General features: G+C 71.7%; 101 protein-coding genes, 3 pseudogenes and 1 riboswitch (1 of these 105 cut by a window edge). Of the genes and pseudogenes, 61 read left to right on the plus strand and 43 right to left on the minus strand.

Annotated features, from left to right (window positions below; all coding sequences use genetic code 11):
* Positions 1 to 229, plus strand: the end of a protein-coding gene (locus EJ357_RS06370) for an esterase-like activity of phytase family protein (protein ID WP_126389447.1). The gene continues 1,121 nt to the left of window position 1, outside the view; the window shows 229 of its 1,350 coding nt (coding positions 1,122–1,350); the start codon falls outside the window, past its left edge; it ends in the stop codon at positions 227 to 229.
* 37 nt (positions 230 to 266) lie between these two features.
* On the opposite strand, the gene EJ357_RS49165 is transcribed toward EJ357_RS06370, so the two are convergent.
* A complete protein-coding gene (locus tag EJ357_RS49165) occupies positions 267 to 488 on the minus strand; it encodes a hypothetical protein (protein WP_126389449.1) in 222 nt (73 codons plus the stop codon).
* 472 nt (positions 489 to 960) lie between these two features.
* The gene (xylA, locus tag EJ357_RS06380) at positions 961 to 2,127 is read right to left on the minus strand and encodes a xylose isomerase (protein ID WP_126389451.1); all 1,167 of its coding nucleotides are present in this window, start codon (positions 2,125 to 2,127) and stop codon (positions 961 to 963) included.
* Between the two features lie 203 nt (positions 2,128 to 2,330).
* On the opposite strand from xylA, the gene xylB reads away from it, so the two are divergent.
* The 6 genes from xylB (at position 2,331) to exaC (ending at position 10,461) form a co-directional block, all read left to right on the plus strand.
* A complete protein-coding gene (gene xylB / locus EJ357_RS06385) occupies positions 2,331 to 3,776 on the plus strand; it encodes a xylulokinase (protein ID WP_126389453.1) in 1,446 nt (481 codons plus the stop codon).
* Positions 3,777 to 3,800: 24 nt separating this feature from the next.
* Entirely contained in the window at positions 3,801 to 5,009 is a 1,209-nt protein-coding gene (locus EJ357_RS06390) for an ROK family transcriptional regulator (protein ID WP_126389455.1), read from the plus strand.
* Positions 5,010 to 5,371: 362 nt separating this feature from the next.
* The gene (locus EJ357_RS06395) at positions 5,372 to 6,382 is read left to right on the plus strand and encodes an acetamidase/formamidase family protein (RefSeq protein ID WP_126389457.1); all 1,011 of its coding nucleotides are present in this window, start codon (positions 5,372 to 5,374) and stop codon (positions 6,380 to 6,382) included.
* A gap of 195 nt (positions 6,383 to 6,577) precedes the next feature.
* Positions 6,578 to 7,177: an N-acetylmuramoyl-L-alanine amidase gene (locus EJ357_RS06400; RefSeq protein WP_228472997.1), complete on the plus strand. Its 600-nt coding sequence runs from the start codon at positions 6,578 to 6,580 to the stop codon at positions 7,175 to 7,177.
* 82 nt (positions 7,178 to 7,259) lie between these two features.
* On the plus strand, positions 7,260 to 8,573 hold the full coding sequence (locus EJ357_RS06405) for a GAF domain-containing protein (RefSeq protein ID WP_126389461.1): 1,314 nt from the start codon (positions 7,260 to 7,262) through the stop codon (positions 8,571 to 8,573).
* A 364-nt stretch (positions 8,574 to 8,937) separates the two neighbouring features.
* Positions 8,938 to 10,461 carry an acetaldehyde dehydrogenase ExaC gene (gene exaC / locus EJ357_RS06415; RefSeq protein ID WP_126389465.1) on the plus strand — a complete coding sequence of 508 codons (1,524 nt, stop codon included), beginning with the start codon at positions 8,938 to 8,940 and terminating at the stop codon, positions 10,459 to 10,461.
* Positions 10,462 to 10,609: 148 nt separating this feature from the next.
* Here the strand turns inward: exaC and EJ357_RS06420 are convergent, their stop codons facing one another.
* Both EJ357_RS06420 and EJ357_RS06425 read right to left on the minus strand, forming a co-directional pair.
* On the minus strand, positions 10,610 to 11,980 hold the full coding sequence (locus tag EJ357_RS06420; protein WP_407698468.1) for an RICIN domain-containing protein: 1,371 nt from the start codon (positions 11,978 to 11,980) through the stop codon (positions 10,610 to 10,612).
* A gap of 31 nt (positions 11,981 to 12,011) precedes the next feature.
* Positions 12,012 to 13,442, minus strand: a complete 1,431-nt coding sequence (locus EJ357_RS06425) for an endo-1,4-beta-xylanase (protein WP_126389467.1) — start codon at positions 13,440 to 13,442, stop codon at positions 12,012 to 12,014.
* Between the two features lie 445 nt (positions 13,443 to 13,887).
* Between EJ357_RS06425 and EJ357_RS06430 the strand changes: the two genes are divergently transcribed.
* On the plus strand, positions 13,888 to 15,354 hold the full coding sequence (locus tag EJ357_RS06430) for a non-reducing end alpha-L-arabinofuranosidase family hydrolase (protein ID WP_126389468.1): 1,467 nt from the start codon (positions 13,888 to 13,890) through the stop codon (positions 15,352 to 15,354).
* 338 nt (positions 15,355 to 15,692) lie between these two features.
* Positions 15,693 to 16,913 carry a metallophosphoesterase gene (locus EJ357_RS06435; RefSeq protein ID WP_126389470.1) on the plus strand — a complete coding sequence of 407 codons (1,221 nt, stop codon included), beginning with the start codon at positions 15,693 to 15,695 and terminating at the stop codon, positions 16,911 to 16,913.
* Between the two features lie 692 nt (positions 16,914 to 17,605).
* Here the strand turns inward: EJ357_RS06435 and EJ357_RS49170 are convergent.
* Together EJ357_RS49170 and EJ357_RS06440 are read right to left on the minus strand one after the other, a co-directional pair.
* The gene (locus EJ357_RS49170; RefSeq protein ID WP_228473288.1) at positions 17,606 to 17,773 is read right to left on the minus strand and encodes a hypothetical protein; all 168 of its coding nucleotides are present in this window, start codon (positions 17,771 to 17,773) and stop codon (positions 17,606 to 17,608) included.
* A 118-nt stretch (positions 17,774 to 17,891) separates the two neighbouring features.
* Positions 17,892 to 18,362: pseudogene (locus tag EJ357_RS06440) on the minus strand (SDR family NAD(P)-dependent oxidoreductase); the annotation flags it as partial.
* Between EJ357_RS06440 and EJ357_RS48175 the strand changes: the two are divergent.
* A pseudogene (locus EJ357_RS48175) lies at positions 18,359 to 18,607 on the plus strand (hypothetical protein); the annotation flags it as partial. The pseudogenes EJ357_RS06440 and EJ357_RS48175 sit on opposite strands and share 4 nt — an antisense overlap.
* Here the strand turns inward: EJ357_RS48175 and EJ357_RS06445 are convergent.
* Together EJ357_RS06445 and EJ357_RS06450 are read right to left on the minus strand one after the other, a co-directional pair.
* On the minus strand, positions 18,585 to 19,742 hold the full coding sequence (locus tag EJ357_RS06445; protein WP_126399252.1) for an RNA polymerase sigma factor: 1,158 nt from the start codon (positions 19,740 to 19,742) through the stop codon (positions 18,585 to 18,587). The pseudogene EJ357_RS48175 and the gene EJ357_RS06445 sit on opposite strands and share 23 nt — an antisense overlap.
* 26 nt (positions 19,743 to 19,768) lie before the next feature.
* On the minus strand, positions 19,769 to 20,176 hold the full coding sequence (locus EJ357_RS06450) for a YciI family protein (RefSeq protein WP_126389472.1): 408 nt from the start codon (positions 20,174 to 20,176) through the stop codon (positions 19,769 to 19,771).
* A 291-nt stretch (positions 20,177 to 20,467) separates the two neighbouring features.
* On the opposite strand from EJ357_RS06450, the gene EJ357_RS06455 reads away from it, so the two are divergent.
* On the plus strand, positions 20,468 to 21,076 hold the full coding sequence (locus tag EJ357_RS06455; protein WP_175647323.1) for a cytochrome P450: 609 nt from the start codon (positions 20,468 to 20,470) through the stop codon (positions 21,074 to 21,076).
* A 190-nt stretch (positions 21,077 to 21,266) separates the two neighbouring features.
* Positions 21,267 to 21,899 carry a DedA family protein gene (locus EJ357_RS06460; protein WP_126399254.1) on the plus strand — a complete coding sequence of 211 codons (633 nt, stop codon included), beginning with the start codon at positions 21,267 to 21,269 and terminating at the stop codon, positions 21,897 to 21,899.
* A gap of 57 nt (positions 21,900 to 21,956) precedes the next feature.
* Here EJ357_RS06460 and EJ357_RS06465 read toward each other — a convergent pair whose 3' ends face one another.
* Positions 21,957 to 22,934 carry an ABC transporter substrate-binding protein gene (locus EJ357_RS06465; protein ID WP_126389475.1) on the minus strand — a complete coding sequence of 326 codons (978 nt, stop codon included), beginning with the start codon at positions 22,932 to 22,934 and terminating at the stop codon, positions 21,957 to 21,959.
* A gap of 265 nt (positions 22,935 to 23,199) precedes the next feature.
* Between EJ357_RS06465 and EJ357_RS06470 the strand changes: the two genes are divergently transcribed.
* Positions 23,200 to 28,191 carry a family 43 glycosylhydrolase gene (locus EJ357_RS06470; protein WP_126389477.1) on the plus strand — a complete coding sequence of 1,664 codons (4,992 nt, stop codon included), beginning with the start codon at positions 23,200 to 23,202 and terminating at the stop codon, positions 28,189 to 28,191.
* A gap of 156 nt (positions 28,192 to 28,347) precedes the next feature.
* A complete protein-coding gene (locus EJ357_RS06475) occupies positions 28,348 to 29,574 on the plus strand; it encodes a cytochrome P450 (protein ID WP_126389479.1) in 1,227 nt (408 codons plus the stop codon).
* A gap of 40 nt (positions 29,575 to 29,614) precedes the next feature.
* Here the strand turns inward: EJ357_RS06475 and EJ357_RS06480 are convergent, their stop codons facing one another.
* Positions 29,615 to 32,773 (minus strand): ATP-binding protein, encoded by a 3,159-nt coding sequence (locus tag EJ357_RS06480; RefSeq protein ID WP_126389481.1) that lies wholly within the window; start codon positions 32,771 to 32,773, stop codon positions 29,615 to 29,617.
* A gap of 77 nt (positions 32,774 to 32,850) precedes the next feature.
* Here EJ357_RS06480 and EJ357_RS06485 point away from each other — a divergent pair, with 77 nt between their 5' ends.
* Entirely contained in the window at positions 32,851 to 33,228 is a 378-nt protein-coding gene (locus EJ357_RS06485) for a DUF779 domain-containing protein (protein WP_175647324.1), read from the plus strand.
* Positions 33,229 to 33,305: 77 nt separating this feature from the next.
* The gene (locus EJ357_RS06490; protein ID WP_126389483.1) at positions 33,306 to 34,583 is read left to right on the plus strand and encodes a phosphodiester glycosidase family protein; all 1,278 of its coding nucleotides are present in this window, start codon (positions 33,306 to 33,308) and stop codon (positions 34,581 to 34,583) included.
* Between the two features lie 9 nt (positions 34,584 to 34,592).
* Here EJ357_RS06490 and EJ357_RS06495 read toward each other — a convergent pair whose 3' ends face one another.
* The 6 genes from EJ357_RS06495 to EJ357_RS06520 form a co-directional block, all read right to left on the minus strand.
* Positions 34,593 to 34,787: a hypothetical protein gene (locus EJ357_RS06495; RefSeq protein ID WP_093903922.1), complete on the minus strand. Its 195-nt coding sequence runs from the start codon at positions 34,785 to 34,787 to the stop codon at positions 34,593 to 34,595.
* 126 nt (positions 34,788 to 34,913) lie between these two features.
* Positions 34,914 to 35,777, minus strand: a complete 864-nt coding sequence (locus EJ357_RS06500) for a phosphatidylinositol-specific phospholipase C/glycerophosphodiester phosphodiesterase family protein (protein WP_126389485.1) — start codon at positions 35,775 to 35,777, stop codon at positions 34,914 to 34,916.
* A gap of 193 nt (positions 35,778 to 35,970) precedes the next feature.
* Positions 35,971 to 37,056 (minus strand): acyl-CoA dehydrogenase family protein, encoded by a 1,086-nt coding sequence (locus tag EJ357_RS06505; RefSeq protein WP_126389487.1) that lies wholly within the window; start codon positions 37,054 to 37,056, stop codon positions 35,971 to 35,973.
* Complete coding sequence (locus EJ357_RS06510; RefSeq protein WP_126389489.1) at positions 37,053 to 38,234, minus strand: acyl-CoA dehydrogenase family protein; 1,182 nt, start codon at positions 38,232 to 38,234, stop codon at positions 37,053 to 37,055. The genes EJ357_RS06505 and EJ357_RS06510 overlap by 4 nt, the downstream gene beginning before the upstream one ends.
* Positions 38,231 to 39,208, minus strand: coding sequence for an NADPH:quinone oxidoreductase family protein (locus EJ357_RS06515; RefSeq protein ID WP_126389491.1), 978 nt, complete (start codon positions 39,206 to 39,208; stop codon positions 38,231 to 38,233). Before EJ357_RS06515 ends, EJ357_RS06510 begins: the two co-directional genes overlap by 4 nt.
* Before the next feature lie 134 nt (positions 39,209 to 39,342).
* Positions 39,343 to 39,915: a helix-turn-helix domain-containing protein gene (locus EJ357_RS06520; protein ID WP_126389493.1), complete on the minus strand. Its 573-nt coding sequence runs from the start codon at positions 39,913 to 39,915 to the stop codon at positions 39,343 to 39,345.
* A 77-nt stretch (positions 39,916 to 39,992) separates the two neighbouring features.
* Between EJ357_RS06520 and EJ357_RS06525 the strand changes: the two genes are divergently transcribed.
* The 5 genes from EJ357_RS06525 to EJ357_RS06545 all read left to right on the plus strand — a co-directional run bounded on the left by EJ357_RS06525 (position 39,993) and on the right by EJ357_RS06545 (position 44,715).
* Entirely contained in the window at positions 39,993 to 40,922 is a 930-nt protein-coding gene (locus EJ357_RS06525) for an NAD(P)/FAD-dependent oxidoreductase (protein ID WP_126389494.1), read from the plus strand.
* Positions 40,923 to 40,972: 50 nt separating this feature from the next.
* Positions 40,973 to 42,511, plus strand: coding sequence for an ATP-dependent DNA ligase (locus EJ357_RS06530; protein ID WP_126389495.1), 1,539 nt, complete (start codon positions 40,973 to 40,975; stop codon positions 42,509 to 42,511).
* Positions 42,508 to 42,981, plus strand: coding sequence for an NUDIX domain-containing protein (locus tag EJ357_RS06535; RefSeq protein WP_126389497.1), 474 nt, complete (start codon positions 42,508 to 42,510; stop codon positions 42,979 to 42,981). Before EJ357_RS06530 ends, EJ357_RS06535 begins: the two co-directional genes overlap by 4 nt.
* A gap of 77 nt (positions 42,982 to 43,058) precedes the next feature.
* Positions 43,059 to 44,453, plus strand: coding sequence for an NADP-dependent succinic semialdehyde dehydrogenase (locus EJ357_RS06540; protein ID WP_126389499.1), 1,395 nt, complete (start codon positions 43,059 to 43,061; stop codon positions 44,451 to 44,453).
* 25 nt (positions 44,454 to 44,478) lie between these two features.
* Positions 44,479 to 44,715 (plus strand): DUF6213 family protein, encoded by a 237-nt coding sequence (locus EJ357_RS06545; RefSeq protein ID WP_126389501.1) that lies wholly within the window; start codon positions 44,479 to 44,481, stop codon positions 44,713 to 44,715.
* 21 nt (positions 44,716 to 44,736) lie between these two features.
* On the opposite strand, the gene EJ357_RS06550 is transcribed toward EJ357_RS06545, so the two are convergent.
* The gene (locus EJ357_RS06550) at positions 44,737 to 45,345 is read right to left on the minus strand and encodes a thiaminase II/PqqC family protein (protein ID WP_126389503.1); all 609 of its coding nucleotides are present in this window, start codon (positions 45,343 to 45,345) and stop codon (positions 44,737 to 44,739) included.
* Between the two features lie 142 nt (positions 45,346 to 45,487).
* Positions 45,488 to 46,714 (minus strand): acyl-CoA dehydrogenase family protein, encoded by a 1,227-nt coding sequence (locus tag EJ357_RS06555; RefSeq protein ID WP_126389506.1) that lies wholly within the window; start codon positions 46,712 to 46,714, stop codon positions 45,488 to 45,490.
* Positions 46,715 to 46,884: 170 nt separating this feature from the next.
* Between EJ357_RS06555 and EJ357_RS06560 the strand changes: the two genes are divergently transcribed.
* Entirely contained in the window at positions 46,885 to 47,529 is a 645-nt protein-coding gene (locus EJ357_RS06560; RefSeq protein ID WP_126389509.1) for a TetR family transcriptional regulator, read from the plus strand.
* A gap of 12 nt (positions 47,530 to 47,541) precedes the next feature.
* Here EJ357_RS06560 and def read toward each other — a convergent pair whose 3' ends face one another.
* Positions 47,542 to 48,081, minus strand: coding sequence for a peptide deformylase (gene def / locus EJ357_RS06565; protein WP_126389512.1), 540 nt, complete (start codon positions 48,079 to 48,081; stop codon positions 47,542 to 47,544).
* 111 nt (positions 48,082 to 48,192) lie between these two features.
* Between def and EJ357_RS06570 the strand changes: the two genes are divergently transcribed.
* From EJ357_RS06570 to EJ357_RS06600, 7 genes are all read left to right on the plus strand, one after another.
* Positions 48,193 to 49,431 (plus strand): MurT ligase domain-containing protein, encoded by a 1,239-nt coding sequence (locus tag EJ357_RS06570; RefSeq protein ID WP_126389515.1) that lies wholly within the window; start codon positions 48,193 to 48,195, stop codon positions 49,429 to 49,431.
* Positions 49,432 to 49,454: 23 nt separating this feature from the next.
* Positions 49,455 to 50,183, plus strand: coding sequence for a type 1 glutamine amidotransferase (locus EJ357_RS06575; protein WP_126389518.1), 729 nt, complete (start codon positions 49,455 to 49,457; stop codon positions 50,181 to 50,183).
* Positions 50,184 to 50,397: 214 nt separating this feature from the next.
* Complete coding sequence (locus tag EJ357_RS06580; RefSeq protein WP_126389521.1) at positions 50,398 to 51,423, plus strand: 6-phosphofructokinase; 1,026 nt, start codon at positions 50,398 to 50,400, stop codon at positions 51,421 to 51,423.
* A gap of 123 nt (positions 51,424 to 51,546) precedes the next feature.
* On the plus strand, positions 51,547 to 52,497 hold the full coding sequence (locus EJ357_RS06585) for a cytochrome c oxidase assembly protein (protein WP_126389524.1): 951 nt from the start codon (positions 51,547 to 51,549) through the stop codon (positions 52,495 to 52,497).
* Positions 52,498 to 52,567: 70 nt separating this feature from the next.
* Positions 52,568 to 53,977: a PASTA domain-containing protein gene (locus EJ357_RS06590; RefSeq protein WP_126389527.1), complete on the plus strand. Its 1,410-nt coding sequence runs from the start codon at positions 52,568 to 52,570 to the stop codon at positions 53,975 to 53,977.
* Between the two features lie 40 nt (positions 53,978 to 54,017).
* Entirely contained in the window at positions 54,018 to 56,090 is a 2,073-nt protein-coding gene (locus EJ357_RS06595; RefSeq protein WP_228472998.1) for a serine/threonine-protein kinase, read from the plus strand.
* 12 nt (positions 56,091 to 56,102) lie between these two features.
* The gene (locus tag EJ357_RS06600; protein ID WP_107489268.1) at positions 56,103 to 56,273 is read left to right on the plus strand and encodes a hypothetical protein; all 171 of its coding nucleotides are present in this window, start codon (positions 56,103 to 56,105) and stop codon (positions 56,271 to 56,273) included.
* A 3-nt stretch (positions 56,274 to 56,276) separates the two neighbouring features.
* Here EJ357_RS06600 and EJ357_RS06605 read toward each other — a convergent pair whose 3' ends face one another.
* The 4 genes from EJ357_RS06605 to EJ357_RS06620 are packed head-to-tail and all read right to left on the minus strand — an operon-like array spanning position 56,277 to position 60,338.
* Positions 56,277 to 57,494, minus strand: a complete 1,218-nt coding sequence (locus EJ357_RS06605; RefSeq protein ID WP_126389530.1) for a sensor histidine kinase — start codon at positions 57,492 to 57,494, stop codon at positions 56,277 to 56,279.
* Positions 57,491 to 59,203 carry a sodium/solute symporter gene (locus EJ357_RS06610; protein ID WP_126389533.1) on the minus strand — a complete coding sequence of 571 codons (1,713 nt, stop codon included), beginning with the start codon at positions 59,201 to 59,203 and terminating at the stop codon, positions 57,491 to 57,493. Before EJ357_RS06610 ends, EJ357_RS06605 begins: the two co-directional genes overlap by 4 nt.
* Before the next feature lie 20 nt (positions 59,204 to 59,223).
* Positions 59,224 to 59,583: a hypothetical protein gene (locus EJ357_RS06615; protein WP_126389535.1), complete on the minus strand. Its 360-nt coding sequence runs from the start codon at positions 59,581 to 59,583 to the stop codon at positions 59,224 to 59,226.
* A gap of 2 nt (positions 59,584 to 59,585) precedes the next feature.
* Positions 59,586 to 60,338, minus strand: coding sequence for a LytR/AlgR family response regulator transcription factor (locus EJ357_RS06620; protein ID WP_126389538.1), 753 nt, complete (start codon positions 60,336 to 60,338; stop codon positions 59,586 to 59,588).
* Positions 60,339 to 60,416: 78 nt separating this feature from the next.
* Between EJ357_RS06620 and EJ357_RS06625 the strand changes: the two genes are divergently transcribed.
* From EJ357_RS06625 to EJ357_RS06650, 6 genes are all read left to right on the plus strand, one after another.
* The gene (locus tag EJ357_RS06625) at positions 60,417 to 60,902 is read left to right on the plus strand and encodes an Lrp/AsnC family transcriptional regulator (protein ID WP_126389541.1); all 486 of its coding nucleotides are present in this window, start codon (positions 60,417 to 60,419) and stop codon (positions 60,900 to 60,902) included.
* 154 nt (positions 60,903 to 61,056) lie between these two features.
* On the plus strand, positions 61,057 to 61,866 hold the full coding sequence (gene ddaH, locus EJ357_RS06630; protein WP_126389544.1) for a dimethylargininase: 810 nt from the start codon (positions 61,057 to 61,059) through the stop codon (positions 61,864 to 61,866).
* Positions 61,866 to 63,083, plus strand: coding sequence for an ornithine--oxo-acid transaminase (gene rocD, locus EJ357_RS06635; protein ID WP_126389547.1), 1,218 nt, complete (start codon positions 61,866 to 61,868; stop codon positions 63,081 to 63,083). The genes ddaH and rocD overlap by 1 nt, the downstream gene beginning before the upstream one ends.
* Positions 63,084 to 63,449: 366 nt before the next feature.
* A complete protein-coding gene (locus EJ357_RS06640; RefSeq protein WP_126389549.1) occupies positions 63,450 to 65,909 on the plus strand; it encodes a SpoIIE family protein phosphatase in 2,460 nt (819 codons plus the stop codon).
* An 88-nt stretch (positions 65,910 to 65,997) separates the two neighbouring features.
* A complete protein-coding gene (locus tag EJ357_RS06645; RefSeq protein WP_126389552.1) occupies positions 65,998 to 67,230 on the plus strand; it encodes a PP2C family protein-serine/threonine phosphatase in 1,233 nt (410 codons plus the stop codon).
* 352 nt (positions 67,231 to 67,582) lie between these two features.
* Complete coding sequence (locus EJ357_RS06650) at positions 67,583 to 68,314, plus strand: lysophospholipid acyltransferase family protein (protein ID WP_126389554.1); 732 nt, start codon at positions 67,583 to 67,585, stop codon at positions 68,312 to 68,314.
* A 28-nt stretch (positions 68,315 to 68,342) separates the two neighbouring features.
* Here EJ357_RS06650 and EJ357_RS06655 read toward each other — a convergent pair whose 3' ends face one another.
* The 7 genes from EJ357_RS06655 to EJ357_RS06685 all read right to left on the minus strand — a co-directional run bounded on the left by EJ357_RS06655 (position 68,343) and on the right by EJ357_RS06685 (position 73,793).
* Entirely contained in the window at positions 68,343 to 69,116 is a 774-nt protein-coding gene (locus EJ357_RS06655) for an urease accessory protein UreD (RefSeq protein WP_126389557.1), read from the minus strand.
* Positions 69,113 to 69,790: an urease accessory protein UreG gene (ureG, locus tag EJ357_RS06660; RefSeq protein ID WP_126389560.1), complete on the minus strand. Its 678-nt coding sequence runs from the start codon at positions 69,788 to 69,790 to the stop codon at positions 69,113 to 69,115. The genes EJ357_RS06655 and ureG overlap by 4 nt, the downstream gene beginning before the upstream one ends.
* 188 nt (positions 69,791 to 69,978) lie before the next feature.
* The gene (locus tag EJ357_RS06665) at positions 69,979 to 70,653 is read right to left on the minus strand and encodes an urease accessory protein UreF (protein ID WP_126389562.1); all 675 of its coding nucleotides are present in this window, start codon (positions 70,651 to 70,653) and stop codon (positions 69,979 to 69,981) included.
* A 13-nt stretch (positions 70,654 to 70,666) separates the two neighbouring features.
* Complete coding sequence (locus EJ357_RS06670; RefSeq protein WP_126389565.1) at positions 70,667 to 72,388, minus strand: urease subunit alpha; 1,722 nt, start codon at positions 72,386 to 72,388, stop codon at positions 70,667 to 70,669.
* Entirely contained in the window at positions 72,381 to 72,692 is a 312-nt protein-coding gene (locus EJ357_RS06675) for an urease subunit beta (protein ID WP_126389569.1), read from the minus strand. The genes EJ357_RS06670 and EJ357_RS06675 overlap by 8 nt, the downstream gene beginning before the upstream one ends.
* A 10-nt stretch (positions 72,693 to 72,702) precedes the next feature.
* Complete coding sequence (locus EJ357_RS06680) at positions 72,703 to 73,005, minus strand: urease subunit gamma (RefSeq protein ID WP_126389572.1); 303 nt, start codon at positions 73,003 to 73,005, stop codon at positions 72,703 to 72,705.
* 158 nt (positions 73,006 to 73,163) lie between these two features.
* The gene (locus EJ357_RS06685; protein ID WP_126389575.1) at positions 73,164 to 73,793 is read right to left on the minus strand and encodes a TetR/AcrR family transcriptional regulator; all 630 of its coding nucleotides are present in this window, start codon (positions 73,791 to 73,793) and stop codon (positions 73,164 to 73,166) included.
* A gap of 143 nt (positions 73,794 to 73,936) precedes the next feature.
* Here EJ357_RS06685 and EJ357_RS06690 point away from each other — a divergent pair, with 143 nt between their 5' ends.
* Positions 73,937 to 74,965, plus strand: coding sequence for an ABC transporter permease (locus tag EJ357_RS06690; RefSeq protein WP_126389577.1), 1,029 nt, complete (start codon positions 73,937 to 73,939; stop codon positions 74,963 to 74,965).
* A 104-nt stretch (positions 74,966 to 75,069) separates the two neighbouring features.
* Here the strand turns inward: EJ357_RS06690 and EJ357_RS06695 are convergent, their stop codons facing one another.
* The gene (locus tag EJ357_RS06695; RefSeq protein ID WP_126389580.1) at positions 75,070 to 75,348 is read right to left on the minus strand and encodes a type II toxin-antitoxin system Phd/YefM family antitoxin; all 279 of its coding nucleotides are present in this window, start codon (positions 75,346 to 75,348) and stop codon (positions 75,070 to 75,072) included.
* Positions 75,349 to 75,416: 68 nt separating this feature from the next.
* Between EJ357_RS06695 and EJ357_RS06700 the strand changes: the two genes are divergently transcribed.
* From EJ357_RS06700 to EJ357_RS06710, 3 genes are all read left to right on the plus strand, one after another.
* Complete coding sequence (locus EJ357_RS06700; protein WP_126389583.1) at positions 75,417 to 76,052, plus strand: ATP-dependent Clp protease proteolytic subunit; 636 nt, start codon at positions 75,417 to 75,419, stop codon at positions 76,050 to 76,052.
* 7 nt (positions 76,053 to 76,059) lie between these two features.
* Positions 76,060 to 76,368 (plus strand): hypothetical protein, encoded by a 309-nt coding sequence (locus EJ357_RS06705; RefSeq protein WP_126389586.1) that lies wholly within the window; start codon positions 76,060 to 76,062, stop codon positions 76,366 to 76,368.
* A gap of 419 nt (positions 76,369 to 76,787) precedes the next feature.
* Positions 76,788 to 76,920, plus strand: a riboswitch (cyclic di-AMP (ydaO/yuaA leader).
* Positions 76,921 to 76,923: 3 nt separating this feature from the next.
* Positions 76,924 to 77,397, plus strand: a complete 474-nt coding sequence (locus EJ357_RS06710) for a C40 family peptidase (RefSeq protein ID WP_126389589.1) — start codon at positions 76,924 to 76,926, stop codon at positions 77,395 to 77,397.
* 61 nt (positions 77,398 to 77,458) lie between these two features.
* Here EJ357_RS06710 and EJ357_RS06715 read toward each other — a convergent pair whose 3' ends face one another.
* Entirely contained in the window at positions 77,459 to 78,073 is a 615-nt protein-coding gene (locus EJ357_RS06715; protein WP_126389592.1) for a LysE family translocator, read from the minus strand.
* 130 nt (positions 78,074 to 78,203) lie between these two features.
* Here EJ357_RS06715 and EJ357_RS06720 point away from each other — a divergent pair, with 130 nt between their 5' ends.
* Complete coding sequence (locus EJ357_RS06720; RefSeq protein WP_126389594.1) at positions 78,204 to 79,118, plus strand: LysR family transcriptional regulator; 915 nt, start codon at positions 78,204 to 78,206, stop codon at positions 79,116 to 79,118.
* A gap of 61 nt (positions 79,119 to 79,179) precedes the next feature.
* On the opposite strand, the gene EJ357_RS06725 is transcribed toward EJ357_RS06720, so the two are convergent.
* Positions 79,180 to 79,629: an ATP-binding protein gene (locus tag EJ357_RS06725; protein ID WP_126389597.1), complete on the minus strand. Its 450-nt coding sequence runs from the start codon at positions 79,627 to 79,629 to the stop codon at positions 79,180 to 79,182.
* A gap of 213 nt (positions 79,630 to 79,842) precedes the next feature.
* Between EJ357_RS06725 and EJ357_RS06730 the strand changes: the two genes are divergently transcribed.
* The gene (locus tag EJ357_RS06730) at positions 79,843 to 80,721 is read left to right on the plus strand and encodes a helix-turn-helix domain-containing protein (protein WP_126389600.1); all 879 of its coding nucleotides are present in this window, start codon (positions 79,843 to 79,845) and stop codon (positions 80,719 to 80,721) included.
* Positions 80,722 to 80,730: 9 nt separating this feature from the next.
* A complete protein-coding gene (locus EJ357_RS06735; RefSeq protein WP_126389603.1) occupies positions 80,731 to 80,958 on the plus strand; it encodes a DUF397 domain-containing protein in 228 nt (75 codons plus the stop codon).
* A gap of 95 nt (positions 80,959 to 81,053) precedes the next feature.
* Here EJ357_RS06735 and EJ357_RS06740 read toward each other — a convergent pair whose 3' ends face one another.
* Complete coding sequence (locus tag EJ357_RS06740) at positions 81,054 to 82,181, minus strand: 8-amino-7-oxononanoate synthase (RefSeq protein ID WP_126389606.1); 1,128 nt, start codon at positions 82,179 to 82,181, stop codon at positions 81,054 to 81,056.
* Positions 82,182 to 82,327: 146 nt separating this feature from the next.
* On the opposite strand from EJ357_RS06740, the gene bioB reads away from it, so the two are divergent.
* Genes bioB through bioD form a run of 3 tightly spaced genes read left to right on the plus strand, consistent with a single transcriptional unit; the run spans position 82,328 to position 85,560 of the window.
* The gene (gene bioB, locus EJ357_RS06745; protein WP_126389609.1) at positions 82,328 to 83,551 is read left to right on the plus strand and encodes a biotin synthase BioB; all 1,224 of its coding nucleotides are present in this window, start codon (positions 82,328 to 82,330) and stop codon (positions 83,549 to 83,551) included.
* Positions 83,544 to 84,842 (plus strand): adenosylmethionine--8-amino-7-oxononanoate transaminase, encoded by a 1,299-nt coding sequence (locus EJ357_RS06750; protein ID WP_126389612.1) that lies wholly within the window; start codon positions 83,544 to 83,546, stop codon positions 84,840 to 84,842. The genes bioB and EJ357_RS06750 overlap by 8 nt, the downstream gene beginning before the upstream one ends.
* A 1-nt stretch (position 84,843) precedes the next feature.
* Positions 84,844 to 85,560 carry a dethiobiotin synthase gene (bioD, locus tag EJ357_RS06755; RefSeq protein ID WP_126389615.1) on the plus strand — a complete coding sequence of 239 codons (717 nt, stop codon included), beginning with the start codon at positions 84,844 to 84,846 and terminating at the stop codon, positions 85,558 to 85,560.
* Positions 85,561 to 85,763: 203 nt separating this feature from the next.
* On the opposite strand, the gene EJ357_RS49175 is transcribed toward bioD, so the two are convergent.
* On the minus strand, positions 85,764 to 88,844 hold the full coding sequence (locus EJ357_RS49175) for a LuxR C-terminal-related transcriptional regulator (protein WP_407698469.1): 3,081 nt from the start codon (positions 88,842 to 88,844) through the stop codon (positions 85,764 to 85,766).
* Between the two features lie 127 nt (positions 88,845 to 88,971).
* On the opposite strand from EJ357_RS49175, the gene EJ357_RS06775 reads away from it, so the two are divergent.
* Positions 88,972 to 89,658 (plus strand): esterase/lipase family protein, encoded by a 687-nt coding sequence (locus tag EJ357_RS06775; protein WP_126389618.1) that lies wholly within the window; start codon positions 88,972 to 88,974, stop codon positions 89,656 to 89,658.
* A gap of 145 nt (positions 89,659 to 89,803) precedes the next feature.
* Positions 89,804 to 90,505 carry a class I SAM-dependent methyltransferase gene (locus tag EJ357_RS06780; protein ID WP_126389621.1) on the plus strand — a complete coding sequence of 234 codons (702 nt, stop codon included), beginning with the start codon at positions 89,804 to 89,806 and terminating at the stop codon, positions 90,503 to 90,505.
* On the opposite strand, the gene EJ357_RS06785 is transcribed toward EJ357_RS06780, so the two are convergent.
* Together EJ357_RS06785 and EJ357_RS06790 are read right to left on the minus strand one after the other, a co-directional pair.
* On the minus strand, positions 90,506 to 90,880 hold the full coding sequence (locus EJ357_RS06785) for a fic family toxin-antitoxin system, toxin component (protein ID WP_126389624.1): 375 nt from the start codon (positions 90,878 to 90,880) through the stop codon (positions 90,506 to 90,508).
* Positions 90,881 to 90,884: 4 nt separating this feature from the next.
* The gene (locus EJ357_RS06790) at positions 90,885 to 91,112 is read right to left on the minus strand and encodes an antitoxin (RefSeq protein ID WP_062704383.1); all 228 of its coding nucleotides are present in this window, start codon (positions 91,110 to 91,112) and stop codon (positions 90,885 to 90,887) included.
* Positions 91,113 to 91,304: 192 nt separating this feature from the next.
* Here EJ357_RS06790 and EJ357_RS06795 point away from each other — a divergent pair, with 192 nt between their 5' ends.
* The 7 genes from EJ357_RS06795 to EJ357_RS06825 all read left to right on the plus strand — a co-directional run bounded on the left by EJ357_RS06795 (position 91,305) and on the right by EJ357_RS06825 (position 99,593).
* A complete protein-coding gene (locus EJ357_RS06795) occupies positions 91,305 to 92,183 on the plus strand; it encodes an ABC transporter ATP-binding protein (RefSeq protein WP_126389627.1) in 879 nt (292 codons plus the stop codon).
* Positions 92,184 to 92,186: 3 nt separating this feature from the next.
* Positions 92,187 to 94,760 (plus strand): ABC transporter permease, encoded by a 2,574-nt coding sequence (locus EJ357_RS06800; protein WP_126389630.1) that lies wholly within the window; start codon positions 92,187 to 92,189, stop codon positions 94,758 to 94,760.
* A gap of 47 nt (positions 94,761 to 94,807) precedes the next feature.
* Positions 94,808 to 95,713: an LLM class F420-dependent oxidoreductase gene (locus tag EJ357_RS06805; protein WP_126389633.1), complete on the plus strand. Its 906-nt coding sequence runs from the start codon at positions 94,808 to 94,810 to the stop codon at positions 95,711 to 95,713.
* Between the two features lie 56 nt (positions 95,714 to 95,769).
* Positions 95,770 to 96,195, plus strand: a complete 426-nt coding sequence (locus tag EJ357_RS06810; RefSeq protein WP_126389636.1) for a GNAT family N-acetyltransferase — start codon at positions 95,770 to 95,772, stop codon at positions 96,193 to 96,195.
* A 189-nt stretch (positions 96,196 to 96,384) separates the two neighbouring features.
* The gene (locus EJ357_RS06815) at positions 96,385 to 97,728 is read left to right on the plus strand and encodes a hemolysin family protein (RefSeq protein WP_126389638.1); all 1,344 of its coding nucleotides are present in this window, start codon (positions 96,385 to 96,387) and stop codon (positions 97,726 to 97,728) included.
* Positions 97,725 to 98,738 carry a hemolysin family protein gene (locus tag EJ357_RS06820; RefSeq protein ID WP_126389641.1) on the plus strand — a complete coding sequence of 338 codons (1,014 nt, stop codon included), beginning with the start codon at positions 97,725 to 97,727 and terminating at the stop codon, positions 98,736 to 98,738. The genes EJ357_RS06815 and EJ357_RS06820 overlap by 4 nt, the downstream gene beginning before the upstream one ends.
* Before the next feature lie 72 nt (positions 98,739 to 98,810).
* Positions 98,811 to 99,593 (plus strand): SGNH/GDSL hydrolase family protein, encoded by a 783-nt coding sequence (locus EJ357_RS06825; protein ID WP_126389643.1) that lies wholly within the window; start codon positions 98,811 to 98,813, stop codon positions 99,591 to 99,593.
* Between the two features lie 99 nt (positions 99,594 to 99,692).
* Here EJ357_RS06825 and EJ357_RS06830 read toward each other — a convergent pair whose 3' ends face one another.
* A complete protein-coding gene (locus EJ357_RS06830) occupies positions 99,693 to 100,526 on the minus strand; it encodes an LPXTG cell wall anchor domain-containing protein (protein WP_175647325.1) in 834 nt (277 codons plus the stop codon).
* Between the two features lie 391 nt (positions 100,527 to 100,917).
* On the opposite strand from EJ357_RS06830, the gene purB reads away from it, so the two are divergent.
* Positions 100,918 to 102,360, plus strand: a complete 1,443-nt coding sequence (gene purB / locus EJ357_RS06835; protein WP_126389649.1) for an adenylosuccinate lyase — start codon at positions 100,918 to 100,920, stop codon at positions 102,358 to 102,360.
* A 13-nt stretch (positions 102,361 to 102,373) separates the two neighbouring features.
* On the plus strand, positions 102,374 to 102,937 hold the full coding sequence (mug, locus tag EJ357_RS06840) for a G/U mismatch-specific DNA glycosylase (RefSeq protein ID WP_126389652.1): 564 nt from the start codon (positions 102,374 to 102,376) through the stop codon (positions 102,935 to 102,937).
* Between the two features lie 49 nt (positions 102,938 to 102,986).
* On the opposite strand, the gene EJ357_RS06845 is transcribed toward mug, so the two are convergent.
* Both EJ357_RS06845 and EJ357_RS06850 read right to left on the minus strand, forming a co-directional pair.
* The gene (locus EJ357_RS06845) at positions 102,987 to 103,712 is read right to left on the minus strand and encodes an ABC transporter permease (RefSeq protein ID WP_126389654.1); all 726 of its coding nucleotides are present in this window, start codon (positions 103,710 to 103,712) and stop codon (positions 102,987 to 102,989) included.
* 2 nt (positions 103,713 to 103,714) lie between these two features.
* A complete protein-coding gene (locus EJ357_RS06850; protein WP_126389657.1) occupies positions 103,715 to 104,656 on the minus strand; it encodes an ABC transporter ATP-binding protein in 942 nt (313 codons plus the stop codon).
* A gap of 108 nt (positions 104,657 to 104,764) precedes the next feature.
* Here EJ357_RS06850 and EJ357_RS06855 point away from each other — a divergent pair, with 108 nt between their 5' ends.
* The 3 genes from EJ357_RS06855 to EJ357_RS06865 all read left to right on the plus strand — a co-directional run bounded on the left by EJ357_RS06855 (position 104,765) and on the right by EJ357_RS06865 (position 107,887).
* Positions 104,765 to 105,931, plus strand: coding sequence for a sensor histidine kinase (locus tag EJ357_RS06855; protein WP_126389660.1), 1,167 nt, complete (start codon positions 104,765 to 104,767; stop codon positions 105,929 to 105,931).
* A gap of 14 nt (positions 105,932 to 105,945) precedes the next feature.
* Positions 105,946 to 106,608 carry a response regulator transcription factor gene (locus tag EJ357_RS06860; RefSeq protein ID WP_126389662.1) on the plus strand — a complete coding sequence of 221 codons (663 nt, stop codon included), beginning with the start codon at positions 105,946 to 105,948 and terminating at the stop codon, positions 106,606 to 106,608.
* Between the two features lie 121 nt (positions 106,609 to 106,729).
* The gene (locus EJ357_RS06865) at positions 106,730 to 107,887 is read left to right on the plus strand and encodes an ROK family transcriptional regulator (protein WP_126389665.1); all 1,158 of its coding nucleotides are present in this window, start codon (positions 106,730 to 106,732) and stop codon (positions 107,885 to 107,887) included.
* Between the two features lie 103 nt (positions 107,888 to 107,990).
* On the opposite strand, the gene EJ357_RS06870 is transcribed toward EJ357_RS06865, so the two are convergent.
* Together EJ357_RS06870 and EJ357_RS06875 are read right to left on the minus strand one after the other, a co-directional pair.
* Positions 107,991 to 108,752 (minus strand): GntR family transcriptional regulator, encoded by a 762-nt coding sequence (locus EJ357_RS06870; RefSeq protein WP_126389668.1) that lies wholly within the window; start codon positions 108,750 to 108,752, stop codon positions 107,991 to 107,993.
* A gap of 276 nt (positions 108,753 to 109,028) precedes the next feature.
* A complete protein-coding gene (locus tag EJ357_RS06875; protein WP_126389671.1) occupies positions 109,029 to 109,916 on the minus strand; it encodes an RNA polymerase sigma-70 factor in 888 nt (295 codons plus the stop codon).
* 221 nt (positions 109,917 to 110,137) lie between these two features.
* Between EJ357_RS06875 and EJ357_RS06880 the strand changes: the two genes are divergently transcribed.
* The gene (locus EJ357_RS06880) at positions 110,138 to 110,968 is read left to right on the plus strand and encodes an alpha/beta fold hydrolase (RefSeq protein WP_126389674.1); all 831 of its coding nucleotides are present in this window, start codon (positions 110,138 to 110,140) and stop codon (positions 110,966 to 110,968) included.
* Positions 110,969 to 111,010: 42 nt separating this feature from the next.
* Here the strand turns inward: EJ357_RS06880 and EJ357_RS06885 are convergent.
* Positions 111,011 to 111,847, minus strand: a pseudogene (locus EJ357_RS06885) (EamA family transporter); the annotation flags it as partial.
* A gap of 47 nt (positions 111,848 to 111,894) precedes the next feature.
* Here EJ357_RS06885 and pdxR point away from each other — a divergent pair.
* Positions 111,895 to 113,391 carry a MocR-like pyridoxine biosynthesis transcription factor PdxR gene (gene pdxR, locus EJ357_RS06890; RefSeq protein ID WP_126389677.1) on the plus strand — a complete coding sequence of 499 codons (1,497 nt, stop codon included), beginning with the start codon at positions 111,895 to 111,897 and terminating at the stop codon, positions 113,389 to 113,391.
* The last annotated feature ends 112 nt before the right edge of the window (positions 113,392 to 113,503 follow it).

Below are 113,503 nucleotides of genomic sequence, written 5' to 3' on the forward strand. Positions count from 1 at the left end.
GGGTGTGCCCGTACTGTCCAAGAAACTGGTCGTCGACCTGGGCACGGTCGCCGGTGTGCCCGGCAAGATCGAGGGCGTCGCGCGCGTGGACCACGACACCCTGGCGCTCATCAACGACAACGACTTCGGGATGACGGACGGCGAGGCCGCCTTCGACGCCCAGGGCCGGCTGGTCGACAGCGGCGTGGAGACGTCGGTGGTCTACGTGCGACTGCCGCACGGCATCTGACAGGCGCTCACAAGGGCGGCTCAATTGCGGCGGGCAGCTAGGGCAGTTCATCCGCCAGGGACGGAATCAGCGACTCCAGATCGCTCGGAAGGTCACTGGGCAGTTCGGTGGGGAACCCCGACGGCAGTGATGTCGGCAGTTCGCTCGGCAGCTTGCTGGGGAGTTCGGTCGGGATGCTGAAGGACGGCCTGGGAGTGCCGCTGATGCTGGTCCCGGCGGACGGGTTCTCCTCGGGCGAGTCGTCGCTTCCCGAGGCCATGAGGACCACGGCAACGACAGCTCCCACGACCACGATCGCGGCGAGCAGGATGAACAGCGGGTTGCGCCGCCGCCTGGGTCCACCGCCTTCGTCGGGCGGTTCCGGCGGCGGCCAGTCACCGTACCAGGGCGGGCCGCTGTCGCCCGGAGGGGGACCGTAGCCTCCCGGGGTTCCGTAACCCCCAGTGGGAGGCGGTCCGAAGCCGCCGCCCGGAGGCGGCGTGTCACCCGGCGGTCCGGGCGGCTGAGGCGGTACGGGCGGCATGGCCATACCGCCAAGAGTCGCCGCATGACCGTCAGGAGGCGACCCCTACAGGTGAGTTGATACGCGCCCGGACCACGGACCACATGATTCCGGGACAGTTCGCGCGCAGACCGGCCGGCACCCGGCACCGCGTGCGACCCGGCCCTGAGCAGGCGGGTCGCACGCGGTGGGGCGGCGGCAGCGCACGCGCGCGTGGCCGGCCGATGCCTCAGCCGCGGGCGCCCAGCAGGTGGTCCATCGCCAGCTGGTCGAGGCGCTCGAACGCCATCCCGCGCGCGGCGGCCTCGTCGGCGTCGAACTCCTCGAAGGCCGTACGGTCCGCGAGCAGCGCCTTGAGGCCATCGGCAGCGGTCGGCTGTGCCAGCTCGTCCAGGCGCGAGGCGCGCAGGGCCTCCTGGACCTCCGGGTCGGCACGGAACGCGGCCGAACGCTCCTTCAGGATGAGGTAGTTGCGCATACAACCCGCTGCCGACGCCCACACGCCGTCGAGGTCCTCGGTCCGCGGCGGCTTGAAGTCGAAGTGGCGCGGCCCGGTGTAACCGGCGCTCTCCAGAAGGTCGACCAGCCAGAAGGCGGCACGCAGGTCGCCGGCGCCGAAGCGCAGGTCCTGGTCGTACTTGATGCCGGACTGGCCGTTGAGGTCGATGTGGAAGAGCTTGCCCGCCCACAGGGCCTGCGCGATGCCGTGCGGGAAGTTGAGCCCGGCCATCTGCTCGTGGCCGACCTCGGGGTTCACGCCGTACAGCTCGGGGCGCTCCAGGCGCTCGATGAACGCCAGCGCGTGGCCGACGGTGGGCAGCAGGATGTCGCCGCGCGGCTCGTTCGGCTTGGGCTCGATGGCGAACTTCAGGTCGTAGCCCTGGGAGGTCACGTACTCACCGAGGAGGTCGAAGGCCTCCTTCATGCGGTCGAGAGCCACGCGCACGTCCTTGGCGGCGCCGGACTCGGCGCCCTCACGGCCGCCCCAGGCGACGTACGTCTGCGCACCCAGCTCGACCGCGAGGTCGATGTTGCGGATCGTCTTGCGCAGGGCGTAACGGCGCACGTCGCGGTCGTTGGCGGTGAACGCGCCGTCCTTGAAGACGGGGTGCGTGAAGAGGTTGGTGGTGGCCATCGGCACCTTCATGCCGGTGGCGTCGAGGGCCTCACGGAAGCGCTTGATGTGCCCCTCGCGCTCGCTGTCGGAGGACCCGAAGGGAATCAGGTCGTCATCGTGGAAGGTGACACCGTAGGCGCCGAGCTCGGCCAGGCGCTGCACCGTCTCGACCGGGTCGAGGGCACGCCGCGTGGCGTCGCCGAAGGGGTCCCGTCCCTGCCAGCCGACGGTCCACAGGCCGAAGGTGAACCTGTCCTCGGGGGTGGGCTGGTAGCTCATGCCGCGGCTCCTTGCTTGCGGACGACTGCTTGCTACGACTCGCTACGACTATTTCGTCATGGCGGTTTACAAATTAGTATGCCGACGCGTCCCTGGGAAGGGACAAGATGTCCCCGAAGGGGTGAGGTCCGGGTCGTGGTCATCCGGGGCACCCTGGAAACAGCAGGTCAGATCCCGCAGAGCCGCGGAAAAGGGAGAACCCGATGTCAGCAGCCGAGGGTCCGCTCGTCGTCGGCGTGGACACGTCCACCCAGTCCACCAAGGCGCTGGTCGTCGACGCCTCGACCGGACAGGTCGTCGCGAGCGGCCAGGCACCGCACACCGTGACGTCCGGGGCGGGCCGCGAGAGCGACCCGCGTCAGTGGTGGGGCGCCTTGTGCGAGGCCCTGCGCCAGTGCGGCGACGCCGCGCACGAGGCCGCCGCGGTCTCGATCGGCGGGCAGCAGCACGGCCTGGTCACGCTGGACGCACGGGGCGAGCCGGTACGTCCGGCCCTGCTGTGGAACGACGTGCGCTCGGCGCCGCAGGCCCGCCGGCTGACCGAGGAACTCGGCGGCGCGAAGTTCTGGGCCGAGCGCACGGGCTCCGTGCCGGCCGCGTCCTTCACGGTCACGAAGTGGGCCTGGCTGGCCGAGCACGAACCGGAGGCGGCCCGGGCCACCCAGGCCGTACGCCTCCCCCACGACTACCTGACCGAACGCCTCACGGGCGAGGGCACCACCGACCGGGGCGACGCCTCCGGTACGGGCTGGTGGGCGTCGGGAACGGAATCGTACGACGAGGAGATCCTGGCGCACGTGGGGCTCGACCCGGCACTGCTGCCCCGAGTGGTCCGGCCCGGCGAGGTCGCGGGCACCGTCCGCGACAGCCACGAGCTGCCGTTCTCCAAGGGCACGCTGGTCGCCCCGGGCACCGGCGACAATGCCGCGGCCGCACTGGGCCTCGGGCTGCGTCCCGGCATGCCCGTGCTGAGCCTCGGCACTTCGGGCACGGTGTACGCGGTGTCGCGGCGGCGCCCCGCCGACCCGACCGGCACCGTGGCGGGGTTCGCCGACGCGCACGGCGACTGGCTGCCGCTGGCCTGCACCCTGAACTGCACGCTCGCCGTCGACCGCCTCGCCGCCCTGCTGGGCCTCGACCGCGAGGCCGTGGAACCCACCACGGGCCTCACGCTCCTGCCGTACCTGGACGGCGAACGCACCCCGAACCTGCCGAACGCCTCCGGCGTCCTGCACGGCCTGCGCCACGACACGACCGCCGGCCAACTCCTTCAGGCCGCCTACGACGGTGCCGTCCACGCGCTGCTCGGTGCCCTGGACCTGGTCCTGGACGACGACGCCGACCGTTCGGCGCCGCTGCTGCTGATCGGCGGTGGCGCCCGGGGTACGGCCTGGCAGCAGACCGTACGACGGCTGTCGGGGCGCCCGGTGCAGGTGCCCGAGGCCAAGGAACTGGTCGCGCTCGGCGCGGCGGCCCAGGCGGCCGGCCTGCTGACCGGCGAGGATCCGGCGGCGGTCGCCCGGCGCTGGCACACCACGCGTGGGCCGGTGCTGGACGCCGTGGAGCGGGACGAGGCGACGCTGGCCAGGATCAGCGGGGTACTCTCCGACGCGGCCCCGCTGCTGGAGCGGAGCCCCGAAGACCACTGAGGACTGACGAGGATTGACGGAGGCATGACCGCACCGCTGCACGAGGCCCACCCGGCCGGCGCCGGGCCCGCGCTGCCCAACACCCAGCAGGGCATGCGACGCCGCAACCTCGCCCGGGTGATGCACACCGTCAGCGCCGAGGGTCCGCTCTCCCGTGCCGCCGTCGCCTCCCGCATCGGGCTGACCCGCGCCGCGGTGTCCACGCTCGTCGACGAGCTGATCCGCTCGGGGCTGCTGGAAGAACTCGGTCCCGAGCGGCCCGGCCGGGTGGGCCGTCCCGGATCGGCGCTCGCCGTCAGCGGGCACGGTCCGGCGGGGATCGGCGCGGAGATAGGCGTCGACCATCTCGCCGTCTGCGCGGTCGACCTGCGCGGTGAGGTGCGGTCCCGGGCGGTGCGGTACGGCGCGAACCGGGGTCGTGCTCCCGAGCCGGTGATCGAGGAACTCACCGAAATGGTGCGCCGGGTCCTCGCCGAGGCCGAGGGCGAGGGTCTGTGGCCCGCAGGTCTGGCGGTCGCCGTGCCGGGTCTGGTGGCGCGGGACGCCCGTACGGTCGTACGCGCACCGAACCTCGACTGGCGCGACACGGACCTCGGCGCCCTGCTGCCCGTGGACTTCCCGTTGACCGTGGGCAACGAGGCCAACTTCGGCGCGCTCGCCGAACTCTGGCTCGGCGACGGCACGCCGCGCGACTTCCTGCACGTGTCGGCGGAGATCGGTATCGGCGCGGCGGTCGTGGTGGACGGGGGGCTGCTGCACGGAACGCGCGGTTTCGCGGGCGAGTTGGGGCACATGCCCGTGCGACCGGACGGACCCGAGTGCCCGTGCGGGGGGCATGGATGCCTGGAGCAGTACGCCGGTGAGGAGGCGGTCCTGCGTGCGGCAGGACTGGAGCCGGGCGCGGACCGCGTCGGGCTGCTCGCCGAGCGTGCCGCCGAGGGCGACGAGGACGTACGCCGGGCTCTGCGCGACGCGGGAACGGCGCTCGGTATCGCCCTGACGGGCGCGGTCAATCTGCTCGACCCCGAGAGTGTGGTGCTGGGCGGCGCGCTTGCGGGGCTCGCGCCCTGGCTGCTGCCGTCACTGGAAGCCGAGTTGGACCGGCGCACCGCGGGGCCCGCCTGCCCGGTGTCCGTGTCGCGGTTGGGTCCCGAGGGGCCGTTGCTGGGAGCGGCGCACTCGGTGGTGCGGGCGGTGCTCGACGATCCGGGGGTCGTGGCGGAGCGGGGCTGAATGCCGCGCGGAGGGGGGTGTGGTTCGGCGTGGTTCCGCGCGGAGCCGGGCACGGATCCGTGCGGAGCGGGGCGTGGTTCCGTGCGGAGCGGGGCGTGGTTCCGTGCGGAGCGGGGCGTGGTTCCGTGCGGAGGGGGGCGTGGTTCCGTGCGGCGTAGGAGTAAGTGCCTGTGGAACAGGCCTGATTCCAGGTCGGGTTCATTCTTGTGGGTGAGCAAGTTATCCACAATCGCGGGGCTGTCCACGGAAACCCGGCGTTGCCTGCTGCCCACCCCACCAGCGCCGTACCGTGATTCACGCGGGGCTCACCCGGCATTCCGCCCCTCCCCGCCGGCCTTTTCACAGAACGGAGTTGTGCAGCGATGAGCGATCCCCGGATCCTGACCGTGCGACCCGAACCCGGCGAGTACGCCTGGACGTTCGGTGGCGCAGCTCCCGTGGCGCGCATCGCACCCGGCACGGTCCTCGACCTCTACACCGAGGACTGCTTCGCCGGACGGGTGCGGTCGGAGAAGGACCTCGTGTCCGAGGTGTGCGAGTTCCCGTTCCTCAACCCGCAGACCGGACCCTTCCACGTCGAGGGCGCCGAGCCCGGTGACACGGTCGCCGTGCACTTCGTGTCGATCGAACCGGCCCGGGACTGGGCCGCGTCCAGCACCGTCCCGCTGTTCGGCGCACTCACCTCGACGCACACCACGGCCACGCTGCAACCGCCGCTCCCGGAGACCGTCTGGATCTGGCAGCTCGACCGGACCCGGCGTACGGCGCTGTTCCGCGCACACGACAGTGACATCGAGGTGGAGTTGCCCATGGACCCGATGCACGGCACCGTCGGGGTGGCGCCGGCCAATCTCGAGGTCCGCTCGGCCCTGGTGCCCGACGCACACGGCGGGAACATGGACACACCGGAGATGCGGGCGGGCGTCACCTGCTATCTCGGGGTGAATGTCGAAGGCGCACTGCTCAGTCTCGGTGACGGACACGCCCGGCAGGGCGAGGGCGAGACCTGCGGGGTCGCGGTCGAGTGCGCGATGAACACGGTGGTGATCGTCGAGCTGCTCAAGGGACTTGCCACGCCCTGGCCCCGCATCGAGTCGGACACACACATCATCTCGACGGGGTCGGCCCGGCCGCTGGAGGACGCGTTCCGGATATCCCAGCTCGACCTGGTGCGGTGGCTGGTGCGCGACTACGGGTTCAGTGAGCTGGACGCCTACCAGTTCGCGACCCAGGCCGTCGAGTCGCCGCTGGCCAACGTGTGCGACACCAACTACACCTGCGTGGCCAAGATCCGCAAGGAGTGGCTGCCCACACGCGAGACGCACCGCGGAGTACATGCGCGGCTGCGGGAGACGGCGACGACGCTGCGCTGAGCGCCCCGACCGCCGTCAGCACTGCCCCCGCCCCACGCCGGCACTGCTCCCCGGCCGACGTCAGGCATGCCCCCAACCGCCGTCAGCACTGCCCCGACCCAACCGCGCCACAAACCCCGCTGCAATCCTCAACTCCCAACCGTGCCCGCCCCAACGCTGAACCGCGGCCAACCCGACACCGAAAGGCGAAGCCCTTTGGAACGCGCGAGACCCCTCCCCAGCCGACGGCGAATCCTCCAAGGCACCGCCCTCGCCGCCGTCCCGTACGCCCTGCTTCCCGAATGGCAGGCCGGAGCGCACATCCCGGGCCCGGACTACCCCCTCGCCGAGTGGAAGCCGGCGAGCACCGCCAACTACACGGTGGCGAACCGCCCTACGACCCATCCTGTGGACCGGGTGATCATCCACGTGACACAGACCACCTACCCCAACACCCTGTTCCTCTTCGGGCGTCCCAAGAAGAAGGTGTCCGCCCACTACGTCGTCCGGTCCACCGACGGTCACACCTCCCAGTGCGTTCGCGAGGCGGACATCGCCTGGCACGCCGGGGACTGGGCCCACAACACACGCAGCATCGGCATAGAGCACGAGGGCTGGGTCGACCAGCCCGGCTACTTCACCGACGTCATGTACGAGGCATCGGCCCGGCTCACGGCAGCGATCTGCACCAGGCACGGGATACCGAAAGACCGCACACACATCATCGGGCACCACGAAGTGCCGGGCACCGACCACACCGATCCCGGTCCGCACTGGGACTGGACGCGTTACCTACGTCTGGTGAACGCCGTCTGAGGACTCGCACATCCGCGCCCGTCGGCTCGTCGTTCGGGTGCCCCCGTCGAAAAGGTTGTCCGAGCGCGTACCCGGAGTGACGATGTCCCCAGCCGCATCGCCTTCCCGGGAGGCCGAATTGACCGATCCGTGGGTGGCCCTTGAGCCGGGGGCCGACCCCGCCGAGCGTGTACGCGTGCTGCGTCGTGCGCATGAGACGTTCACCGAGGCGGGGACCGTACCCAAGCCGGTGCGTGCCGTGGTGGCCGACTCGTGGCGGCGTTCCGCACGGGCCGGTGTGGGTCCGGACGGGACCGCGAGCGTGGAGTTGGCGGACGGAGATCTCGGTGCCTATCGCGCGGAGCATCCGCTGGCGCGGGTGATGCCGCTGTTCCGGGAGTTGCTGGGCACGTTCGCCGCCGACGGCGAGCACCTGCTCGCGGTGTGCGACGCGCACGGAAGGTTGCTGTGGGTGGAAGGCCATCCCATGACCCGGCGCAGGGCGGACCTGATGAACTTCGTGCCGGGGGCGCGGTGGGCGGAGACCGCGGTCGGCACGAACGCACCGGGCACGGCGGTCGCCGTGGACCGGCCGGTGCAGGTGTTCGCCGCCGAGCACTTCATCCGCCGGGTGCAGCCCTGGACCTGTGCGGCGGCGCCGGTGCACGATCCGCGCACCGGGCGGGTGCTCGGGGCGGTGGACATCACCGGCGGGGACGGCCTGGCGCATCCGCACAGTCTGGGGTTCGTGCAGGCGGTGGCCCGTGCCGCGGAGTCCCAACTGGCGCTGCTCGCGCCGCCCGCGCCCGCCACCGACACGCCGGAGCTCAGCGCGCTGGGCCGGGACGAGGCGCAGCTGCGCATGGGCGGCCGCCGGGTCAGGCTCAGTCGCCGGCACAGCGAGATCCTGGTGCTGCTGGCCCGCCATCCGGAGGGGCTGACCGGGGACGAGCTGTTGTGCGCGTTGTACGAGGACGAGTCGGTGACGCCGGTGACGCTGCGCGCCGAACTGGCCCGCCTGCGCCGGGCGCTGGGCCCCGGGCTGCTCGCCTCACGGCCGTACCGGCTCACAGTGCCGCTCGAGTCGGACGTGGCGGTCGTGGAGCGTCGCCTGGAGACGGGTGCGGTCACGGCCGCGGTCATGGCGTACTCCGGTCCGCTGCTGCCCGGTTCCCAGGCACCGGCGGTGGTACGGCTCAGGCGGCGCCTCGCCGACGGCCTGCGTACGGCGCTGATCGCGCGTCTCGACCCCGATCTGCTGGCCGACTGGGCGCACGCGTCGTGGGGCGAGGACGACCTGGAGGTGTGGCGGGCGCTCGCCGCGGTGCGGCCGACGGCGGCGGTGCGGTCGAGGCTGGCCGCACTGGAGTCGGAACTCACCGCACCGCCGGTTCGGGAGGGCCGCCCGCCGCGCTGACCGAACCAACGGCGGCCCTCCGAAGTGCCGACCCACCGAAGGGTCGGCGCACCGAAGCACCTCCGCACCGAGGGGCCTCCCCAGCGAAGCACCGGCCCACCGAAGCACCGCCCACCGAGCCAACCAGCCACCCAGGAAAACGGCCCACCGGCCAAGCGGCCCCCCGGGCCGACCAGCCATCCAGCTCCCAGCTCCCAGCTCCCAGCTCCCAGCTCCCAGCTCCCAGCTCCCAGCCCACGACTACCCGACCCGCCGATGGCCCGGCCCCCCGGCCCCGCGCAACGTACTTGCAACCTCGCCGTCCCTAGCCTCGCGCCGAGAGCTGCCCAACGGCGGGCAGTGCTTCTTCGGGAGGCAGAGCAGTATGACCCGTTTCGCGGCGCCCGGCACCGAGGGTGCGATCGTCTCCTACCAGGCGCGCTACGACCACTTCATCGGCGGTGAGTACGTGCCGCCGATCAAGGGGCAGTACTTCGAGAACCCGACGCCGGTGAACGGGCAGCCGTTCACCGAGATCGCGCGGGGCACGGCGGAGGACGTGGAGCGGGCGCTGGACGCGGCGCATGCGGCCGCCCCCGCGTGGGGCAGGACGTCGGTGACCGCGCGGGCTGACATCCTGCTGAAGATCGCCGACCGGATGGAGGCGAATCTGGAGAAGCTGGCGGTCGCCGAGAGCTGGGAGAACGGCAAGCCGGTGCGGGAGACGCTGGCGGCCGACATTCCGCTGGCCATCGACCACTTCCGCTACTTCGCCGGGGCGATCAGGGCGCAGGAGGGCTCGCTGGGCGAGGTCGACGACGACACGGTGGCGTACCACTTCCACGAGCCGTTGGGCGTGGTCGCGCAGATCATCCCGTGGAACTTCCCGATCCTGATGGCGACGTGGAAGCTCGCCCCGGCGCTGGCCGCGGGCAACGCGGTCGTGCTCAAGCCGGCCGAGCAGACGCCGGCGTCCATCCACTACTGGATGAGCCTGGTCGCCGATCTGCTCCCGCCCGGCGTGGTCAACATCGTCAACGGCTTCGGCGTGGAGGCGGGCAAGCCGCTGGCGTCCAGCCCCCGGGTGGCCAAAGTGGCGTTCACCGGGGAGACCACGACGGGCCGGCTGATCATGCAGTACGCCTCGGAGAACATCACGCCGGTCACCCTGGAGCTCGGCGGCAAGTCCCCGAACATCTTCTTCGACGACGTCTGGGCAGCCGACGACGACTTCCGCGACAAGGCGCTCGAGGGCTTCACCATGTTCGCGCTCAACCAGGGCGAGGTGTGTACGTGCCCGTCCCGGGCGCTGGTCCAGCGCGGCAGTTACGCCGAGTTCATGGACGCGGCGATCGCCCGCACCGAACTGATCAAGACCGGCCACCCGCTCGACACGGACACGATGATCGGCGCGCAGGCCTCCAACGACCAGTTGGAGAAGATCCTTTCCTACCTGGACATCGGCCGGCAGGAGGGCGCCCGGGTTCTGACGGGTGGCGAACGTATCGAGCACGACGGCGAGTTGAAGGGCGGCTACTACGTCCAGCCGACCGTCTTCGAGGGCGACAACCGCATGCGGATCTTCCAGGAGGAGATCTTCGGGCCGGTCGTCTCGGTGACGTCCTTCGACGACTTCGACGACGCCATCAAGATCGCCAACGACACGCTGTACGGCCTCGGCGCCGGCGTGTGGACGCGGGACATCAACACCGCGTACCGCGCGGGCCGCGCCATCCAGGCCGGTCGCGTGTGGACGAACTGCTACCACGCCTACCCGGCGCACGCGGCCTTCGGTGGCTACAAGGGCTCGGGCATCGGGCGTGAGACGCACAAGATGATGCTGGAGCACTACCAGCAGACGAAGAACATTCTTTGTTCCTACAGCCCTAGGAAGCTTGGGTTCTTCTAGAGCTCACAGCTGGCGACCAGCCGCGGGCCGAGCGACGTCCTTGTGGAACGACCACAGACGGGCGTTACCTCTCGGTCCTTCAATCCGGGACAGACATCGACGGAGTGGAGCCAGGATGATCCTGGCTCCACTCCGTAGTGCGGGCGTGTCACTGGAACTGTGCGAAGAACCTCCAGATCTCTGCTTTGGTCCAGGTGGTGACACCGCTTTCACCGGAGGAGCCGTCGACCGGACCGGGTATGTGGCCTCCGTCGAACGCGGCCCATTGGACCGGGTATCCGGCACGGCAGCCCGAGTAGGTGGTGGTGATGTGCGTTCGGCTGCCCGGTGCGGGCTCTCGCGGGCTCTGGGCGGTGCAGCCGTTGTTGCGGACGAACTTGTCGCGCAGGGACCGTCCTTGCCCGATGTTCAGGACGGAGTCGCTGATGCCGTGGATTCCGAAGTAGGCGACGGGCTGGGTGCCGCCGCTGCACCCGCTGATCTCAGCGCCGGAGATGACCGCGACGGCCCTGAAGGCGTTCGCCCGGCTGCAGGCGAGTGCATAGCTCATACCGCCGCCCCAGCTGAATCCCGTGGCGAAGCGCTGTGCCGGATTGACACAGAGGCCGCCCTCGATGCGCCGGATCATGTCGTCGACGAAGGTGACGTCCTCACCACCCGAATTGGCCCAGCCGTTGCCGAGGCCCTGGGGGGCGACAAGGATCGCGCTGTTGTTCGACTGTTCCTGTTGGCCGTAGTAGGACCAGGCGTTCCCGCTCGTGCCGCCCGAGGCGACTTCGCCGGCGGTTCCGCCCCGCCAGTGGAACGCGAAGATGAGCCGGTAGGGGTGGCTGTTGTCGTAGTTGGCGGGAACCCTGAGGATGAAACTGCGGCTCTTGCCGCCGCTCTGGATCGTGTGCGTACCGCTCGCCAGAGTCGGGGCGCTGCCGCATGCGCCGCCGCCTCCGGACGACAGCTTGATCATCTGCCATTGCTGGTTGGCGCCGCCCCAGTCGGCGTACTGGACGACGTTGCCGCCGTCGGCGGTGGATGCGCCCTGCACCTCCACCGCCTTGCCGCTGGTGCGGTTGATCAGCCGGACGTGGCCCGCGTCGGAGTCGGCCAGGCGGAACTGCTGGTTGGCCCCGTTGTGGTCGGCCCACTGCTGGATCCCGGCGCCGTCCGCGGTCGAGGCGCCGGCCACGTCGAGAACCTTGCCCGAATGCTGGGCCTTGAGGCGGTAGAAGCCGTCGCCGGAGTCCACGAACTGCCACCGCTGGTTGGCTCCGTCGGTGCGCGTCCACTGGCTGACCCGCGCGCCGTCGGCGGTGGATGCGCCGGATACGTCCAGCGCCTTGCCGCTGTTGCGATTGACCAGGACATACCAGGCTTGGGTGTCCACCGTCGCCGCCTCGGCGGGCGCGGGATTCACCGCGGCGAGCATGCCGATCGCGAGGGTCGCCGCCACCACGGCGGCGACCCGGGACCACCAGCGATCTCTTCGTGGAGGGGCGGGGGAAGCCGCACCGTAGGTCTTCATCGATTCACCCCTTCGTTTGCGGCAGGCCTCATCAGGTGCGGGTCCAGCGTTGGTTGCCGCCGTTCGAGCAGGAGTAGAGCTGGATCAGGGTGCCGTTGGCGGTGCCGCCCGAGACGGCGTCGAGGCAGAGGCCGGACTGGGCGCCGACGATGGATCCGTCGGAGTTGAGGCGCCATTTCTGGTTGTCGCCGCCCCAGCAGCTGTAGATCTGGACCTTGGTGCCGCTGCCGGTGCCGGCCGCGTCCAGGCACTTGTTGCCGTAGACCCTGAGCTCGCCGGCGGCGGTGTACGTCCACTGCTGGTTGGTGCCGTTGTGGCAGTCCCACAGCTGGAGTTGGGTGCCGTCGGTGGTGCTGCTGCCGGGCACGTCCAGGCAGCGGCCCGAAGCGACGCCCTTGATCTGTCCGGAACCCGAAGGGGGCGTGGTGGAGCCGCCGTTGAGTGCGTTGAGGACGGCGGTGTAGGCGGGCTTCTTGCTGCCGTCACCGTTGAACAGCAGCGGCGTGTGCTCCGGTCGCCAGGAGTCGCTGTCGCGCACACCCCAGACGGTGATGCCCAGGCAGCGCGGGACGGCCAGGCAGTCGTTGGTCACGTTGGCGTAGGTCGTGGCCGGGGCGCCCTGGATGTCGAGTTCGGTGATGGCCACGTCGACGCCGAGGGCGGCGAAGTTCTGCAGGGTGGTGCGGAAGTTGCTGTTGTAGGGGCTGCCGCTGTTGAAGTGCGACTGGAAGCCGACGCAGTCGATCGGCACGCCGCGCTGCTTGAAGTCTCGGACCATGGCGTACATGGCCTGGGTTTTGGCCCAGGTCCAGTCCTCGACGTTGTAGTCGTTGTAGCAGAGCTTGGCGGCCGGGTCGGCTGCGCGCGCGGTGCGGAAGGCGACCTCGATCCAGTCGTTGCCGGTGCGTTGCAGGTTGGAGTCGCGCCGGGCTCCCGAACTGCCGTCGGCGAACGCCTCGTTCACGACGTCCCACTGGGCGATCTTGCCCTTGTAGTGGGCCATCACGCCGTTGATGTGGTTGATCATCGCCTGGCGCAGCGTGCTGCCGCTGAGGCTCTGCATCCAGCCGGGCTGCTGGGAGTGCCAGGCCAGGGTGTGGCCGCGCACCTGCTTGCCGTTCTGCACCGCCCAGTTGTAGACGCGGTCACCGGCGGTGAAGTTGAACTGGCCCCGCTGCGGTTCGGTGGCATCGATCTTCATCTCGTTCTCGGCCGTCACCGAGTTGAACTCACGGCCCGCGATCGTCGTGTACGCCGAGTCACCGAGCCTGCCCGAGGCGATGGCGGTGCCGAAGTAGCGGCCGCTCTGCGCCGCCGCGGCGCCGAGCGTGCTCTCGGCCGCGTGCGCGGGCGGCGGCGCGACCAGTGCGGCGGACGTACCGAGCGCGCCGACGACCAGCGCCAGCAACAGGCCGCGGATCTTCCGGCGGACAGGGGGTCTGGGAAGGGCATACGAGCCCATGACTGTGCCTCCAAGGTAGAGATCACGGAAGGACGGAAGCGCAGGGGATGCGCCGTCCGCTCCCACCCGGCAGACGGGCCGGGCGGGCTGCCGGAACCCGGGCGGCGACGGTGTTGCGACACAGGCATGGGGGCACTCCAACGCGGCTCAGTGGGGGGACCGCCATACGGCGTCAAGGTTCGACATCTCGAACTACCGCCGGGTTCTCAGACAGGGAGATTGGGGCGTTGACGATGCATCGTCAATACTCCTTGCAGAAGAAATTTCGGTCTCTCCATCGAAACATTCGGAGCCTTCTTGAGCCGGGGACGGGGCCAGGGCCGGGAGAGGAGGCGCTTTTTGTAGACAGATCGGCGACAGACCTTGACCAGAGGGCCCCGCATTTCTAGCTTGTGGCGTCGAAGTATCCGGGAATTCTTCGAATGTTTCGAGAGGGAGCCCTCTGATGTGGTTTCGCCACTCGTCCCCGCTCCGTCCAAGACGCTTACTCGCTGTCCTCGCGCCCTTGCTGCTCGTGGCCACCTTCCTAGGTGCCCAGCCCGCCGCCGCGGCGACCGTAGACCCCAACGCCACGTATGTGCTGGTCAACCGCAGCAGCGGCAAGGCCCTGGATGTCTACAACAGGGCGACTGACGACGGCGCCCGCATCACCCAGTGGACCAGGAACGATCAGACCCAGCAGCAGTGGCAGTTCGTCGATTCCGGGGGCGGCTACTACCGCATCAAGTCCCGCCACTCGGGCAAGGTGCTGGACGTCTACAACTTGTCCACCGCGAACGGCGGCTCGATCGTCCAGTGGGCCGACCTGAACGGCACCAATCAGCAGTGGCGGCTGGCCGACAGCTCGGATGGCCACGTGAGGTTCATCTCGCGCCACAGCGGCAAGGCTCTCGAAGTGCAGGGCGGTTCCACCGCCGACAACGCGAACGTCGTCCAGTACGACGACTGGGGCGGCGCCAACCAGCAGTGGCAGCTCGTCAAGGTCGGCGGCGACACCCCCGGCGCGTGCGACCTTCCGTCGACGTACCGCTGGACATCAACGGGTGCACTGGCGCAGCCCAAGCCGGGGTGGGTGTCGCTCAAGGACTTCACCGTCGTCCCCTACAACGGCAGGCAACTCGTCTATGCGACGACGCACGACACGGGGACGAATTGGGGTTCGATGAACTTCGGCCTGTTCACCAACTGGTCGGAGATGGCCTCGGCCAGCCAGAACACGATGTCGTCCTCCACAGTCGCGCCCACGCTCTTCTACTTCGCGCCGAAGAACATCTGGGTACTCGCCTACCAGTGGGGCGGAACCGCCTTCTCCTACCGGACGTCGAGCGACCCCACCAACCCGAACGGCTGGTCAGCCCAGCAGACGCTCTTCACCGGAAGCATCTCCGGCTCCGGCACCGGACCCATCGACCAGACGCTGATCGCCGACGGGACGAACATGTACCTGTTCTTCGCCGGTGACAACGGCAAGATCTACCGGGCGAGCATGCCGATCGGGAACTTCCCGGGCAACTTCGGCTCGTCGTACACGACGATCATGAGCGACACCCAGAACAACTTGTTCGAGGCCCCGCAGGTCTACAAGCTCCAGGGCCAGAACCGCTACCTCATGATCGTCGAGGCGATCGGCTCGCAGGGCCGCTACTTCCGCTCGTTCACGGCCACCAGTCTGAACGGCTCGTGGACACCCCAGGCCGCGACCGAGAGCAATCCCTTCGCCGGAAAGGCCAACAGTGGCGCCACCTGGACCAACGACATCAGCCATGGCGAACTGATCCGCACCAGCGCCGATCAGACCATGACCGTCGATCCCTGCAATCTGCGGTTGCTCTACCAGGGGCGCAGCCCCAACTCCGGCGGCGACTACGGCCTCCTGCCCTACCGTCCGGGTCTGCTGACACTGCAGCGCTGACGGCGTGGCACGAGTCCGGCTCCGGTATGGAGCCGACGTGGCGGGCCCGGCGGAAGGCCGAGCCCGCCCGGGGCACGCGACCACGTCAGCGCTCATACGGCGAGGGAGCGCGGGTCGGGCAACGCTCACCAGGCCGAGGGCCGTCCCGTGACGCGGTGCCGCCGCGGTGGCGCTTGCCGTCCGCCGCGGCGCACCGGGTGGCCTGGTGCGCCGTGGCGGACGAGCCAGGTCGGCATTGCGGTTTCGCCCCACGGGGCCGCGCCCATGAACGCCGGTCCAGACGGCCCGAGGGCGACCGGATACAGTGCGCGAGACGGCAGCCTGGTCAGGGGGGAAGCGTGACCGACACCAGCAACACCCGACCCGCCGACAGCGAAGCGCAAGCTCCGCGACAGAGCCGACTGCACCGCCTGATGCGCTACCTCCCCCTGATCGCCCCCGTCCTGCTGTGGGCCGTGCCCTGCTGGGTGCTCCTGCACACCGGCCAGCACTGGCCGTTGCCCGTCACGCTGGTCGGCACCGCCCTGTTCGCCCTGGGCCTCGTCGGTATGCCGCTCGCGATGGTGCGCGGCCACGGCCGGCGCCAGCAGGATCGGGCGGCGATCGTCGGTGACTCCCTGCTGGGCACCAGCTGGGTTCTGTTCACCTGGTCCCTTCTGCTCGGCCTCCCCTTGCGGCTCGCCCTGACCGTGGCCGGCGTCGACGGGAGTCAGGACCGGGCCCGAATCGTCACTTGGGCCGTCCTCGGCGCAACCGCCGTACTGCTCGCCTGGGGGTACGCCGAAGCCCGCCGCGTGCCGCGGGTGCGCCGACTCGACGTGCGACTCCCACGGCTGGGCGCCGGATTGGACGGCCTCCGCGTCGTCCTCATCACCGACACCCACTACGGCCCGCTCGACCGCGCCCGCTGGTCGGCGCGGGTATGCGAGACGGTGAACACTCTGGAAGCCGACCTGGTCTGCCACACCGGCGACATCGCGGACGGCACGGCCGAACGCCGCCGCGCCCAGGCCGTCCCACTCGGTACCGTGCGGGCCACCCGGGCCCGGGTCTACGTCACCGGCAACCACGAGTACTACAGCGAGGCCCAGGGCTGGGTCGACCTCATGGACGAGCTGGGCTGGGAGCCGCTGCGCAACCGCCATCTGCTGCTCGAACGCGGAGGTGACGCCCTCGTGGTCGCCGGCGTGGACGACGTCACCGCCGAGTCCTCCGGCCTGGCCGGCCACGGCGCCCACCTCGCCGGAGCCTTGAACGGCGCCGACCCCGGCCTCCCCGTCCTGCTCCTGGCGCACCAGCCCAAGTTCATCGACCGGGCGGCGGCCGCCGGCATAGATCTCCAACTCTCCGGCCACACCCACGGCGGCCAGATCTGGCCCTTCCACCACTTGGTCCGCCTCGACCAGCCCGCCCTCGCGGGCCTCAGCCACCACGGCACCCGCACCCTCCTCTACACCAGCCGCGGCACCGGCTTCTGGGGCCCGCCGTTCCGCGTCTTCGCCCCCAGCGAGATCACCCTGCTCGTGCTCCGCTCCCCGCACCTGCCCACCTCGCCATAGCACTGGGGCCAACACATCCGCTCGGACCATTCCCGGGCCGACGGTTCCAACGAGCCATACCTGGCCACGTTTTACGCAGGTCAGCGACGCGTGACGCCTGTATCGCCAGCAGACCAAGAACCTCCTGATGTCGTACTCACCGCAGAAGCCGGGCTTCTTCCAGGACCCAGGTGCAGGGCGCCTGACCTGGGCAGAGGTACGCGACGGAGACCGGCATGCCCCAGCGCAGGGCGTCCTTCTGGAAGTCGCCGAGTTCGGCCTTGCCCCAGACCGAGGAGGACCCACAGGGGTGCGCTGGTCGGACCCATCGCGGTATCGAGTTCGTCGGCTCGGACCGCCACGCCGCCTACATCGAGATACGCGCCTACAAGAAGTACCTCGCAAACTGCAGAGGCGCATCGGCTGGGCCGAACCGTCCCCCGGCATGTTCGACGCGATCCGTACCGAGTCCCGCGGCAAGGGGCCCACACTGTCTCCCGCTGACTCCCGACCGACCGTATGCGCTCGTCACGGGGAAAGAAGTGACGGAGCATGTCCCGGGCATCCTGGGCGTCCACCGGTTGACCACAGCCCTCACCGAACGGACCGCGGCCGGCAGCCGTCCCGGGGCGCGCACGGACGAGTACCGGATCGCACTCGCCATCGAAGGCGCACGGCCACTGCGGGATCACGGCCGGTCAGCACAGCAGGTGCTACGCCGCCACCCCGGGAGTCAGCGACTCGGGGTGGAACTGCTCGACACGGTCCCGCTTGCCGCACATGTCCCAGTAGTGCTCGGCGAGGTCGTCCGGGTCGACGACCGGGAACCGCGGGCCGTCGGCCGACTCGGCCTCGATCCGGGCCGCGGCCGCCTCGCCCATCTCGCTGCGGGCGATCGCGGCCCCGATGGTCAGGGTGCCCGCGTAGACCCCCGGTGCCGGCCAGCTCGGCGTTGAGGGAGTACAGGTAGTTGCGGGCGGCGGACATCACTGGCCCTACGCCGCTGAGGTGGGGCAGCGGCTGGGCCGCCGAGTAGCCCTGCGTCAGCAGGAAGGCTCCGGCCCCGCGCTCCTGCCACTCCGGCAGCACGGCCCGGACCACCTCGACCGGGGTGAGCAGCAGCGGGATCAGCCCCTCCAGGGTGGCCGCGTCCAGCTCTGTGGCCGCGGTGAAGCCCTGTTCGCCGCCGATCGGCCCGTACTCGATCACGTCGATACGGCCGAAGGGGTACCGGACGGCCTCGATGAGGACGGGCACCTCGGCGGGCCGGGAAAGGTCGGCGGGGAAGGCGGCCGCTTCGATGCCCTCTGCGGCGAGTTCCTCGACGAGCGCCTCCAGCCGGTCCCGACGGCGGGCGACCAGGGCGACGCGGAAACCCTCGCGACCGAAGCGGCGGGCCACGGACACACCGAGACCGGTACCGGCCCCGAAGACGGCGATCGCTGGAGGCCGCAACGCCTGAGCTTGCACTGATCGTCGCCCACCGTCTCAGCCAGGCGGCGAGCGCCGACCGCATCATCGTCACGGACGCCCGACGGATCGTGGAGACCGGCACGCACGACGAACTGCGCGCCGCCGAGGGGCCGTACGCGGCCCTGTGGGAGGCGTGGTCGGACACCCGCCACACCGCCACACCGCCACCTGAGACCCCACCCGCACTGCTGCTCCGCACCGGTGGCTCGGGCCGATCCGTCAGCGACCCCGGCGGGCGTTGAGGTCGGCGTTGAGACGGGCGGCCTGGCGGGTCAGGTGGTTGCGTTCGGAGAGGTTGGAGGCCTTCTGGGCCGCCTCTGCGTACAGGCGGGCCGCCGTCGTCAGGTCGCCGTCGCGCTCGTGGAGGTACGCCGCCACCGCGGTGTGACGGGGCAGTGAGTCGTCAAGGGCCGCCAGTGCCGCAAGGCCGGCACGTGGTCCGTCGGCCTCGCCGACGGCGACCGCACGGTTGAGCCGGACGACCGGGTTGTCGGTCAGGCGCGCGAGCTCGTCGTACCACTCGACGATCTGCACCCAGTCGGTCTCCCCGGCGGTGGGCGCGTCGGCGTGGAGGGCCGCGATGGCGGCCTGGGCCTGGAACTCGCCCAGCTGGTCGCGGGCGAGTGCCGCCTGCAGGATCTCCACGCCCTCGGCGATCGCCTTGGTGTCCCATCGGCCGCGGTCCTGCTCGGCGAGCGGTACGAGGCTGCCGTCGGGCGCGGTCCGGGCGGCGCGCCGGGCGTGGTGGAGCAGCATGAGGGCGAGCAGCCCGGCCACCTCGGGGTGGTCGATCGCGGATGCCAGCTGCCGGGTGAGCCGGATGGCCTCGGCGGCGAGGTCGACGTCCCCGGAGTAGCCCTCGTTGAAGACCAGGTAGAGGACGCGCAGCACGGTGGCGACGTCGCCGGGCCGGTCGAACCGCACGCCGGAGACGGTGCGCTTGGCCCGGCTGATGCGCTGCGCCATGGTCGCCTCGGGCACCAGGTAGGCCTGGGCGATCTGGCGGGTGGTCAGGCCGCCGACGGCGCGCAGTGTGAGTGCGACCGCGGACGACGGTGTCAGGGACGGGTGGGCGCACAGGAAGTAGAGCTGGAGCGTGTCGTCCGCGGCGGGCGCGGGCTCGGGCGCCGGCTCCTCGTCGACGCTCTCCTCACGCCGACGGCGGGCGGCGTCCGCCCGGGTCGCGTCGAGGAACTTGCGCCAGGCCACGGTGATCAGCCAGCCCTTCGCATCGCGCGGCGGGTCGGCCGGCCAGACGCGGACCGCCTCGACCAGCGCGTCCTGCACGGCGTCCTCGGCCGCCGCGAAGTCGGCTCCGCGGCGGACGAGGACGGCGAGCACGTTCGGCGTGAGGCTCCTCAACAGGGCCTCGTCCATCTGGGGCACCTGAGACTCCTGAGAGGTCACTCCGTGATGGTGGGCGGCTCGGCCAGGAACGGGCGCACCTCCAGCCACTCGTGGATGGGCGTCCCGCCCGCCCCGGGGGCGGCCGACAGTTCGCCGGCCAGTTCGACGGCGCGGTCGTAGCTGTCGACGTCGATCACCATCCAGCCGGCGATGAGGTCCTTGGTCTCGGCGAACGGGCCGTCGGTGACCGGCGGGCGCCCCTCGCCGTCGTACCGGACCCACGCCCCCTCGGGAGCGAGCGCCTGGCCGTCGACGAACTCGCCGGTCTTCTCCAGCCGGTCCGCGAAGTCCTGCATGTACTGCACGTGGGCCGAGATCTCCTCGGGCGTCCACTGGTCCATGGGCACGTCGTTGGCCGGGGCCGGGGCGCCGCGGTAGTGCTTCAGCAGCAGGTACTTGGCCATCGTGATCTCTCCTCGATGCTGGTGCGTCCCATTCTGGTCGCGTTCACCACAGGGACGGAGCCGGTCACGGGTTCTCGACATCGCCGTCCGAAGTTTTTTGTCGCGCCGTTCCGGTGCCGGTGACCAGGACAAGGGCGCTCGCCGAGGCCGGTGAACGCTTCCGGTTCACCCATGCGCACCCCACCGTCACGCGTGTGCCCCACACGCCCGCACGTGCGCTTGTAAGGGCCACGTAAATCCGGGGACGGTCGCGGGGAAACAGTCCGCCACGGCACTGCGAGGTCCTCGGTGGTGAAGACCGGCTCCGCGCCCGCCGCTCCGGGAGCGCTCCCCCTCATCGGCCACGCGGGCCGCCTGGCCCGCGACCGGTTGGGCTTCCTCGAAGACCTGCGTGCGCTGGGACCGGTGGTGCGGATCCGGCTGGGGCGCACCCCGGTGTACGTGGTCAACTCCCCCGATCTCGTCCAGCGGATGCTGGTGGCGGGCAACGGGGTGGAGTTCGACAAGGGCGGCCCCTTCTTCGACCAGGCCACCCAGCTCGTGGGCAACGGCCTGTCCACCGCACCGGCCGGACCGCACCGCCCGATGCGCGCCCTGCTCAGGCCCGTGTTCGCCCGCCACCAGCTGCCCCGGCACACGGAGCGGTTCCGCGACTGCGCGCTCGAGGTGTCCTCGGCCTGGGTACCCGGACAGGTCATCGACGCGTACACGGAGATGAAGCGCCTCGCGGTCGCCGTCCTGGCCCGGACCCTCTTCCTCGCGCCCGAGGACCGGCAGGCCGTCGAGGGCGTGGTCGGTATCGCCGCCGGGTGCGGTGGCGTGCAGCCGTGGCACGTCCCCGCCCGCCGGCGCGCCCGCCGAACGGCGCTCTGCGAGAGCCGGTCCTCGGCCTCCCGGTAGAGGGCCGGGCCATGCGGGGTTGCCCGCGTCGCTTCACCAGGGTGCCCGCAACGCTTCACCGGTCCGCCCGCCGCCGGGACAGGCGCCCGCGCCCCGCGCACGGGATGCTTGATGGGGCGGGAGGACCGACGAGGACGGCCGGGAGGTGATGGCGATGATCGCCATCGACCCGATGATCGCCGGCGATCCGGTGACCGCCGTCAACCCGATGGACGGCGCCTCGGTGCTGGCGGCCTTCGGTGCCCTCGGTGTTCTCGTGGTGATCTTCGCGGAGTCGGGTCTGCTCGTGTTCGGCTTCTTCCTGCCCGGCGACACGCTGCTCTTCCCGGCCGGCGTGCTGTGCGCGGGGACCGCCGACCAGGCGCCACGGCTGGTGCTGTGGCAGGTGCTGCTGTGCGCGGCCGTCGGCGCCGTGGCGGGCGGCCAGGTCGGTTTCCTGCTCGGGCGGCACGGCGGGCGGGCCCTGCTGGCCCGCACGGAGAGACGCCGCGTGCGCGAGACGGCGGTCCGGGCGGAGAAACTGCTGGCCCGCTACGGCTATGGAAAGGCCCTGGTGATCGGCCGTTTCGTCCCGATGGTACGGACGGTCCTGCATCCGGCGGCCGGTGCGCTCGGCGTGCCCACACGAACCTTCACGATCTGGCAGATCGTCGGCGGGCTGCTCTGGTCGCAGAGTCTGGTCCTGGCCGGATACGCCCTCGGTGCCTCCGTCCCGGACATCGACGACTATCTGCTGCCGCTGGTCGCCGTCGTCGTCCTGGTCTCGCTGCTGCCCCTGCTGCCGGTGCTCACCGAGTCACGCCGCGCGCGGCGCGATCGCTGACCCGGCCGACCGGCCCTCCCCGCATGGGAACAGCCGGTCCGCCCGCAATCGGCGCCCTCAGGAGAACAGCTCCTCGACATCCGGCTTCGTCCCCCCGAAGATGCCGTCCTTCTCCCCCAGCGAGGCCAGCTTCTCCAGCGACGCCATGTCGACCCGGTCCGGCCAGCTGGGGAGCGTGAGGTCGTCGATGACGTCGTCGCCGATCTTGGTGTAGGCGGTGAGGATCCGGCGGGCCTCGTCGGGGTGTGCGGAGGCGTACCGCAGCGATTCCGTCATCGCCTCGGTGAACCTCTTCACCAGCGAGGGGTTCTCCTGCGCGAGCTTCGTGGAGGTGAAGTACGTCGCCACGGTGAGCTTCGGGTCGGTCTCGGCGAACGGCGACGCGATGACGCGGGCGCCCTGCGCCTCGGCGACCGTCATCGCCGGCTCGCCCATCCACGCCGCGTCCACGCGCCCGCCGTCGAGGGCGGCCGGCATCTGGTCGAACGGTATCTCCACGAACTCGACCTCGGACGGGTCGCCGCCGTCCCTGCGCACCGACTCACGCACGACCGTGTCGCCGATGTTCCGCAGGGTGTTCACCGCCACCGTCCGCCCGGCGAGGTCCTTGGCCGACTTGACCGGGCTGTCCTTCCTGACCGCCACGCCGGTCACGTCGCCGCCCACCCTGCCGTTGGAGGCCGCCCCGTTCACCACGGACTTCACGGGAACGCCCTTGGTCCGGGCGATCATCAGCGAGGTCGTGTTGCTGAAGCCGAACTGGTACTGCCCGCTCACCACGCCGGGGATGATCGCCGCGCCGCCCTGGGCGGCGACCATCTCCAGGTCGAGACCCCGGCTGCTGAAGAACCCCTGCTTCTCCCCCAGATAGAGCGGCGCCACGTCGACGATCGGGATGACACCGACCGTGACCCGTGTCGCCGCGGTGCCGTTCGCGGTCGATGCCGCACCGCTCCCGGCGTCCGACGATCCGCACCCCGCGACGCCGGCGAGGGTCACCGCCGCGAGGGCAAGCCCGAGTGTGCGCCGTCGCATGGGCTCCTCCAGAAGCACTTCGGGAACTCGGACAAGACGTTGTGCAGATTGCTGACGCCAGAAACGTACTGGCACAGCTACGCGGTGTCAGTCCTCCGGACCGAAGTAACCGATTTTCAGGCCCGTTCGACCAGTCGGACATTGTTCGAAACCCCTTGACGCTGCGCCACACCCCGATTGACACTCTCGCAACACGACGTCACACAGCCGAAACGGCAGGGTGCCCATGGCCGAGGCCCCGCCATGCCTCAGCAGGGAACTCGACATGCCGTACACCGCACGCGTCCGTGTCCGCGCGAGACGCCTGGCGAGCCGACTCGCCGGACTGACCGCCGCGTCGCTGGTGCTGGGACTCGCCGCACCCGCCCTTCCCGCGCAGGCCGCCGACGCGACCGCGGCGGCGGAGATCACCGACGGTCTCGCCCTCTGGTACAAGCTCGACGCCTCCTCCGGCAGCACCGCCACCGACGCCTCCGGCAACGGCCGGGACGGCGCGGTCAATGGCTCCGCCGACTGGTCGGGCACCGGTCAGGGGCTCGCCTTCAACGGCTCGGACACCTACGTCAAGGTGCCGAACGACGTCATGAAGGGCATGGACGCGATCACCGTCTCGCTGGACGTGCGGATCGACTCCGCGCAGTCCACGCCGTACTTCGTCTACGGCTTCGGCAACACCAGCGCCGGCAACGGGAACGGCTACCTCTTCACCACCGGCAACTCGTTGCGGACGTCCATCGCGACCGGCAACTGGTCGACGGAGCAGACCACCAGGCCCGCCGACTCCCACAACCTGACCCGCTCGGTCTGGAAGCACCTCACCTACACCCAGACCGGCACGACGGGCGTGCTGTACGAGGACGGTGTGGAGGTCGGCCGCAACACCTCGGTCACCATCACCCCGGGCGCCATCGGCTCCGGCACCACCACCGCCAACTACATAGGCAAGTCGGTCTACTCCGGCGACAAGCTGTTCAAGGGCCAGATCCGCGACTTCCGGGTCTACGACCGTGCCCTCGCCGGTTCCGAGGTCGAGCAACTCGCCCTCCCCGTCGCCACGCAGGGCGTCGCCGACGACAAGGCCGCGCTGAGCCTCGGTGACACCGACGCCGTCACGGCCGACCTCGACCTGCCGGGGACCGGCACGGCCGGCGGCTCCTCGATCAGCTGGGCCAGCGACGCCCCGTCCGTCGTCTCGGACACCGGCAAGGTCACGCGACCCGCCGCCGGCGAACCCGACGCCCACGCCACGCTCACGGCGACCCTGAAGAAGGGCGCGGTGACCGACACCAAGACCTTCGAGGTCACGGTGCTTCCCGACTTCAACGACCGGACCGCCACCGAACAGGCCGCCGAAGCCCTCACCGTCCGCAACCTCGACGACGTACGCGGCAACCTGACCCTCCCGGCGACCGGTTCCTACGGCACGAAGGTCACCTGGTCCTCCGCGAACCCGGACGTCATCTCCTCCGACGGCCTGGTCCACCGCCCCGCACACGGCACGGGCGCCACCACCGTCGAACTGACCGCCACCGTCACCAAGGGCGAGGCGAGCACGACCCGCGCCTTCACCGCCAAGGTCCCCGAACTGCCGAAGCCCGAGGCCCTCAAGGGCTATATGTTCAGCTACTTCACCGGCGAGGGCACGGCCGACGGCGAACAGCTCTACGCCGCCCTCAGCAAGGGCGACGACCCGCTGAAGTGGCGGGAGTTGAACGACGGCAAGCCCGTTCTGACCTCCACGCTCGGCGAGAAGGGCCTGCGCGACCCGTTCATCATCCGCTCCCCGGAGGGCGACAAGTTCTACCAGATCGCCACCGACCTCAGGATCTACGGCAACGGCGACTGGGACGCCTCCCAGCGCACCGGCAGCAAGTCCATCATGGTCTGGGAGTCCACCGACCTGGTCCACTGGACGAACCAGCGCCTGGTCAAGGTCTCCCCGGACAGCGCGGGCAACACCTGGGCGCCGGAGGCGTTCTACGACGCGCGGCGCGGTGAGTACGTCGTCTTCTGGGCGTCGAAGCTGTACGACAACGAGGCGCACTCCGGCGACACGTACAACCGCATGATGTACGCGACGACCCGCGACTTCTACACCTTCAGCGAGCCCAAGGTCTGGATCGACCGCGGCTACTCGGTGATCGACTCCACGGTGATCGAGCACGACGGGACGTACTTCCGCCTCTCCAAGGACGAGCGGAACAACACCTCCTCCACACCCAACAGCAAGTTCATCTTCGAGGAGAAGAGCGACTCCCTCCTCGACCTGTCCTGGGACGCCGTCGCCGAGGGCATCGGCAAGGGCGCGATGAACGCGGCCGAGGGGCCGCTGGTGTTCAAGTCGAACACCGAGGACAAGTGGTACGCGTTCCTCGACGAGTTCGGCGGCCGCGGCTACATCCCCTTCGAGACGACCGACCTCGCCTCCGGCACCTGGACCCCGTCCACCGGCTACGACCTCCCGGCCAAGCCCCGCCACGGCACCGTGCTCCCGGTGACGCAGGCCGAGTACGACCGCCTGCTGCGCGCCTACCAGCCGGACCAGCTGGTGGAGGGCGTCGAGGACGTCTCCGTGAAGACCGGCATCGGCCAGGCACCCGTCCTGCCGGCCACCGTGATCGCCACCTACGCCGACGGCGTCAAGCGGCCCGTCCCGGTGACCTGGGAGGACGTCCCGGAGTCGAAGTACGCGCAGGCCGGCACCTTCACGGTGACGGGCAGCCTGCCCGACGGCGCCGCGCTCCCGGTCCGCGCCGAGGTCACCGTCTCGGCGCAGGGCCCCGACGTCCCCGTCGACCTGCTCGTGCGCTACGACTTCGACGTCACGGGCGGCAACATCGCCCGTGACTCCAGCGGTCACGGCTACCACGGCACCTACGTCCGGACGCCCGACTTCGGAACCGGCGTCGAGGGCGGCTCGTTCAAGATGTCCGGCGGTTCGAGCTCCTCGGCCACCTCGCCGTACGTCCGTATCCCGAACGGCGTGCTGAAGAACGCCGACAGCGTGACCGTCTCGACGTACGCCAAGTGGAAGGGCGGCGACAACTTCCAGTGGCTGTTCGGTCTCGGACCGGACAGCAACAAGTACCTCTTCGCCACCCCGTCCAACGGCGGCTCCAGCCTCTACTCGGCCATCACCAAGGCGAGTTGGTCGGCCGAGTCGAAGCTGACGGCGGGCTCGCGGCTCACACCCGGCGAATGGCGGCACGTCACCGTCACCCTCGACGGCGCGACCGGCGCGATGGTCCTCTACGTGGACGGCATCGAGGCGGCCCGCACGACGACCACCGTCAAGCCGTCCGAGCTGTACGACGCGAACAAGGACCACAGCGGCTACATCGGCCGGTCCCTGTACGGGGCCGACCCGTACTTCGGCGGCGAGGTCGACGACTTCCGCGTCTACGACCGGGCCCTGACGGCCGCCGAGGTCATGGAGCTCAGCGGCAACACCGCGGGCATCGCGAAGGCGACGCACCCGGCGCTGAAGGTCGACGCGCTCATCGACAACCCCGGCAGCAGGATCACGCTGCCGATGAAGGAGGGCACCGATCTCACCGCCCTCGCCCCGGAGTTCACCCTCGCCCACGGCGCGGCGATCAGCCCGGCCTCCGGGAGTGTGCAGGACTTCAGCAAGCCCGTGTCGTACGAGGTGACCGGGTCCGACGGCGAGAAGCGCACCTGGACCGTCTCGGCGCTCGTCATGAAGAGCCCGGTGCTGCCGGGTCTCAACGCCGACCCGAACATCGTCCGCTTCGGCGACACCTTCTACATGTACCCGACGACCGACGGCTTCGAGGGCTGGAGCGGTACGCAGTTCAAGGCGTACTCCTCCACCGACCTGGTGCACTGGAAGGACCACGGCGTCATCCTCGACCTGGGTCCGGACGTCTCCTGGGCGGACAGCAGGGCGTGGGCGCCGACGATCGCCGAGAAGGACGGGAAGTACTACTTCTACTTCTGTGCCGACGCCAACATCGGCGTCGCGGTGTCCGACTCGCCGACAGGGCCGTTCAAGGACGCGCTCGGCGAGCCACTGCTCAAGGCGGGCCAGTTCAGCGGCCAGATGATCGACCCGGCGGTCTTCACCGACGACGACGGCCAGTCGTATCTCTACTGGGGCAACGGGCGCGCGTACGTGGCGCCCCTGAACGCCGACATGACGTCCGTCGACACCTCGAAGGTCACGGACATCACCCCGAGCGGCTACAACGAGGGCACCTTCGTCATCAAGCGCAAGGGCACCTACTACTTCATGTGGTCGGAGAACGACACCCGGGACGAGAACTACCGCGTCGCCTACGCCACCGGCCCCTCGCCCACCGGCCCGTGGACCAAGCACGGCGTGATCCTGGTCAAGGACCTCTCGCTCGGCATCAAGGGGCCCGGCCACCACTCGGTGGTCCACGTCCCGAAGACCGACGAGTGGTACATCGCCTACCACCGGTTCGCGATCCCCGGCGGTGACGGCACCCACCGTGAAACCACCGTCGACAAGCTGGAGTTCGACGCCGACGGGCTGATCGAGAAGGTCGTGCCGACCCTGACGAGCATCGACCCGATCGTCAACCGCACCCCGGCGATCACCTCCGCGACGGGTCCGGCATCGCCCGTGCCGGCCGGCCACCGCGCCACCGTCACGGCCGAGTTCCGGGACGCCGACGTCGGCGACACCCACACCTGCCGCGTCGACTGGAAGGACGGCACCGAGCCGACGGCGGGCACGGTCGACGGCGCCACCTGCCGGGCCGAGCACACCTACACCAGGCCCGGCATCCGGCGCCCGGCCCTCACCATCACCGACAACGACGACGCCTCGGACCGCACGACACTCCCTGAGCTGATCGTCTACGACCGCGCCGCCGGACCCGCGCTCGGTACGGGCCTGTTCACCTCCCCGGCCGGCGCCCACCCGGCCAAGCCCGCCCTGACCGGCAAGGCCGCCTTCTCCTTCGCGGCCGCCTACGCCAAGGGAGCCACCGTCCCCACGGGCCGGGCGTCCCTCGACTTCGGGCCGGCCAGGCTGAAGTTCCGCTCCACCGGCTCCGACTGGCTCGTGGTCACCGACGCGAAGGCCGTGTACCAGGGCTCCGGCACGGTCAACGGCAGCGGCGGACACGCCTTCCGGATCACCGCGACCGACGCACCGGACACCTTCCGGATCAGGATCTGGAAGAAGTCCACCGGTGATGTCGTCTACGACAACCTCACCGGCGCGCAGACCACGGGCATCGTCGAGATCGGCGGCGTCCGGCGATAGCGTCCGGCGACAACTCCCCGCGTGCCCTGGGCCGGACCGGTCCAGGGCACGCGTGCGTCCCCGCCTCTGAAACCGCTGTGAAACCGCGCCAAAGCCGGCCGCCCGCAGGCTCTGAAGCACGCACTCCGACGCTTCACAGCCAGAAGGGCACACGGCATGACGGCCACCCCCCTGCACCTCACCCCCGAGCTCGTCGAGGACCCCGTCCGCGGCTACGCCGACCTGCGCTCCCGCCCCGACCTCGGCCACGCGGTCCTGCCGGGTCTGAACACCCCCGCCCGGCTCATCACCCGCTACGACGACGTCCGCGCCGCCCTCACCGAACCCCGCCTGATCCGGGACCGTACGGCCGTCCCCGGCGGCACCGACATGCCGGACCCGCAGGCCGAGTTGCTGGCCCAGGGCTTCGAGGGATTCCCGGAGGAGTACCTCCCGTACCTCTCCGGGCATCTGGCCCTGTTCGACGGCGAAGAGCACACCCGGCGCCGCAACCCGCTCACCCGCGCCTTCACCGCCCGCCGTGTGTCCGCGCTGCGGCCCTTCGTGGAGAAGACCGCACAGGAGCTGGTCGCCGGCCTCGCCGAGCGTGAACAGGCCGATCTGCTGGGCGAGTTCGCCTATCCGCTGAGCACCGCCGTGATCTGCGAGCTGGTCGGCGTCGACGCCGCCGACCAGGAGCGGGTCTGCGGGTGGATCCGGGACTTCGCGTACGGCGACGGCAGCCGGATCATCGAGGGGCTGGCCGGCATCGTGGAGTACACCAAGGACCTGGTGGCCCGGCGCCGTGCCGAACCCACCGACGACCTGGTGTCCGCCCTGCTGGCCGACGGCGGGATGAGCGACGACGAGATCGTCACCGTCTTCTTCCTGCTCATCAACACCGGCATCACTCCCCCCGCCCTGTTCCTCGCCCACGGGGTGCTCGCCCTGCTGGACCACCCCGAGCAGGGCGAGCTGCTGCGCGCCGAGCCGGAGCTGCCGGCCCGCGCGGTGCCCGAACTCCTGCGGTTCGTCACGCTGGTGCGCATCGGCGCCACCCTGTACGCCGCCGAGGACTTCGAGTTCGCCGGTACGCCGCTGAAGAAGGGCGAGGCCGTGACGGTCGCGCTGTTCGGCGCCAACCACGACCCGGAGGTGTACGAGGTGCCCGAACGGCTCGACGTCACCCGGGAGTTCGGGCGCGGCGACGGCCACCTCGCCTTCGGGCACGGTCCGCACTACTGCATCGGGGCGGCGCTGGGCCGCGTGGTGACGGGCGTGGTGCTGGAGGAGCTGTTCGTCCGGCGGCCGGCGCCCGTCCTGGCCGTGGACCGGGCCGACGTCGCCTTCGGGCACTGGCCCGGCGACGGCTTCCACCTGCTGAGCCTGCCGGTGCGGCTCTGAGCCTGCGATCCGGCAGGGCCCCGTCTGCGACCCTGCCGGGTCAGCCGGTCCGCTCCCGCAGCAGCCCGAGCGCGGCCGCGCGCAGACCGTCCGGTGTCAGGGCGGCGTACTCGGACACCGCGTCCGCGTAGGCCGCCCGGTCGGCGTGCTCGGCGCTCTCGCGGGCGCGGGCGGAGGACATCGTGGGCTGGAAGTTGGGCAGATAGCGCAAGCGCTCCGCCAGCGCGATCAGCCGTACTCCATGAACCACGGCGCCCTGCGCCAGGTCGGCGGTGCCGAGCGCGAGCAGCAGGGCGCCGTGGACGGGGAGGTCCGCCGTCGTGCGGTGCTCGGCCGGCGGCCGGGTGAGCAGGGTCGTCAGGCGCTCGGGGAGCGCGGCGGCGAGGGGCGCGACGAGGTCGGTGCGGCCGTGCCGGGCGTGGGCGGTCACGGCGACGGCCTGCAGCTCCAGCCGCCAGCCCTCCAGGAGGTGTTCACCGGCGAAGACGGGGCTCGTGCCCCGCTTCAGCCGCTCGACGGCCCGGCGCCACAGGCCGAGTCCCGTCTCGATGTCGCCGCGGGCGAGCGCGATCTCGGCGCGGGCGCCCAGGTCGGGGGCGAAGGCGTCGGGTGCCGGGCCCTCGGGCTGGTTCCGCAGGGTGTGTTCCAGCCAGTGCTCGGCCCGGTCGAGGTCCCCGGTCTGCAGGTGGGCGAGCATCAGCCCCCAGCCCAGTCCGAGCGAGTCGGTCCGCTCGCCGTACCTCTCCAGTGCCGCCAGCGCGTCCTCCATGGGCCCGATCGCCTCCGCGCCGCGCTCCGTGCGCAGGCACAGCTCGCCGAGCCGCGACTGTGGCCAGAACCGCAGCATGGGTATGTCCCGGTCACCGAAGGCGTCGAGCGTCCGGCGGGCGGCGTCGAGCGCCCGCTCCGGGTCGTGCGCGCTCTCCCACACATGGCTCGCCGCACCGTTGGCGAAGCCCGCGAGCAGCGGTTCGTCGCTGTCGCACAGCGCTTGAAGCGTCTTGTGGTCGCCGGACGCGAGGATCTCCGGCAGCGCGCACAGCACCGTCGACAGGGCCCGGACCAGGGTGTCGGGCGGTGCGGACGGCAGTCGCCGCAGGGCCACGAGGGGGCGTACGGCGCCCGTGCCGAGGGCGAGGACGAGAGTGCAGGCCAGCATGGCGAGGACGGTCCGGGTCGGCTCCACGTACCCCGGGCCGGGCCGGTAGTGCGAGAGCGGGCGGGCGGTGTCCTCGGCGAGGGCCATCAGCCGGGTGTAGTTGGCCTCGGTGGCCCACAGGGAGCCCAGGACGGCGGCCACCGCGGCGACGGTGTCGGCGTCGTCGCGGGCGAGCGCGAGCCGCAGCGCGTGGACCAGGTTGTCCTGCTCGGTGCGGATCAGCCCCAAGGAGGTGATCGGGTCGGTACCGAAGGGCGCGTCGTGATGCGTCACCCCGAACTCCCGCGCCCAGCCCAGGAACCGGTCCGCGACCACGTCCTCCTCCCCCGCCCGCTCGCGGTGGGCGGCGGAGAACTCCCGGACGGTCTCCAGCATCCGGAACCGTGCGCCGTACGCCGTGTCGGTCACCTTGAGCAGGGACTGGTCGACGAGGTCCTCCAGCACGTCCAGGACGTCGTCGCCGCCGACGAGGTGCTCGGCGGCCGTCGCGGTGAACCCTCCGGGGAGGACCGACAGGGCGCGCAGGGCCTCCTGTCCCGCCGGTTCCAGGAGGTTCCAGCTCCAGTCGACGACGGCGTGCAGGGTGCGGTGCCGCTGCGGCGCGTCCCGCGGTCCGCCGCGCAGCAGGGCGAAGCGGTCCTCCAGCCGGCGGGAGATCTCGGCCACCGACATCACCCGTACCCGGGCGGCGGCGAGCTCGGTGGCGAGGGGCAGCCCGTCGAGGCGGCGGCACAGGTGGGCCACCGCGTCGGCGGGCAGCTCGGCGTCGGGGCGGGCGGCGCGGGCCCGCTGTTCGAACAGCTCGACGGTGGTGGCCGGGTCCAGCTCGGGCAGCGGGTGGACGGCCTCCGAGGACAGGCCGAGCGGGGCGCGGCTGGTGGTGAGGACGCTGATGTTCCGGGTCATCGACACCAGCGCCCGGACCAGGTCGGCGACTCCGGAGACGACCTGCTCGCAGTTGTCCAGCACGAGCAGCGCCGGCCCGGGGCCGAGGGCGCCGACGATGCCGGCGAGCGCTTCGGCGGGCGGCCCGTACCCGGCGGGCTGGGCGCGCGGGCCGTCACCGACGCCCAGCGCCGAGGCGACCTCGCCCGCGACGTCGGTGTCCCGGCCGACTCCGGCGAGCGGCACCAGCTGCACGACCCGGTGCTCGGCGTCGCGCGCCACGGCACTCGCGAGGCGTGTCTTGCCGAGACCGCCCGGTCCGACGATCGAGGTGACCCGCGAGCTGTGGATCAGCCGGGTCACGGCCTCGACGTCGGCCTCCCGCCCGAGCAGCGGGTTCGGCTCGTGCGGCACCCCGCGCCGCACCACGGGCGCCTGACCGCGCAGCAGCTCCTGGTGCAGCTCCTGCAGGGCGGGGCCGGGATCGGTGCCGAGTTCGTCGCGCAGCCGGCGCCGGTAGCCGTCGTACGCCGCCAGCGCGGCGGCCGCACCGGCGGTGGCCGCCTGACAGCGCATCAGCTCCAGCAGCGGCTCCTCGTCCAGGGGCTGGTCGGCCACCAGCTCGCCGAGCGGGCCCACCGCCTCCTCCCGCCGCCCGGAACGCGCCAGCGACAGGGCCCGCAGTCGCGTCAACGCCCTTTGCGCGACGGCGAGTTCGAGGCGCAATACCTCGAGGGGATCGTCGGGGGAGCCGTCCTGCGCAGGGCCGTCGTCCCAGAGCGCGAGCCCCGCCTCGGCCTCGGCGACCGCGCCGTGATGGTCTCCGGCCCGCGCCTTCTCCGTGCTCGCGGCGGCGTGCAGCTGGACGGCCCAGGCGTCCACCTGGTCCTCGCGCAGGGCGATGCGGTAACCGGTGGGTGTGCTCGCGATGACCTCGCCGCCCAGCAGCGACCGGGCCCGCGAGACCAGGATCTGCAGGGCCTTGGTCGGGTTCTCCGGCTGCTCGTGGGGCCACAGCCCGGCCACGAGCCGCCCCGTGCCGCATCCCGCCCGCGGTTCCCCGGCCAGCAGCGCGAGCAGGGCGCGCAGACGGGGCGCGGTGATCTCCTTGCCCCGGTGGGCGACGGACGTCAGCAGCGTCAACTCGATGGTCACCTCAGCAGATTAGTCAGAACGGGTGATCACAGCGGGTGCAACCCTCTCGCAACGTTGCCCGTGCTGTCCTTGCCGCCATGAACGAGGAGATCCCGCTGTTCGAGGAGACCCCGCGCGTCGAACTCACCCCCGCGGCCGAAGACCTCCTGCGCCGCCTGCGCGCGACGCACGGCCCGCTGATGTTCCACCAGTCCGGCGGCTGCTGCGACGGCAGCGCCCCGATGTGCTACCCGGCGGGCGAGTTCCGTACGGGTGACGCGGACGTGCTGCTCGCGGAGCTGGACGTCGACGGGGTGGCGGAACCGGTGACGTTCTGGATGTCGCGCAGCCAGTACGAGGTGTGGAGCCACACCCGGCTCATCGTCGACGTCGTCGAGGGACGGGGCAGCGGATTCTCGCTGGAGGCGCCCGAGGGGGTACGTTTCCTCACCCGTTCGCGGGTCGTCGGCGCCTAGCAACCCCGCAGGTCACCGCGGTCTGGTGCACTTCCCCTGAGTCCTGCCACATTTGACGAGACATCAGGGGGGTAAGTGTGACACGTCATCAGAAACGGTTCGGAACGACCAGAGCGGCTCTCGCGCTGCTCACGGCGCTCAGTGCGACGGCCGGTGCGGCCCTGGTGGGGGCGGCGCCGGCCGGCGCCGTTCAGCGGGCCACCGAGATCGCGCCGGGCGTGCGGTACGAGGAGTTCGACATCGCGGCGCTGAAGGGCCCGGCACACGCCCACGTGCTCACCGTCGACCTGCGCAATCCTCGGGTACGTCTCGATCTGCTGCACCCCGGAGCGGTGGCGGCGCGGGCCACCGTCTCGCAGCAGGCGACCGCGCAGGGCGCCGTCGCGGGCGTGAACGGCGACTTCTTCAACATCAGCGAGACCCAGCATCCGGGCGTCCAGGCGACCGGCGCGACCGTGGGACCGGCGATCGCGAGCGGCCGGGCGCTCAAGGCGGCGGTGCCGGACGGCCAGCGTTTCGGTCCGGCGCTGCCGCCCGGCACGAGCACCGAGGACGTGTTCGGCGTGGGCGTCGACCGCCGGGCACGGCTCGACGACCTGAGCCTCGCCGGCTCGATCCGTACGGCCAAGGGCCGGCTGCCGCTGCGCGGACTCAACCAGTACGCGCTGCCCGTGGGCTCCATCGGGGCGTTCACGGCCAAGTGGGGCAAGGTCTCCCGGGTGCGCGCGACCTGCGGCACGGACACCGACCGGGCGGCGCCGTGCAGCACCGACACCTATGAGGTGACGGTGCGCAAGGGCCGGATCGTGTCGACCGCCGAGACCCCCGGCAGCGGGCCGATCGCCCCGGACACGACGGTCCTCGTGGGCCGCGAGGCTGGCGCGCAGAAGCTGCGGAAGCTGGCCGCGGGCGAGCGGAGCGAGAAGGCGGCACCCCCGGCCGGAGGCTGGGGGAGGGTGAAGGTGCGGCACCGGCTGGTGGCGTCGGCGTCCCGGGTCCCGTACCGCTTCGCCCTCGGCGGCTACCCCGTGCTCGACGACGGCCGGCCGCTGCCCGGTCTGGACGCGAGGACAGGGGCCGTGCGCACCGCGGTGGGCATCGCCGACCGGGGGCGGCGTGTCGTGCTGCTCGCGCTGGACGGCGCCCCCCAGTACCGCACCGGTCTGACGATCGCCGAAGTGGCGTCCTTCATGCGGAAGCTGGGCTCGGTGGACGCCTTCAGCCTGGACGGCGGCGGTTCGTCGACACTGGTCGCCCGCAAGCCGGGAGAGGCGACGGCGTCCGTCCTTAACCATCCGTCCGACGGGCGGGAACGCACCGTCCCCAACGGCATCGGAGTCTTCTCGACCCGATGACGGCCATGGTCAGGGTCTGAGGCTGCTGACGATGTCCGCCGTGGCCGTCAGACCGCTGTTGATGGTGGGCGCCATGCTGGTGCTGGCCAAGTAGAAGCCGAGCAGCAGGCACACGATCGCATGGGTGATCTTCAGCCCGCCGTTGCGGACGAAGATCACCGCGAGGACGAACAGCAGCAGCACCACAGAGATGGAAATGGCCATCGTCAACCTCCTCCGCCACGCCGCCTCATCCCGGTTCACGGCGTTCGGCCGCAAGTGTGGCGTAGCGGAGGGTTCGTCCGGGCGGCTGACCTGTCCTCCGAACGTGTGGTGTTCCGCGGGAAAGGGCTAGACCGCCCGGCGCGCGTCGAGGAAGGCCTCCAGGCCGGCGAGGTCGTCGGTGTTGAGGAAGTCCACGTCGGCCGCGAGCAGTTCGCCCCACAGGGCGTCCCGGGCGGGTCCGGCCACGTCCGGGGTGGCCCAGAAGCGCACCTTCTGCCCGCGTGAGTGGGCCGACCGGACGATGCCGTGCAGCTTCTCCCGCTCGGCGTCCGGGAAGACGCCCACGCCGAGCCAGGTGAAGTTGAGCGTCCAGTTGTCGCTGATCAGCGGGACGAAGGAGGCGGGCGCGCTGCTGCCGAGGTCGGCGAGGCGGCCGTCGTAGAAGGCCCGGCGCACGGTCTGGGCCTCCATCGGCACTCGGGCGGCGCGGTCGCCGGAGATCACGGCGGTGACCGGGCCGGGGAACACACGTCCGTGGGCGTAGGTCGTGAACAGGTGCTTGTAGCGCCTCAGGTGCCTGTCGAGTTCGAGGTACGTCGAGGAGCCCTCGGTCTTGATGTCGATGAGCAGTTGGATCGGCTTGCGGTAACCCCGGTAGACCGAGCCGTGGTTGGCCCGGACGCGGGCGGCCAGCGGGTCGAGGTAGAGGGACTCCAGGGTGCGGGCGGGGTCGAGGTCCTCGGGGTCGTGGGCGACGAGGAGCTGGTCGCCGACCAGGTAGATGTCGGCCTCGAGGCTGCCGAAGCGGTGGTCGAGGGCGTCGAGGAGGGGGCGCGGGTGCTCGTAGTCGTTGTGGGCGTGCGCCCGCCACAACGGACGCGGGCGGTGCTTGTGTTCACCGGCCAGCGCACGGGCCGCGGGCAGGGCGACCGTCCCCGCGAGGGCGGCGCCGAGGGTCGTGAGGGCTCTGCGACGAGTGGTGAGGTCCATGCTCTGCCTCCCTGACAGGGGTGTTCCGGACGTGGGGAACCGCTGCGAGTATGCGATCCCGGACGCCCAAACAGCAGAGCTGAGCGGCGAGTTGGCCGGACTGCCGTCCTGCGTTCACTTCATCGGTGCAAGGCACACGAAAAAGCCCGCCCCAGGTCGGGCGGGCTTTTCGTGTGGTTCGCTCAGGTGTACGTCAGGGAGCGGCGAGGTCGACGAGTTCGGCCAGCGCCTCCCGGTGGGCGCCCGCGGTGCCGTAGGCGATCGAGTCGGCCTTGGCCCGCTTCAGGTATAGATGCACCGGGTGCTCCCAGGTCATCCCGAGACCGCCGTGCAACTGCACGGCCTCCTCGGCGGCGTGCACGGCGACGTGCGCCGCGTAGGCCTGGGCGACCGCGACCGCCACGTCCACGTCCACGCCGGAGGCGAGCGCGTCGGCGGCGTTACGGGCGGCCGCGCGCAGGTTGACGACCTCCAGCCACAGCTGCGCGAGCCGGTGCTTGAGGGCCTGGAAGCCGCCGACAGGGCGGTTGAACTGCTTGCGGTCCTTCAGATAGCGGACCGTCTCGGTCAACGTCCATTCGGCGAGCCCGAGCTGTTCGGAGGCGAGCAGCCCGGAACCGGCGCGCAGGGCGCGGCGGACGGCGGGCTCGGCGTCCCCCAGCAGACGGCCGGGCGCTCCGTCCAGGCTGACCGTGGCCACCGGCCGGGTCAGGTCCAGGGACGTCTGCGGGGTGACGGTCACGGCGCCGGCGTCCACGGCGTACAGACCGCCGTCGTCCGCGGGCACGAGCAGCACGTCGGCGGCGGACGCGTCCGCGATGCCGGTCAACTCCCCGTGCAGGGCGCCGCCTTCTTGCCGTACGACCTTGTAGGCGCCGCCTGGGGCGACGTTCAGGGCGACGGCGAGGGCGCCGATCCTCCGCCCGGACGCCAGCTCGGCGAGCAGGCCCCCGTCGGTCTCGCAGCCGAGCAGCGCCTCGGTGGCCACGACCGCGCTGGTCAGGTACGGCACCGGAGCGACCGCGCGACCCAACTCCTCCAGTACGACGGCGACTTCGCGGTGCGTGGCGCCCTGGCCGCCCTGCGCCTCCGGCACCAGGAGCCCGGCGAGGCCCATGCCGTCGGAGAGCGCCTTCCAGGCCGCCAGGTCGTGCGGGGCGTCCGACTCGGTGCGGGCGATGACGCCGGGCGCGTCGCAGTGGTCGGCGAGCAGGTCCCGTACGGCGGCCCGCAGCGCCTCTTCCTCCTCGGAGTACAGCAGGTCGGGCTGTGTGCTCATCGGGACAGGTCCTTCCAGGCGACGTCCTTGTCGGTGCGCGGCTCGGACGGCAGGCCCAGAACGCGCTCGGCGACGATGTTCAGCAGGACCTCGCTGGTCCCGCCCTCGATGCTGTTCCCCTTGGAGCGGAGGTAGCGGTAGCCGGCGTCGCGGCCGACGAAGTCCACCAGCTCCGGGCGCCGCATGGTCCAGTCGTCGTACAACAGGCCCTCCTCGCCCCGGAGTTCGACCTCAAGGCCGCTGATCTCCTGGTTGAGGCGGGCGAAGGCGAGCTTCATGCCGGCGCCCTCGGGGCCGGGCTGGCCCGCGACGAGCTGCTGGCGCAGCCGCTCCGCGGTGAGGCGGGAGACCTCGGACTCCACCCACAGCTTCAGCAGCCGCTGGTGCAGGTCGTGGGTGCGCAGCTCGGGCCGCTCGCGCCAGGTCTTCGCGACCGGGCCGATCATGCCGCCCTCGCGGGGCAGCCGCATGCCTCCGATGGCGACGCGCTCGTTGTTCAGCGTGGTCTGCGCGACCTTCCAGCCGGCGCCGATCTCGCCGAGGCGCCGCGTGTCCGGGACGCGGACGTCGGTCAGGAAGACCTCGTTGAACTCGGCCTCGCCGGTGATCTGGCGCAGCGGCCTGACCTCGACGCCGGGGTCGGTCATGTCGCACAGGAAGTACGTGATGCCCGCGTGCTTGGGCACGTCCGGGTCGGTGCGGGCGATGAGGATGGCCCAGCGGGCGACGTGCGCGCTGGACGTCCACACCTTCTGCCCGTTGACGACCCAGTCGTCGCCCTCCCGGACGGCACGCGTACCGAGCGCCGCCAGGTCGGATCCGGCGCCAGGCTCGCTGAAGAGCTGGCACCAGACCTCCTCACCGGTCCACAGGGGCCGCAGGAACCGCTGCTTCTGCTCCTCGGTGCCGTACTTGAGGATCGTCGGCGCGGCCATGCCCAGCCCGATGCCGATACGGCGCGGGTCGTTGTCCGGGGCGCCCGCGGCCTCCAGCTCGGCGTCCACGACGGCCTGGAGGGAGCGGGGCGCGCCGAGTCCGCCGAGCCCTTCGGGGTAGTGCACCCAGGCGAGCCCCGCGTCGAAGCGGGCGCGCAGGAAGTCCAGGCGCTCGGTGCCGGCCGGCGGGTGGGCGGCCAGCAGTTCCGCCGTGCGGCGGCGCAGTTCGGCGGCGTCGGTCATGCCGCTCCTCCTTCGGTGAGTCCGGGGATCACGGCGACGCGCCCCGTGGTGACGCCGTCGGCGACCCGCTGTACGGCGGCAGCGGCCCCGCCCAGCGGGACGCGCTCGCTCACCAGCGGCTTGATCGCACCCCGCGCGGCCAGCTCGGTGAGCTGCTCGTGGCAGTGCTGGATCAGCTTCGGGTTCTTGGTGTTGTACAGGCCCCAGTGCAGACCGAGGATCGAGTAGTTCTTCACCAGGGCGTGGTTGAGCGCCGGGCTGGGGATCGACCCGCTCGCGAAGCCGACGACCACGATGCGGCCCTCGAAGGCGACGACCTTGGCGGACTGTGCGTAGGCCTCGCCGCCGACGGGGTCGTAGATGACATCGGCGCCCCGGCCACCGGTGGCCTCCTTGACGGCGCCGATGACGTCCTCGGAACGCCGGTCGACGACCACGTCACAGCCCAGCTCCCGGGCCACGGCCGCCTTGTCGGCGCCGCCCACGACACCGATGACCCTCGCCCCGGCCGCCTTCCCGAGCTGCACGGCCGCGCTGCCGACCCCTCCTGCGGCAGCGTGGACCAGCAGCGTCTCGCCGGCTTCCAGGCCGGCCCGCCGGTGCAGCCCGAACCAGCCGGTCTGGTAGCCGATGTGCAGGGCGGCGGCCTCGGCGTCGTCCAGTGCGTCGGGCGCGGGCAGGACGGCGGCGGCGTCCGCGACGGCGTACTCGGCGAAGCCGCCGTACGGCAGCGCGGGGTTGGCGAGGACACGGCGGCCGTCCTCGGTCTCGCCGCAGATCTCCACGCCGGGCGTGAACGGCAGCGGCGGCCGGACCTGGTAGTGGCCCCGGCACAGCAGCGCGTCCGGGAAGTTGATGTTCGCGGCACGCACCTTCAGCAGGACCTGGCCGTCACCGGGCGTGGGCGTCTCGACGTCCTCGAGGCGCATCACCTCGCTCGGCTCACCGTTCTCGTGCACTTGCCATGCCTGCATGCGGGGCCTCCACGGGACTGCTTCGTCTGACCGGGGTCGGTTCGCATACTAAGCGGTCGCTTGCCGATCAGGGAACAGGTCGCCGCGGAACAGTAGCGGGTGTCACGAGCGGCGTGCGTCACGACCGGTGTACGTCACGACCGCCGGGGCTTCGCCCGTACGTGCATCCGCTCCCCCTGCGGCCCGAACAGGCTCAGGAACTCCGCCGGCCCCTCCCCCGTCGACCCGAACCAGTGCGGCACCCGCGTGTCGAACTCCGCCGCCTCTCCGGCCGTCAGCACCACGTCGTGTTCGCCCAGCACCACGCGCAGCCGCCCGGACAGTACGTACAGCCACTCGTAGCCCTCATGGGTGCGCGGCTCGGGCTCTTCCGTGCCCTGCGGCACCAGCACCTTGAAGGCCTGGAGGCCACCGGGCTGCCGGGTGAGCGGCCAGTAGGTGCGCCCGTGTCGCTTCAGGGGCTTGGCCCGCACCCGCGGGTCCCCCACCGACGGCGTCCCGACCAGCTCGTCCAGCGGCACCTGGTGGGCCTGCGCGATCGGCAGCAACAGCTCCAGGCTGGGCTTGCGCAGGCCGGACTCCAGCCGGGAGAGCGTGCTGACCGAGATGCCGGTCGCCTCGGACAGCGACGCGAGGGTCACCTCCCGCTCCTTGCGCATCTGCCGGAGCCTCGGGCCCACGCCCGCGAGAACGTCGTCGGTACTCATACGCGTATTGCAGGTTCGGCAAACTTGTTTGTCAATGCCGCACCCCTCGCGGCACGGTCGGGGTGGAGGTGGTCACCATGACCGGAACGTACGAAGTGATCGTCATCGGCGGTGGCGCGGCGGGCCTGTCCGCGGCGCTGGTCCTGGGCCGCGCGCGGCGTCGCACGCTGGTGATCGACGCGGGCGAACCACGCAACGCGCCCGCCGCCCATATGCAGGGCTACCTGTCCCGGGACGGCATGCCGCCCGCCGAGTTCCTGGCCGTCGGACGCGAGGAGATCGCGCGGTACGGGGTCGAGCTGGTCCGGGACCGGGCGGTGGACGTCACCCGCGGCGACGACTTCGCGGTCGCGCTGGCGAGTGGACGTCATATGCACGCCCGACGGCTCGTCATCGCCACCGGCCTCAAGGACGAGCTGCCGGAGGTCCCCGGCGTCGCCGAGCGCTTCGGCAAGGACGTGCTGCACTGCCCGTACTGCCACGGCTGGGAGGTCCGCGACCGGGCCTTCGGCGTACTGGCGACCACGCCGATGAGCGTCCACCAGGCGCTCATGGTGTCGCAGTGGTCGAAGGACGTGACCTTCTTCCTGCACGAGGTCGCCGAGTCGGATCTGTCGGACGACGACCTGCGCAGGCTCGCGGCGGCCGGGGTGAAGGTGGTGCCCGGGGCGGTGGCGGAGCTGGTGATCGTGGACGACCGGCTGACGGGCGTGCGGCTGGCCGACGGGACGGTGCACGGGCGCGAAGTGCTGTTCGTCGCGCCCCGCGCGGTGCCGCAGACCGGGTTGCTGGAGAAGCTCGGCGCCGAGCTGACGGAATCCCCGTTCGGCTCGTACCCGGTGGTGGACCCGACCGGGCTCACCTCCGTGCCGGGCGTGTGGGCCGTCGGCAACGCGATGGGCTTCTCCGAGCAGGTGGTGAACGCGGCGGCGGGCGGTTACCGGGCGGGGGCGTTCATCAACGGGGAGTTGCTGATGAGCGACTTGGACACCGTCGTGAACGGGTAGCGCACGAATGCGAGGGTGTGGAGCCGCCCCCTCCGTTGCACGATGGCTGCATGCTGCTGACCCGGCTCGCCCGTGTGTCCCAGGAGGTCGCCGCGACCTCGGCGCGCTCCCGGAAGATCGCTCTGCTGGCGGAGCTGTTCCGGGACGCCGAGGCGGACGACGTGCCGATCGTCATCCCGTATCTGGCGGGACGGCTCCCGCAGGGACGGCTCGGCATCGGCTGGAAGGTGCTGAGCCGCCCCGTCGCTCCTGCCGCCGAACCGACCCTCACCGTGCACGAGGTCGACGCCCGGCTCACCGAACTCGGCAAGGTGTCCGGCACCGGCTCGCAGGCCGAACGTGCCCGTCTGGTAGGCGAGTTGATGGGTGCGGCCACCGAGGACGAGCAGCGGTTCCTGTTCGGGCTGATCACCGGCGAGGTACGGCAGGGCGCGTTGGACGCGGTGGCGGTCGAGGGTCTGGCGCAGGCGACCGAGGCAGAGCCGGCCGAGGTACGGCGGGCGGTGATGCTCGCCGGATCCCTCCAGAGCGTCGCCCGGGCGCTGCTCACGGACGGCCCGGAGTCGCTGGCCCGCTTCCGGCTCACCGTCGGCCGCCCGGTCCTGCCGATGCTGGCGCACACCGCCTCCTCGGTGGCCGAGGCGGTCGACAAGCTGGGCTCCTGCGTGGTCGAGGAGAAGCTGGACGGCATCCGCGTCCAGGTCCACCGCGAGGGCGACACGGTACGGCTCTACACCCGCACCCTCGACGACATCACCGACCGCCTGCCCGAACTCACCGCCGCCGCACTGGAGTTGAGGGGCAAGCGCTTCATCCTGGACGGCGAGGTGATCGCCTTCGACGACGCGGGCCGACCCCGTTCGTTCCAGGAGACCGCAGGCCGCGTCGGCTCCCGCGTCGACGTGACGGCGGCGGCGCGGGAGGTCCCCGTCTCCCCCGTCTTCTTCGACGCCCTGTCCGTCGACGATCACGACCTGCTCGACCTGCCCTTCACCGAGCGGCACGCGGAACTCGCCCGGCTGGTCCCCGAGCCGATGCGGGTGCGCCGAGCGCTGGTGTCCGGGCCGGAGGACCTGCCGCGGGCCGAGGACTTCCTCGCCGAGACCCTGCGGCGCGGCCACGAGGGCGTGGTCGTCAAGGCCCTCGACGCCTCCTACAGCGCGGGCCGGCGCGGCGCCTCCTGGCTCAAGGTCAAGCCCGTCCACACCCTCGACCTGGTGGTGCTGGCCGCCGAATGGGGCCACGGCCGCAGGACCGGCAAGCTGTCCAACCTGCACCTCGGGGCACGCACGGCGGACGGTGGTTTCGCCATGCTCGGCAAGACCTTCAAGGGCATGACCGACGCGATGCTGACCTGGCAGACCGAACGGCTGCAGGAACTCGCCGTGGAGAGCGGCGAGTGGGTGGTGACCGTACGCCCCGAACTCGTCGTCGAGATCGCCTACGACGGTCTGCAGCGCTCCACCCGCTATCCGGCCGGCGTGACCCTCCGCTTCGCCCGGGTGGTCCGCTACCGCGAGGACAAGCGGCCGGAGGAGGCCGACACGGTCGAGACCCTGCTCGCCGCCCACCCGGAGGTGAAGCCGTGACGCCGTCCGGGGAGCGGCGCAGCGCGGGCCTGCTGCTCTTCCGCCGCACCGATGGCGGCCTGGAGGTGTTGCTCGGCCACATGGGCGGCCCGTTCTTCGCCAAGCGGGACGCCGGGGCCTGGACCGTCCCGAAGGGCGAGTACGAACCCGACGAGCCCGCCTGGGACGCGGCCCGCCGTGAGTTCCGGGAGGAGCTGGGGCTGGCGCCACCAAACGGGGAGGCCGTACCCCTCGGCGAGGTCAAGCAGGCCGGCGGCAAGATCGTCACGGTGTGGGCGGTCGAGGCCGACCTCGACCCGGCGACGGTCGTCCCCGGCACGTTCGTCATGGAGTGGCCGCCGCGCTCGGGCCGGACGCAGGAGTTCCCGGAGCTGGACCGGGTGGCGTGGCTGGGCGTCGGGCGGGCGCGCGAGGTGATCGTCAAGGCTCAGGCCGCGTTTCTCGACCGGCTGGCGGAGCACTCGGCCTGAGCGGCCGTACACGCGTTGCGGTACCCACCGCCGCGCGGGAAGGTCGAAGCAATGTTCCGCTCCCAGGAGGTTCAGGGATGCCCATCGCAACGGTGAACCCGGCCAACGGCGAGACGCTCAAGACGTACGAGGCCATGGGTACCGAGGAGATCGAGCGCAGGCTCCAGCTCGCCGAGGCCACGTTCCGTACGTACCGGACGACGAGCTTCGTCGACCGCGGTCGCCTGCTGCTCCAGGCCGCGAATCTCCTGGAAGAGGACCAGCGGGACGTCGCCCGGATGATGACCACGGAGATGGGCAAGCCCATCAAGCAGGCCCGCGCGGAGGCCGCCAAGTGTGCCAAGGCGATGCGCTGGTACGCCGAGCACGCGGAGGAACTGCTGGCCGACGAGGAGCCGCCCGACTCCGACGTGAAGGACTCGAACGCGTCCCGCGTGCGGGTGCGCTACCGCCCGCTCGGGCCGATCCTCGCGGTGATGCCGTGGAACTTCCCCCTCTGGCAGGTCGTCCGCTTCGCGGCCCCGGCCCTGATGGCGGGCAACGTGGGCCTGCTGAAGCACGCCTCGAACGTCCCCCAGACCGCCCTCTACATCGAGGACCTCTTCCACCGCGCGGGCTACACCGAGGGCTGCTTCCAGACCCTGCTCATCGGCTCCGGCCAGGTCGACGAGGTGCTGCGCGACGAGCGGGTCAGGGCGGCCACCCTCACCGGCAGCGAGCCCGCGGGCCGCGCGGTCGCCTCCACCGCCGGGGAGATGATCAAGAAGACGGTGCTGGAGCTGGGCGGCAGCGACCCGTACGTCGTCATGCCCTCGGCCGACCTCGACCGCGCCGCTCAGATCGCGGTGACCGCGCGGGTGCAGAACACCGGGCAGTCCTGCATCGCCGCCAAGCGGTTCATCGTGCACACGGACGTCTACGACGCCTTCGCCGAGCGGTTCGTCGAGGGCATGAAGGCGCTGGTGGTCGGCGACCCGATGCTGGAGGAGACGGACGTCGGCCCGCTGTCGACCGAGAAGGGGCGGGCCGATCTGGAGGAACTGGTCGACGACGCCCGGCGCAGCGGAGCGGACGTACTGTGCGGCGGCCACCAGCTCCGCCGGCCCGAACTGCCTGGCTGGTACTACCCGCCCACCGTCATCGCCGGCATCACCCGTGAGATGCGGATCCACCGGGAGGAGGCGTTCGGGCCGGTCGCCACGCTGTACCGGGCGGGCGACCTGGACGAGGCGGTGCTCATCGCCAACGATTCGCCCTTCGGGCTCAGTTCGAACGTGTGGACGCGGGACGAGGCCGAGGTCGACCGTTTCGTACGGGATCTGGAGGCGGGGAGTGTGTTCGTCAACGGGATGACGGCGTCCCATCCGGCGTTCCCGTTCGGCGGAGTGAAGCGGTCCGGATACGGGCGTGAGCTGTCCGGGCACGGAATCCGCGAGTTCTGCAACATCACCACTGTTTGGCACGGTGCGTGAGCGCTGCGCGACTACGATCCCGGGTGTGAACCGCGAAGTTACTCTGCCGCTGATCGTCGATGACCGCGGGACCCTGCAGGTGGCTGCCGCCGATGTGAGCAAGCTGCTGCGTACCGTGGGTGGTCGGTGGCTGCACCTTGTCGAGGCCGGGGAGGACGGGCTCGACGAGGACACGGTGGCCGCGTTGACCATTGAGCTTGCGAAGCTCGCGGATCGTATTGATGTGGCGTGCATCGCGCACAGCAGCGGGACTGCGCCGTAGAGGGAGCGGTTCGGCGCCCCTTCAGGTCGCCTCGCGCAGCGTCTCCCAGAACATCGCCTCGTAGCGCTCGAGGAGGCGGCCGTACCGGTGTGCGCGTTCCTCGTCCAGTTGACCGGCGTCCCGTCCCGCCCGGAGCGCTTCCGCCGCCTTCCGGTCCAGCTCCGGGGACGGTTCCGCGAAGAAGTCGAAGAAGGCGCAGGCCTCGTCCGTGAAGCCGTAGTGGCGGCGCAGGCCCTCGGCGATCGTCGCGCAATAGCCGCCCCAGGTGGAGAAGTTGACCGTGAGCGCCAGGACCGCTTCGGCCGGTGCGGCGTTCAGGGCCAGCCAGGCCACGTACGCGGGGTAGGCCTGGCAGCCCGGCAGGGGCTCGTACGCCGCCGCCTGCCCCTCGCTCACACCGCACGCCGCCGCGAAGCCACCCAGCCGCTCCGCCGCCAGCGCTTCCCCCTCGGCCAGCAGGGTGAAGAAGGCGGCGGACTCGGGGGCGTCGGGGCTGGCGCGTTGCGCCAGATGGAGGAACGCGAGACGGTCGGCGGGGATCACCCGGCTCTGTTCGAGGGCGAGGGTCGCGAGGGTGGCACGGTTGGCCTCACCGTGAGCAATCAGCGGTACGAGAGGGTTGACCGTCATCGGTATCCTCCATCAACTCGCAATCGCGGCCCAGGGCAGCCCACCCAGGGGCGCGGGGCTGTATCCATATGCGGCTCCGCCGCGTGGGCGCGACCAGCCACCCCGAATCCGCAGCCGCATCGCGCAGCAACCCCTACGGCGCTTACCGAATCGGCATACCCGACAACGTACGGGCGATCACCAGCCGCTGGATCTCGCTCGTCCCTTCGAAGATCGTGTAGATCGCGGAATCCCGGTGCATCCGCTCCACCGGGTACTCCCGCGTGTAGCCGTTCCCGCCCAGGATCTGTATCGCCTGAGCCGTCACCTTCTTCGCCGTCTCGCTCGCGAACAGCTTCGACATCGACCCCTCGGCCGCCGTGAACGGCTTGCCGTTGACCGCCATCCAGGACGCCCGCCACACCAGCAACCGCGCCGCGTCGATCTGCGTCGCCATCTCGGCCAGCTGGAAGGCCACACCCTGGTTGTCGATGATGGGCCGCCCGAACTGCTCACGCGTCATCGCGTAGTCGAGGGCGACCTCGTACGCGGCACGGGCCGTACCGACGGCCATCGCACCGACGGCCGGCCGGGACGCCTCGAACGTGGCCATCGCGGCGTTCTTCACGCGCTCGCCGCCCGCCTTGGCCCGCTCACGGGCCCGCGCCAGCCGCTCGTCCAGCTTCGCCTTGCCGCCCAGCAGGCAGGAGCCCGGCACGCGCACGTTGTCCAGGACGACCTCGGCGGTGTGCGAGGCGCGGATGCCGTGCTTCTTGAACTTCTGGCCCTGGGCCAGGCCCGGCGTGTTCGGCGGGACGATGAAGGACGCGTGGCCCTTGGAGCCCAGCTCCGGATCGACGACCGCGACGACCACGTGGACGTTGGCGATACCGCCGTTGGTCGCCCAGGTCTTCGTGCCGTTGATCACCCACTCGTCCTTGGCCTCGTCGTACACGGCGCGCGTACGCATCGAGGCCACGTCCGACCCGGCGTCGGGCTCGGAGGAGCAGAACGCGGCGAGCTTGACATCGTTGGCGTCGCCGTACATCTGCGGCACCCAGGTGCCGATCTGCTCCTCGGTGCCGTTGGCCAGCACACCGACGGCCGCGAGACCGGTGCCGACGATCGACAGGGCGATGCCCGCGTCACCCCAGAACAGCTCCTCCATCGCCATGGGGATGCCGAGGCCGGTCGGGTCGAAGTACTGCTGGGCGTAGAAGTCGAGCGAGTAGATCCCGACCTTCGCGGCCTCCTGGATGACCGGCCAGGGAGTCTCCTCACGCTCGTCCCATTCGGCGGCCGCGGGGCGGATCACATCGGCGGCGAAACCGTGCAGCCAGTCCCGGACCTCCTTCTGTTCGTCGTTGAGCTCCATGGTGAACTCGGCCATGTCCCCTCCAGCGGCGGTACGTGCGTGTTACTAGCGGTAACCCTAGTTTGTTACTCGCTGGTAGGTAAAGTCAACTCCCGATACCTCATCGACAGCCCATTCGATGGAAAGGGCATGCTGAGTGTTAGTTTGCGCAGGCGTCACCGATTGAGCACGGGTGGGGAGAGCACATGGACACCACACAGCGGACCGATCAGCAACGGTCCGCCGACCGCCGTCGGCGCGAGCTGCTGGAGGCCGCCGACAGGGTGGTGCTGCGCGACGGCCCACAGGCCTCCATGAACGCGATCGCGGCGGAGGCCGGCATCACCAAGCCGATTCTGTACCGGCACTTCGGCGACAAGGGCGGACTTTACGCGGCGTTGGCCAAGCGGCACACCGACGCGCTGCTGGATTCGCTGAGAGCGGCGTTGGATGCCCCTGCGGACCGGCGTGAGCGGGTCGAGGCAACGTTGGACACCTACCTCGCGGCGATCGAGGCCCGGCCCCAGGTGTACCGGTTCCTGATGCATCCGGCGGAGGGGGGCCAGGTCGGGGACCAGGGGTTCGACGTCGGCAAGCACTCCGCTCCCCTGCTGCGGCGTATGGGCGAGGAGCTGGCCACCGTCATCGAGGAGCGGTTGGATCTCGGGCCGGGAAGCCAGCAGCTCGCGCGGGTGTGGGGGCACGGGATCGTCGGGATGATGCATGCCGCCGGGGATTGGTGGCTCGGCGAACGGCCGTGTTCGCGGGCGGAGTTGGTGCGGAGCCTGGCCGACCTTCTGTGGGGGCGGCTCGCGGCCGCGGGGGACAGGATGGGCGGTCCGGGGTTCTGAGGGACCTCTCGCTCACCGGCGCCAGGAAGCTCGTGCCACTTGACGCATCAAGCGTCTGTGGCGCCAGCCCGTCACACGGTCCGCGTACACCCTGCCGTCCAAGTGATCGCACTCGTGCTGCAGGCACCGCGCGAAGAAGCCGGTGCCGTGGACCGTCACCGGCTCCCCCGTCACCGTGAAGCCCTCGACCACCGCATGGTCGTACCGCTCCGTCCCCGCCTCCAGACCCGGCAGGGACAGACATCCCTCCGGCCCGCGGATCACCACCCCGTCCGCCTCCACCAGCCGGGGATTCACCACGTGTCCGAGATGACGCACATCCTCGTCGTCCGGGCAGTCGAAGACGAACACCCGGAGGGACTCCCCCACCTGGTTCGCGGCCAGGCCCACGCCCTGCGCCGCGTACATCGTGGCGAACAAGTCCTCCACGAGTGCCGCGAGTTCCGGGCCGAAGTCGGTCACGTCGTCGCAGGGCTCGCGCAGCAGCGCCGAGCCATGCAGGGTGAGAGGCCGGACGCGCCCGTTGGTGCCCGGAATGGAGCCATTACGCATGGCCGCAAGGGTACGGCGATTCGGGAGTGCGAATGGATCTCGATAGGCTGACCACCACCACGTTGCCGGCAGGCAGAGGCGCGGCGCGTACGCAAGGAGGATCGAGAACTGATGGCAGGCAACTCGGACCCGCTCACGCCGCGGGCCAAGCTCGCCGTGACCGCGGGCAAGGCGGTCGCGGCGGCATCGCGGGCAGCGGGGCGCGGCAGCGGTTCGGTGATCGGCGGCCGGGTGGCGCTCAAACTCGACCCCGACCTTCTCGCGCGGCTCGCGCAGAACCTGGACGTGGTCCTCGTCTCGGCGACCAACGGCAAGACCACCACGACGCGGCTCATCGCGGAGGCCCTGCGGGCCGCCGGACCGGTCGTGTCCAACGCGCTCGGCGCCAACATGCCGGCGGGCATCACCTCGGCGCTCGCGGGCAGCTCGGAGTCGCGGTACGGCGTCATCGAGGTCGACGAGAAGTACCTCGCCGGGGTCGCGCGGGACACCGACCCCAAGTGCATCGCACTGCTCAACCTCTCCCGCGACCAGCTGGACCGCGCCGCCGAGACCCGGATGCTCGCCGAGAACTGGCGCGAGGGGCTCGCCGGTTCGAAGGCCGTGATCGTGGCCAACGCCGACGACCCGCTGGTCGTGTGGGCGGCTTCGTCCTCCCCCAATGTGATCTGGGTCGCCGCCGGGCAGATGTGGAAGGACGACGCCTGGTCCTGCCCGTCCTGCGGTGGTGTGATGCAGCGGCCGGGTGACGACTGGTTCTGCAGTGAGTGCGGCTTCCGCCGTCCCACGCCGAGCTGGGCGCTCTCCGGTGACCACGTCCTCGACCCGCACGGGTCCGCCTGGCCCATTCATCTGCAGCTGCCCGGGCGCGCCAACAAGGCCAACGCCGCGTCCTCGGCCGCCGTGGCCGCCGTGTTCGGGGTGCCGCCGCAGGTCGCCCTGGAGCGCATGTACCAGGTGCAGGCCGTCGCCGGGCGGTACGACGTCGTGCAGTTCCAGGAGCGGGATCTGCGGCTGCTGCTCGCCAAGAACCCGGCCGGCTGGCTGGAGACGTTCTCCCTCATCGACCCGCCGCCGACCCCGGTGATCCTCTCCGTGAACGCGCGCGGCGCCGACGGCACCGACACCTCCTGGCTGTGGGACGTCGACTACACGCGTCTGACCGGGCACCCGATCTGTGTGATCGGCGACCGCAAGCTGGACCTCGCGGTGCGCCTGGAGGTCGCCAACCAGCAGTTCCAGGTCTGCGAGAACCTCGACCAGGCCGTGCAGGCGTGCCCGCCGGGCCGGATCGAGGTCATCGCCAACTACACCGCGTTCCAGGACCTGCGCCGCCGGGTCGGCAACTGAGCACGAGACTTCAGGGGACTTAAGTGAGCGACAACCAACTGCGGGTCGTCTGGATCTACCCGGACCTCCTCAGCACCTACGGCGACCAGGGCAACGTCCTCGTCGTGGAGCGCCGGGCGCGGCAGCGCGGCCTCGACGTGGCCCGCCTCGACGTGCGCAGCGACCAGCCGATCCCGACCTCCGGCGACATCTATCTGATCGGTGGCGGCGAGGACCGTCCGCAGCGGCTGGCGGCGGAGCGGCTGCGCCGGGACGGCGGTCTGACCCGGGCCGTCGAGAACGGCGCCATCGTGTTCTCGGTCTGCGCCGGCTACCAGATCCTCGGGCACGAGTTCATCAACGACCTCGGTCAGCGTGAGCCCGGCCTCGGGCTGATCGACGTGGTGTCCGTGCGGGGTGAGGGTGCGCGGTGCGTCGGTGACGTGCTCGGCGACATCGACCCGCGCCTCGGGCTGCCCCCGCTGACCGGCTTCGAGAACCACCAGGGCGTCACCCATCTCGGCCCGACCGCCCGCCCCTTCGCCCAGGTCCGCCAGGGCAACGGCAACGGCACGGGCGACGGCACGGAGGGGGCGTACAACGACACCGTCTTCGGCACGTACATGCACGGGCCGGTGCTCGCGCGCAACCCGCTGATCGCCGACCTGCTGCTGAAGCTGGCGCTCGACGTGAACGCGCTCCCGCCGACCGACGACCGCTGGTACGAGGCGCTGCGCAACGAGCGCATCGCGGCCGCTCAGCAGCCCGCCTGAACACGGTGACGCGGCGGCCTGCCTGACGGTGCGTACACCTGCCTTCCAGGCTGCCGTAACCAGCCCGTCTGACGGCCCATCCGCACAGGTGAGCGGGGTCGTCCAGCAGGCGGACGCACGGTTCGGCCCCGCCCCCCGATACCGCTAGGGTGGCGGGGATTCGAGCCGGACAGCGTGGTCCGGTCCCGGCCCACGTCGATAAGGTTTTCGGGCTATGCGCATTGGTGTCCTCACGTCCGGCGGCGACTGCCCCGGCCTGAACGCCGTCATCCGGTCCGTCGTGCACCGCGCCGTCGTCGACCACGGCGACGAGGTCATCGGCTTCCGGGACGGCTGGAAGGGCCTCCTGGAGTGCGACTACCTCAAGCTCGACCTCGACGCGGTGGGCGGCATCCTGGCCCGCGGCGGCACGATCCTCGGTTCCTCCCGGGTCCAGCCCTCCCATCTGCGGGACGGCGTGGAGCGGGCCAAGGGCCATGTCGACGAGCTCGGCCTCGACGCGATCATCCCGATCGGCGGCGAGGGCACGCTGAAGGCCGCCCGGCTGATGTCGGACAGCGGCCTGCCCGTGGTGGGCGTGCCGAAGACCATCGACAACGACATCGCCGTCACCGACGTCACCTTCGGCTTCGACACGGCGGTGACCGTGGCGACCGAGGCGCTGGACCGGCTCAAGACCACCGCCGAGTCGCACCAGCGGGTGCTGGTCGTCGAGGTCATGGGGCGGCACACCGGCTGGATCGCCCTGCACTCCGGGATGGCGGCCGGCGCGCACGCCATCGTCGTACCGGAGCGGCCCTTCGACATCGAGGAGTTGACCCGGGTCGTCGGACAGCGGTTCGAGGCCGGCAAGCGGTTCGCGATCGTCGTCGCGGCGGAGGGGGCCAAGCCGCGGGCCGGGACCATGGCGTTCGACGAGGGCGGCAAGGACATCTACGGGCACGAGCGGTTCGCCGGGATCGCGCGGCAGCTGTCGATCGAGCTGGAGGAGCGGCTCGGCAAGGAGGCGCGGCCGGTGATCCTGGGGCATGTGCAGCGGGGTGGTACACCCACCGCGTACGACCGGGTACTGGCGACGCGGTTCGGATGGCATGCGGTGGAGGCGGTGCACCGGGGGGAGTTCGGTCACATGACGGCCCTGCAGGGGACCGACATCGTGATGGTGCCGCTCGCGGAGGCCGTGGAGACGTTGAAGACGGTTCCGGCCGACCGGTACGACGAGGCCGAGTGCGTGCTGTGACGTGCCGATGAGAGCTCGGTCCGTTCGGTGATTGACCTGCCCCCGGTGACAACAGTCGCCGGGGGTGCTTCTACTCTGGGGCGGACAGACTTGCACAACCCCCACGAAACAGGAGCCGGTCGGATGGATCACAGCGGGCACGGCATGATCATGGATTTGCCGCCGTTCACGCTGGGGCGGGGGCTTCAGTGGTCCGCCGACCCGTTCTTCCTCATCGCCTGCCTGGTCGGGCTCGCGCTGTACGGGTGGGGGGTCGTGCGGCTGCGGCGGCGTGGGGACTCCTGGCCCGTGGGGCGGACGGTGTCGTACGTCGTGGGCGTGCTGTCCGTGATGCTGATGATGTGCACCGCGCTCAACGACTACGGCATGGTCATGTTCAGTGTGCACATGGTGCAGCACATGGTGATCAGCATGCTGTCGCCGATCCTCCTCCTGCTCGGTGCTCCGGTCACGCTGGCGCTGCGCGCGCTGCCTCCGGCGGGACGCGGGCGCAAGGGGCCGCGGGAGTTGTTGCTGGCCCTGCTGCACAGCCGGTACATGCGGATCATCACGCATCCGGCGTTCACCATCCCGCTGTTCATCGCCAGTCTCTACGCGCTGTACTTCACGCCGCTGTTCGACTTCCTGATGGGCTCCAAGACCGGGCACATCGCGATGATGGTGCACTTCCTCGCGGTGGGCGTCGTGTTCTTCTGGCCGATCATCGGTGTGGATCCCGGACCGCATCGGCCCGGGTATCTGATGCGGATGCTGGAACTCTTCGCCGGTATGCCGTTCCACGCGTTCTTCGGTATCGCGTTGATGATGGCGTCGGAGCCGATGGTCGAGACGTTCAAGAACCCGCCCGCCTCGCTCGGCATCGAGGCCCTCGCCGACCAGAACGTGGCCGGCGGTATCGCCTGGGCGTTCAGTGAGATCCCGTCCGTGCTGGTGCTGATCGCGCTGTTGTTCCAGTGGTATCGCTCGGAGCAGCGCCAGGCCCGGCGCACGGACCGGGCCGCCGACCGGGACGGCGACAAGGAACTCGAGGCGTACAACGCCTATTTGGCCTCATTGAACGCACGCGGAAACTGAGGAAACCGAAAGGCTTCGCCTTTCAGTAGCATGAAGCGCGTCGGGGGAACCGCACCGGGGGGAGCGGTAAATGGCGCTTCGTGTGTTCGTACGCAGGGCCGGGAAATCGGCGATTCGGAAGATCGCCGTCCTTGTGGTGTTCGTTCTGGCGCTCAGCGGATGCGATCGGGACACACCGTTGTTCGTGGTGAGGGCCGTCGCCTCGGGAGTTCCGTCGCTCGCGCCCTTCTTCGACGAGGGCCAGGGGCTGGGCCGGGACCAGCAGGTCAGGGCGCAGACGGCGCCCGGCGGTCTGCAGCAGGGCGACACTCCTGGCCTGTACGGAGGGTCGAAGCAGCCGACCATCTGTGACGTCGAACGGCTCAGGGAGTTTCTCACCGATCCCGCCAATGAGCGGAAGGCACAGGCGTGGGCAACCGCGCTCTCGATCACCACGGACGGGATTCCCGGTTATCTCGATCGCCTCACACCCGTTCTCCTGCGTCACGACACTCTCGTGAAGAATCACGACTACAAGAAGGAAAAGGCCGTCCCCTTCAACGCGTTGCTGCAGACGGGAATCGCGATTCTCGTCGATGCGGAAGGCCTTCCCGCCGTGAAGTGCTCGTGCGGAAATCCGCTGCGGCCCTTCGAGGGTGACACGACCCGGATAAAGGTCGAGTTCGACGACCGCAACGAGGAGTGGAAGGGGTACGAGAAGGCGTCCGTTGTCGCCGTGCGACCCGCCACGCGGAAAGTGGAGCGGCTCGCGCTCGTCGACGTCGAGGAGCCGGAGCGGGGTATCAACCGTCCCGTCGGCACGACGGGCAAGGACGACACGACGTTCGACACGCGTGAGCGGCGCGCGGTGCCCGACCTGGCCGGGGCGACGTTCGGGCAGGCGAGCCGGACGCTGGCCGACAAGGGGCTGGCGGTCGCCTTCGAGGGCGGGGGGCTGCCGCCGGACGGCGCCGAGGTCACGGCGTCGGATCCGCCGGCCGGGACCGAGCTGCGGTTCGGGGAGTACGTGACGTTGAGCGTGGCCGGGGGGGCCTCGGAGGGCTCGTCAGACGGGACGTCCACTCCGCCGGGCGGCCCGGGGACGTCCCGGTCGACGCCGGGTCCGTCGGACTCGAAGCCGTCCACGTCCGCGCCATCCACTTCGACCCCGCCGCCCTCGTCCTCCGGTCCCAGCAGCTCCGGGCCCGCCAGCCCGGGTCCCACGAGCGCGCCGCCGTCCTCCTCCGCACCGCCCACCTCCGACCGGCCGCCCAGCTCCCCACCACCCCCGTCGACCAAGGACCCCACCACCAGTTCGCCACCCCCACCCACGACCGGCGCACCGCCACCGACCACCGGCTCGCCCCCGACCAGCGCCCCGGTCACCAGCAGCGCGCCGCCCCCCGGGACCAGTGCGCCCGCCACGACCGAACCGGCGACCGACCCGCCGTCCACCGGCGCACCCTCGCCGGGCGCGCCCACCGCGAGCACGACCGCCTAGAGCGACCACGCAGCGCCCCGCAGAACCCGGGAGACACCGGATGCCTTCAGGATCACCGACGTCGGGAGTGGGCCGGGTCATCGCCGGCCGTTATCTGCTGCTGAACCGGCTCGGCAGCGGCGGGATGGGCCATGTCTGGCTCGCCCACGACCGCAGACTCGCCTGTGAGGTCGCGCTCAAGGAGATCGTGTTCCGGGACCCGGCCGAGGCCGACGAGCGTGAGGCACGGGTGGCCCGTGCCCGGGCCGAGGCCCGGCACGCGGCGGGGCTGCGGGGGCATCCGCATGTGGTGACCGTGCACGACGTGCTGGAGCACGAGGGGCTGCCGTGGATCGTCATGGAGTACGTGTCAGGTGCCGTCAACCTGCGTGACCTGGTCGAACAGCGCGGTCCTCTGACGCCCGCGGAGTGCGCCCGCATCGGGGTCGCCGTGCTCGACGCGCTCACCGCGGGGCACGAGCGGGGCGTCATGCACCGGGACGTGAAGCCGGCGAACATCCTGCTCGCGCCGGACCGCTCCGGGGCACCGTACGGCCGGGTGCTGCTCGCCGACTACGGCATCTCGGTGCAGCCGGACGCCGGGGAGACGCGGTACACGCTGGCGTCGGTGCTCGTGGGTACGGCGGCCTATCTGGCGCCGGAGCGGGTCACGGGTGGGGCGCCGACGCCGGCCACCGATCTGTTCTCGCTGGGGTGCACGCTGTACTACGGCGTCGAGGGCCGGGGTCCCTTCGACCGGGAGTCGCATCTCGCGGAACTCACCGCGGTGGTCACGGAGGACCCCCGGGCGGCCGCGCGGGCCGGTGCGCTGGGACCCGTCCTGCGGGCCCTGCTGGAGAAGGATCCGGCACGGCGGATTCCGGCCGCGGAGGCGGAGGCGGCGCTGTCGCGGATCGTCACGCCGGAGGTCGACGCGTACGCGCGGACGCAGACCGACCTCGGTTCGCAGCCGCACTGGGGCGGGGCAACGCCGCCACCGGGAGCCGCGCCCGACGCCGCGGAGGGGTTCGGCTCCCGGCCCGGGGCCGATCGGCCCGACGCCGCGGGTTTCAGCCCCCAGCCCCCAACCGGCCATCCCAACGCCGCCGGCTTCAGCCCTCCGCCCGGGTCCGACCGGCTCGGCACCGCGCAGGGCTTCAGTCCTCCGGCCGGACAGTCCGGACAGTCCGGACAGTCCGGAAAGGGCTGGAGCCCCGTAGCGGAGCAGCCCGGCCCGCCGCAGGGCTTCGGTGCGCCGCCCGGCGAGCCCGGTCTGCCGCAGGGCTTCGGCCCCGGGCCCGGCGGGCGGCGTCGTACCCGCCCCCGCATCCTCCACGCGGTCCTCGCCGGGCTCCTCGGGCTGGCGCTCGCGGGGACCGGTGTCTGGTACGCCATGGCCCAGCCGGAGGGCACCGACGGGACGGCGCGGCCGTACGGCGACACCGTCGGACTGCTTGAGCCGCTGAAGAGCGGTGACTGCGTGCTCGCCGACTGGCCCGGCGCGGCCGCCTTCCAGGGCACGCCCCGGCTGAGTCTGGATCCCAGTTGCGGGGAGAAGGCGCCCGACGGTCAGGTGATGGCGTTCGTCGCGGCCGCGTCCGCCGCCCAGGCGCGTGAGGAGGGGCCGGCCGCGTGCGAGGAGCGGACCGAGGAGATCCGCGGGAGGCTCGCGGACGTCCGCGGCTTCGCCGTCGTACCGACCGAGGCGGGGTTCGAGGCGGCCGGGCGGCGCACCGCCTGTCTGGTGCTGGGCGCGAACGGGCCGGTGTACGGGCCGCTGGGCGAGCATCGGAAAACCGGGGCGGCCTTCGCCGACACGGCGACCATGCAGCGGCGGGACTGTCTGGACGTCCGCTCCCACCGGGACGCCCGGCTGGCGTCCTGCGAGGGGCCGCACGACGAACAGGTGCTCGGGTTCACCCGACTGGGTGCCGACGTCACGCTGACCGAGGCGCGCACCGAGTCGGACACGGCGTGCGCCCGGGAGGTGCCGCCGCGCGAGTACGGCTTCGATCCTTCCGTGTACACGGCGGGCTCCTGGACGAGCGAGGGGGCCTGGAAGACGGGCACACATTTCGCCGTCTGCACTGTTCGGAAGCAGAACGGGGGCACCATGGAGGGGGACGAACCTTAGGAGGGTGTTGCGATGCCCGGTTCTACGGACGGTTCTACGAAGGCGATGGGGGTGGTCACCGTCGGTGGGCTCGTCGTGGTGACGGCCTACACGGTGGCGCTCGGGAGCAATGGCTGGCTGTGGTTCGGGTGGGTGGTGCTGGGGCTGATCACGCTGGGGCTGGTCGTCAGCCGCGGCACCTGAGCCTCACTCCCGGGTGAGTCGCCCGGCGGAGTGCACGCCCGGCTGGTACTTGGGCAGCCGGGCGGTGATCTTCATGCCCGCGCCCAGGGCGGTCTCGATGACGAGGCCGTAATTGTCGCCGTACACCTGACGGAGCCGGTCGTCGACGTTGGACAGCCCGATGCCGCCCGAGGGGCTGACCTCGCCGGCGAGGATGCGGCGCAGCACGGCGGGGTCCATTCCGGCGCCGTCGTCCTCGATGACGACGAGGGCCTCGGCGCCGGCGTCCTGTGCGGTGATGCTGATGTGGCTCTTGCCCGCGGTGGACCCGGCCTTGCCCTCCAGGCCGTGCTTGACGGCGTTCTCGACGAGCGGCTGCAGGCAGAGGAAGGGCAGGGCGACCGGGAGCACCTCGGGGGCGATCTGGAGGGTCACGGAGAGGCGGTCGCCGAAGCGTGCCCGCACGAGCGCCAAGTAGTGGTCGATGGCGTGGAGTTCGTCGGCGAGGGTGGTGAAGTCGCCGTGCCTGCGGAAGGAGTAGCGGGTGAAGTCGGCGAACTCCAGGAGCAGTTCGCGGGCGCGCTCGGGGTCGGTGCGCACGAAGCTGGCGATCACCGCGAGCGAGTTGAAGATGAAGTGCGGGGAGATCTGGGCGCGCAGGGCCTTGATCTCCGCCTCGATCAGGCGGGTGCGGGACTGGTCGAGGTCGGCCAGTTCCAGCTGCACGGAGACCCAGCGGGCCACCTCGCCGGCCGCCCGCACGAGCACCGCCGACTCACGGGGCGCGCAGGCGACGAGGGCGCCGTGCACACGGTCGTCGACGGTGAGCGGGGCGACCACCGCCCAGCGCACCGGGCAGTCGGGGGTCTCGCAGGTGAGCGGGAAGGCCTCGCCGCGGCCCGACTCCAGGGGACCGGCGAGGAGTTCCATGATCTCCGTACGGTGATGGTCGCCCACCCCGTCCCAGACCAGGACGTCCTTCTCGTCCGTCAGGCACAGCGCGTCGGTGCCGAGGAGTGAGCGCAGCCTGCGGGCCGACTTGCGCGCGGTCTCCTCGGTGAGGCCGGCGCGCAGCGGGGGTGCGGCGAGGGAGGCGGTGTGCAGGGTCTCGAAGGTGGCGTGCTCGACGGGGGTGCCGAGGCCGCCGAGGGTCTGGGGGCGTGCGGTGCGCCGGCCGAGCCAGAAGCCGGCGGCGAGCAGCGGGAGGATCGCCACGCACAGGCCCGCGATGAATCCGCTCATGCCTTCACCTCCGCCCGCAGCTCCTCCGGCAGATGGAACCGCGCCAGGATCGCCGCCGTCCCGGGCGGCACCCGGCCCGGGGTGGCCAGGGACACCAGCACCATGGTGAGGAAGCCCAGCGGCACCGACCAGAGCGCGGGCCAGGCGAGCAGCGCGTGCAGTGCGCCGGAGCCCGGGAAGCCCGCCATGGTCGCCGCGACGGCGAGCAGCGCCGAGCCGCCGCCGACCAGCATCCCGGCGGCCGCGCCGGGCGGGGTCAGTCGCCGCCACCAGATGCCGAGGACGAGCAGCGGGCAGAAGGAGGACGCCGACACGGCGAAGGCGAGGCCCACCGCGTCGGCGACCGGGAGCCCGCCGACCAGGACGCTCGCCGCGAGGGGGACGGCCATGGCGAGGACCGTGCCGAGCCGGAAGTGCCGTACGCCGCGCGACGGGAGCACGTCCTGGGTGAGGACGCCCGCGACGGCCATGGTCAGGCCGGAGGCCGTGGACAGGAACGCGGCGAAGGCACCCCCGGCGACCAGCGCGCCGAGCAGGTCGCCGCCCAGGCCGCCGATCATGCGGTCGGGCAGGAGGAGCACGGCGGCGTCCGCGTGGCCGGTGAGGGTGAGTTCGGGGGCGTAGAGGCGGCCGAGGGCGCCGTAGACCGGGGGCAGCAGGTAGAAGGCGCCGATCAGGCCGAGGACGGCGACGGTGGTGCGGCGGGCGGCGACGCCGTGCGGGCTGGTGTAGAAGCGGACGACGACGTGCGGCAGGCCCATGGTGCCGAGGAAGGTGGCGAGGATCAGTCCGTAGGTGGCGTACAGGGGGCGTTCGCCGCGGCTCTCGGCCTGCGAGGGTGACAGGCTGCCGCCCGCCCGGTGGTCGGGTTCGGGGACCTCGGCGCCCTTGGCGAAGGTCAGGCGGGTGCCGCCGTCGATGCGGTGCGTGCCGGCGGGGAGCCGGAGCTGCTTGTCCTCGTGGTCGCGGCCGTCGATCGTGCCGCTGACCGTGACCGTCAGGGGGCGGTCGAGCTTCAGGTCGAGGGTGCCGTCGACGCGGACGACGCTCTGTTCGCGGAAGGTGGCCGGTTCGTCGAAGGCGCGCCGGGGGGCCTCGTCGCCCTGCCAGGCGAGGACCAGGAAGAGGGCGGGGACCAGCAGGGCGGTGAGTTTGAGCCAGTACTGGAAGGCCTGCACGAAGGTGATGCTGCGCATGCCCCCCGCGGCGACGATGGCGACCACGACGACGGCGACGATCACCCCGCCGAGCGAGTCGGGCGCACCGGTCAGCACGGTCAGCGTCAGTCCGGCGCCCTGGAGTTGGGGCAGCAGATACAGCCAGCCGGTGCCGACGACGAAGGCGCCCGCGAGCCGCCGTACCGCCTGTGAGGACAGGCGGGCCTCGGCGAAGTCGGGGAGGGTGTAGGCGCCGGAGCGGCGCAGCGGGGCGGCGACGAACAGCAGCAGGACGAGGTATCCGGCGGTGTACCCGACCGGGTACCAGAGCATGTCCGGGCCCTGTACGAGGACCAGGCCCGCGATGCCGAGGAAGGAGGCGGCGGAGAGGTACTCGCCGCTGATCGCGGCCGCGTTGAGGCGGGGGCCGACGGTGCGGGAGGCGACGTAGAAGTCGGAGGTGGTGCGGGAGATGCGCAGGCCGAAGGCGCCGACCAGGATGGTCGCCAGGACGACCAGGGCGACGGCGGGGACGGCGTAGCTGGAGTTCACGGCGGCGTCGTTCCTCGGGCTCAGCGGTCTTCGACGAGGCGCACGAAGTCCCGTTCGTTGCGTTCCGCGCGCCGGACGTACCAGCGGGCCAGGAGGACCAGGGGCGCGTAGAGGCCGAAGCCGAGCACCAGCCATTCGAGGCCGCGGGCGTCGGGCATGGCCGCGAACAGCAGGGGCAGGGGGCCGATGAGCAGGCCGAGGACCGCGAACACGGTGAGTCCGGCGCGGAGTTGGCTGCGCATCAGGGAGCGGACGTAGGTGTGGCCGAGGGTGGTCTGCTCGTCGATCTCGGTGCGCGGGCGGTAGTAGCCGGGGGCGCGGCGGGTCTGCCGGGGCGGGCCGGTGACGACGACACGGCGGTCGGCGGGGCTCTGGGGCATGGTCACGGCCTCCTCATGAGCAGGTCCCGCAGCTCACGCGCGTGCCGGCGGCTGACCTGGAGTTCCTCGGAGCCGACCATGACGCTGACGGTGCCCGCGTCCAGGCGGAGTTCGCCGATGTGGCGCAGGGCGACGAGATGGCGGCGGTGGATGCGCACGAAGCCGCGGGAGCGCCAGCGCTCCTCCAGGGTCGACAGCGGGATGCGGATGAGGTGGCTGCCCTTGTCGGTGTGCAGGCGGGCGTAGTCGCCCTGGGCCACGACGTGGGTGATGTCGTCGACGGAGACGAACCGGGTCACGCCGCCGAGCTCGACGGGTATGTGGTCGGGGTCGGGCTCGCTCACGGGGATGCGGGGGGCGGCGGTCTCCCTGAGCTCGGCGGCCCGGCGGACGGCCTCCGCCAGGCGCTCCTTGCGCACGGGCTTGAGGACGTAGTCGACGGCCTTGAGGTCGAAGGCCTGGACGGCGAAGTCCTCGTGGGCGGTGACGAAGACGACGAGCGGCGGGTTGGCGAAGCCGGTGAGCAGCCGGGCCAGGTCGAGGCCGTCCAGGCCGGGCATGTGGATGTCGAGGAAGACGACGTCGATCGCCTCGGGCCCGCCCGGCCCGGACTCCAGTGCGCGGTTGATCCGGCGCAGCGCCTCGGTCGCGTCGCCGGCGCCCTCCGCGGTGCCGATCCGGGGATCGGCGTTCAGGAGGTAGAGGAGCTCCTCCAGCGAGGGGCGTTCGTCGTCGACAGCCAGGGCACGCAGCATGAATCCGGAGTGTAGGAGCAATTCGCACGCCTGCACACGTGCCGACGTCTGTGCGTTCCCGCTGGATACAGTGCCGCCATGGAGAGCAGGACCTCGCCGTTCGACGAGATCGACCGGAAGATCATCACCGCGTTGATGGCGAACGCCAGGACGAGCTTCGCCGAGATCGGCACGGCCGTCGGGCTGTCCTCGACGGCGGTCAAGCGGCGCGTGGACCGGCTGCGCGACACGGGTGTGATCACCGGGTTCACGGCGACGGTCAAGCCGTCGGCGCTGGGCTGGCGCACGGAGGCGTACGTCGAGGTGTACTGCGAGGGCGCGGCGCCGCCGCGGCGGCTCGCGGAGGTGGTCCGCAACCATCCGGAGATCACCGCGGCGATGACGGTGACGGGGGGCGCGGACGCGCTGCTGCATGTGCGGGCGCGGGACGTGGACCACTTCGAGGAGGTGCTGGAGCGTATCCGCGTCGAGCCGTTCATCCGCAAGACGATCAGCGTGATGGTGCTGTCCCATCTGCTCCCGGAGAGTCCTGAGGCGGGGGCGACACAGCCCGCGCCGGAATAAACCTCGCGGCGCGCAGTGGTACTGCGTTCGTGCGGGAAAATTCGCAGCATTCCTGCGTGGACACGCAATATTTGTTCCTTGTCGCTCGTATTCGCCGCTTCCTACCTTTGTGTCAACCTCAGTCGACACTCGCAGGAAGCGGAGGAACCCCTCTGTGTCCGACACCCGTGTGCCGCGCCGGCGGCGGTATCTCGTCTGCGAACCCAGACACTTCGCCGTGCAGTACGCGATCAACCCCTGGATGCGTCCCGACGCACCCGTCGACGTGGACCTGGCCCAGGAGCAGTGGCAGCGGCTGATCCGCGCCTACCGGGACCACGGCCACACCGTCGACGCGGTGGAGCCCGCTCCCGGCCTGCCCGACATGGTCTTCGCCGCGAACTCGGCGGTCGTCGTGGGCGGCCGCGTCTTCGGCTCCCTCTTCCACGCGCCGGAGCGGCGCCCCGAGTCCACGCACTACGACACCTGGTTCAAGACGGCGGGCTACGACGTGTACCGCCCCGAGTCGGTGTGCGAGGGCGAGGGCGACCTGGTCTGGACCGGCCGGTACGTCCTGGCCGGCACCGGTTTCCGTACCACCCGCGAGGCGCATCGCGAGGTGCAGGAGTTCTTCGGGCACCCGGTGATCAGCCTGACCCTGGTGGATCCGCGGTTCTACCACCTGGACACGGCGCTGTTCGTCCTCGACGACGACAACATCGCGTACTACCCGGAGGCCTTCTCGCCGGGCAGCCGTGAGGTGCTCGGGCGGCTGTACCCGGACGCGGTGCTCGCGACCCGGGACGACGCGATGGCGTTCGGTCTGAACTCCGTGTCCGACGGCCGCAACGTCTTCATCGCGCCCCAGGCCGAGGCCCTCTCCGCCGCCCTCGCCGATCGCGGCTATGTCCCCGTCCCCGTCGACCTGTCGGAGTTCCGCAAGGCCGGCGGCGGCATCAAGTGCTGCACCCAGGAGATCCGCTGATGACCGCTCCCGTCACCACCCGCTCGTCCGCCGACCTGATCCGCGCCGAGGAACCGGTCGTCGCCCACAACTACCACCCGCTGCCCGTGGTCGTCGCCCGTGCCGAGGGCACCTGGGTGGAGGACGTGGAGGGCCGCCGGTACCTGGACATGCTGGCCGGCTACTCGGCCCTGAACTTCGGCCATCGCCACCCGGCGCTGATCGAGGTGGCCCATCGCCAGCTGGACCGCCTGACCCTGACCTCCCGCGCGTTCCACAACGACCGCCTCGCCGAGTTCGCCGAGCGGCTGGCGGCGCTGACGGGCCTCGACATGGTGCTGCCGATGAACACGGGCGCCGAGGCGGTGGAGAGCGGCATCAAGGTGGCCCGCAAGTGGGCGTACGAGGTGAAGGGCGTCCCGGCCGACCGGGCGACGATCGTGGTCGCCGCGGAGAACTTCCACGGCCGTACGACGACGATCGTCAGCTTCTCGACGGACGAGAGCGCGCGGCAGGGCTTCGGCCCCTTCACACCCGGCTTCCGGATCGTGCCGTACAACGACCTGGCGGCGCTGGAGGCGGCGGTCGACGAGACGACGGCGGCGGTGCTGCTGGAGCCGATCCAGGGCGAGGCCGGGGTCGTCATCCCCGACGAGGGCTATCTGGCCGGGGTGCGCGAGCTGACCCGCCGCAAGGGCTGCCTGTTCATCGCGGACGAGATCCAGTCGGGCCTCGGCCGCACGGGGCGTACGCTCGCCGTCGAGCACGAGGGGGTCGTCCCGGACGTACTGCTCCTCGGCAAGGCGCTGGGCGGCGGCATCGTCCCGGTGTCGGCGGTGGTGGCCCGACGCGATGTGCTCGGCGTCCTGCGGCCGGGCGAGCACGGGTCGACCTTCGGCGGCAACCCGCTGTCCGCGGCGGTCGGCACGGCCGTGGTCGACCTCCTGGAGACGGGCGAGTTCCAGCGCCGCGCGGCCGAGCTGGGCGTGGTCCTGCGGGGCGGCCTGTCGGCCCTGCTCGGCAAGGGCGTCGTCGGCTTCCGCGCGCGGGGCCTGTGGGCGGGCGTCGACATCGACCCGGCGGTCGGCACGGGCCGCGAGATCAGCCAACGCCTCCTGCGCGAGGGAATCCTGGTCAAGGACACCCACGGCTCCACCATCCGCCTGGCGCCGCCCCTGACGATCACGTCGGAGGAGTTGGAGGGGGCGCTGGGGGCGCTGGAGAGGGTCCTGACGTGACGGCCCCGGCCTGACACAACAGACCGGCAGCCCGGCTCCCGCACCATCGGGGCCGGGCTGCCGGACGTCGGCCGGCGCATCCGCGCACACCGGCACACCCCTCCTGTTTCCGCCATTTCCCTGTGCGCCCCCGGCCCCCCTCCACCTCCCGGCCCACCACCTCTCTCCTCGCCCCTCCCTCACCACCGCCCCCGCCTCCACCACGCACGTTCCCGCACCCCGCGCCGCTCCCCCGCCCTCTCTGCGGCCCACCGCTCCCCCGCTCCCCGCCCCCACCCGGCCCCCCACAAAGAGGCGGCGTTGACCGGAAGGGTGAAGATGGGGACAAGAGGTGGTAGACCGCTCTCAGCGACAGAGAGGTCGGCCGTGGGCACACACGAGGAGCAGGGCGTAGCCAGGCAGGGGTTCGACGTGGCGGACGCCGCGCCTCTGCTGCTCGACGCGCAGGGTCTGGTGACGGGGTGGACCAGGGACGCGCAGCGGCTGCTGGCGTACGTGGCCTCCGAGGCGGTGGGAAAGCACGTCGGCGAGCTGTTCGACGCGCAGGACGCCGGGCGGCTCCCGGAGCTGATCGAGCGGTGCCGCGAGGAGGGCGGCTGGGCGGGGCTGCTGACGGCGGTACGCAAGGGCGGCGCGCCGGTCCGGCTGATGGTGCGGATCACCTCGGCCCTCGACGCCCAGGGCCCCTCGCGCTGGCTCGTGCTCCTGTCCGCGCTCGGGGACGCCCACGGTTGGGACATGAGCCGCGACACCCTGGAGCAGATGGTCGCCCGCTCCCCCGTGGGCATAGCGATCGTGGACACGGACCTGCGCTACGTCTGGTCGAACCGGGCCCTCGCCCAGTTCGGCGGCGGCCCCCCACCCCACCGGCTCGGGATGCGGCTCGCGGACATCCAGCCCGGCCTGGACGCCCAGTCCATCGAGGCACAGATGCGCCAGGTCCTGGAGACCGGCGACCCGATCGTCGGCTACGAGCACGTGGGCCACGCCCGCTCCGCCCCGCTGCGCGAGACCGCGCACATGATGTCGTTCACCCGGCTCGACGACGGCCACGGCCACCCGACCGGCGTGTACTACACGGTGGAGGACATCTCCGACCGGCACCGCGCCCGGCAGCGGCTGGCCCTGCTCGACCGGGCCGGCGAGCACATCGGCCGCAGCCTCGACATCACCCGCACCGCCCAGGAGCTGGCGGACGTGGCCGTACCGGGACTCGCCGACATCGTCACGGTGGACCTGCTGGAGTCGGTGCTGCGGGGCGGCGAGCCCGCGCCCGGGCCGTTGAGCGACACGGAACCGGTGCCGCTGCGCCGGGCGGGACACCAGTCGGTCGACGGGAGCGTGCCGGTGACCGTCGTCGACATCGGCGAGGTGGCCGCCTATCCGGCAAACTCGCCTCCGATCCGCTGCCTGCGGACGGGCAAGTCCTGGCGCGAGGAGAAACTCGATCCGCTCGGCGAGGCCTGGGCCAAGCACGCGCGCGGCGGTCAGGCCGCGATCTTCCTGGAACTGGGCCTGCACAGCGTGATGATCGTGCCGATCCGGGCACGGGGCGTCACCCTGGGCGTCACCACGTTCTTCCGGCGCCACCGCCAGGAGCCGTTCGAGGAGGACGACCTGAACCTGGCCGAGGACCTCGTCTCCCGCGCCGCCGTCTGTGTCGACAACGCCCGGCGCTACACCCGCGAACGCGACGCCGCCCTGGTCCTGCAGCGCAGCCTGCTGCCGCACCGCCTGCCCGAGCAGGACGCCCTCGAGGTGGCCGCCTGCTACCGGCCGGCCGACGAGCTGACCGGCCTCGGCGGCGACTGGTACGACGTCATCCCGCTGTCGGGGGCCCGCGTCGCCCTGGTGGTGGGCGAGGTGCCCGGGCACGGCATCGGCGCCGCCGCGGCGATGGGGCGGCTGCGTACGGCCGTACGGACACTCGCCGCGCTGGATCTGCCGCCCGACGAGGTGCTGGCCCATCTGGACGACCTGGTCGCGCGGTCGGCCCGCGAGGAGGGCGTCGAGCCGGGCGGGGAGGAGTCCGACAGCGCGCAGTCCGTGGGGGCGGGGTGCGTGTACCTCGTCTACGACCCGGTCGACGGGACCTGCACCATGGCGGTCGCGGGCCATCCGGCGCCCGCCGTGGTCATGCCCGACGGCACCGTCACCTTCGTCGACGTGCCGCAGGGCCCGCCGCTCGGCGTCGGCGGTCCCCCCTTCGAGTCGGTGGAGCTGGCCCTGGCGGCGGGCAGCACGCTCGCCCTGCACACCGACGGACTGCTGGCCGGCGGGGACGCCTGGGCCCTGGACGCGGACCGGGCCCGGCTGCGGCGGGCGCTGGAGCAGGGCGCGGCATCGCTCGACAGGCAGTGCCGGACCGTGGTCGACGCGCTGGTGCCGGACCGGCCGTACGACGACGTGGCCCTACTGATGGCCCGCACCCGGCTCCTGGGCGCCGAGCAGGTCGCAGACTGGGACCTGCCCGCGGACCCGGCCGCCGTCGCCGACGCCCGTAAGACGGCCACCCGGCAGCTGTCCGAGTGGGGGCTGGAGGAGCTGGCGTTCACGACGGAACTGGTGGTCAGCGAGCTGGTCACCAACGCCATCCGGTACGCCGCCGGCCCCATCCGGCTGCGTCTGATCCGGGAGCGGGCACTGTTCTGCGAGGTCTCTGACGGCGGCGCCACCGCCCCGCATCTGCGTCACCCGCGGACCACCGACGAGGGAGGGCGCGGGCTGCTGCTGGTCTCCCAGTTCACCCAGCAGTGGGGCACCCGCTTCGTGCCCGAAGGGAAGATCATCTGGGCCGAGCAGTCGCTGCTGGATCCGTCGCCCTGATCTGCCGAATCGCTCCAGATGTAGTACATCGGTACATAAGCGATGCAGCATGGGAAACTGGTCAGGTCCCGGTGGTGAGGCGGGAGCCATGGATGAGACGGCGATCGACTACGCGGCGGTGTTCCAGGCCCTGCCCGGGATGGTGGCGCTGCTGACCCCGGAGCTGGTCTACGCCGACGCCAACGAGGACTTCCAGCGCCTGTCCGGGCGCACCCGGGAGCAGCTGGTGGGCCGGTACATCTTCGATGTCTTCCCCGAGAACCCCAACGACCCGGCGGCGACCGGCATGCGCGACGTCCGGGCGTCGATGCTGCGTGTGGTGGCCACCGGCGAGCGCGACACCATGGCACTGCAGCGCTACGACGTCGAGGACCCCGTGCTTCCCGGCCACTGGGAGGAGCGCTACTGGAGCCCGATCAACGCGCCCGTGCGCGGGCCCCACGGAAAGGTGGAGTTCGTGCTGCACCGGGTGGAGGAGGTCACCGAGCTCATCCGGCTGCGCGGGGGCGCGGGGGGCGACAGCCGGGCGCGGGTGCTGGAGGCCGAGCTGTACACACGCGCCCGCGAACTGCAGGAGGTCAACGACCGGCTGCGGCAGGCCCACGCCCGCGAGCGCGAGGTGGCCCTGGCCCTGCAGGAGGCGATGCTGCCCGCCCGACGGCAGGTGGGCAACCACCGGGCGGCGGTGCGCTACCGGCCCGCGGTCGGCGCGCTGAACGTGTGCGGCGACTGGTACGACCTGATCGACCTGGTGGGCGGCAACCGCATCGGCGTGTCCGTGGGCGACGTGGTCGGCCACGGTCTCGCGGCGGCCGGCGTCATGGGCCAGCTGCGCAGCGCGCTCAGCGCCTCCTCCCGCGTGGCCGACGGCCCCGCCCACGCGCTCGACGTCCTCGGGCGGTACGCCCATGTGGTCGACGGCGCGGAATCGGCCACCGCGGTCACCACGTTCATCGACTTCGACGACCGCACCATCGCCTACAGCAGCGCGGGCCATCCGCCGCCGGTACTGGTCCACGCCGACGGCCGCGTGGAGTTCCTCGACAAGGCCACCGACACGCCTCTGGACGCCCGCCCCGACCCGATCCCGAGACCGCAGGCCACGACTACTTACGCCGACGGAGCCACCCTCGCGCTGTACACGGACGGCCTGATCGAGCGCCGCCGCGAGGACATCGACACCGGCCTGACCAGGCTCGCGGAGTCCCTCGTCCGCCATCGCACGGCCGACCCCGAGACCCTCGCCGACGCGGTGCTGCTGGAGCTGCTGCCGCCCGGCGGCGCGACCGACGACACGGCGCTGATCATCGTGCGGCTGTGATGCGTACGGCTGTGACGCGTGCCGCCGCGGCGGCCGAGCAGAGGCGACGGCCCCCCGCAAGAACGGGCCGCCTGCCACCCGGTGGCCGTGATCACGCCAAACCATGCCATCCGGTTGCCGCACACCGACCCCTGACACCAGGCTGGTCCGGCGGTCCTCCCCATCCGCAAGCGCCGCCGCCCGGCCAATTCCTGACATCCAGTCAGGAAAATCGCCATGGGTCGGCATCCGTCCGACCCGACCCGGTTCCGGCCCGTCAACCCTGCGCCTACACTGACACCCCCACGGCACGCTGGTTGACCTGCCAGAACGCGGCGGCCCGAGCTGATCCCCCGAGTGAGGAGCGCCCCCCTTGTTCTACTACGTACTGAAATACGTGTTGTTGGGACCACTCCTGAGACTGGTCTTCCGGCCTCGCATCGAAGGCCTTGAGCACGTACCGGCCACGGGCGCGGCCATCGTCGCCGGCAACCACCTGTCGTTCTCCGACCACTTCCTGATGCCGGCGATACTCAAACGGCGCATCACCTTCCTCGCGAAGAAGGAGTACTTCACGGGCCCCGGCCTCAAGGGGCGCCTGACCGCGGCCTTCTTCCGCAGCGCCGGCCAGATCCCGGTCGACCGCACCGGCAAGGAGGCGGGCCAGGCCGCGATCCGCGAGGGCCTCGGCGTCCTGAGCAAGGACGAGCTCCTCGGCATCTATCCCGAGGGCACCCGCTCGCACGACGGCCGCCTCTACAAGGGCAAGGTCGGCGTCGCGGTGATGGCTCTCAGGGCCGGGGTCCCGGTCATCCCCTGCGCCATGATCGGCACGTTCGAGGCACAGCCGCCCGGCAAGATCATCCCGAACGTCCACCCGGTGACGATCCGCTTCGGCAAGCCCCTCGACTTCTCCCGCTACGCCGGCATGGAGAACGAGAAGGCGATCCTGCGCGCGGTGACCGACGAGATCATGTACGCGATCCTGTCCCTGTCCGAGCAGGAGTACGTCGACCAGTACGCGGCCGTGGCCAAGGCCGAGCAGACCGCCGCCGCCAAGGCCGCGGAGAAGGAGCGCAAGTTCCCGCGACTGCCCATCCGTTGACGAGCCGGTACCGCCCGCCGGAAGGCGCTCAGCCGAGGGAGTCGAGCGCCTCCAGCGCCTCGTCGAGCAGTCCGCGCAGCCGCAGCGCGTCGGCCGCCACGGCACTCACCAGGGCGGCCGGCCCGGCGAGGGGCAGCACGGCGGCGTGATCCCCCAGCACCCGGGCCGCCACCGGAGCATCCGCGAACTCCGGCCGTACGACGACGAGTTGCCCGACGGCGCGACACCCGCCGAGCCCGGCGGGACCGTCCCAGCCGCCCGGCGCACCAGGTCCGCAGGCCAGCTCCTGATCGAGAACCACGCGCCCCGCGACACCCACCCGGATCCGACTGCTCAGCCGCCCGGGCTCCTCCCCCACCCGCCCGAGCACCTGCTCCTCACGCAGGACGAGTCGCCCGCTCGCACCGACGTCGACGCGGGTCGTGACGTGCAGGTCGCTGCCTCGGGCGGAGATCAACTGCTCGGGCAACCAGTGCAGTTCACCACCGTCGGCCACGGACAGCCGCACGTCGTACCGGGCCTCGCCCTTGGCCTGCCCCGGCAGCGCGATGGTGGCGGCCGCCGACCCGACATGCAGCCGGGCACCGGCCTCCACATCGGCCTCGACGGTGAAGTGATCGCCGCCGAGCGGCCCGCTCATCGCACCGACGACCACGACCCGGGCCTCGGCGCCGCTCGACCGAGTGCGGCGGAGCGCGAGCGGCCCCTCACCATCGAGCACGGGCAGCGACGTACCGCCCCGCCCGTCCTGCCGGGCGACGATCCGCGCGAGTGCCCGCACCCCGCCCGCCACAGCCGTCATGCCGCCCACGCGGCACGCTGCGCCCGCACCCACTCGGCGACGTCCCGCACACCGGGCTCGCTCCTCAACGACTGGAACACCACCGGCAGTTCGGCCCGCTGCGCCTTGGCGTCCGCCGCCATCCGCGCGAGGTCCGAGCCGACGTACGGCGCGAGGTCGGTCTTGTTGACGACGAGCAGGTCGGCGGTCGTCACACCGGGCCCGCCCTTGCGCGGAATGTCGTCGCCCCCGGCCACGTCGATCACGAAGATCTGCGCGTCGACGAGCCCCTTGGAGAAGGTGGCGGTGAGATTGTCCCCGCCGGACTCCACGAGGATGAGGTCCAGGGGCCCGACCTCGTCCTCCAGATCCTCGACGGCTTCGAGGTTCGCCGAGATGTCGTCCCGGATCGCGGTGTGCGGACACGCCCCCGTCTCCACGGCCGTGATCCGCTCGGGCGGCAGCACGGCCTCCCGCAGCAGGAACTCGGCGTCCTCGCGCGTGTAGATGTCGTTCGTGACGACGGCGAGGGACAGCTCGTCCCGCAGCGCCCGGCAGAGCGCGGCAACGGTGGCGGTCTTACCGGACCCGACGGGCCCGCCGAGACCGATACGCAGCGCACGGCGAGAGCCGTCGGGCCGATGGGCGTCGGCGCTGACGGCGGAGGGGCCGTCGTGGGAGTGGTCGAGGTGCATGGGGCGGCTCCTTTGATAGGTGGGGCCCGGTATTTCAGCCCGTCTGGGGGTGCCCCCTCTGGGGGAGTTCGAGGACGAGGCCGTTCAGGCCGAACGGGGGTCCAGGGGGCAGGGCCCCCTGGCGGGGTCGAAGGGGCAGAGTCCCTTCAAGGACGGGAAGGGTAGGGGCGGCGGGGGCGAAAGAATCCCTAGGACGCAAACAGCCGCACAGCCCAAGCCGCATGCACCTCCGCCCCGATCTCCAGCAACGGAGCAGACGCCGCGGGCAACTCGTCGACCCCACCGCCGACCACCGCCCGCCCCGCCTCCACCGCCCGATCCGCGACCCGGTCCATCTCCGGCGCCAACCGGGCCAGCACGGCCGTGGCGTCGAAGGGATCAAGACTCAGCAACCGCACCGTCGCACTCGCCGGCCCGCTCACACTCTCGTACGCCGCGCAGTACGCGGCATCGACCGCCCCCAGTCCGGCCGCCCGAGCGGCCACCCCGAGCACGACCGGCTGATGCGCCCCCTTGGGGAACTCCCGCGCCACGGCATCGAGTTCCTCGGAGGGCCAGGTCGCCCGAGCCGCCCGCATCAGCTGCCGCCCGAGCTTCCGGGCCGCCGTACGCAACGCGGGCGAGGGCGTCCGGGCGTCAGCGGCCTCGTCCAGGGCCACCACATCGACCCCGAGCGCGGCGGCCGCCGCGAGCGAGGCCGCGACCAGCCCCGCCGTGTGCAACCGCCCCCGGCAGAAGTCCTCCAGGCTCTCGGCCCCGGTGATCCGCCCGGCCTTGACGGCCGCCTCCGCACCCCCCGAGTGCGCATGGCCCCCGGCGGGAAAGCGGCCGTCGGCAAGGACGAGAAGTGCAGCCCGTGACATCACAACCCAACCCTCAGAACAGGAAGTACCGCTGAGCCATGGGCAGTTCGGCCGCAGGAGTGGCCTCCACCAGCTCCCCGTCGATGTGCACGGCGAAGCTGTCGGGATCGACCCGCACCTCGGGCCGCGCGTCGTTCTGACGCATGTCGGCCTTGGTGACCCCACGCGTCGACTCGATGGCCACGAACCGCTTCCCCAGCTGGAGCCGCTCCGGCAGCCCGTCCTCGATGGCGAGCGACGCCACGAAGTTGACGGAGTTCGCGGCGGGCGCCCGACCGATCGCGCCGAACATCGGCCGGGGCAGGATCGGCTGCGGGGTCGGGATGGACGCGTTGGCGTCGCCCATCTGCGCGTACGCGATCTGCCCGCCCTTGATGACGAGGTGAGGCTTGACGCCGAAGAAGGCCGGCTCCCACAGCACCAGGTCGGCGAGCTTGCCGGTCTCCACGGAGCCGATCTCGGCGCCGAGGCCCTGCGCGAGCGCGGGGTTGATCGTGTACTTGGACACGTACCGCCGCACCCGCAGGTTGTCGGCCCGCCCGTCCCCGGGCAGCGCGCCCCGCCGCCCCTTCATCACATGGGCGGTCTGCCAGGTCCGCATGATGACCTCGCCGACGCGTCCCATGGCCTGCGAGTCGGAGGAGATGATCGAGATCGCGCCCAGGTCGTGCAGTATGTCCTCGGCCCCGATGGTCGACGGCCGGATCCGCGACTCGGCGAAGGCGAGGTCCTCGGGGACAGCGGCGTTGAGGTGGTGGCACACCATCAGCATGTCGAGGTGTTCCTCGGCGGTGTTGACGGTGAACGGCCGCGTCGGGTTGGTCGAGCTCGGCAGCACGTGCGGCTCGGAGACGACGGTCATGATGTCCGGCGCGTGGCCGCCGCCCGCGCCCTCGGTGTGGTACGCGTGGATGCCCCGGCCCGCGATGGCGGCGAGCGTGTCGCCGACGAAGCCCGCCTCGTTCAGCGTGTCCGTGTGGATCGCGATCTGGATGCCGGTCTGGTCGGCGACGGTCAGCGAGGCGTCGATGACGGCCGGGGTCGAGCCCCAGTCCTCGTGCAGCTTGAGGCCGAGCGCGCCACCGCGGATCTGGGAGAGCATCGCCTCGTGGGAGACGGTGTTGCCCTTGCCCAGCAGACCGAAGTTGACGGGGTGGGCCTCCATCGCTTCCAGCATCCGCGCCAGGTGCCAGGGTCCGGGCGTGACGGTGGTCGCCTTGGAGCCCTCGGCGGGTCCGGTACCGCCGCCGATCAGCGTGGTGGTGCCGGAGGCGAGGGCCTCGTCGGCGATCTGGGGGCAGATGAGGTGGACGTGGGCGTCGATGGCTCCGGCCGTGAGGATCCGCCCGTTGCCGGCGATGATCTCGGTCTCGGGGCCGATGACGAGGTCCGGGTGCACCCCGTCCATCGTGTCGGGGTTGCCCGCCTTGCCGATGCCGGTGATCCGGCCGTCGCGGATACCGACGTCGGCCTTGACGATGCCCCAGTGGTCGATGATCACGACGCCGGTGATCACCGTGTCGGGGGTGCCGTCTGCGCGCGTAGCACGGGACTGGCCCATGGACTCGCGGATGACCTTGCCGCCGCCGAACACGGCCTCGTCGCCGGCGAGCCCGGGACCGCCGGAACGGTCCTCCTCGATCTCGACCAGCAGATCGGTGTCGGCGAGCCGGATGCGGTCACCGGTCGTCGGCCCGAACAGGTCCGCGTACGCGGCACGGGAGATCTCAGGCATCGAGGGCACCTCCGGTCTCCCCGCGCAGTCCGGGCACCACACGGGCGCCGGTGAGCGGGACGAGTTCGACGTCGACGGGGATCCCGGGCTCGAAGCGCACGGCGGTGCCGGCGGCGATGTTGAGCCGCTTGCCGCGCGCGGCGCCGCGGTCGAAGTCCAGACCGGGGTTGGCCTCGGCGAAGTGGTAGTGGGAGCCGACCTGGACGGGCCGGTCGGCGGCGTTGAGGACGGTCAGCCGGGTGACCTCGCGGCCCTCGTTGTAGGCAATCGGACCGTCGGCGAACAGGATCTCTCCGGGGATCATCGAGGCCCCCTCAGACGATCGGGTCGTGGACGGTGACGAGCTTGGTGCCGTCCGGGAAGGTCGCCTCGACCTGGACGTCGTGGATCATCTCGGGGATGCCCGCCATGACGTCGTCCCGGGTGAGCAGCTTGCGCCCGGAGGACATGAGCTCGGCGACCGTACGGCCGTCGCGGGCGCCCTCGAGGATGTGCGACGTGATGAGGGCGATCGCCTCGGGGTGGTTCAGCTTGAGGCCACGGGCCCGGCGCTTCTCGGCGACGTCGGCCGCCACGTGGATGAGCAGCCTCTCTTGCTCGTGCGGGGTCAGTTGCACGTCCCACCTCACAGTCCTCGCTCCGGACCGTGCGGGGTCCGGTTGCCGCGGCCACCCGGCAAAGTCCCTGGTGGCGTGGATGGGCAGGCTAGTTGGACCGCATTTCAAGCAAGTTAACCGAGCTGTGATGCTGTGGGACCCGATCCGGTGGAACCCGTTCAGGACTCCGGCCGCGGGGCCGGCATGCTCATCAGCCCGCGCAGACCGTTCTGCAGGACCTCCACCGGCGCCGCACCGAACAGTGCCTGCTGGGCGACGAATCCCTGCACGGTGGCGATCATCGTGCGCGCGACATGTTCCGCGGGAATCTCCGCTCCCATCATTCCGGCTTCCTGGTACGCCTCGACGGCCGCCACCCAGTTCTCGCGCAGCTCGGTGAAGACGTCCCTCAGGACGAGGGCCAGTTCCTCGTTGCGCACGGTCTCCGCCCACACCTGCATCATCAGCCGCGGGAAGAGCGGCTCGCCCTCGACGTCCAGGGACGACCACACGCGCAGCGTCCGTCCCAGGACCAGGCCGACCAGGAGGTCCGGCGGCGGAGGCGGGCTCTGCCGGGTGACGTCGGCGAAGGCCGCGCGGATCTCGCCGAGCACCTCGTTGACGATCGCGGCGATCAGCTCGTCCTTGCCGCTGTAGTAGCGGTACACCGCACCGGCCGAGAGGTCGACCTCCTTCAGCACGTCCTGCATCGACGTGGCGTGGAAGCCGTTGCGTGCGAAGAGGCGCGCGGCGCCGTCGAGGATCTGCCGGCGGCGGGCGTCGAGGTGTTCCTGGGATACGCGGGCCATGGTCCACAAAGTAAAACGAACATTCCTTCTTGACAAGGTTCGACATCGGCAGGATGGTGAGAGGAACCGTAAAACGAACGATCCTTCTTTTTAGCGCCTTCCTTCTGGCGCTCACCTCTCCGAGACCTTCCGAGGGAGACCCCATGTCCACCCCCTCCGCCACACCGCCCAGGAACGCGGCATCCCGGCGCCTGGTCGCGGTCGTCGTGCTCGTCCCCGTACTCGCCGCGCTCGCCCTGTGGGCTTTCGCCTGGCCGGCCGCCCGCACCGCGCCCCGCGACCTGCCGCTCGGCGTGGCCGGACCCGCCGCCGCCACGGCCCAGGTGGAGCGGCAGCTCGCCCGGCAGGACGGCGCGTTCGAGATCCACCGCTACGCCGGCGAGGCCGCCGCACGGGAGGCCGTCGAGGACCGGACCGTATACGGCGCGGTCGTGGTCACGGCCCAGGGACCGAAGCTGCTGACCGCCTCGGCCGCGAGCCCGACGGTCGCCCAGCTGCTCCAGCAGGCGGTGGAGCGACAGGCCGCCGCCGCGGGCACCGAGGTGAGGACGGTCGACGTGGTCCCCGCCCCGCAGACCGACCCGCGTGGCGCGGCCCTGAACGCGAGCGTCCTGCCGCTCGCCCTGGCCGGCATGGCGGCCGGCGCCGCGGTGACCCTGCTCGGGCTGCGCGGCGTCCGCGCCGTGAGCGCCCTGGTCGGCGCCGCCGCCCTGATCGGCGTGATCACGACCGCCCTCGCGCACAGCTGGCTGGAGGTCCTCGCCGGCGACTGGTGGGCGGAGGCCGGGGTGTTCGCCCTGTCGACACTGGCCGTGAGCGCCGCCGTCGCGGGGCTCGCCGCGCTGATCGGCCCCGCGGGCATCGGCCTCGTGTCGTTCGTGGTGATGTTCCTCGGCAATCCGTTCTCCGGGGCGTCCTCGGCCCCGCAGATGCTGCCCGAGCCGGTCGGCACGATCGGCCAGTGGCTGCCGCCGGGTGCGGGCGCGAGCCTGCTGCGCTCGGTGTCGTTCTTCGACGGCGCCGCGGCGACCGGCCCCACCCTCACCCTGGCCTGGTGGGCCGCGCTGGGCCTGGGCGCCGTACTGCTCGGAAGCGCCATGAAGTCACGTACGAAGGACACCGAGTCCGCGACCGGCAGGGAACTCGACAAGCCACTGGCCTCCGTCGGCTGACGCGCCGTCCGGCCCCGTCCGGTCACACCGAACCGACCGTGCACCCCCGCTGTAGCGGACGGGGGTGCACGGTCCTGTTGTTTCGGCGGACCCGAAAGCCGGGTCTAGGAGGGTGCCGCCCCCCGATGCTCGGCCGCGATACCGAACCGCTGCCGTTCGCGGGGAGCGGAAGCGACGCCGCGGACGCTGGAGACCGAGCTGATCACCTGCTCCTCGACGGGCGCGTCGAGGGCGTCGAGTCGCTCGAGGTCAGCTGCGGAGACAAGGGCGACGAGGGGCTTTCCGTGGCGCGTCACGACGACGCGCTCACCGCCGTACACCACGCGATTGATCAGTTCGGCGAGCTCAGCCCTGGCTTGCGTCACCGGAATCTCGTAGGCCATGCTCCCTACATTACGTCATGTACGTCCTGTACATTTTTTACAGGCACCCCGGCAAGGGAGCGTGAGCCATGACCCGACCGTCCGCCCGCTACGTACTGCCCGAGTTCACCGAGCGCACGAGTTACGGCACCAAGACGCAGGACCCGTACTCGAAGCTGCTGGAGGAGCGGATCGTCTTTCTCGGCACGCCGATCGACGACACCTCCGCCAACGACGTGATGGCCCAGTTCATGTATCTGGAACACAAGGACCCCGACCGGGACATCTCGCTGTACATCAATTCGCCCGGCGGCTCGTTCAGCGCCATGTCGGCGGTCTACGACACGATGCGGTACGTCACCTGTGACGTGGAGACGATCTGCCTGGGCCAGGCCGGTTCGGCCGCCGCGGTGCTGCTCGCGTCGGGCACCGAGGGCAAGCGGTTCGCGCTGCCGGGAGCCCGGGTGGTGATCCATCAGCCGGGACTGCCCGAGCCGATCGAGGGCCAGGCGAGCGATCTGGCCATCCAGGCCGACGAACTGACGCGCATTCGGGTCCGCCTGGAGGAGATGCTCGCCCGGCACAGCGCCCGCAGCCGTGAGCAGGTGAGCGAGGACATCGAGCGGGACAAGATCCTCAGCGCCCAGGAGGCGCTGGAGTACGGGCTGGTGGACCGGATCATCCCCAGCCGCAAGACCACCCTCGCTCCGCCCACGGGGAGGTGATCGGCCGGTGCTCCCACCCGAATTGCCGCCACTGCCCGCGCTGACCCGCGCGGAAGGGGAGTTGATCGACCGTTACCTCGACGTGGTCGACCTGCTCGGCCGTATCAACCCGGCGCAGCACGGCGACACCTACCGCGGACTGCGCGCCGCCCAGGCACTGGTCAGCAGGGCGGCCGAGCTCCGGGACGCGCTGGCGCTGATGCATCAGCGCGGCGAGACGGAGCTGCACGCGCCCACGCTGGCGCGTGCGTTGCGCGTGCTGGACGGAGAGCGCCGCACGGCTCGTGTCACGGTGCCGCCGCGCTCCGACAGTTGACGACGCACGAAGACCGGTTCCGGACGTCCCGGCCCTCTGCCGAGGCGTCCGGATCCTTGCTGAAACGGACCAAACGGCGTACCCCCTTTCGGCGTAGCCGTGTCTCCTTTTGCGCACCCGCCGAGGTTGCGCAACGGGCACGGACGCAAGGCGCAATTGGGCGTTCCGTCGCTGGTCCGGGGCTCCTCGGGCCTCTGGACACCTGTCCGGACACGAGGGTGTCCACCCGAACGGGTGAGTGGTGAGTAACACCACAAACCCCCGGTTCCGTTGGGTATTTCGCTCATCCGTGCGTCAAGATCCCTGTCTGACGACAAGCCCCCGCCACAGCGGCGGGGCGGTCCGGGCGGACGCCGAGTCCTGCCGCCGCCCGGATGACCGGTCGACAGGAGTGGATCGGCAGGAGTGGAGGACCCAAGCAAGACGGGTCGCCGGAGCGGACGTTCGTTCGAGCCGAGCAGCCCTTGGGGTGAAGCCGTGGCAACGCGGCCGGGCAACTTCGCCAGCCCGAATCCGACAGGTCATCCTTCACAGGCGGCTGACGAAGGGTTGCGCATGACTGCGCTCAATCGTGTCCCGTCGCTGATGGTCCGGGCCGGTACGGCCTCGGCTCTCACCCTGGCCGCAGTGGGCGGCACCGTGGTCGCCCCCGGCTTCGCCTCCGAGGCCGAAGCCGCGACGCCGGCGAGGAAGGCACTTCAGGTCGCGGCCTCCAAGCAGGGCTCCCCGTACAAGTGGGGCGCCGTGGGGCCGAACAGGTTCGACTGCTCCGGGCTCACGCTGTACTCGTACAAGAAGGCGGGCAAGAAGCTCCCCCGTACGGCGTCCCAGCAGTACAACAAGACCCGCCACATCTCCGCCGGCAACCGCAAGGCCGGAGACCTGGTGTTCTTCCACTCGGGGTCGAACGTCTACCACGTCGGCATCTACGCCGGGAAGGGAAAGATCTGGCACTCCCCGAAGAGCGGGGACGTCGTGAGGCTGCAGAAGATCTGGACCAAGAGCGTCTGGTACGGCCGGGTCAAGTGACCTCCCCGGGGGCGGTGGCGGCGGCCTGACCCGCCGTCACCGCCCCCGGGGCCCCGGCGCCTCAGAGGGCCGACAGCGGCCCGGCGAGGAGCGCCGCACCGAAAGCCGTCAGCGCGACGCCGGTGACGAGCGTGACCGCGCGGGCGGCCCGCGGCCTGCGCAGCCACCTGCCGAGCCGGTCCACCAGCAGGGCGACGACCTGGAACCACACCATCGCGATCGCCAGGACGATCAGGGCGAGCAGCAGTGTCCGGGGCAGCGCCGGAGCGCCCGCGGGCACGAACTGCGGCAGCACGCTGAGGAAGGTGAGGGACGCCTTCGGGTTGAGGGCGTTGGTCACGAAGCCCTGCCGCAGCGGTCGGGCGGTGGAATCCTCCGGTGTGTCGGCCACGTCGGTGTGCCGCTGCCGCAGCGTCTGGACGCCCAGGTACAGCACATAGACGCCGCCCACCACCTGAAGCGCCCGGAACAGCGCCGGCACGGCGGCCAGAACGGCGGCGACTCCCACCACCGCCAGCGTCACATGGACCAGCAGCCCCGCCCCGATCCCGAGCGCACAGGCGATGCCGGCCCGGCGGGAGACGAGGGCGTTGCGTACGACGACGGTGAAGTCGGCCCCGGGCATGGCGACCAGGCCGGCCGAGACCCCGGTGAAGGCGATGAGCTGAGCGTCCATGCCGCCAGCGTGCCGTGCGGAAGCCTTCAGCAGGTATGTCGAATATTCTGGGGAACCCTAAAGCATTCGTTAAGGCAGCACAGGTCAGGGCCGTCAAAGGCGGACGGTCACCGGCAGTCAGGGAGCCCGCATGTACGACCCGACCCGCCTCGCCGCCCTGGTGGCGGTCGCGGAGGCGGGTTCGATCACCCGGGCCGCCGAACGGCTCGGGTACACCACACCGGCGCTCTCCCAGCAGCTGGCCAAACTGGAGCGCGAGGCGGGCACCGCCCTGCTGGTACGGCACCACCGCGGAGCACGGCTGACGGGTGCGGGCGAGCTGCTGGTGGCCCGGGCGCGGCGGGTGCTCGACGAACTGGAGCGCGCCCGGCACGAACTGGCCCGGCTGAGCGGCCTGTCCGGCGGGACGCTCCGGCTGGGCACCTTCCAGACCGCCGGCATCCATCTGCTGCCGCCCGCCCTCAGCGCCTTCCGCCGGGCGCATCCGGACGTGGAGCTGACGGTCGCCGACTACGAACCGTCGGCCGGTGTCTCCGCCGTGGCGGCCGGCGAGGTCGATCTGGCCCTCACCCACGCCTACGCGCCCGGCGACCCGCTCCCGCTCCCGTCCGCCGTCCGTATCGAGCCGATCCTCGTCGAGGAGCTGGTCCTGGTCTCCGCTCCGGGCCACGCCCTGACCAGCGGGACGGCGCGACTGCCCCTGGCCGAACTCGCCGGGCAGCCCCTGATCAGCATGGCGCCGGACGCTCCGGCCCGGCGCGGCGTCGAGGCCCTGCTGGCCCGGTCCGGGGCCACGCCCTCGGTACGGGTCCCGACGCCGGGTTACCTCCTGGTGTGCGCGCTGGCCAGTGCGGGACTCGGGGTCGCGGTCGTACCGGAGATGGTGGCGCGCACGTCGGTCACGCCGGTCGGGGTGCGGGCACTGGAGGGCGGAGACCTGCGCCGCACGGTCTCGGTCGCCTTCCGCAGCGAGGAGACGGCACCTGCGGCGGACGCCTTCCGAGCACTGCTGCGCGGCACGTTCGGTCGGGCAGGACAGCCTTGAGCGACCCTGGCGAAGTCGGCTGCGGTTCCGGCGACGCCGCCTGCGCGCAACCAGCGGAGCGCTACGGCTGGCCGGCCGCCGGCGCCGCCGCCGGCACGATCCACGGCAGCTCGATGGACACGGTCTTGCCGCCCTCCCGCGTGGGCCGCACCCTCAGCTTGCCGCCGCACTCCGCGGTCAGCCAGCGGATGATGACCAGGCCTCGGCCGTTGTCCTGCTGGACGGCGGCCGGCAGGCGTTTGGGGAACCGCGGGTGACTGTCGGTCACCCCGATGCGCAGGTGTTCGTCACGGTCGAGCTCGATGTCCACCCGGAAGGTGGGTGACTGCCCCAGGGTGTGCTGTACGGCGTTGGTGGTGAGTTCGGACACGATCAGCCGGATGGTCTCAGCCGCTTCGGTCTCCGGCGGCAGTCCCCACTCCGCGAGGGTGGAGACCACGTAGGCCCGGGCCGCGGAGACCGAGGCGGGATCGCTCGGCAGAGTGACGGATGCTTCCAGGTGATCTGCCATGGCGACGTCGTCCCTTTCCCAACGGGACCGCAGTCCGACACGGAGCGGATGGTTCGAGTACGGTCCCGGACTGGTGCTTCGTCGCCAGACTGCCATTACCAGGGCCGTCAGGGTGCCGATCCACCAAGATATGCATATATCTGTCGCTCGAAGCGGTGAACTCTGCGACGGCAGACCGTATTTGGGCGGCCCGGTTGGAGTAAGGAGTTGCCCATGCAGCATGGCCCCGCGGTACGCCGCCGGAAACTGGGCGCGGAACTGCGTGCGTTGCGCACCAGTGCCGGGCTCACCAGTGGTGAGGCGGCCCGGCTGGTGGGCTGGCACCAGTCCAAGGTGAGCCGGATCGAAACCGGCGCCAGCGGGGTGAAACCGGCCGATGTGCGGTTACTGCTCGACGCGTACGGCGTACGGGACGCCCAACTACGGGAGCTGCTCCTGGTGTTGGCGGGCTCCGACGAGGGTGGCGACCGGCATCACTGGTGGCACGCGTACCGCGGAGTGCTGCCGCCGACGTACCGGGATTTCATCAGCCTGGAGTCCCAGGCGAGCGCGATGCGCACGCTGGAGACCTCCGTGGTGCCCGGGCTGCTGCAGACGCCCGAGTACGCCCGGGCGGTGACCCGGGCCGCGGTGAGCGGACTCGCCGACGAACCCGGCGCCGCCGACGAACGGCTCGACGCACTGGTCGCGGTCCGTCTGGCCAGGCAGGACGTACTGCACGCCGATCCGCCGCTGCAACTGAGCGCGGTGCTCGACGAGGCGGTGCTGCACCGGGAGATCGGCGGGCCCGAGGTGATGGCGCGGCAACTGGGGCAGCTGGTGGTGGCGGCGCGTCTGCCCCAAGTCAGGCTGCAGATCCTGCCGTTCAAGGCCGGTGAACATATCGGCATCACCGGGCCTTTCGTTATCTTCTCATTTTCGAGCACTTCTGATCTGGATGTGGTTGTTCTCGACCACTTGACGAGTAGCCTCTACCTCGAACGGAAAGAAGACCTCCGGGCCTACACGGAGGCCTTCAACGCCCTTCGGATCCACGCCCTTTCGCCCGAGGAATCGCTGGATTACATCGCCGCGCTAGCCGGCGTTGCGTAAGGAGGCACCATGACCGCACTGCCTCGGAATGTCACCTCAAGTACCGCTCTGACCGGTGCGCGATGGCTGCGCAGCAGCTACAGCACGGGAGCGAACAACTGCGTCGAGACGGCACGGACGCACTCCGGTCCCTGGATCGGACTGCTCGCCGTGCGCGACTCCAAGGATCCCGCCGGACCCGCGCTGCTCTTCTCCCCCGAGAGCTGGGCGGAGTTCACGGCCGCGTTCCAGTCCTGACAGCCCCTACTTCTGTTCAGTTCAAATTTCTGATCAGACCCGACCGGATCTGATCAGTTCCAGCAGATGTGAGGGCACGGCCGTGTCACGCCGACTCATGGTCGTGTCTCGCGGATCACCCGTACAGCGCGTTCGATCTGCCCCTCGGTGAGGTCCGCGCGGGCGGTCAGCCTCAGCCGTGAGATGCCGTCGGGGACGGAAGGAGGACGGAAGCAGCCCACGGCGAGGCCCGCCGCCCGGCACTCGGCCGCCCAGCGCACGGCCCCCTCCGGGGACGGCGCGCGCACGGAGACGACCGCGGCGTCCGGACGTACCGCTTCCAGGCCCGCGGCGGTCAGGCGTGCGTGGAGTTCGCGTGCCACCGCGCGTGCCCGCGCGGCCCGCTCCGGCTCGCGCCGCAGCAACCGCAGTGCCGCCAGGGCCGCGCCCGTCGCCGCGGGGGCGAGACCGGTGTCGAAGATGAACGTCCGGGCCGCGTTGACCAGGTGGTCGATCACCCGCGCTGGGCCGAGGACGGCGCCGCCCTGGCTGCCGAGCGACTTGGACAGCGTGACCGTCACGACGACGTCACCGGCGCCCGCCAGCCCCGACGCCTGCGGGGCGCCGCGGCCGCCGTCGCCGAGCACGCCCAGCCCGTGCGCGTCGTCCACGACCAGCCCGGCCCCGTGCTCCCGGCAGGCCTCGGCGAGCCCGGCGAGCGGGGCCGCGTCGCCGTCGACGGAGAAGACGGTGTCGGACACGACGACGGCCGGACCGTCATGCGTCTGGAGCGCCTTGCGCACGGCGTCCGGTTCGGCGTGCGCGACGACCTGGGTGGTACCGCGGGCCAGTCGGCAGCCGTCGATCAGCGAGGCGTGGTTGCCCGCGTCCGAGACGATCAGCGAGCCGTGCGGCGCCAGCGCGGTGACCGCCGCCAGGTTGGCCGCATAGCCGGAGGAGAAGACCAGCGCCGCCTCGAAGCCGCAGAAGTCGGCCAGCTCGCGCTCCAGCTCGGCATGGAGTTCGGTCGTGCCCGTGACGAGCCGGGACCCGGTCGCGCCGCCGCCCCACGCCCGCGCGGCCCGCGCCGAGCCCTCGGTGACCTCGGGGTGGCGGGCCAGGCCCAGGTAGTCGTTGCTCGCCAGGTCGAGGAGCGGCGAGTCGGCGGGGCGGGGGCCCAGCGTCCGTACGAGTCCGGCGCGGCGGCGCAGCTCCGCCTGCTCGTCGATCCAGCCGAACGCCATGGCTCCTCCGGGCTTTTGTAGGCAGTGCACAGACACTAGCCGCACGATCCGCCACCCACGGTGTGGCAATACCCACACATCGAAGTGACAGGGTTGTCCGAAGTCTCCTTGGCTCGGAGCCCCTCCGTACGTCAGGATCAGCTCCCATGGACCTGCTGAACACGCTGGTGGACAAGGGGCTTCGGCGCGAGCTGCCGACCCGCGAGGAAGCCTTGGCCGTCCTCGCCACTTCCGACGACGACCTGCTCGATGTGGTGACCGCGGCCGGAAAGGTGCGCCGGCACTGGTTCGGCCGACGGGTGAAACTCAACTATCTGGTCAACCTCAAGTCGGGCCTGTGCCCGGAGGACTGCTCCTACTGCTCCCAGCGGCTCGGCTCGACCGCCGGCATCCTCAAATACACCTGGCTCAAGCCCGACGAGGCCTCCCAGGCCGCGGCCGCCGGTTTGGCGGGTGGCGCCAAGCGGGTCTGTCTGGTGGCGTCCGGGCGCGGGCCGACCGACCGGGACGTGGACCGGGTCTCCGACACCATCAAGGCGATCAAGGACCAGAACGAGGGCGTCGAGGTGTGCGCCTGCCTCGGTCTGCTCTCCGACGGCCAGGCCGAACGGCTGCGCGAGGCGGGCGCGGACGCCTACAACCACAACCTCAACACCTCCGAGGGCACGTACGCGGAGATCACGACCACCCACACGTACGCCGACCGGGTGGACACCGTGCAGAAGGCGCACGCGGCAGGGCTGTCCGCCTGCTCCGGCCTCATCGCGGGCATGGGTGAGAGCGACGAGGACCTGGTCGACGTCGTCTACTCGCTGCGTGAGCTGGACCCGGACTCGGTGCCGGTCAACTTCCTGATCCCCTTCGAGGGCACGCCCCTCGCCAAGGAGTGGAACCTCACCCCGCAGCGCTGCCTGCGGATCCTGGCGATGGTGCGCTTCGTGTGCCCGGACGTCGAGGTCCGTATCGCGGGTGGCCGCGAGGTGCATCTGCGCACGATGCAGCCGCTCGCCCTGCACCTGGCCAACTCGATCTTCCTCGGCGACTACCTCACCAGCGAGGGCCAGGCGGGCAAGGCCGACCTGGAGATGATCGCGGACGCCGGGTTCGAGGTGGAGGGCGCCGGTGAGGTGACGCTGCCCGAGCACCGGGTGACGGCCGGGGGCGGGTGCGGGTCGCAGGCAGGCGCCGGATGCGGTTCGCACGACGAGGGCGCGGGCTGCGGGTCGTCGCCGGAGAGCGCCGGGTGCGGGTCGCACGAGGGCGGCGGTGTGTGCGGTACGGCTCCTGCCGCGCCGGCCGGCGAGCCGCGCACCGACCTGGTCGCGGTGCGCCGCCGGGGCGCCGGAACGGACCTCGCGCCCAATGCCTGACCCGCGCCCCGTGCCCGACCTGAGCGTGCCCGAGCTGCTGGAGCTCGACCGGCGGCACGTCTGGCATCCGTACGGCCCCATGCCCGGCCGCATCGAGCCGCTGGTCGTGGAGTCGGCGAGCGGGGTGCGGCTGAAGCCGGCGGACGGTTCGGGCGAACTGGTCGACGGCATGTCCTCATGGTGGTCGGCCATCCACGGCTACAACCACCCGGTGCTCAACGAGGCCGCGCACGAGCAGCTGTCCCGCATGAGCCATGTGATGTTCGGCGGGCTCACGCACGAGCCCGCCGTACGCCTGGCGAAGCTCCTTGTCGACATGTCGCCCGACGGCCTGGAGCATGTGTTCCTCGCCGACTCCGGGTCGGTGTCGGTCGAGGTCGCGGTCAAGATGTGCCTGCAGTACTGGCGTTCGCTGGGCCGCCCCGGCAAGCAGCGGCTGCTGACCTGGCGCGGCGGCTACCACGGCGACACCTGGCAGCCGATGTCGGTGTGCGACCCCGAGGGCGGGATGCACGAGCTGTGGACCGGGGTGCTCCAGCGCCAGGTGTTCGCGGACCCGCCGCCGGTGGAGTACGAGGAGTCGTACGCCGAGCAGCTGCGGTCGCTGATCGAACGGCACGCGCACGAACTGGCGGCGGTGATCGTCGAGCCGGTCGTACAGGGCGCGGGCGGGATGCGGTTCCACTCCCCCGCGTATCTGCGGGTGCTGCGGGAGGCGTGCGACGCGCACGACGTGCTGCTGGTGTTCGACGAGATCGCGACCGGGTTCGGGCGCACGGGCGCGCTGTTCGCCGCGGACCACGCGGCGGTGACGCCGGACGTGATGTGCGTGGGCAAGGCGCTGACCGGCGGCTATCTGACGATGGCGGCGACACTGTGCACGTCCCGCGTGGCCGACGGGATCTCGCGGGGCGAGGTGCCGGTGCTCGCGCACGGCCCGACCTTCATGGGCAATCCGCTGGCGGCCGCGGTGGCCTGCGCCTCGATCGAGCTGCTGCTCGGCCAGGACTGGCTGGCCGAGGTCAAGCGGATCGAGGCGGGTCTGCGCGACGGCCTGGCCGCCGCGTCGGACATTCCGGGCGTGGCGGACGTACGCGTCCTCGGCGCCATCGGTGTCGTCCAACTCGACCATCCCGTCGACATGCAGGCGGCGACGGCGGCCGCCGTGCGCGAGGGCGTGTGGCTGCGGCCGTTCCGGGACCTCGTCTACACGATGCCGCCGTACGTCACGGGCGACACGGACGTGGCACGGATCGCCCGCGCGGTGTGCGCGGCCGCGCGGGAGGGATGACATGCCGGTACTGGTGATCACGGGCACGGGCACGGAGGTCGGCAAGACGGTCACGACGGCCGCGGTCGCCGCGGCCGCGGTCGCCGCGGGCCGGTCGGTGGCGGTGCTGAAGGCCGCGCAGACGGGCGTGGCGCCGGACGAGCTCGGCGACGCGGAGGAGGTCGCGCGGCTCGCGGGCACGGTGACGACCGCGGAAGTCGCCCGCTATCCCGAGCCGTTGGCCCCTGCCACGGCCGCGCGCCGGGCCGGCCGCCCGCCGGTGCGTCCGCACGAGATCGCCGACGCCGCCGCCAAGCTGGCCGCCGAGCACGACCTGGTGCTGGTGGAGGGGGCGGGCGGGCTGCTCGTCCGCTTCGACGAGACGGGCGGCACGCTGGCGGACGCCGCCGAGCTGATGGCGGCGCCGGTCCTGGTGGTGGCGTCGGCGGGCCTCGGCACGCTGAACACGACGGAGCTGACCGCGCGTGAACTGCGGGGCCGGCGACTGGACTTGCTGGGCGTGGTGATCGGCAGCTGGCCCGAGGCACCGGATCTGGCGTCGCGCTGCAATGTGGCGGATCTGCCGGAGGTGGCTGGGTCGCCGCTGCTGGGCGCGGTGCCGGCGGGGGCGGGGGCGCTGGCGCCCGCCGACTTCCGCGGCGCGGCGCCGGGTTGGCTGGCGCCGCGGCTGTTCGGGACGTGGGACGCGGAGGGGTTCCGGGGGCGGGTGGCGCCCTGAGGTGTGCCGGTGTTGGACTGCCCGAGGCATCTTGAGGCGGACGTGGCCGCCGACGGACCGGACACGGCTCTGTGGACCCTCGGGCCGGTACTCATGATGCCGGCCCGCCCGGAGCGGGACGCCGCTTTCGAGCACCGGATGACTCGGGAGACATGGGCGTGCCTGGCAAATCTCGCCGGGCGCGCCCGTACCTTCTCCGGTACCTAGACAGCCTCGCTCTCGTCGCTCTCGGCGAGGAGCCGGACCAGCTCGATGCGGGAGCGGATGCCCAGGCGGGTGAAGACGCCTCGCAGGTGGTGGTCGATGGTGCGCGGGCTGAGGGCCAGGCGGCCCGCGATCTCGCGGTTGGTCGCGCCCTCCGCCGCCATCCGCGCGACCAGAAGCTGTTGTGCCGTGAGACGGGCGACGCCGGCGTCGGGGCCGGCCGGCACGGGGGCTGCCGGGGTGCCGAGGGCGCGGAGTTCGGTGCGGGCCTGGGCCGCGCAGTGCGGGGCGCCGAAGGAGTCGAAGGCTTCCAGCGCGCTGTGCAGGCGGTCGCGGGCCTCCGTACGGCGACGCAGTCGGCGCAGGGCGCTGCCGAACAGGAGCTCCGTGCGGGCACGTTCGAAGTCGCGGGTGCCATGGGAGTGCAGGTCGAGTGCCGTGCGGTAGTGCTCGACGGCTTCCTCCCCCGGAGCGAGCAGGGCGCGGCAGCGGGCGCTGAGGGCCAGGTCGTCGGGGCTGCGCACGGTGCTCGCCCAGCGGTGGTAGTCGGCGTGCGCGACCCGGGCGACCCTCGTGTCCCCCGTGCGGACGGCGGCCTCCACGTAGTGCGGGGTGGCCAGGTGGCGGACGGCCCGGTGGCCGTGTCCGGGCCCGAACCCGGCGAGGGCGCGCAGCCGGGCCGCCGCCGCGGCGAAGCGGCCGCTGCTCAGGTCGAGGAAGGCGAGCGCCCACTGGGCGAGGGCGGCGGGCAGGCCCAGCCCGTGGGTGAGGGCGTACGACCGCGCGGTCGCGGCGCGTTCGTGGCAGACCTCGGCGTCTCCGGTGAGCGCCGCGAACATCGCGAGGGCGGCCTGCAGATGACAGGCGCCGTTGTCCTGACCGGTGGCGTGGGCCTGCCACAGCGCGTCGGCCGCTGCGGCCTCGCCGGCCCTGGGGCGCCCCGTCCAGAAGTCGGCGTACGCGCGGAACTCCATGGCCTGCGGCACGGTCACCGGGGTACCCAGCGCCCTCGCGGAGGCGGCCGCGCGGACGGTCGCGGTGACCGCGCGGGTGTGGTCGCCGAGGAGCAGCGCGGCGATCCCGGCGTGGATCAGGACGGTGGGGTCACCGCCCGGCCCACACCTGCCTGCCGCCGCCTTCAGCAGGTCCCGCGCGTCCTCGTACCGCCCGTCGAAGGCGGCCACGAGCCCGGCCAACGTGCCGGGCGGCACGAGACCGTGCCGATCGGCGACCCGGGCGGCCTCACGCAGACGGCGTACGTCTCCGGTGTAGATGGCGGCTTCGGTGACTCGGGCGAGGAGGTGGGCGGCCGGGGTGGAGGCCCCGGGGAGGGGCGCCGTGAGGGTGGAGGTATGGGTGGGGGTCGGCGTGACAGTGGGTGACGCGGCGGGGGCTATGGGCTGGGAGGCGTTGTGCCCTGTGGGCTGGGAGGCGTTGCGCGCTGTGGGCCGGGAGGAGTTGTGCGCTGTCGGCCGGGAGGCCCTCGCCGCCGAGCCCGCCGACCGCAGAACGGCGTCGTCAGCGGCGACTGCGCAGCCTGCGCCATCCACACCGCCGGGGTCCGAAGCAGCCGAAGCGGAGGGCACCACCAGGCCCGTCGACACCACGGCCTCCGCCACACCCGTGGGCTTCGCTACCCCCGCCGCGCCCTTCGGCCTCGCGACGCCCGACGCGCCCGTGGGCCCCACAACTTCCGGCACACCCGAGGGCTTCGCCACCCCCGCCGCGCCCTTCGGCCCCGCGACCCCCGACACACCCGTGGACCCCGCAACCTCCGCCACGCCCATGCGCTGCGCGACGCCCGACACCCCCGTGGCCTCCACAACCTCCGCCACACCCGAGGGCTCCGTTACCCCCGCCGCGCCCTTCGACCCCGCGACGCCTGACGCCCCCGTGCGCCCCACAACCTCCGCCACGCCCATGCGCTGCGCGACGCCCGACCCACCGACGGGCTCCACAACTTCCGCCACACCCGTGGGCTCCGTTACCCCCATCGCACCCTTGGGCCACGCGACGCCCGACACACCCTTGGGCCCCGCGACGCCCGACACACCCGGGGGCCCCACGACGCCTGTCACACCCGCGGGCTTCGCAGCCTCCGCCACACCCGTGGGCCCCGCGACGACCGACACACCGCTCGGCCCCGCGACACCCGCCACACCCGTCGCCCCACCAATCTCCGCCACACCCGTCGCCCCCACGACCGCGCCCCCCTCCGCCACGGCCCGCACCACCCCCATCAACAACGCGTCGAACGCCTCCGCGGCGTTCCCCGCCCGAAGGGCCAGCACCCCGCTCAACGCGTCGTCGGAGACGGTCGCCGCCAGCCTGCGCGCCCGGTCGCCGTCGCCCGACCGCCAGGCGTACGCGGCGGCCCGGGCCAGCAGGCGGGCCTGCTCGGACGGGTCGGGGCACAGCGTTGCGGCCCGCTCGGCCAGCGCGCGTGCCACCGACAGTCGACCCGCCTCCCCCGCCTTGCCCGCGGCGGCGCCGAGCTCCGCCGCCAGGCGTGCGCTGGGGCCGAGCGCCCCCGCGCCCCGGTGCCAGGAGCGCCACGGCGTCTCGCCCTCGCCGCGCAGCACGCGGGCCAGCAGGCGGTGGACGTCGCGGCGGTCGGCCGGGGAGCCCGTCTCGTAGGCCGCGATCCGCATCCAGGCGTCGCGGAACACCACCCCGCCCGCTCCCGCGTGCGCGACCCCGGCCGCCTCGGCGGCGTCCAGCAGCCGGGTGTCGAGGCGGGCGGCCACGACGGCACGCGGGAAGGCGTCGGTGGGGACGGGGTACTGGTCGGCCGCGGCGAGGAGCAGCAGCAGGCGCGTGTCGTCGGGCAACGCCCTGATCTCCGCCCGGCGTTCACGCAGCAGGGACGGGGCCAGTTCGGCCGGCTCCGTGGGCAGCGGGTCGACGCCCGTCGCCTGGCGGTCGGTCAGGCACGGGGCCAGTTCGGCGGCGGCGCGCGGATCGCCGTGCACGGCACGCAGCACGCGGACGCGGACCCCTTCCGGAAGGAGGGCGTCCGGCTGTCGCCACGCGTCCGTGCGCCGCAGTGGCGAAGTGCGGTCGAGGGGCGGGGGGTTCACCGGAGTCACCACACAAATGACGTTACTGGCGAGTTAATTGAACCGTAAAGACCGGCGATTTCACCGATGCGGCGCGCGTAGACCCGGCTCGACACTCCTGACAACCCCACACGTTTCAGGAGGCATCATGCAGCGCACCACGCGTCGCATCGCCATGGCCTGTTCGGCCCTGGCCACCACGCTCCTTCTGTCACTGTCCCTCTCCCCCACACCCGCGCACGCCGCGACCCACGACCCCGTCGTCTTCGTGCACGGCCTCAGCAGCTCGGCGAGCAGCTGGGACGACTGGGTCGGCTACTTCAAGGCCGACGGCTACAGCGCCTCCGAGCTGGACGCGTTCTCGTACGACTGGGCCCAGTCGAACGCCACCACCGCCCAGCAGCTCTCGACCGAGATCAGAAACGTGCTCGCCCGGACCGGCGCCTCGAAGGTCGACGTGGTGGTCCACTCCATGGGCGCGCTCAGCTCCCGCTACTACCTCAAGAACCTCGGCGGGACGTCGTACGTCGACGACTTCGTCTCCACGGCCGGCGTGAACCACGGCACGTCCACCGCCTCGTGGTGCGCGTGGCTGTACACCTCGTGCGCGGAGATGAACACCGGCAGTTCGTTCCTGGCCTCCCTGAACTCCGGCGACGAGACCCCGGGCAGCGTGTCGTACGCGAGCTACTGGTCGAACTGCGACGACGCGCTCACACCCGACACCACCGCGATCCTCAGCGGCGCCACGAACGTCGAGGTCGGCTGTGTGTCGCACACCGACATGAACAACGACCACGGCGTGTACGAGCAGGTCCGGGACTTCATCGGCTGAGGCCGAGCCCGCCTGAACGACACCACACGACAGCCACAGGACAGCAGTACGACGGCCGCGCGACGGTCACAGCGACAGCGGGGGGTGCGCCGGGCCCGTACGGGGGAGAATCGGGAGTGAGTCCCCTTCCGTCCGGGAGGTACCCATGGCCCTACGGTCCCTACGGCCCACCGGCTCCGGCAAGGTGTCACGGGATGCCGTGCACCACCCGCTGTTCGCCCGTTTCTACGCCCGGCTCAGCGTCAACGCCGAGTCCCGGATGGGCATGGGCGACATCCGCGAACGGCTGCTGGCCGGGCTGTCCGGCCGGGTGATCGAGATCGGCGCGGGCAACGGCCTGAACTTCGCCCACTACCCGAGCGCGGTCTCGGAAGTCGTCGCCATCGAACCGGAGCGCCTGCTGCGGAAGTTGGCGGTGGAGTCCGCGCTGCGCGCCGGGGTGCCGGTGGACGTGGTGCCGGGTGCTGCGGAGGCGCTGCCGGTCAAGAGCGAGGCCTTCGACGCGGTGGTGCTCTCCCTGGTGCTGTGCAGTGTGCGGGACGTGCCGCGGGCGCTCGGTGAGGTACGGCGGGTGCTGCGGCCCGGCGGTGTCGTGCGGTTCTTCGAGCACGGCCGGGGCGGCGGGCCCGCGATGCACTTCACGCAGCGCGCGCTGGACCGGACGGTGTGGCCGCTGGTGAGCGGCGGCTGCCATGTCTCGCGCGAGCCGCTCGCCGCGTTGCGGACGGCCGGGTTCGAGCTCGGCCCCGTCCGGCGGGTGATGATGCCGGAGAAGGGGCCGGTGCTCCCGTCGTCGTACTGCGTACTGGGCACGGCGTGGCGGCCGGCCGAGGAGCGGCCCGTCTGATCACAGGCTCCACTGGCGCAGTTCGCGGGCGATGTCCTCGACCGAGGCCTCCCCGCTCTTGACCAGCCGGGCCAGGTCACGCACCTGTTCGGGCGAGGTGACGACCTTGAGGCCGCTGGCGACCAGGTAGGCGTAGGCCACGGCGGAGGCGAACAGCGCGTTGGAGCGCTCCAACGCCGGGACGTGGATGAGCAGTTGGAGCAGGGCCGCGGCGCGGGCCTGCGGGCTGTCGTAGACGGGGATGTCGAATATCTCGGCCTGATGGCGGGCGACGGCGGCGACGAGAGCTCCCCAGTCGGTGACCTGAGGGTCCCCGGGTGTGCGCTTCTCGGCGAGCATCAGCAGCCAGGCAAGGTCGATGGTCAGATTGCTCAACGGATCAGCGGCGACCTTCGCGCTCCGCGCCGAATTCCTCGGCGAAGACGGACTCGTACTGCTTCATGAAATCGGCGGCGGCGTCCACGAAGGTGTGGCCGACCTCCCCGGTGTCCTTTCTGACCAGCTCCTCGATGTAGCGGTTGACGCTCATCCCACGGGCCAGGGCACGTTCGCGAGCGGCGCGGGCCGTGCCCTCGTCGACTCTCACGTTCAGCTGGGTCTTCGCCATACCTAGAAGCTAGCGCTCGGATGCTAGCAACGGCAAGGGGGCCCAAGGGGTGAAGGGTGCCCCTTACATCGATATCAGGGGCCCGACCTGGGACGGAGACCGACCGGGACCTACGAGGGATACCAGGTGTGGGGTGGATCACATTACGCTCGGCTGGGACGAGGAGTCCGTGACGTCCGCGAGGAGGCGGTCTTGTCCAACGCAGCTGCGGAGCACGCCCCGAACCCCGCGTCGGCCGACGGGATCGCGGCCCGCGCCCGCGGTCTGACCAAGGCCTACGGCTCGGGCGAGACGACCGTGCTCGCCCTCGACTCGGTGGACGTGGACATCGCGCGCGGCCGCTTCACGGCGGTCATGGGGCCGTCGGGTTCCGGGAAGTCCACGCTGATGCACTGCCTCGCGGGCCTCGACAACGTCTCGGCCGGGCAGGTGTGGCTCGGCGACACCGAGATCACCGGGCTGCGGGAGCGCGAGCTGACCCGGCTGCGGCGGGACCGGATCGGCTTCATGTTCCAGTCGTTCAACCTCATCCCGACCCTGAACGCGGCCGAGAACATCACCCTGCCCATGGACATCGCCGGCAAGAAGCCGGACGAGAAGTGGCTGGACCAGGTCATCGACACGCTGGGCCTGCGCGATCGCCTCAAGCACCGGCCGTCCCAGCTCTCCGGCGGCCAGCAGCAGCGCGTCGCCTGTGCCCGCGCGCTGGCCTCCCGGCCCGAGCTGATCTTCGCCGACGAGCCCACCGGCAACCTCGACTCGCGGGCCGGTCTGGAGGTGCTCGGCTTCCTGCGGGAGGCCGTGGACCAGCTGGGGCAGACCGTGGTCATGGTCACCCACGACCCGGGCGCCGCCGCCCACTCCGACCTGGTGCTCTTCCTCGGGGACGGGCGGATCGTCGACGAGATGGAGCGGCCGACGGCGGAAGCCGTGCTGGAGCGGATGCGCCTCTTTGCCGGGGGTGACCCGCAGACCCCCGGCTTCGACGTGGTCCGCGGCCGGTCCGACGGCAGCGGTCCCCCGCCAGGAGCGATTCCCACCACCGGCAACCCGTCGCCCGAGGAGCCCTGACCCGTGCTGAAGGCGACCCTCAGGAGCTTCCTCGCCCACAAGGGGCGGCTGCTGCTCTCCGCCCTGGCGGTGATCCTGTCCGTGGCGTTCGTCGCGGGCAGCCTGATCTTCTCGGACACCGTCAGCCGCACCTTCGACCGGCTCTTCGCCTCGACCGCCGCCGACGTCACCGTGACCCCGAGGGAGACCCTCGACGAGACGGTGCCCTCCGGCCAGACCCTGACCCTGCCGGCCTCGCTCGCCGACCGCCTGTCCCAGGTCCAGGGCGTCGCGGCGGCCCGCGCCGAAGTCGACGTGGAGGGCCTCACCGTCGCCGACGAGAACCGCGAGTCGGTGGGCCCGACCACCGGCGCCCCCACGATCGGCACCGCGTGGAACCCGACCGAGCGCAGCCCCGTGGAGCTCACCTCGGGCCACGCCCCGCAGGGCGACGGGCAGGCCCTGATCGACGCGGACACCGCCGACAGCAAGGACGTGCGGGTCGGCGACCGGCTCACGGTCATCGGGCAGGAGGGCTCCTTCCCGGTCGAGGTCGTCGGCATCGTCACCTTCACCACCACCAACCCCGGTGCCGCACTGGTCTTCTTCGACACCGCGACCGCGCAGACGAAGCTGCTGGGCGACCCGCGGGGCGCCACCGGCATCTCGGTGGACGCGGCCGAGGGCGTCAGCGACGCGGAGCTCAAGCGGCGCGTGGCCGACGCGCTCGGGTCCGACGCCGGCAGCTACGAGCTGCGCACCGCCGACGAGCAGGCCAAGTCGGACGTGGAACAGCTGGGCGGATTCCTCGACATCATCAAGTACGTCATGCTCGGCTTCGCCGGGGTCGCGGTCCTCGTCGGCGTGTTCCTGATCGTCAACACGTTCTCGATGCTGATCGCCCAGCGCACCCGCGAGCTGGGCCTGCTGCGTGCACTGGGCGCCGACCGGCGCCAGGTGCGGCGCTCGGTCCTCACCGAGGCGCTGCTGCTCGGGCTGGTCGGCTCGACGCTGGGCCTCGCCGCCGGCATCGGGCTGGCCGTCGGACTCATCGAGCTGATGGGTCTGATGGGCATGAACATCAGGGCGAACGAGATGGTCGTCGGGTGGGTGACCCCGTTCACCGCCTACGTCGTCGGCCTCGGCGTCACCTTCGTCGCGGCGTACCTGCCGGCGCGGCGCGCGGCCGGTGTCTCGCCCATGGCGGCCCTCGCTGACGCCGAGATCGCCGAGATCGGGCGGCCGCTGCGGCTGCGCGCGGTGGCGGGCTCCGTAGTCGGCGCGGCCGGCGCGGCGGCGCTCGTGGGCTGTGCCGTGTCGTCGAAGACGTCGTCGGCGGCGTCCCTGCTGGGTCTCGGCGTACTGCTGACCCTCGTCGCGACCGTGATCGCGGGGCCGCTGCTCGTACGGCCCGTGATCCGGGTGCTCGGCGGGGCGTTCCCGGCGCTGTTCGGCTCGGTCGGCCGGATGAGCCAGCGCAACGCCCTGCGCAATCCGCGCCGCACCGGGGCCACGGCGGCCGCCCTGATGGTGGGCCTCGCGCTGGTCGGCGGGATGTCGGTGGCCAGCGCTTCGATGACCAAGTCGTTCGACGAGCAGATCGACAAAACGCTCGGCGCCGACTTCGTGGTGCAGAACAGCAACTTCGTGCCCTTCCCCAAGGAGGTCACCGAGCGGATCGAGGGCACCGAGGGCGTCGGGCTCGTGGTGCGCTCGCAGTTCGTGACGATCGCGGTGCGTATGCCGGACGGCGACCGTGTGAAGACCACCGCCGCGGGCTACGAACCCGAGCTCGACGAGGTCGCACACATCACGTACGCGCAGGGCGACACCGCGGCCGCGCTCGCGGCCGGGAACCTCGCCATGGACAAGGACTTCGCCGAGGACCACGGCGTACGCGTCGGCGACACACTCCCCGTCGAGTTCCAGGGCGACCGGCGGGCCGAGCTGAGGGTCGGTGCCCTCACCGACCAGGAGTCCGCCGAGGGGTTCGGCGCGCAGGGCGGGATCTACTTCGGGCTGAGCACGCTGGAGAAGTACGCGCCGGGCGGGCAGGACGCGGCCGTGTACGTCAACGCCGCCTCCGGCACCGGCGACGACGATCTGCGGGCAGGCCTGGAGAAGACGCTCGACCCGTATCCGCAGGTGCAGGTCCGGGACATCGCGGACTACAAGGACCTGGTGCACGACCAGATCGCCGTACTGCTCTACCTCGTCTACGCCCTCCTCGGGCTCGCGATCATCATCGCCGTGCTGGGCGTGGTCAACACCCTCGCCCTGTCGGTCGTCGAGCGCACCCGGGAGATCGGGCTGCTCAGGGCCATCGGGCTGGCCCGGCGGCAGCTGCGCCGGATGATCCGGCTGGAGTCGGTGGTGATCGCCGTGTTCGGCGCGGTCCTGGGCCTGGCGCTGGGGCTGGTGTGGGGCGTGTGCACCCAGCAGGTGCTGGCGTTGCAGGGCATGACGGCGCTGGCGATCCCCTGGGGCACGATGATCGCGGTGGTGATCGGCTCGGCCGTGGTGGGCGTCGTGGCGGCGCTGCTGCCCGCGTTGCGTGCATCACGCATGAATGTGCTGGCGGCCATCGCGCACGAGTGATGGAATCGCGGGCAGGCACTCAAGTCCCTTGCAGGTGAGGAGAGTTCATGTCGCGACCGGATGGCCCGCGCCCGTTCCGCTTCGGCGTCAACCTGATGACCCCCGCCCCGGCCGACCAGTGGCGGGCCAAGTGCCGCCGCGCCGAGGAGCTCGGCTACGACGTGATCCTGGTCCCCGACCATCTGGGCATGCCCGCGCCGTTCCCGGCCCTGGTCGCGGCGGCCGAGGCGACCGAGCGGCCACGGCTGGGCACGTTCGTGCTCAACGCGGGGTTCTGGAACCCCGCTCTGCTCGCCCGGGAGGTGGCGACGACCGACGCGCTGACGGGCGGGCGGCTCGAACTCGGGCTCGGCGCGGGCTACGTACAGGCGGAGCACGACACCGCGGGGCTGCCCTTCGGCTCTCCCCGCGAGCGCGTGGACCATCTGCGGCGCACGGTCGAGGAGCTGGAGCGGCTGCACGGATCGGACGAGCACCAGCCGCGGCCGGCACAGCAGCCACGCGTACCGCTGCTGATCGGCGGAAACGGCGACCGCGTCCTGCGGCTGACCGCCGAGCACGCCGACATCGCGGCGTTCGGGGGCGCGTACGCGGACCCGGAGAGCTCGACGGGGCGGCTGGTCCCCGTCACGGCCGAGCAGCTCGACGAGCGAGTGGCCCGGTACCGGAAGTTCGCCGCGGGCCGGGAGCACCCGGCGGAGCTGAACCTCCTCCTGCAGATGGTGGTGGTCACCCAGGACCGCGCGGGCGTGGTCCAGCCCCTCCTCGACCGGGTGCCGGAACTGACCCTGGAGCAGGTCCTGGCCCTGCCCATCCTCCTGGTCGGCGCCCTGGAGCAGATCGTCGAGCAGGTGCTGGCCCAGCGGGAGCGGTACGGCTTCTCCTATCTGACCGTTCTGGAGCCGTACATGGAGGCGTTCGCGCCGGTGATCGAGCGGCTGCGGGGCAACTAGCCGTCCGGATACTGGAATTCCGCTTCCCCGACGGGCTCCCGTGATGGGATCGGACCATGACCGATCTGCGCATACGGGCCGCGACGGCCGACGATCTCGACACCGTGCTGGCCTTCTGGAAGACGGCCGCCGAGGGCACCAGCATCAGCGACGACCGGGACGGCGTGGAGCGCCTGGTCGCCCGTGACCCCGAGGCGCTCGTCCTGGCCGAGCTGGACGGCGAGCTGGTCGGCACGGTGATCGCGGGCTTCGACGGCTGGCGCTGCCATCTGTACCGGCTGGCGGTGCACCCGGAGCGCCGCCGCCGGGGCATCGGCTCGGCGCTGCTGGCCGCCGCGGAGGAGAGGTTCGTACGGCTCGGCGGGCGCCGGGGCGACGCGATGGTGCTGCAGCGAAACGAGACCGCGCAGCATGCCTGGGGCGCGGCCGGGTACGCGCCCGAGGAACAGTGGCGACGGTGGGTGAAGCACCTCACCGACTGATCGCTGTCCGATCGGTCACTGATCACTGTCTGACCGCTTCACTGACACACTTTGCCCGTCCTTTACTATTGGGGGACCACTTCGGTCCTCCAATGAAAGGTGTGAGCGTCCGCCCATGGGCGAGCCTCCCAGTAGACGACATCGCGCGATCCTCCCCACCCTGTCCGACGATGGGACGGAGGTGACCCGATGACCGAAGTGCTCCTCCTTCTGGTGGCGATCCTGCTGTCGCTCGCCTGTGGTGCCTTCGTCGCGGCCGAGTTCTCACTGACCACGGTCGAGCGCAGCGAGCTGGAGCGGGCCGTGGAGCGCGGGGAGCGGGGCGCCGCCGGCGCCCTGAAGGCCGTACGGAATCTGACGTTCCAGCTCTCCGGCGCACAGCTCGGGATCACCGTCACCAACCTGGTCGTCGGCATGCTCGCCGAGCCGTCGATCGCCACGCTGATCGCGGGCCCGCTGGAGTCGCTCGGCATCTCCCGCTCGACCGCGAGCTCGATCGCGCTGGTGATCGGCACCGCCCTGTCGACCGTCGTCCTGATGGTCGTCGGCGAGCTGGTGCCGAAGAACTGGGCGATCTCCTCGCCCCTGGCCGTGGCCAAGCGGGTCGGGAACGCCCAGCGCTGGTTCAGTGCGATCTTCCGCCCCTTCATCACCCACCTGAACAACACGGCGAACCGCATAGTGCGCCGCTTCGGCGTGGAACCCACCGAGGAGCTGGCCGCCGCGCGCGGCCCCCAGGAGCTCGCCGCCCTCGCCCGGCACTCCGCCCGCGAGGGCGCCCTGGAGGCGGACACCGCCGAGCTCTTCGTACGGACCCTGAACCTGGCCGATCTGACCGCGGAGAACGTCATGACCCCGCGCGTCCAGGTCGTCGCCCTCGACGCCCAGGCGACCTGCGCGGACGTGGCGAACGCGACGCGGGCGACCGGGCTGTCCCGGTTCCCCGTCTACCGCGGCAGCCTCGACTCGGTCGTGGGCACCGCGCACATCAAGGACATCCTGGCGGTGCCCGCCGAGCGCCGGCCCCGTGTCTCCGTCGCCGAGCTGATGCGCGAGCCGCTGCTCGTCCCCGAGACGCTCACCGTCGACCGGCTCCTGGACCGGCTGTCCGGCAAGCGCACCATGGCCGTGGTCATCGACGAGTACGGCGGCACGGCGGGCGTGGCCACGCTGGAGGACATCGTCGAAGAGGTCGTCGGCGAGGTGCGGGACGAGCACGACCCGCACGAGACGCCCGACCTCGCCTCCGCGGGCAGCGACGAAGACGGCAGGGCCCTGTTCTCGGCCGACGGTTCGGCGCGGGTGGACCACCTCGCGCGCGTGGGGCTGCGGCCGCCCGAGGGTCCGTACGAGACGCTGGCAGGCCTGGTAGCGACCGAACTCGGCCGTATACCGGCCGTCGGTGACCGGGTCGAGGTCGCCGGCTGGCGGCTGGACGTGGTGGACGCCACGGGCCGCAGGGCCGCGCGGGTGCTGCTGCACGCGCCGCTGGACGACGTGGCCGAGGAGAACGAGAAGGAGGGTGGGCGATGACCGCCGTACAGCTGCTCATCGGTTTCGCGACGCTGGTCGTCAACGCCTTCTTCGTGGGCGCCGAGTTCGCGCTGATCTCGGTGCGCCGCTCACAGATCGAGCCCTACGCCGAACAGGGCGACCGGCGCGCCAAGAGCGTGCTGTGGGGTCTGCAGCACGTGTCCGCGCTGATGGCGGCCGCACAGCTCGGCATCACGCTGTGCACCCTGGTGCTGGGTGTGGTCGCGGAACCCGCCATCGAGCATCTGCTGGAGCCGGTGTTCCACGCGGTGGGTGTGCCGCAGAGCGCCGGGCACGTGGTGTCCTTCGCGATCGCGCTGGCGCTGGCCACGTATCTGCACATGCTGCTCGGCGAGATGGTGCCGAAGAACATCGCGCTGGCCGAGCCGGTGCGCAGCGCCCTGCTGCTCGGTCCGCCGCTGGTCGCGCTGTCCCGGGCGCTGCGGCCGGTGATCTTCACGATCAACGCCTTCGCCAACGCGCTGCTGAAGCTGATGCGCGTCGAGACCAAGGACGAGGTGACGGCGACCTTCTCGGACGCCGAGCTGGCCCGGCTGGTGCGTGACTCGGGCGAGGCCGGCCTCATCGACGAACGCGCTCGGGAGCGGCTGCACGACGCCCTGGAGCTGGGTCGTCGGCCGGTGCGTGACGTGGTGCTTCCGCTCGAAAGCGTCGTCTACGCGCGCGTGGGCGTCACTCCGGAGGAGCTGGAGGGGCTGTCGGCCGAGTCGGGCTTCTCCCGCTTCCCGGTCGTCGACGAGGGTCGCCGCATCGTGGGCTATCTGCATGTGAAGGACGCGCTGGACGCCTCGCCGCGGGACGTGCCGTTCCAGGTGCGGGACATGCGGCCCATCGCGCGCGTACGGGAGAGCACGCCGCTGGACGACGTGCTCACGGCGATGCGGGGCAGCCGTACGCACCTTGCGGCCGTGCTGGGTCGCGACGGCCGGCTTGCGGGCCTGGTGACCATGGAGGACGTGCTGCGGGAGCTGTTCGGGCAGCGCGCCTGACGGCCGGTGCCGCCGGGTGACCCGGGCCGACCGACCGATGGGTATGGAGCCCGGGATACCATCTCTGTCGCCATGCAGACGAACCCCACTCACACCAGCCTGGTCGCGGTCGGCGACTCCTTCACCGAGGGCATGTCGGACCTGCTCCCGGACGGCTCCTACCGGGGCTGGGCCGACCTCCTCGCCACACGGATGGCCGCCCGCACCCCCGGTTTCCGGTACGCCAACCTCGCGGTGCGCGGGAAGCTGATCAAGCAGATCGTCGAGGAGCAGGTCGGCGTGGCGGCAGCCATGCGGCCGGATGTGATCACGCTGGTGGGCGGGCTCAACGACACGCTGCGGCCCAAGTGCGACATGGGGCGCGTGCGCGGACTCCTGGAGGAGGCCGTGGAGACGCTCGCCCCGTCCTGCGAGCAGTTGGTCCTGATGCGCAGCCCCGGCCGCCAGGGCCCGGTCCTGGAGCGGTTCCGGCCGCGCATGGAGGAGCTGTTCGCCTGCGTCGACGAGCTGGCCGAGCGGCACGGCGCGGTCGTCGTCGACCTGTACGGCGCCCCGTCGCTCTCCGACCCCCGCCTGTGGGACGTGGACCGGCTGCATCTGACGGCCGAGGGGCATCGCCGGGTCGCGGAGGCGGTGTGGCAGACGCTCGGCTACGACCCCGAGGACGCCGAGTGGCATACGCCGATGGCGGCCACGATGCCGCCGGGCTGGGTCGCGCGGCGCACCGCGGACGTGCGGTTCGCCCGGCAGCATCTGCTGCCGTGGATCGGGCGCCGGCTGACGGGGCGGTCGTCCGGGGACGGACTGCCTCCGAAGCGGCCCGAACTGCTGCCGTACGAAGGCCCGGCGGCGTAGGCCCACATGGCTCCGGCCTCCGCCTCGGCCCCCGGGGGGAGGCAGAGGCGGAGGCCGGTCGAGTCGAGGCGCCGGGCCTCTCCGGTGGTACCCGGTCCGCTATCGCCGGGCCGTGGCGCGGCTGCGCCGGTACAGGACGGTTCCGGCGATCAGCAGCGCCCCGCTGGCGGCCACGCCTGCGATGACGCTCTCAGCGCCGGTCTCGGGCAGCTTGGGGTGGTCCGGCTTCCCGGGCTTGGACGGCGGCGGCTCGTGCGGAGGCGTCGGTTCGGGCCTGGGCTTTTCCTCTTCGCCGTAGCCGTACCCGTACCCGTCGTCGCCCGGCTCCTCCGAGCCGTAGCCGTAGCCCTCGTCGCCCGGCTTGTCCGAGCCGTAGCCGTAACCGTCGTCCTCCCGCTTGTCGGAGCCGTAGCCGTAGCCGTCGTCGCTCGACTTGTCGGAGCCGTAGCCGTCGTCGCTCGACTTGTCCGAGCCGTAGCCGTCGTCCTTCGGCTTGTCCGAGCCGTAGCCATGGTCCTTCGGCTTCTCGGAGCCGTAGCCGTCGTCCTTCGGCTTGTCCGAGCCATAACCATGGTCCTTCGGCTTCTCGGAGCCATAGCCATAGCCGTGGTCACTCTGCTTCTCGACGCCGTAGCCGGAGCTGCCATATCCGGGGGTGTCGTTTTCGGAAGCGATTTCCGGCTGATACATCCCGCCGAACTTGTCATTCAGCTCGAGGAACCTGTCGCGCATCTCGCCGAACTTTTCATGCATCTCGCCGACTTTGTCATCCAGGTCGTCCAGCCCGTCCGAGTCCCATGGATCCGTACGGGCCGACAGCGCAGCGCCGGAGTTCACCACAGTCCCCTGTGCGCGTGGAGCCGCATACGCGCACGTGCCGTACAGGGACAGGGCGCTGGTCGCGGCGGCGGCCACGATCAATCCCTTGGTCAAGGCCTGTCGCATTCTCGTTGTCTTTCTCTCAGGCGGAATGGGGAAGCCGACTTCGGTCGTTTCACGCGTTCTTGTGGATTGGCGGAATTCGCAGGGCCATCGAGGGAGCCGTGCTGCCACACGTTCGAACTCGCCACGACCTGCAGACTATGAACGAGATGTGGAGGCTCCCGGAAACCACGACGCGTCGACGCCGAGGGAATTCACTCGATCGCCCGTATGCGAGGCCCGTTGTCGCCCGCGCGCGCAGGCTCGTACCGCCCGCGTGCGGGGTTCGTGTCCGTCTCACCGAGGAGCACGGAAGGACAGCGTCCACAGCACCCCTGACCTGGGGGCTCTGGGCTGTTCGGGCGATCCGGGCCGCGCGGGACGCCGGGTAGACTCCGTACACGTGACTTCTGCGCCCGCCAAGCCCCGCATCCCCAACGTCCTCGCCGGACGCTACGCCTCCGCCGAGCTCGCCACGCTCTGGTCCCCCGAGCAGAAGGTGAAGCTGGAGCGGCAGCTCTGGCTCGCCGTTCTGCGGGCCCAGAAGGACCTCGGCATCGAGGTGCCGGACGAGGCGATCGCCGACTACGAGCGCGTCCTCGACACCGTCGACCTGGCCTCGATCGCCGAGCGCGAGAAGGTCACCCGGCACGACGTGAAGGCGCGGATCGAGGAGTTCAACGACCTCGCCGGGCACGAGCACGTGCACAAGGGCATGACCTCGCGCGACCTCACGGAGAACGTCGAGCAGCTGCAGATCCGGCTCTCCCTGGAGCTGGTGCGCGACCGCACGGTGGCCGTGCTTGCCCGTCTGGGCAAGCTGTCCGGCGAGTACGGCGAGCTGGTCATGGCCGGCCGCTCCCACAACGTGGCCGCGCAGGCCACCACGCTGGGCAAGCGCTTCGCGACCGCCGCCGACGAGCTGCTGGTGGCCTACGGCCGCATCGAGGAGCTGCTCGGCCGCTACCCGCTGCGCGGCATCAAGGGCCCGGTGGGCACGGCGCAGGACATGCTGGACCTGCTCGGCGGGGACGCGTCGAAGCTGGCGGACCTGGAGGATCGGATCGCCGGTCACCTGGGCTTCTCGCAGGCCTTCACCTCCGTCGGCCAGGTCTACCCGCGCTCCCTCGACTACGAGGTCGTGACCGCGCTCGTACAGCTGGCGGCGGCGCCGTCCTCCCTGGCGAAGACGATCCGGCTCATGGCCGGGCACGAGCTGGTGACCGAGGGCTTCAAGCCGGGCCAGGTCGGCTCCTCCGCGATGCCGCACAAGATGAACACCCGGTCGTGCGAGCGCGTCAACGGCCTCATGGTCATCCTGCGCGGCTACGCGTCCATGACGGGCGAGCTGGCGGGCGACCAGTGGAACGAGGGCGACGTGTCCTGCTCGGTGGTGCGCCGCGTCGCGCTGCCGGACGCGTTCTTCGCGCTGGACGGACTGCTGGAGACGTTCCTGACGGTCCTCGACGAGTTCGGCGCCTTCCCGGCGGTGGTGACGCGCGAGCTGGACCGTTACCTGCCGTTCCTCGCCACCACCAAGGTGCTGATGGGCGCGGTGCGCGCGGGCGTCGGCCGTGAGGTGGCGCACGAGGCGATCAAGGAGAACGCCGTCGCCTCCGCCCTGGCGATGCGTGAGCAGGGCGCCGAGCGCAACGAGCTGCTCGACAAGCTGGCCGCCGACGAGCGCATCCCGCTCGACCGCGCCGGGCTGGACGCGCTGATGGCCGACAAGCTGTCCTTCACGGGGGCCGCGGCCGACCAGGTCGGCATCGTCGTCGGCCGGATCGAGGAGATCGTGAAGCAGCGCCCGGAGGCCGCCGGTTACACGCCCGGGGCCATCCTCTAGCGCTTCGCACAGCATGGCGCGCTTCACCGCCGCGCAGTTGGAGGCCGCCCGCGACCGTCTCGTACCGGACGTCATCGCGGACGGCCTCCACGTGCTGTTCTGCGGCATCAACCCCGGTCTGATGACGGCCGCGACCGGCCACCACTTCGCCCGCCCCGGCAACCGTTTCTGGCCGGTCCTGCACCTGTCCGGGTTCACGCCGAGGCTCATGAAGCCTTCGGAGCAGGGCGAGTTGCCGTCCTACGGGCTCGGCATCACGAACGTCGTCGCGCGGGCTACCGCACGGGCCGACGAACTGAGCGCCGAGGAGTATCGCGAGGGCGGGCGACTGCTGACGGCCAAGGTGGCACGGCTGCGGCCGCGTTGGCTGGCGGTCGTGGGGGTCACCGCGTATCGGGCGGCGTTCGACGACCGCAAGGCCCAGGTGGGTCCGCAGGAGCGGGTGATCGGGGGCACGCGCGTGTGGGTGCTGCCGAATCCGAGCGGGCTCAACGCGCACTGGACGGCGGCGACGATGGCGGAGGAGTTCGCCCGGTTGCGGGTGACGGCCGAGACGCAGGAGAGGGCGGAGGGCTGACGTCCGTCGGCTCGGCGGCGATCGGCTCGCCGGGGGCCGACTCGCGGGATCAGGCGTCCCGTCGCCGTACGCTCCAACCGCCCGCCAGCAGCGCGGCAGCCGTCCACAGGGCCGTCACCGTCAGTCCCGACCATGGCCCGAGAGTGCCGTCGTACGTCTGGTGAAGGGCGATCTGGCCTGCCTTGTCGGGCAGGAAGTCCGCGACGGTGCCCGCGGCGTCGCCGATGACGAACGACACCACCAGGATGAACGGGATCAGGACGGACAGCGTGGCCACTCCGCTGCGCAGCAGGGCGGTGAGACCCGCCGCGAACAGGGTGATCAGCATGAGGTAGATCCCGCAGCCCAGGACCCCGCGCAGCTGCTCGCCCACGGTGAGCCCGTCCACCGCGGAGCCGGGTCCCGCGCGGCCCGCGGCGAGTGCGGCGACGGCGGTGACCAGTCCGACCAGCAGGGCCGGTACGGCGATGGCCGTCATCTTGGCGGCGAACCAGCGTCCGCGCCGGGGGGTCGCGGCGAGCGTCAGCCGGAACGCACCCCCGTGGTACTCCGACGACACGGCCGTCGCACCGAAGGAGATGGCCGCGATCTGGCCGGGCAGGATCCCGGACAGGGCCGTGAAGAGCGGGTCGAACTCCGGGTCGGAGCCCCCGTCGGCGCCTGCCAGCGCCGAGAACGCCGTGGTCACGGCGAACAGCGCCAGCAGCGCTCCCGGAAGCGAACGAAGGGTGCGGATCTTGAGCCACTCCGCGTGGAGCACGGGTGCGAAGGTCATGGTCAGGCCCCCTGAGGCTGGTGCTGCGGCTGGGTGGGCCGGGTGGTGAACTCGGCCTCGGTCGCGGTGAGATCGAAGTAGGCCTGCTCCAACGTCCCTTCCTCGGCAGCGAGTTCCAGGAGGGGTACGTGCGCCTCCGAGGCGATGCGGCCGATGTCGTCCACGCGTGCGTGGTGCACGGTCCAGTGCCCGTCGTCGTGTTGGACGGCGTCGTGGCCGTGCCGGGCCAGGGCGGTCGTGAGCGCGACGGCGTCCGTGGTGCGGATGCGCACGCTCGGCCGCACGCGCGCGTCGATGAACTCCCGCATCGGGGTGTCGGCCAGCAGGCGCCCCCGGCCGAGGACCACGAGGTGGTCCGCGAAGGAGGCGGTCTCGTTCATGAGGTGGCTGGAGACGAGCACCGTCCGGCCCTCCCCCGCCAGGCGCCGCGTCAGGTCCCGGACCCAGACGATGCCTTCGGGGTCGAGGCCGTTGGACGGCTCGTCGAGCATGACCACCTCGGGGTCGCCCAGGAGTGCGGCGGCGATGCCGAGCCGCTGGCGCATGCCCAGCGAGTACGTCTTCACCCGGCGCCGCGCCACCGACGCGAGCCCCGTCTCCTCCAGCACCTCGTCGACGCGTGCGCTCGGGATGCGGTTGCCGGCCGCCAGAACGCGCAGATGGTCGCGGGCGGTGCGGGAGCCGTGCGCGGCCCCGGCGTCGAGCAACGCGCCGACGTGGCGCAGGGGTTCACGCAGGGTCGCGTAGGGGCGGCCGCCGAGGGTGGCGGTGCCGGAGGTCGGCCGGTCGAGGCCGAGCACGAGCCGCATGGTGGTGGACTTTCCGGCGCCGTTGGGGCCGAGGAAGCCGGTGACACGGCCGGGGAGGACGGTGAAGGTGAGGTCGTCCACGGCTCGTCGGCTGCCGAACTCCTTGGTGAGGGCCTGGACTTCGATGCTGGTCATGGCAGCAGCCTGGCCGCCGGGGCGGCCGCGGGTCCTCCCTCGCGGGTGGAGATCGTCTCCCCCGTGCGGGGGAGGCTCGTTGTCAGTGGCGGCTGACACGATGACGCAATGGCCCGCTTGCTGCGCCCGTTCGGCCGGGCGGTTACGTACACACGGTGGCTGCATCTGTTCATCGCCGTCGTGTGGCCGAGCATGTGGTTGTTCGTCCGGGAAGAGTGGTGGATCTGGCTGGTGGCGGCCGTGGCGCTCGCCCCCGCCGGTCTGGTGCCCGCGATGCGCACCGTGGAGGGGCTGCAGGCGAGGCTGCTGCTGACCGGTCACGGGCCTGACGGCGGGAGCGCCGACATCGTCGTCGCTCCGTCCGCCACCTGGACCGACCGGGGGCGGCTCGTCGTGTGGCTGGAGGCGCGGCTGCTGCTCGGGTACGCGACCGCGACGGTCAGCGCCCAACTGCTCTTCGCCACGGTGGACTTGCTGTGGGCGCCGTTCGGCCGTGACTTCGACGAGGGCCGACTGCTCCTTCAGGGCCACGCATGGTGGCAGTTGCTGCTCGTGCCCCTGCCGCTGGCCGCCCTGGCGGTGACCGTGGTCGCCTCGGGCCACCTCATCACCGCACTCGCCCTCCGGCTCCTGGGCCCCTCACCGGCGGAGCGCCTCGCCGCCCTCGAGGAGCGCACCGAGCAGCTTCTGGAACGCACCCGTATCGCCCGCGAGCTCCACGACTCCATCGGCCATGCCCTGACCGTGGCCGTCGTCCAGGCGGGCGCGGCCCGCGCGGCCGGCGATCCCGCCTTCACCGACCGTGCCCTGGACGCCATCGAGGAGACGGGCAGGGCCGCCCTGGAGGATCTGGAGCGCGTCCTCGGCATCCTGCGCGAGTCGGAGCGGCCGGTCAGCAGCCGGCCCACGCTCACGGACGCCGACCGCCTGCTGGAGTCCGCACGGGCCTCCGGCGCGAAGGTCGACGTCGACATGAGCGGACCGTTGGACACCGTGCCCGGCCCGGTCTCCCGGGAGGGCTATCGCATCCTCCAGGAGTCGCTGACGAATGTGCTGCGGCATGCCGGGTCCGTTCCGGCCCGGGTCCGCATCGCCGTCGTAGGCGGCACGCTCACCCTTGAGATCCGCAATCCGCTCACCGCCGACATACCCGGGCCCGGCAGTGGCAGCGGCCTGCGTGGCATACGCGAGCGCGCCGCCCTGCTGGGCGGACACGCGCGGACCGGCCCCGACCAAGGTGACTGGCAGGTACATGTAGAGCTGCCGCTGAGTTGATCTAGGCTGGCCGGATGCCGGTCACCGTTCTCCTCGTCGACGACGAACCCCTCGTACGCGCCGGTCTGCGGGCCGTGCTGGAGGCGCAGCCCGACATCGAGGTCGTCGGGGAGGCGGCCGACGGGGCGGCCGTGATTCCACTGGTGCGGCAACTGCGGCCCGACGTGGTCGCCATGGATGTACGGATGCCGTTGCTGGACGGGATCGAGGCCACGCGCGCGGTGCTGCGGACGGTCGACGAGCCGCCGAAGATCCTGGTCGTCACGACCTTCGAGAACGACGAGTACGTGTACGAGGCGCTGCGGGCCGGCGCGGACGGCTTCCTGCTCAAGCGGGCCCGGCCCGCCGAGATCGTGCACGCGGTGCGGCTCGTCGCCGAGGGCGAGTCCCTGCTGTTCCCGGCCTCCGTACGGCAGCTCGCCGCGCAGTACGGGGAGGACGGCGGGAACCGGGCGGCCCGCGCCCTGCTGGAGCGGGCCCGGCTGACCGAGCGGGAGGCCGAGGTGCTGCGGCTGGTGGCACGGGGTCTGTCGAACGCGGAGATCGCCGCCCGGCTCGTGGTCGGGACCGAGACGGTCAAGTCGCATGTGAGTGCCGTCCTGGCGAAGCTGGGGGCGCGGGATCGCACGCAGGCGGTGATCACCGCGTACGAGTCGGGGTTCGTGGCGCCGGGGTGATCCGGGCTGCGCGCCACCGCCGGGGCCCGGGCCGGGCGGTCGGTGAGTGCCCACCACTCGCCGGGGTCGGCCACGGCGAGTACCATCCGGCCAACATGCGCACGAGCTGGGAGGACGGACGTTGCCGCGGCTGACCGGCGGGGATCCCTCGCTGCTGCGAAGGATCAACTCCGCGGTGGTGCTGCACGCGTTGCGTGCCACGGACGCCGCGACGCTGACGGAGATCACCCGGGTGACCGGACTGTCCCGGCCCACCGTCGAGGGCGTGGTCGAGGGGCTCATCGAGGCGGGTTACGTCGTCGAGAAGGCGGCCGACGAGAGTGTCGTACGGCGTCAGGGGCGGCCCGCACGGCGGTTCCGGTTCCGGGCCGAGGCGGGTCATCTGCTGGGTCTGGACATCGGGGCGCATCGGGTCGCCGCGCTCCTGGCCGATCTGGACGGCCGGGTGCTCGGCTCGATCGCCAAGGACGTCGACGAGACGGCTCCGGCCGACGAGCGGCTCGAACGGGTGCGTACGGCGGTTGCCGAACTGCTGCGCCGGGCCGGTGTCGCGCGCGGCTCGCTGCGGGCCGTGGGGGTGGCGACGCCGGGCATCGTGGACGCGGACGGCACCGTGCGGCTGGGCGCGGCGCTGCCCGAGTGGACGGGGCTGCGGCTGGGCGAGCGGCTGAGCCGGTCCTTCAAGTGCCCGGTCCTGGTCGAGAACGACGCCAACGCTGCGGCGGTCGCCGAGCACTGGAAGGGCTCGGCCACCGAGTCCGACGACGTGGTGTTCGTGCTGGCGGGGCTGAGCCCCGGTGCCGGTTCGCTGATCGGCGGGCAGTTGCACCGGGGGTTCGGCGGTGCGGCCGGCGAGATCGGCGCGCTGCATCTGCTGGGCCGGGAGGTGACCCCGGAGACCCTGCTGTCCACCACCGACGAGCCATTGCGCCCGCTCGACGAGCGCGCCGTCGCCAAGGTCTTCGCACAGGCCCGTGAGGGCGACGAGCGGGCCCGCGCGGCGGTCGACCGCTTCATCCAGCGCCTCGTGCACGACGTGGCCGCCCTCGTCCTGGCCCTCGACCCCGAGCTGGTCGTCATCGGCGGCTGGGCGTCCGGCCTGGACGGCGTACTGGAGCCGCTGCGACGCGAACTGGCCCGCTACTGCCTGCGCCCGCCGAAGGTCGCCCTGTCCCTCCTCGGCGAGGCCGCGGTGGCCACGGGCGCGCTGCGGCTCGCGCTCGACCATGTGGAGGAGCAGCTGTTCGCGGTGGAGGGGACGGTGACGGGGCGGCGCTGAGACGGTCGCCGGTCGGCCGTCCGCGGTGCGACGGAGTCCGTGGCCGTACATGCCGCGCGCCCCGGAGTGGATCCGGGGCGCGCGGCATGTTCCGGTACGGCGGTCAGGACGCCCGGCGCTCCGGGTCCTGGTGGATCTCCACGCCGCCGGAGTCGCCGAAGGTCAGCCGGCAGGTGTCCGCGCGGTACGTGGCGACGGAGAGCGCGGCGGTGCGGCCATCGGCGAGGTAGCGGGTGGTCACGACGAGGACGGGCGCTCCCGGGAGCCGGTCCAGCTCCTTGGCGTCGTCGGCGCGGGCCGAGCCCAGCTCGACGGCGCTCTCCTGGCCCTCCAGGTCCAGTCGCTGCAACTCGCGCAGCACGGCACGCGCGCGTGCCGCTCCGGACGGGGCGTCGATGGCGGAGAGGTCGGGCACCGACGACTGCGGGATGTAGAGCAGCTCGGCGGCGACGGGCTGGCCGTGCGTCACGCGGGAGCGGCGCACCGTGTGCACGGGCTCGTCGCGCCCGCTCTCCAGGGCGTCCGCGACGGACGCGGGCGGCACCGCCTGCGTGCAGTCCGCGGGCTGCCAGACGTCGTCGGACGCGCCCGGCCAGGCATGCTGCTCGGTGCCGACGGCCACGCCCACGCGCGGCGGCGCGACGGTCGTACCGACACCGCGGCGGCGCTGCAGCCTGCCCTCCAGCTCCAGTTGCTCCAGGGCTTGGCGGAGCGTGGCCCGGGCGACGCCGAAGCGGGCGGCCAGGTCGCGCTCGTTGGGCAGGATCTCGCCCACGGTGAATTCGGAGTCCAGTGCCTCACTGAGCACGGTCCTCAGGTGCCAGTACTTCGGTTCCGGCACCGATTCCAGCTGCGTGGTCCCCACCCTGTCCTCCGCAATCGCCGTGGCCCAGCGGCGTTTTAGCGCCCTTGTTTATTAAAGGTTGTTGCACTTTCTCTGCGACCATAGGACGGCCCTCAACCTTGGTCAATACCAATCCTCCATCCCATGTGGACGATGCACGCATGTGGCTCGGGAGCGTTCACGGCGTGTTCGCGCAAGACCGTCTCTTTGACATGCCGGTAAAACCCCCGTCGCACGACGGGGGCGTCACCGGGGGGGGAGGCGGTGTGGCCCTACTCGGCGGCCGGCGGTGTGGCCCTACGCGGTGGCCAGGGAGTGCAGCTTGTCAGGGTTGCGGATGATGTAAACCGCCTGGACGCGCCCGTCCGCCACATCGAGCTGGAAGACCGAGTCGGGCTTGCCCCCGGACAGGGCCAGCACCGCGGGCCCGCCGTTGATCTCCAGGAAGCGCCAGGAGACGTCGGGGACTCCACCCTTGCGTGCGGCACCGACGATGAAGCGGCCCACCTTGTCGGCCGTCTCCAGGACACGCACCGGCGCCTTGGCCTTTCCGCCGCTGTCGCCGACGAGGCGGACGTCCGGGGCGAGCAGTGACATGAGCCCCTCCAGGTCGCCGCCCTCGGCCGCGGCCAGGAACCGCTCGGTGAGGTCGCGGCGCTGGGTGGGGTCGACCTCGTAGCGGGGCCGCCGCTCGTCGACGTGCTTGCGGGCCCGCCCGGCGAGTTGGCGCACCGCCGCCTCGCCGCGGTCGAGCATGGCGGCGATGTCCGCGTACGGGTAGCCGAAGGCCTCCCGCAGGACGAACACCGCGCGTTCCAGGGGCGACAGGGACTCCATGACGACGAGGACGGCGAGGGAGACGGAGTCGGCGAGGACGGCGCGCTCCGCGGTGTCCGGGACGGTGTCCCCGATGTCGGTGACGTACGGCTCCGGCAGCCACGGGCCGACGTAGGTCTCGCCCCGCGCCTTGACCTGGCGCAGCCGGTCGATGGCGAGGCGGGTGGTGACGCGCACCAGGTAGGCGCGCGGTTCGCGCACCTCGGACCGGTCGGCGCCGGACCAGCGCAGCCAGGCCTCCTGCACCACGTCCTCCGCGTCCGCGACGCGGCCGAGCATGCGGTAGGCGACCCCCAGGAGGACGGGGCGGTGCTCTTCGAAGACGTCGGTCTCGGTTTCGGTGGTCACTTGACCATCCCAGCCGACGCGTCCGGCGGTGTCCAGGCGAAATCGGCTCCCCCCCGGGGGCCCGCGCGTCCAACCTCGTGACACGCAGGGCGCGTTGGGGGACCGCGCACCGGCCGTGATCGGCGGCGAGCAAGGTCTACCCGTCGGTAGCAATTGCTGACAAGCTGTCTACGGCCGTCCGTCAGCGTGTCCCCGACCGTGTCCCAGACGAGGAGCACCCCATGTCCGCCACCGTCTCCTTCCAGGTCCCCTCTCCCCGCGGCCCACAGAGCGTGACCGTCGACTACGCGCGTGTGGGGAGCGGTGAACCACTGCTCCTGCTGCACGGCATCGGTCACCACCGGCAGGTCTGGGACCCGGTGGTGGACATCCTCGCGACCGAGCGCGAGGTGATCTCCGTGGATCTGCCCGGGTTCGGGGCCTCTCCGGGACTGCCGGACGACCTCTCCTACGACCTGGCCACGACGACGGCCGTGTTCGCCGCCTTCTGCGAGGCCGTGGAGCTCGATCGGCCGCATGTCGTGGGCAACTCGCTGGGCGGGCTGATCGCCCTGGAGCTGGGCCGCGAGAAGCTCGTGCGGTCCGTCACCGCCCTGTCCCCCGCCGGTTTCTGGTCCGAGGCCGAGCGGCGCTACGCCTTCGGCGTGCTGCTGGCGATGCGGCACATCTCCCGGCGGCTGCCGCTGCCGCTCGTGGAGCAGCTGTCCAGGTCGGCGGCCGGCCGTACGGTCCTGACGAGCTCGATCTACGCCCGTCCCGGCCGGCGGTCACCCGAGGCCGTGGTCGCCGAGACGCTCGCCCTGGCGCGGGCCACGGGATTCGACCAGACCCTCCGGGCCGGCCGCGCCGTGCAGTTCACCGACGACATCCCCGGGATCCCGGTCACCGTGGCGTGGGGCACCCGCGACCGGCTGCTCGTGCGCCGCCAAGGCGTGCGCGCCAAGCAGATCATTCCCCGGGCCCGTCTCGTCCGGCTGCCCGGCTGCGGCCACTGCCCGATGAACGACGACCCGGCCCTGGTCGCGCGCGTCATTCTCGACGGCAGCCGCTGATCCGCGCGGACGCGTCAACGCGCCGGATCCCAGGGCGACTCCGGCGCCGACCAGGGCGCTGCCCAGGGCCTGGGCGGCGCCGTAGGAGCCGGTTCCGACGAGCGGGGCGGTGCAGGCGGCGGAGACCGGGATGAGGCCGGAGAAGAGCGTGGCGCGCTCGGCGCCGATCCGCTGCATGCCCATGTACCAGCACACGAAGCCGACGACGGTCACGACCACGGCCTGCCACAGGAGGGCGGCGACTTCCGTGGTGTCGGGGCGGCGCAGCCACGCGGTGCCGTCGAGGAGCAGCCCGACCGCCGCCGACTCGACGGCGGCGATCCCGCACACCGTGGCGGACAGCAGCCGCGGGCCCAGAGGGCGCAGTACGGGCACGGCGAGGACCGCGAAACCGACCTCGCCGGCCAGCGCGCCCGCGGAGAAGGCGATGCCCGCGGCGTCCGCACGGCCCCAGCCCTGAACCGCGAACGCTCCGACGGCCACGAGCAACGCCCCGTACAGGACCACACGTTCAGGCCGCCGCCCGTCCACCAGGGGCACGACGACGGCCACGACCACGGGCGCGCAGCCGACGAAGACGCCGGGAACCGCCGGTTCGGCGGTGCGCTCGGCCGCGATGACGGCCAGGTTGAAGCCGACCATGCCCACGGCAGCCAGCGCCGCGAGACGGACCCACTGACGGGCGGCGAGCGCCCGCAGCCGGGCCGGGGCGTCCCGTCCGGCCAGGGGGACGAGCAGAAGACAGGCGAGGGCGTAGCGCAGGAACTGGCCGCCGGCGTACGGGTACTCGCCGAGCAGGCTGTTGGCGGTGAAGGAGCCTCCGACGAGGACGCAGGCGAGGGCGGCGAGGAGGGCGCCGCGTGTGGTGGTGGCGTTCATGGCAGCGACGCTAGGAACCGGCGCGGTCCGGTTTAAGGTCCACTTTCATGACGTCATCGGAGACCAATCCGGCCAGGAGGACCGCCGAGCCCCCTACGACGCCGACCGGGGGCGGGCCGGAGCACCATCCGGGCACTCCTGCCTGGGAGTTGCTGCTGCCGGCCGTGTCGGCGCCCGCACGCGCGCGTGGCCGTTCACTGCAGGCGGCGTTGCGTGCGGCGGTGCGGTCGGGGCGGCTCGCGCCGGGTACCCGGCTGCCGTCGAGCCGGGATCTCGCCGCCGACCTCGGGGTGTCGCGAGGGCTGGTCACCGAGGCGTACGAGCAGTTGACGGCGGAGGGCTATCTGCGCAGCGGCCGGGGTGCCGGGACCTGGGTCGGCGGTGCCGTACGGGCCGCCCGGCCAGGCACGCGTGACCTCGCTCCGCGCTCCGCCGACGCCCGGGCCGACTTCGTACCCGGCACGCCGGACGTGTCGCTGTTCCCGCGTGCCGCGTGGGCGGCGGCGCAACGCGGCGTGCTGGCCGAGCTGCCGCACCACGAGCTCGGCTACCCCGACCCGCGCGGGCTCCCCCGGCTGCGTACGGCGCTCGCCGAGCTGCTCGCCCGCCGGCGGGGCGTGGTCGCGGATCCCGAGCGCATCGTGGTCGTGTCCGGGGTGTCGCAGGCGACGACGGTGCTGGGTTTCGTGCTGCACGCGCGCGGGATGCGCGAAGTCGGTGTCGAGGACCCCGGAAGCCCGCAGCACGACGCCCTCTACGCCGCCGCCGGCGTCTCCACGGTGCCGCTGCCCATGGACGACGAGGGGCTCGCCGTCGGCCCGCTGCGGGAGTCGGGCGTACGGTCCGTCGTCACGACGCCCGCCCACCAGTTCCCCACCGGCATCGCGTACTCCGCCCGTCGCCGTACGGAACTGCTCGACTGGGCGCGGTCCGTCGACGGGTACGTCCTGGAGGACGACTACGACGGCGACTTCCGCTACGACCGCGCCCCCGTGGGCGCCCTCCAGGGACTCGACCCGGAGCGTGTCGCCTACGCGGGATCGGTCAGCAAGTCCCTCGCCCCGGGGCTGCGGCCCGGCTGGCTGCTCGTACCGGAGCCCCTGACCGAGGAGGTCGTCGAGCGCAAACGGACCATGGATCTCGGGCATCCGACCCTGGATCAGGCGCTGTTCGCCCGGTTCCTGGAGCGCGGCGACTACGACCGCCAGCTGCGCCGCTGCCAGCGGGCGTACCGGGAGCGTCGCGACGCCCTGGTCGGCGCCCTGGAGGAGCACTTTCCGGGGGCGGAGGTGTCCGGGATCGCCGCGGGACTGCACGTCATCGCCGCGCTGCCGGAGCGGTACGGGCCCCAGGACCGGTTCCTCGCGCGCGTGGCCGCGGCCGGGGTGGCGGTGCGCCCTGTGACGGACTACACGCACGCGCGTGCCGGTGAGATCGGGCATCCGGGCGTGCGGCTGGTCCTGGGGTACGCGCATCTGTCGCCCACGCGGATCCGGGCGGGCGTACGGCTGATGGCGGAGGCGGTGGCCACGCGTCCGGGCTGACCGGGAGGGCCGGGGAGGTCGGGGGAGCCGAGAGGGCCGGGAAGGCCGGGCGGCTCGTCGCGCCCACCGGGAGGTGACCGGAACCCTGCGTCCGCCTGTCCCCCACCTGACA

It is taken from the genome of Streptomyces cyaneochromogenes (assembly GCF_003963535.1).
Classification (GTDB): domain Bacteria; phylum Actinomycetota; class Actinomycetes; order Streptomycetales; family Streptomycetaceae; genus Streptomyces; species Streptomyces shaanxiensis.

Coding starts and splice junctions, on each gene's coding strand:
- EJ357_RS49165 (WP_126389449.1), bottom strand. CDS start 488: ATGGCCTCGGGAAGCGACGACTCGCCCGAGGAGAACCCGTCCGCCGGG.
- xylA (WP_126389451.1), bottom strand. CDS start 2,127: ATGAGCTACCAGCCCACCCCCGAGGACAGGTTCACCTTCGGCCTGTGG.
- xylB (WP_126389453.1), top strand. CDS start 2,331: ATGTCAGCAGCCGAGGGTCCGCTCGTCGTCGGCGTGGACACGTCCACC.
- EJ357_RS06390 (WP_126389455.1), top strand. CDS start 3,801: ATGACCGCACCGCTGCACGAGGCCCACCCGGCCGGCGCCGGGCCCGCG.
- EJ357_RS06395 (WP_126389457.1), top strand. CDS start 5,372: ATGAGCGATCCCCGGATCCTGACCGTGCGACCCGAACCCGGCGAGTAC.
- EJ357_RS06405 (WP_126389461.1), top strand. CDS start 7,260: ATGTCCCCAGCCGCATCGCCTTCCCGGGAGGCCGAATTGACCGATCCG.
- exaC (WP_126389465.1), top strand. CDS start 8,938: ATGACCCGTTTCGCGGCGCCCGGCACCGAGGGTGCGATCGTCTCCTAC.
- EJ357_RS06420 (WP_407698468.1), bottom strand. CDS start 11,980: ATGAAGACCTACGGTGCGGCTTCCCCCGCCCCTCCACGAAGAGATCGC.
- EJ357_RS06425 (WP_126389467.1), bottom strand. CDS start 13,442: ATGGGCTCGTATGCCCTTCCCAGACCCCCTGTCCGCCGGAAGATCCGC.
- EJ357_RS06430 (WP_126389468.1), top strand. CDS start 13,888: ATGTGGTTTCGCCACTCGTCCCCGCTCCGTCCAAGACGCTTACTCGCT.
- EJ357_RS49170 (WP_228473288.1), bottom strand. CDS start 17,773: ATGGGCGAGGCGGCCGCGGCCCGGATCGAGGCCGAGTCGGCCGACGGC.
- EJ357_RS06445 (WP_126399252.1), bottom strand. CDS start 19,742: ATGGACGAGGCCCTGTTGAGGAGCCTCACGCCGAACGTGCTCGCCGTC.
- EJ357_RS06450 (WP_126389472.1), bottom strand. CDS start 20,176: ATGGCCAAGTACCTGCTGCTGAAGCACTACCGCGGCGCCCCGGCCCCG.
- EJ357_RS06465 (WP_126389475.1), bottom strand. CDS start 22,934: ATGCGACGGCGCACACTCGGGCTTGCCCTCGCGGCGGTGACCCTCGCC.
- EJ357_RS06470 (WP_126389477.1), top strand. CDS start 23,200: ATGCCGTACACCGCACGCGTCCGTGTCCGCGCGAGACGCCTGGCGAGC.
- EJ357_RS06475 (WP_126389479.1), top strand. CDS start 28,348: ATGACGGCCACCCCCCTGCACCTCACCCCCGAGCTCGTCGAGGACCCC.
- EJ357_RS06485 (WP_175647324.1), top strand. CDS start 32,851: ATGAACGAGGAGATCCCGCTGTTCGAGGAGACCCCGCGCGTCGAACTC.
- EJ357_RS06495 (WP_093903922.1), bottom strand. CDS start 34,787: ATGGCCATTTCCATCTCTGTGGTGCTGCTGCTGTTCGTCCTCGCGGTG.
- EJ357_RS06500 (WP_126389485.1), bottom strand. CDS start 35,777: ATGGACCTCACCACTCGTCGCAGAGCCCTCACGACCCTCGGCGCCGCC.
- EJ357_RS06505 (WP_126389487.1), bottom strand. CDS start 37,056: ATGAGCACACAGCCCGACCTGCTGTACTCCGAGGAGGAAGAGGCGCTG.
- EJ357_RS06510 (WP_126389489.1), bottom strand. CDS start 38,234: ATGACCGACGCCGCCGAACTGCGCCGCCGCACGGCGGAACTGCTGGCC.
- EJ357_RS06515 (WP_126389491.1), bottom strand. CDS start 39,208: ATGCAGGCATGGCAAGTGCACGAGAACGGTGAGCCGAGCGAGGTGATG.
- EJ357_RS06520 (WP_126389493.1), bottom strand. CDS start 39,915: ATGAGTACCGACGACGTTCTCGCGGGCGTGGGCCCGAGGCTCCGGCAG.
- EJ357_RS06525 (WP_126389494.1), top strand. CDS start 39,993: ATGACCGGAACGTACGAAGTGATCGTCATCGGCGGTGGCGCGGCGGGC.
- EJ357_RS06530 (WP_126389495.1), top strand. CDS start 40,973: ATGCTGCTGACCCGGCTCGCCCGTGTGTCCCAGGAGGTCGCCGCGACC.
- EJ357_RS06540 (WP_126389499.1), top strand. CDS start 43,059: ATGCCCATCGCAACGGTGAACCCGGCCAACGGCGAGACGCTCAAGACG.
- EJ357_RS06550 (WP_126389503.1), bottom strand. CDS start 45,345: ATGACGGTCAACCCTCTCGTACCGCTGATTGCTCACGGTGAGGCCAAC.
- EJ357_RS06555 (WP_126389506.1), bottom strand. CDS start 46,714: ATGGCCGAGTTCACCATGGAGCTCAACGACGAACAGAAGGAGGTCCGG.
- EJ357_RS06560 (WP_126389509.1), top strand. CDS start 46,885: ATGGACACCACACAGCGGACCGATCAGCAACGGTCCGCCGACCGCCGT.
- def (WP_126389512.1), bottom strand. CDS start 48,081: ATGCGTAATGGCTCCATTCCGGGCACCAACGGGCGCGTCCGGCCTCTC.
- EJ357_RS06570 (WP_126389515.1), top strand. CDS start 48,193: ATGGCAGGCAACTCGGACCCGCTCACGCCGCGGGCCAAGCTCGCCGTG.
- EJ357_RS06580 (WP_126389521.1), top strand. CDS start 50,398: ATGCGCATTGGTGTCCTCACGTCCGGCGGCGACTGCCCCGGCCTGAAC.
- EJ357_RS06585 (WP_126389524.1), top strand. CDS start 51,547: ATGGATCACAGCGGGCACGGCATGATCATGGATTTGCCGCCGTTCACG.
- EJ357_RS06590 (WP_126389527.1), top strand. CDS start 52,568: ATGGCGCTTCGTGTGTTCGTACGCAGGGCCGGGAAATCGGCGATTCGG.
- EJ357_RS06595 (WP_228472998.1), top strand. CDS start 54,018: ATGCCTTCAGGATCACCGACGTCGGGAGTGGGCCGGGTCATCGCCGGC.
- EJ357_RS06600 (WP_107489268.1), top strand. CDS start 56,103: ATGCCCGGTTCTACGGACGGTTCTACGAAGGCGATGGGGGTGGTCACC.
- EJ357_RS06605 (WP_126389530.1), bottom strand. CDS start 57,494: ATGAGCGGATTCATCGCGGGCCTGTGCGTGGCGATCCTCCCGCTGCTC.
- EJ357_RS06615 (WP_126389535.1), bottom strand. CDS start 59,583: ATGCCCCAGAGCCCCGCCGACCGCCGTGTCGTCGTCACCGGCCCGCCC.
- EJ357_RS06620 (WP_126389538.1), bottom strand. CDS start 60,338: ATGCTGCGTGCCCTGGCTGTCGACGACGAACGCCCCTCGCTGGAGGAG.
- EJ357_RS06625 (WP_126389541.1), top strand. CDS start 60,417: ATGGAGAGCAGGACCTCGCCGTTCGACGAGATCGACCGGAAGATCATC.
- rocD (WP_126389547.1), top strand. CDS start 61,866: ATGACCGCTCCCGTCACCACCCGCTCGTCCGCCGACCTGATCCGCGCC.
- EJ357_RS06645 (WP_126389552.1), top strand. CDS start 65,998: ATGGATGAGACGGCGATCGACTACGCGGCGGTGTTCCAGGCCCTGCCC.
- EJ357_RS06655 (WP_126389557.1), bottom strand. CDS start 69,116: ATGACGGCTGTGGCGGGCGGGGTGCGGGCACTCGCGCGGATCGTCGCC.
- ureG (WP_126389560.1), bottom strand. CDS start 69,790: ATGCACCTCGACCACTCCCACGACGGCCCCTCCGCCGTCAGCGCCGAC.
- EJ357_RS06665 (WP_126389562.1), bottom strand. CDS start 70,653: ATGTCACGGGCTGCACTTCTCGTCCTTGCCGACGGCCGCTTTCCCGCC.
- EJ357_RS06670 (WP_126389565.1), bottom strand. CDS start 72,388: ATGCCTGAGATCTCCCGTGCCGCGTACGCGGACCTGTTCGGGCCGACG.
- EJ357_RS06675 (WP_126389569.1), bottom strand. CDS start 72,692: ATGATCCCCGGAGAGATCCTGTTCGCCGACGGTCCGATTGCCTACAAC.
- EJ357_RS06685 (WP_126389575.1), bottom strand. CDS start 73,793: ATGGCCCGCGTATCCCAGGAACACCTCGACGCCCGCCGCCGGCAGATC.
- EJ357_RS06690 (WP_126389577.1), top strand. CDS start 73,937: ATGTCCACCCCCTCCGCCACACCGCCCAGGAACGCGGCATCCCGGCGC.
- EJ357_RS06695 (WP_126389580.1), bottom strand. CDS start 75,348: ATGGCCTACGAGATTCCGGTGACGCAAGCCAGGGCTGAGCTCGCCGAA.
- EJ357_RS06700 (WP_126389583.1), top strand. CDS start 75,417: ATGACCCGACCGTCCGCCCGCTACGTACTGCCCGAGTTCACCGAGCGC.
- EJ357_RS06710 (WP_126389589.1), top strand. CDS start 76,924: ATGACTGCGCTCAATCGTGTCCCGTCGCTGATGGTCCGGGCCGGTACG.
- EJ357_RS06715 (WP_126389592.1), bottom strand. CDS start 78,073: ATGGACGCTCAGCTCATCGCCTTCACCGGGGTCTCGGCCGGCCTGGTC.
- EJ357_RS06720 (WP_126389594.1), top strand. CDS start 78,204: ATGTACGACCCGACCCGCCTCGCCGCCCTGGTGGCGGTCGCGGAGGCG.
- EJ357_RS06725 (WP_126389597.1), bottom strand. CDS start 79,629: ATGGCAGATCACCTGGAAGCATCCGTCACTCTGCCGAGCGATCCCGCC.
- EJ357_RS06730 (WP_126389600.1), top strand. CDS start 79,843: ATGCAGCATGGCCCCGCGGTACGCCGCCGGAAACTGGGCGCGGAACTG.
- EJ357_RS06735 (WP_126389603.1), top strand. CDS start 80,731: ATGACCGCACTGCCTCGGAATGTCACCTCAAGTACCGCTCTGACCGGT.
- EJ357_RS06740 (WP_126389606.1), bottom strand. CDS start 82,181: ATGGCGTTCGGCTGGATCGACGAGCAGGCGGAGCTGCGCCGCCGCGCC.
- bioB (WP_126389609.1), top strand. CDS start 82,328: ATGGACCTGCTGAACACGCTGGTGGACAAGGGGCTTCGGCGCGAGCTG.
- EJ357_RS06750 (WP_126389612.1), top strand. CDS start 83,544: ATGCCTGACCCGCGCCCCGTGCCCGACCTGAGCGTGCCCGAGCTGCTG.
- bioD (WP_126389615.1), top strand. CDS start 84,844: ATGCCGGTACTGGTGATCACGGGCACGGGCACGGAGGTCGGCAAGACG.
- EJ357_RS06775 (WP_126389618.1), top strand. CDS start 88,972: ATGCAGCGCACCACGCGTCGCATCGCCATGGCCTGTTCGGCCCTGGCC.
- EJ357_RS06780 (WP_126389621.1), top strand. CDS start 89,804: ATGGCCCTACGGTCCCTACGGCCCACCGGCTCCGGCAAGGTGTCACGG.
- EJ357_RS06790 (WP_062704383.1), bottom strand. CDS start 91,112: ATGGCGAAGACCCAGCTGAACGTGAGAGTCGACGAGGGCACGGCCCGC.
- EJ357_RS06805 (WP_126389633.1), top strand. CDS start 94,808: ATGTCGCGACCGGATGGCCCGCGCCCGTTCCGCTTCGGCGTCAACCTG.
- EJ357_RS06810 (WP_126389636.1), top strand. CDS start 95,770: ATGACCGATCTGCGCATACGGGCCGCGACGGCCGACGATCTCGACACC.
- EJ357_RS06815 (WP_126389638.1), top strand. CDS start 96,385: ATGACCGAAGTGCTCCTCCTTCTGGTGGCGATCCTGCTGTCGCTCGCC.
- EJ357_RS06820 (WP_126389641.1), top strand. CDS start 97,725: ATGACCGCCGTACAGCTGCTCATCGGTTTCGCGACGCTGGTCGTCAAC.
- EJ357_RS06825 (WP_126389643.1), top strand. CDS start 98,811: ATGCAGACGAACCCCACTCACACCAGCCTGGTCGCGGTCGGCGACTCC.
- mug (WP_126389652.1), top strand. CDS start 102,374: ATGGCGCGCTTCACCGCCGCGCAGTTGGAGGCCGCCCGCGACCGTCTC.
- EJ357_RS06845 (WP_126389654.1), bottom strand. CDS start 103,712: ATGACCTTCGCACCCGTGCTCCACGCGGAGTGGCTCAAGATCCGCACC.
- EJ357_RS06850 (WP_126389657.1), bottom strand. CDS start 104,656: ATGACCAGCATCGAAGTCCAGGCCCTCACCAAGGAGTTCGGCAGCCGA.
- EJ357_RS06855 (WP_126389660.1), top strand. CDS start 104,765: ATGGCCCGCTTGCTGCGCCCGTTCGGCCGGGCGGTTACGTACACACGG.
- EJ357_RS06860 (WP_126389662.1), top strand. CDS start 105,946: ATGCCGGTCACCGTTCTCCTCGTCGACGACGAACCCCTCGTACGCGCC.
- EJ357_RS06880 (WP_126389674.1), top strand. CDS start 110,138: ATGTCCGCCACCGTCTCCTTCCAGGTCCCCTCTCCCCGCGGCCCACAG.
- pdxR (WP_126389677.1), top strand. CDS start 111,895: ATGACGTCATCGGAGACCAATCCGGCCAGGAGGACCGCCGAGCCCCCT.